We start from the raw sequence: 109,351 nt of genomic DNA, 5'->3' as shown, positions 1-109,351 counted from the left end.
ACCTGTCGCTCTGGGCCGCCGAGGGCGCCCTGCCCGATGTGACCGTGCTGCTGGACATCGACCCGGCTGCCGCGCGCCGGCGGATGGATGCCGAGGACCGGCCCTTCGACCGTCTGGAGGCCGAGAAGGCCGACTTCCACACTCGCGTGCGCGAGGCGTACCTCGGACTGGCGGATGCTGAGCCCGAGCGCTTCCTCGTCGTGGACGCCGCGCTGGCCCCGGACGAGATCGCGGAGCGGATCCGCTCCCGCGTCGCACCGCTGCTCTGATCTGCCGCGCGGCGACGTCTGATGCCGCGGTTAGGCTGGAACGCATGACCACAGCCGTGACCGCCCCGTTCCCGTGGAGCGAGGTGTGGGGGCAGGACGCCGCGGTGCAGACGCTGCGTCAGGCGGCCTCCGACCCGGCAGCGCTCTCGCACGCCTGGCTGATCACCGGCCCGCCCGGATCCGGCCGCTCCACGCTGGCCTACGCGTTCGCGGCGGCGCTCATCGCCGAGCATCCGGACGATGAGAACACCATGCGACAGGTCATCGCGCGCACGCATCCCGACCTCACGGCGCTCCGCACCGACAAGATCATCATCACCATCAAAGAGGCGCGCGCCCTCGTGGAGCGCTCCTACTTCGCGCCGTCCGCCGGACGCTACCGCGTGATCGTCGTAGAGGACGCCGACCGCATGGTCGAGCGCACCTCCAACGTGCTCCTGAAGGCGCTCGAGGAGCCGCCTGAGCAGACCATCTGGGTGCTGTGCGCGCCCAGCGAGGCCGACCTGCTCCCCACGATCCGTTCCCGAGTGCGGGCGCTGCGGCTGCGCGAACCCGAGGTCGCCGACGTGGCGCGCCTGATCGCGCTGCGCACCGGCGTGGACGAGGCCATCGCCGAGCAGGCCGCTCGCCACGCGCAGCGGCATATCGGCATGGCCCAGCGGTTGGCCACCGACGACGGCGCTCGCCGCCGCCGTGATCAGACGCTGCGGGCCGTGCTGGGCGTGCGCGGCGTCGGCACCGCCGTCGAGGTCGCCGGGCACATCATCCAGGCCGCCACCGAAGACGCGAAGGCGCTCACCGCCGAGCGGGACGCCGCCGAGCGCGCCTCGCTGCTGCGCACGGTGGGCGTGGCAGAGGGCCAGGCCGTGCCGCATGCGCTGCGCCCGCAGATCGCCGCCCTCGAGGACGAGCAGCGCAAGCGCGCCACCCGCAGCCTGCGCGACGGCATCGACCGGGTGCTCACCGACCTGCAGTCGCTGTATCGCGACGTGGTCATGCTGCAGTTCGGCCGCGACGGCGAACTCATCAACACCGAACTGCACACCGAGCTCGCCGCACTCGCTGCGGCCTGGCCCGTCGAGCGCACCCTGATCGCCTTGGACGCCATCGCCGACACCCGCGCCACCCTCGAGCGCAACGTCTCGCCGCTGCTGGCGACCGAGAGTCTCCTGGTGACCATCTCGAGCGGAAGGACACCGTGACCGATCGCCCATGGCGCGGACTGCGCCGACTCATCACCGTGCTGGCAGGGCTCGCGGCAGCGTCTGTCGTGCTGTCCGGATGCCTGTACGCGCAGATCCCCGTCGAGAAGCCCGCTGCCACCCGCACGGCCGACACGACCGACGTGCCGGCCGACCTGGTGCCGTTCTACTCGCAGCAGCTGGACTGGTCGTCGTGCGGTGCGGGCTTCGACTGCACCACGGTCAAGGCGCCGCTGGACTGGGAGAACCCGGGCGGTGGCGACATCTCCCTGGCCGTGGTCCGCCATCGCGCCACGGGGGCTTCGCAGGGCTCGCTGCTGGTCAACCCCGGTGGTCCAGGGGGCAGCGGCTACGATTTCGTGCATGACAGCCTCGACTACGCGGTGGGGGCCGCGCTCATCAAGGACTTCGACGTCATCGGGTTCGACCCGCGCGGTGTCGGGCGCTCGACGGCCGTGAAGTGTCTCGACGCCAAGGCCATGGACGAGTTCAACTACGGTGCGATCTCCGAACCCCGCAACACCCCCGCCTGGGAGGACGCCGTCAAGGCAGAGGACAAGGTGTTCGCCGACGCCTGCGAGGCGAACAGCAACGGCATCCTGCCGTTCATCACCACGGTGAACTCCGCACGCGACATGGACCTCATCCGTGGGGTGCTGGGAGACAAGACCCTGAACTACCTCGGGTACTCCTACGGCACCTTCCTCGGCGCCACCTACGCCAAGCTGTACCCGCAGCGCGCGCAGCGCCTGGTGCTGGACGGGGCGCTGGATCCCACCGTGCCGAGCCTGCAGGTGGGCACCATCCAGGCCATCGGCTTCGAGTCGTCCTTGCGCGCCTACATGAAGAACTGCCTGGCCGACTCCGGCTGCCCGTTCAACGGCACCGTCGACGAGGCGCTCAGCGATGTCCGCGCACTGCTCGCGACCGTGTCGCGCACACCGATGAAGAACGCCGACGGACGCGTGCTCACGGTCGACAGCATGATCACCGGCATGATCGCCGCGCTGTACAGCCAGGACAGCTGGACGTATCTGACGAGAGGCTTCAAGACCGCGCTGCAGGGGGATGCCTCGGTCATGATGGCGCTGGCGGACTCGTACAACGGCCGCACAGCCGACGGCACGTACTCCGACAACACCACCGAGGCGTTCCAGGCGTACAACTGCATGGACTACCCGCTCGATGACAGCAAGGCCGCAGAGGACGCCGCAGTGAAGGTGCTCGAGGCGCAGGCGCCGACCTTCGCGCCGTACTGGCAGGGGCCCGACCTCTGCGAGGAGTGGCCCTACCCGCCCACGGGTACGCGCGAGGCCATCACCGCATCCGGGTCCGGCCCGATCGTCGTAGTGGGCACCACGAACGACCCGGCGACGCCGTACGTCTGGGCGGAGTCGCTGGCGAAGCAGCTGGAGAACGGCACGCTGATCACCCGGGTCGGCGAGGGGCACACCGGCTACAACAAGGGGAACAACTGCGTAGACGACGCCGTGGAGGCGTTCCTCACCAAGGGGACGGTCCCGAAGGACGGCCTGCGCTGCGGGTGAGGGCGCCTCGGTTTCGTGGTGACGGCATCGCCATAGTAGGATCGTTTCTTGTGCCGCAGTGCGCTGCGCACGCCACCTTAGCTCAGTGGTAGAGCATCCCACTCGTAATGGGAAGGTCGTCAGTTCGATCCTGACAGGTGGCTCCGGAAGGCCCCGGGATGCTCGCATCCCGGGGCCTTGATGTCAGGCGCGGCGCCCGATCAGATGATGCTGCGGTTCTCGGACTTGGCCTCGCGGGCCTCCTTGGTGAACGCGCGCACGATCACGGCGAGCGTGCCGGCCACGATGAGCGGCCACACCAGCACGTAGGCGGTGAGGATGAGGGTCGAGAGTTCCATCTGGGTCTCCTTCTTCGAATCAGCGAGTGGGGGTCTCGGCGTCATCCGCCACGGCCACCAGGGAGGTGCCGGACTCCGGAATCGCCTCGTGCTCGGACGCGCGATCGAAGTCGCCGGTGCGCACCTTGATGAGATCGAAATCGAAGTCGGGTTTCCTGCTGGGCAGGGTGAGCGCCACGCACACGATCGTCGACACGGCGTACGCGACCAGCGATCCCGACAGCACGGGGTACGTGTGCAGGAATCCGATCGAGAAGGGCGCAGCCGCGACGGTGGCGACGACACCGACGATCAGGGCCGTGCGTCGGCCGAAGAAGCCGAACGCCATCAGCCCCAGCACCACGCCGATGCCCACCGTGGAGAGCACATCCGAGACGATCCCGATCGGGCCGTCGAGCTCCACCCACTCGAATCGCACCGGCAGGAACGCGGCCAGTGCCACGACGACGGAGACGGAGAACGCCAGGTTGGTCACGCGGTTCCAGTAGAAGCTCGCGATCACGGGGAACACCAGCGCGCCCCACAGCGCCCCCACGAACACCAGCAGATCGAGGATGTTCAGCTGCGAGCCGGCGAAGAAGAGCCCCGCGACCATGGCGACGACCATCGTGATGCGGCCGACGAGCACCATGGTGCGCGGGTCGGCCTTCTTCTTGCCGGCGATGTTCTGCCCGTAGATGTCGGCCATCATGATCGATGAGAGCGCGGTCAGGTCGGCATCCGCTGTCGAGGACAGTGAGCCGATGATCATCACGAAGAACACGCACAGCAGCAGCGGGGACAGATAGGTCGCAGCCATCTGCGGGATGAGGTTGTTGACGTCGCCGCCCGCGGGGGTGATCCCGGCGTACAGGGCGATCACGCCCAGCATCCCGATCCCGATGATCGTGGCGCCGTATCCGAAGGTCGCGGTGATGAACGTCTTCTTGATGAGATCCTCGCGCACGGCGAACAGTCGCTGCGCGATGGTCTGGTTCCCGATCGCGTAGGCGAGCACGGCGGCGATGTACGGTGCGCCCTGGTTGAAGAACGCGTCGGAGGAGAAGAAGTCGGCCTGCTGCGGGGTGACGTGCTGCGCGCCGGTCTCGAACAGGCCGGGTCCGCCCGCGGCGAAGAACACCACGGGGATGATCACGATCACCGCTCCCAGCATGGCCACCACCTGGGCGAAGTCGGTGAGCACCGATGCGCGGAATCCCGACCACAGCGTGTACAGCAGCACGCCGGCGCCGATCGCGAGGATGCCCTGACTGAACGTGAACGGCGAGAGCATCGAGATCAGCGCGCCGCCGGCGATGAGGTTGGACGTCAGGCTGATCAGGCTGCCGAGCACGTTGGACCCGGCCAGCATGAGCTGGCTGGAGCGGCCGTGTCGGGCGAACATCACCTCGGCGATGGTGTGCGCCCGCGGCGCCACCTGGCGGATGCGCCTGCCGAAGGGATAGATGAGCAGGATCATCAGCGCTCCCCACAGTCCGTAGTGGATGGGGCCGGAGATGCCGTAGGTGTAGCCGGAGGTGGCTGAGGCGTACATCGATGCCGCCCAGATCCAGGTGGCGGTCATGGATGCGGCGGAGATGCCGAATCCGATCCTGCCGCCGCCGGTCATGTAGCCGTCGGCATTCTCGGTGCGCTTGCGGATGCGCAGCGACATGTACAGGCTGCCGCCGAAGAACAGCAGCATGAGCAGGACCACGACGGGTCCAGCGAGGGTGTACAGATTTTCCATGTGTCTCTCTCTTCTCGTCGGCGCGGCGGGCGCCGGTCATCGGGGGAGCGAGAGAGTGCTAGCGGGTGGGGAGCGTGGCCTTGAGCGGGCCGGAGCGGAAGAGGGTGTCGGAGGTGGGAGTCACGGTGCGTCTGTTCACGCAGGCCGGCATTCGGTGCCTTTCGTCAGCGGGCACGCGTGCAGTCACCGATCCTCGCCGCGGGATGGCGCGCGCGTGCGCGGACGACGCGGAGTCGTCCGTGCGAGCCGGAGGGGACCTGCACTGCTCACGGCCAGGCGCAGTCGTGGCGCGCCGACGGGCGGAGTCCGAGACTCCTGCGGGCGCTCGCTCTCAGCAGCAGCGCGGCGAGCGCATCCGGCCCGCCTTTCAAAAGTAACATCTGATCGGGACTTGTCAAACGCACGAGAACAGCGGATGCCGTGGCGGCGGCATCCGCGTACGCTCGGGGGATGAGCAGAGCACTCCTCATCGTCGACGTGCAGAACGACTTCACCGAGGGCGGCGCACTTGCCGTCACGGGAGGGGACGCCGTGGCTTCCGGCGTCAGCGCATTCCTCGCGGAGCATGCGGGGGACTACGCCGCCATCATCGCCTCCCGCGACTGGCACGACGCCGACGGCGACAACGGCGGGCACTTCTCCTCGGATCCCGACTACGTCGACACCTGGCCGGTGCACTGCGTGGCAGGCACCGACGGCGCGGCCTACGATCCGCTGCTGGTGACGGATGCCGTCACCCACCACGTGCGCAAGGGGCAGGGCGTTCCCGCCTACTCGATGTTCGAGGGCAACACGGAGCAGGGCGAGACCGTCGGCGACGTCCTCGCCGCGCACGGCGTGACGGATGCCGACGTCGTGGGGATCGCCACCGATCACTGCGTGCGGGCCTCGGCGCTGGATGCCGTCGCACACGGCGTGCACGTGCGGATCCTGACCGACCTGGTCGCTGGCGTCGGCGAGGAGTCCAGTCAGGCGGCATTGGCAGAGCTCGCGCACGCCGGTGCGGAGCTGGCGCTTTCGAGCGAGGCATGAGCGTCCGCTGCGCACTGCTGCTGCGAGCCGTGAACGTCAGCGGGCGCAACCGCGTGCCCATGGCCGAGCTGCGCGATCTGCTGGCCGCACGCACGGATCTGGAGGACATCAGCACCTACATCGCCAGCGGCAACGTGATCTGCAGCGTGGGCGGTGAACTCGACGAGGCCCGCGCACAGGTGCGCGGCCTGATCCACGAGGACTTCGCGGTGGACACCCCGGTGATCGCCCGCACGCACGAGGAGCTCGTCGCCGCTCTCGCGGAGAATCCGTTACAGGATGCCGTGGCCGACAAGATGCTGCACGTGATGTTCCTGGAGTCCGAGCCGTCCGTCGGCGCCGAGCGCGTGTTGCGCGAGCGGCTGCAGCCGGGGGAGCACATCGCGGTGCGCGGGCGCGACCTGTGGATCGACTACGGCACGGGCGGGGTGGCCGGCACCACGCTCACCAGGCCCGTACTGGATCGCGCCCTCGGCGTGGCGGGCACCGCCCGCAACCTGCTGACCCTGCGCAAGCTCGCAGAGCTCACCGCCTGACAGCCCTCCCGTACGCTGGGTGCGTGCCCGACCGCTCGTACCCCGCCACGATCGCGGCGGCCGTGGATCACGAACTGGTGATCCGCAAGTCGCGCTTCCTCGCACACGTCGCCCCGGTGGCCTCGCCCGAGCAGGCCGACGAGGTCATCGCTGCGGTGAAGAAGCAGCACTGGGATGCCCGGCACAACTGCAGCGCGCAGGTCACCGGCGTCCTCGGAGACCGTGCGCGCTCGTCCGATGACGGTGAGCCGTCCGGCACTGCCGGCACCCCCATGCTCGAGGTGCTGCGCCGCCGGGAGCTCACCGACGTCGTCGCGGTCGTCACCAGGTACTTCGGGGGCATCAAGCTGGGCGCCGGGGGACTCGTGCGCGCGTACTCGTCGGCCGTCGCCGAGGCGCTGGATGCGGCATCCCTCGTCGACCGGCGGATGCTGGCGCAGATCACCCTGGCCGTGCCGCACTCCGACGCCGGACGCTTCGACAACCTGCTGCGGGACTGGGCTGCACGCCACCACGCGGTGCTGGGCGAGACGCGATACGCGCAGCAGGCGGTGTTCGAGGTGTGGAGCCCGCAGGACGCCGTCGAGGCACTGGGCGCGGAGGTGGCATCCGCGTCGGGTGGTGCTGTCGCAGCATCCGCCACCGGCACCACCCGCGTGGTGGATGTGCCACGCTGATCTCGGAGAGGAATCACATGGATCTCGGACTTCAGGGAAGGCGTGCCATCGTCACGGCATCCAGCGCCGGACTCGGCTATGCCTGCGCTGCGCAGCTGGCGGCGGCGGGGGCGTCCGTGGTCATCAACGGCCGCGACGAGCGGGCACTGGCGGAGGCCGCGGAGCGCCTGCGCCGTGAGACCGACGCCGACGTGCAGGCGGTCGCGGGAGACGTCGCCGAACCGGCCGTGCAGCAGGCGCTGGTCGCCGCGGCGGGTGAGGTCGACATCCTCGTGAACAACAACGGGGGTCCGCCGTTCCGCGACTTCCGCGAGGTGGATCGGGAGGCGCTGCTGAAGGGCGTCACGGCCAACATGGCCACGCCCATCGAGCTGATCCAGCGCGTGATCGACGGGATGATCGAGCGCAGGTTCGGCCGCATCGTGAACATCACGTCGTTCTCGGTGAAGATGCCCATCGCGGGGCTGGATCTCTCCAGCGGCGCCCGCGCGGGACTGACGGGATTCCTCGCCGGCGTCGCCCGGGACGTGGCGCACGCCAACGTCACGATCAACTTCATGATGCCCGGTTACTTCGCCACGGATCGTCTGCGCTCACTGCACGCGCGCGAGGCGGAGGGCCGGGGCGTGCCGGAGGAGACCGTCGCGATCGAGGGGGCATCGCGCATCCCCGCCGGCAGGTTCGGAGATCCCGACGAGTTCGGTGCCGCCTGCGCGTTCCTGTGTTCGCAGCACGCCGGCTACATCACCGGGCAGAGTCTGCTCATCGATGGCGGCGCGTACCCCGGCATCCTGTGATCTCCTGACTCTGCGGCATCGGCGGCATGCCGCCGATCGGGCGGAAGTCCACACGTCGGGTGCCGCAGTCCGCGCAGCGCACGTAGACGATCACGCCATCGGAGGTGCGATGCGCGGACTCGGTGATCCAGGCGTGCTCATGCACGAGCGGGAGCGGGCGGATGCTGATCGGCAGGGTGTCCGGTGCGGTCATGCCTCTCTGCATCTCACCGAGCGCGGCATGCACCGCCTGGCCCGCTGCGCGGCCGAGCCCTGCCGCAGCGTGTTCGCCGACGTCACCCGCAACGGGCGTCAGCGGTACTGCTCGGTGCGCTGCGCCAATCGCGACGCCGTGCGCCGGTATCGCGCCCGTACAGCCTGACCTCCGACGGGGCCGTGGTGCGGGTACGGCGTCGTCAGGCGCGCAGCGCGGCCAGCACGGCATCCGACAGCGGCGGCCACGCCTCGATCGCCCAGGGGCCGAAATCGCGGTCGGTCAGGGCGATGCAGGCGACGCCTGCCTGCGGGTCCACCCACAGGAACGTGCCGCTCTGCCCGAAGTGCCCGAACGTCGCGGGCGAGTTGGCAGTCGAGGTCCAGTGCGGCGACTTGTGGTCGCGCAGCTCGAAGCCCAGCCCCCAGTCGTTCGGGCGCTGGATGCCGTAGCCCGGCAGCACGCCGTAGATTCCGGGGAACGCGACGACGGTCGCTTCGGCGAGGGTCTGCGGAGCGATCAGGGTCGGATGCTGCAGCTCGGCCGCGAAGCGCGACAGATCCGCCACGGTGGACACGCCCGCCGCTGCCGCGGAGCCCTGCAGCGCCGAGGAGGCCATGCCCAGCGGCTGGAAGACGGCCTCATCGAGGTACTCCGCGAACGGGATCCCGGAGTGCTCGGCCACGGCGTCGGCCAGCACCTCGAACCCGCGGTTGGAGTAGATGCGCCGGGTGCCAGGAGCCGCGCGCACGGTGTCGTCGCTCGCGTCCAACCCGGAGGCGTGCGAGAGCAGATGGCGCACAGTGGAGCCCTCCGGACCTGCCGGGGTGTCCAGGTCGAAGACGCCCTCCTCTACGGCGACCAGGGTCGCGTAGGCGGTGAGAGGCTTGGTGACCGACGCCAGCCAGTACGGGCGGGTGATGTCGCCGCGGGATGCCAGCGCCCTGCCGTCGGCCGAGACGACCGCCGCGGCCGCGTTGTCCACGGGCCAGCCGTCGATGGCGGTGAGCGCGTCGTCCAGGGTCGTCATGATTCCTCCGCAGTGTCGAGCCGCTGGCATCCTCCCACACCGGAGGTGGGCAGTGTCCGACAGCGCGGACTCTGACATGATCGGCGCATGACCACGAGCATCCCGCGCGCATCCGCGATCCTCGCGGGCCTCGCCCTGATCCTCCTCCCGCTTGTCGCGGTGGCGGTCAAGACCATCGCGTATCCCGGCTGGATGCTGGTGGTGATGATCTACTACAGTCCGATCCTCCTGATCGGCTACGCGACCCAGATCGTCGTCGCCGCGAACGGACTGCTGCGGGAGCGCGGGGTGCTGCGGACGGGGTCGGCGGGTCGGCGCCCGGTCATCGCCGCCTGGCTGACGTCTGTCGCCGTCGTGGCCACGGCGTTCTTCCTCGTCGACGGCGGAGACGACGGGCGGTACGGGTCGGTGTTCACCGAGCTGATGGGCACGAGCTCCACCGCGGCCGGTGAGTCGGCGTCGATGGCGGTGCTCACGCCGCTCGCCCTGCTGTGGGTCGGCGGCTGGCTGTGGCTGGTGACCGAGTGGATCGTGCAGCTGGTGCTCGCGCGCAGGGTGCGGGAGCGCTTCCGGTTGAATTCGGAGCGTGGTTTAGACTTCTGACAGGTGCCGCACCGCTTCAGCTGCGGTGCCGGCCCCCGTAGCTCAGAGGCAGAGCAACCGGCTTTTAACCGGTGGGTCGGGATGTCGGAATTCCCCGGGGGCACATCATCGGGCTCCATGTCGTTGCCTCCTGTCGACGGCGCTGAAAGCACGATACGCCCGGTCACCGACATCCGCTCTGCGCATACGCACGCCGATGCCAGCAGGGCTCGCGTACCCTGGATCGAGTGCCAGAGCAGTTCAGACGCCCCGTCCGGCGGCCCACCGCAGCCTTCGACAACCTCGTCGGAGCAGCTGATCCCGCCGAGCGCTCACGGGTGGCGCATGCCACGGCATCCGCTCTGCTGGAGCGCGCCCGCCGTGACGAATCCGGCGAGGTGACCGAGCGGCTGGTCGCGTTCACCGCCGAGCACGGCATCGACGAGATCGCCGAGCTGTGGTCGCAGGCGCCCGCGCGCTCGCTGCCGGGTGCGCTGTGGCGGCTGTACCTGCTGCAGATCGCCATCCGCAGCGACGCCGCGATGACGGCGCTGCTGTACGAGCGCGGCCGCGTCGAACTGCGGTCGGCGGATGCCGTGATCGCCGGCGCTCCGACCCCCGCCAGCCCCGAGGAGCTGGCGGCACTGGTCGACACCATCCTGCGCGGGGTGTTCCACGGCGACTTCTCCGTCGCGCTCGACCGCGCGGCCGCCTACTGCCGCGTGCAGGCCTCGGGCGCCACGCACACCGCCGACGACTACGAGCCCACCGAACCCGACCGGGCCAGCGAACTCACCCGCCGTGCGCTGCGACTGGACGGCTACGCCGACGATCTGTCGGCATCCGCATCGTCCTGGCGGCGCGGCACGCTGAACTGAGTCCGATCTCGGCAGCAGAATCCGGACAGAGAAAGACCGGGCCGCAAGAACGCCTCTCGGCGGAAGGCCGCTCGAAGCGGCAGAAGTTGGAGCCCGGGGTTATGCGGCCCGGCCGATCAAGTGTAACAAGGCTCGCGCGACAGTATTCCCTCCCGTCCTAAGCTGTGGACATGGCCCAGCGCTTCGCCCTGATGATCGTGCCCGCCGATGTCTCCGATCCTCGCGAGGACTACTCCGGAACCTTCACCGAGGTGGACGTGCAGGCCCCCGCACTGAGCGTGGGCGAATTCAGCTCGCAGCGCGGTGACGGGGTCTTCGAGTCGATCGGCGTGGCCGACGGGCACCCCAACGAGGTCGAGGCGCACGTGCAGCGTCTGGCGCACTCCGCGCAGTTGTGTGACCTCCCCGAGCCGAACCTCGTGCAGTGGCGGCAGGCCGTCGCTGCGGCCGCCGCGCGCATCCCCGAGGGGGAGGGCGTGGTCAAGCTCATCCTCAGCCGCGGCGTGGAGCACGGACCGGCGCCCACGGCCTGGGCGATGGCATCGCCCGCCCCCGACCACAGCGCCGTGCGGCGCAGCGGCGTACGCGTGGTCACCCTCGACCGCGGCTACGACCTGGGAGCCTCCGAGCGGGCGCCCTGGCTGCTGCTGGGTGCGAAGACCCTGTCCTACGCCGTCAACATGGCGGCTCTGCGCGAGGCGCACCGCCGCGGGGCCGACGACGCCGTGTTCGTCACGCGCGACGGCTTCGTGCTGGAGGCACCGACGGCATCGCTCATCATCCGGCGGGGTGACGAGTTCCTCACACCCGCGCCCTCCGGCGGAATCCTGCACGGCACCACCCAGCTGAGCGTCTTCGAGCACCTGGAATCGCGCGGTCTGCGCACCGGATACGCCACGCTCACGTCATCCGATCTGGCGACGGCGGATGCCGCCTGGTTGGTCTCCAGCGTGCGCCTGGCCGTGGCGATCACCGCCGTGGACGGCGCACCGCTGGCATCCGATCCTGCTCTGACCGACGAACTGAACGCCTTCCTGCTCTCGCCGCGCTGACGTCGAGGATGGGCAGTCCTGCCCATGTCCGCGGCACGGGTCGCTCCTGCGCGCCGCTTAGGATTCTCCTATGAGCACTCTCTGGAAACGCGCACTCGCGACCACGACCATCGCTCTTGTCGCAGGCTTCGGCATGACCGCCTGCAGCACGGGGGACAACGGCAGCACCACGACGAAGAGCACTCAGAGTCAGACTGAGCAGGCGCCCAAGGCGTCGGGTGTCATGACCGCGGATGACTTCACCCAGCGCATGAACGACGCCCAGTACAAGGCGGGTTCGGCGCACTTCACGCAGTCCACCGAGGTCTCCGGGCAGAAGCTCGAGACCAGCGGCGACATGGTCCTGAACAAGGACGCCGCCAAGATGCGGATGTCGATGAGCATGCCCAGAGGCATGGAGATCCGCATCGTCGACGGCGAGGTCTACATGAACCTCGGCCAGCTGACCGAGAACAAGTTCTTCAAGGCGCCCAAGGACGGCAGCAACCCGATCTTCGCACAGCTGGACCAGTCGCTCTCCCAGGCCGACCTCGGCAAGCAGCTCGAGGTGTTCAAGGCCGCGCTGAAGGACTTCAAGGCCGACGAGGGCGCCGACACCATCGACGGCGTCAAGACCACGAAGTACACGCTGACCCTCGACACGAAGAAGATGCTGGCATCCTCCGCCACCGAGGTCCCCGCCGAGGCGCTCAAGCAGCTCGGCGACACCGTGACCTACGAGCTGTACGCGGGGCCGGACGACCTCCCGCGCCGCATGGTCATGAACATGGCCGGCACGGCGATGACCATGGACTTCAGCCAGTGGGGCTCGGCGGCCGAGGTGACCGCCCCCTCCGCCGACCAGATCACGGACAAGGCCCCCGCCGGCCTCTGACCCGTTCTGGCACCTGGGCCCCCGGACGACTCGGTCGTCACGGGGGCCTCGTGCTGCCCGGGCGTGACGGATCACAGACGAGCACTGGCTCGGTGCGGCGTGTCGTGCCGGGACACGCCGGTCGTGCCGGTGGGCATCAGTGATACGTGACGCGTGCGGATGCCCGGGGCCGGGGGTGTCGGGGCGCAAGAGGGGGCGCGCTCACGCCCGGTGCGCGCCGGCGGCGACCCTCGCGAGGATCGCCGCCTCGACGACCTCCCAGTGATGGATGATCATCGCGTAGTCGAAGCGCAGCGTCTCGTACCCGAGGGCTGCGGCGCGGGCATCCCGCTGCAGATCCTTGTGGCGCGGCGACGGCCCGTCCGGACCCGCCACGCGGTCGTCATGGTTCTGCATGCCGTCCGCCTCGACGATCAGCCAGTCGCCGATGACGAAGTCCACCTCGCCGACGCCGTCGATGAGCACCTGCGTGCGCACCTCTATGCCGAGTCGGTGCAGGCGCAGCCTGATCAAGGACTCCAGTCCGCTGTCCGCGTCGGAACGGGCGAAGCCCAGCAGCCAGCGCAGCTCGCCCGGCAGCCGCTGTTCCAGCCAGCGCAGATCAGCGAGCGTCACCATCGACTGCCGCAGCCCCGACTCCAGCGCGGCGAAGAACGTCTCCTCTCCGGCGCACACAGCGATCTGCAGCAGGATATTGCGCAGTGGTGGCAGCGCGCCGATCTCGGCAGTCCCCTCATCCCAGTGCGGCACCGCAGGGCAGTCCGGATCTCCGCAGGTGCGCGGGTTGCCGGCGTGCCCGTGCCAGATGTGCGGGCCGTCCACGTCGTCCAGCATCCACAGTCCCCGCATCCGTCCCGCCTCGGTGCATGCGACGGCACCGCCGTGGCGGGCCGCATGAAGGGTGACGGCGTCGGCATCCGACGTCGCGTACACGCCGCGGCGCACCTGCACGACCTCCCCGGCTGCGAGTGCGCGGGCGATCTCCCGTGCCGTCACGCCTCGCGCGCGCAGTGCTGACGTGCGGGCGATGCGCCCCGCAGCGATGAGCGCGGATGCGGCCGTGCGGAATGTCATGCCTCGAGCATGCGGGCCCTGGGTGACGTCGACAGGCCAGAATCCTGGCATCCGTGGACAACTTCGTCAGACCTGCCAATGTGGACAGAAGTGCGGCGTGACGGATCACTGACGAGCACCGGCACCGTGCGGCGTGTCGCGGGTCGACACGCCGTGGTGCGCAGGCGGCATCAGTGATTCGTCACGGGCACCGGATGCCGGGTCGGATCACTGGCACCGGATGCCGGGAACGGATCCCGGGACGGATGCCGGGAACGGGGTGCCGGGGACGCGCACCGGATGCTGTACTCACCCGAAGCGGCCGGAGACGTAGTCCTCGGTGGCCTGCACGGACGGGCTGGTGAAGATGGTCGCGGTGTCGTCGAACTCGATGAGCTTGCCGGGCTTGCCGGTTCCGGCGATGTTGAAGAACGCCGTCTTGTCCGAGACGCGCGATGCCTGCTGCATGTTGTGCGTGACGATGACGACCGTGTAGTCGTTCTTCAGTTCCTGGATCAGCTCCTCGATCGCGAACGTCGAGATCGGATCCAGTGCCGAGCACGGCTCGTCCATCAGGATCACATCGGGGGAGACGGCGATCGCGCGGGCGATGCACAGGCGCTGCTGCTGGCCGCCGGACAGGCCGGAGCCGGGCTTGTCGAGGCGGTCCTTGACCTCGTTCCACAGGTTCGCGCCGATCAGCGAGCGCTCCACCAGGGCGTCCTCGTCCGACCGCGACATGCGCTTGTTGTTGAGCTTCACGCCCGCCAGCACGTTCTCCTTGATGGACATGGTCGGGAACGGGTTGGGGCGCTGGAACACCATGCCCACCTGCCGGCGCACCAGCACCGGGTCCACCCCGGTGGCGTACAGGTCGTTGCCGTCCAGCAGCACCTCGCCCTCCACGCGCGCGCCGGGGATGACCTCGTGCATGCGGTTCAGCGTGCGCAGGAAGGTGGATTTGCCGCATCCCGACGGGCCGATGAAGGCCGTCACGCTGCGGGGCTGGATGTCGAGGGAGACGCCCTCGACGGCGAGGAAGTCGCCGTAGTAGACGTTGAGGTCGTTGACTTCGATGCTCTTGGACACGATGTTCCTTCGGGTGATGCTCAGCGGCTCTTGGCCGGGGAGAAGCGGGCTGCGACGAATCGCGCGAGGAGATTGAGGACCATGACGATCAGGATGAGGACGAGCGCGGCGGCCCAGGCGCGGTTGACGTACGCCTCGGCGGGGATGCCCTGGTTCATGTACTGCGTGTACACGAAGACCGGCAGGGACATCATCCGCCCGTCGGTCAGGCTGTAGTTCATGGATGCCGTGAATCCGGCGGTGACCAGCAGCGGTGCGGTCTCGCCGATCACGCGTGCGATGGCCAGCGTCACGCCGGTCACGATACCCGCCATGGAGGTCGGGAGCACCACCTTCAGGATGGTCAGCCACTTCGGCACGCCCAGCGCGTACGAGGCCTCGCGCAGCTCGTTGGGCACCAGCCGCAGCATCTCCTCGCTGGAGCGCACGACCACGGGGATCATCAGCACGGCCAGCGACAGGGCGCCCATCAGTCCCATTCGCACGCCCGGGCCGACCAGCAGCGCGAACAGGGCGTAGATGAACAGTCCGGCGACGATGGACGGGATGCCGGTCATCACGTCCACCAGGAAAGTGATGCCCTGGGCCAGCTTCCCCCGGCCGTACTCGACGAGGTAGATCGAGGTCAGCAGGCCGATCGGGATGCTGATCACGGCGGCGGCCAGCGTGATCAGCACGGTGCCCATGATGGCGTGCAGTGCACCGCCGCCCTCGCCGACCACGTTGCGCATGGAGCTGGAGAAGAACTCGGCGTTCAGGCCGGCGATGCCGTTCTGCAGGGCCGTCCAGGCCACTGAGATCAGCGGGACCATGGCGATGCCGAAGGCGATCGTCACCAGGGCCGTCACGACGCGGTCGGTGGCCTTGCGGCGTCCCTCGACGACGGTCGAGATCACGCCGATCAGCACGAGGAAGAGCAGGACGCCGGTGATGACGGCACCCGTGACGTCGAACCCGCCTCCGCCGGCTGCGATCACGCCGAACACGGCGGACGACGCGGCGACAGAGGCGCCCAGCAGCGCCCACGGGAACCAGCGGGGCAGGTGGCCGCTGGTGATGTTGACGGCGGCAGGTGCCTGTCGCGTCGGAGCGGGAGCGTTCTCGATGATGGTCATGTCAGTTGGCTCCCGAGAATTCCTTGCGCCGGCTGACGATCCAGCGGGCGAGCGCGTTCACGGCGAATGTGACGACGAAGAGGATGAGGCCGGTGGCGATGAGCACGTTGATGTTCAGCCCGTACGCCTCGGGGAAGGTCTGCGCGATGTTCGCGGGGATCGTGTTCGGGTTCTGCGCGGTCAGCAGGCGCCAGGTCACGCCGCCGGAGGCGGAGAGCACCATGGCCACTGCCATGGTCTCGCCGAGCGCGCGTCCCAAGCCCAGCATTGCGGCGGAGACGATGCCGCCGCGGGCGAAGGGCAGGACGGCCATGCGGATCATCTCCCAGCGCGTGGCGCCGAGGGCGAGGGCGGCCTCCTCGTGCAGCGGCGGGGTCTGCAGGAAGATCTCGCGGCAGATGGCGGTGATGATCGGCAGCACCATCACGGCCAGCACGATCGCGGCGGTGAGGATGTTGCGGCCGGACGGGTTCCCGTCGAACAGCGGGATCCAGTTCAGGTGCTGGGTCATCCAGGTGTAGACCGGCAGGGCGGCCGGCGCCAGCACGGCGATGCCCCAGATGCCGAACACCACCGAGGGGACGGCGGCCAGCAGGTCGACGATGTAGCCGAGGCCCTGGGCGAGCCTGCGCGGTGAGTAGTGCGAGATGAACAGCGCCACGGCGATGGACAGCGGGATCGCGATCAGCAGCGCGATCGCGGCGGCCCACACGGTGCCGAAGGCCAGCGGCCCGACGTACGCCCAGAAGCCGGTCTCGAGGATCGACGCGTCCTGACCGGTCGCCGTGATGCCGGGGATGGACTGGACGATGAGGAAGACGGCGACGGCAGCGAGCGTCACCAGGATCATCGTGCCCGCGGAGAGCGCGGCCCCGGAGAACCAGCGATCGCCCGGACGCTGCTTCGCAGCTGCCGGCGCGGCGGCGGTGGTGGTCATCTGGCGGTGTCCTCGCTCTTCTGGATGGTGATGCCGTGCGGGTGGTGTGCGACGAGCGGACGGCGGGTCGACGGCGCAATCGCACCGTCGACCCGCCGGGAGGTCACTTCGTGACGATCAGGTCGATCGCGGCCTGAGCCTTGGTGCGGATGCTGTCCGAGATCGGCGCGCTGCCCGCGGCCTCGGCGGCGGCCTTCTGGCCCTCGGGGCTGATGGCCTCGTTGAAGAAGCCCTTCACGAGCGCCGCCTGCGCCGGGTCGGCGTAGGTCTCGCAGCCGATCAGGTAGCTGACCAGGACGACCGGGTACACGCCGTCCTTCGTGCTGGTGCGGTCGAGCGCGACGGCCAGGTCGCCCTTGCCGTCTCGCGTCTCCAGCGGCGAGTGCTCCACGATGGCCGCGGCGGCCTCGGGGGAGTACGGCACGAACTTGTCGCCGACCTTCACCGAGACGGTGCCGAGCTTCCCCGCGCGCGATGCGTCGGCGTAGCCGATGGTGCCCTTGCCGCCCTCGACGGCCTGGACGACGCCGGAGGTGCCCTGTGCGGCCTCACCGGACTGGACAGGCCACTCCTCCACGGAGCCGTGCGTCCACACCGAGCCTGCCGCAGCGGACAGGTAGTCGGTGAAGTTGCCGGTGGTGCCGGACTTGTCGGCGCGGTGCACCGGGTTGATCGCCAGGTCGGGGAGCTTCACGCCCTCATTGGTCGCGGCGATCTTCGCGTCGTTCCAGTTCGTGATGGTGCCGGCGAAGATGCCCGCCAGGGTGTCGGCGTCCAGGTTCAGCTTGTCGACGCCGTCGAGGTTGAAGATGATCGCGATCGGCGAGATGTAGGCGGGGATCTCGATGATGGGGGAGTCGGCGGCGCAGGTCTTGAAGGTCATCGAGCTGAGCTCGTCGGTCTTGAACGCGCGGTCGGAGCCGGCGAAGGCGAAGCCGCCGGCGGCGAAGGACTCGCGGCCGGCGCCGGAGCCCTGCGGGTCGTAGTCGACGGTCACGCCGGAGTTGGCGCCCTGGAAGGCCTTGGTCCAGGCGGCGATCGCGACCTCCTGAGAGGTGGCGCCTCCGCCGATGAGGTTGCCGCTCAGCTCGGGGCCGGCGGACGGCTGGTCGGAGCCCGCGGGGGAGCTGGTCTCGTTCGCGGCGCAGCCCGCGAGAGCGATGGCGGAGATGACGCCGATGGCGCCGATACGAGCGATGCGGGAGATCTTCACTGTGGATCCGTTCGATCGAGGGTCTGTGTCTTGCCCGGTGCAGGGCACACAGTGACGCTAAGAGTCGCGGTTAACGGGACTCTCGCTCTCAGGTGAACGGAAGGTGAACAGGTCGCGACCGTCGACGCCTCAGACCTTGGGCGTGTGCGTCTCGATCGAGATGATCCCGGATCCGGGATTGGTGGCCGACAGGTGCACCACCGAGAAGCCGGCGACCTCCAGGCTGCTGGCGCTGTCGACATAGGAGCCGTGCATGGTGCCGGTGGCCAGCGCCAGCTCGGAGAGGATGCCGGGCAGCACGGGGCCGTGGCTGCACAGCACGGCGGGCTTGCGTGCGCGCACGCGGTGGCCCACGACCGCGCGGATGTCGCCGGTGCCGTCCTCCCAGGCGTCCTGGCTGATCTTCGCGGTGACCTTGGCCGGATGCCTGAGCTTGCGCTCCAGCGGAGCCACGGTCTGCAGACAGCGCACGGCGTCGCTGGAGACGATGCGCTTCACCCCGAACGCGCGCAGCGGCGCGACGATGGCGGATGCCTGGCGGTGGCCGCGATCGGTGAGCGGGCGGGTGGCATCCGAGCCCTCCCAGTCCGAGCGGCCGACGGCCTTGCCGTGCCGCAGCGCGATCAGCGGGAAGGTGCGCAGCACGCCGTCCTCGACCAGGCGGGCGAAGTTGTCGAGGATCTCCACGTCGACGGGGTAACTCAGGTGAGAGCGGGCCTTCTTCAGGCTCACCCATTCGACGCCGGAGATCTCGCCGTTGGGCACGAAGCTGGATGCCCGGATGGCGGCATCCGTCGCCTCCGCCGCCCAGTAGTGCACGACCTTCTGCCGCTTGGGACGCATCCAGTACCTGCTCACGCCCACCGGCACGCCCAGGTGCACCTTGATGCCGGTCTCCTCGTGCACCTCGCGCACGGCGGTCTGCGCGAGCATCTCGCCGGGGTCGACCTTGCCCTTGGGCAGGGTGACGTCGCGGTACTTGGTGCGGTGGATCAGCAGGATGCGCAGCTTGTCCTCGACGATGCGCCACACCACGGCGCCGGCTGCGAAGACCGCAGTGTCGCTCATCGGACCGTGCGCTTGCGTCGGCGGCTCTGCACGGCTGTCATCGTGCGGTCCTGCAGGTCGATGAGCGGCTCGCCGTCGGCATCCGCATTCCGCTCCCAGACGCCGTTCCCGGTGAGGTGCCACGAGTTCGTGCCCGGATCCATGGCCAGGTCGAACAGCGCATGCAGCTCCTCGATGTGGTCCGGCGACGAGAGCCGCACCAGCGCCTCGACGCGACGGTCCAGGTTGCGATGCATCATGTCGGCGCTGCCGATGTACACGATCGGGTCGCCGTCGTTGTCGAAGGCGAAGATGCGGGAGTGCTCCAGGTAGCGGCCCAGGATGCTGCGCACCGTGATGTTGTCGCTGACGCCGGGCAGGTCGCCGCGCAGGCTGCAGATGCCGCGCACCCACACCTCCACCTTCACGCCCGCCATGCTCGCGCGGTACAGCGCATCGATGATCTGCTCGTCGACCATCGAGTTGACCTTGATGCGCACCCGGGCGGGCCTGCCCTCCACGGCGTTGCGGCGCTCCTGCTCGATGAGCCGCAGCAGCCCCTTGCGCAGGTACCTGGGCGCCACCAGCAGGCGCTTGAACTTCTTCTCGATGGCGTAGCCGCTGAGCTCGTTGAACAGGCGGGTGAGATCCCTGCCCACCTGCGGGTCGGCGGTGAACAGACCGAAGTCCTCGTAGATGCGGCTGGTCTTCGGGTTGTAGTTGCCGGTGCCCACGTGCGAGTAGCTGCGCAGCACGCCGTCCTCCTCGCGGATGACCAGCGCCAGCTTGCAGTGCGTCTTCAGCCCGACCAGGCCGTACACCACGTGCACGCCGGCCTTCTCGAGCTTGCGCGCCCACACGATGTTGTTCGCCTCGTCGAACCGCGCCTTCACCTCCACGAGCGCCAGCACCTGCTTGCCCGCCTCGGCGGCGTCGATGAGGGCCTGCACGATGGGGCTGTCGCCCGAGGTGCGGTAGAGCGTGAGCTTGATGGCCAGCACGTGCGGGTCGCGGGCGGCCTGATCCAGGAACGCCTGCACGCTGGTCGCGAACGACTCATAGGGGTGGTGCACCAGCACGTCCGCGCGGCCGATCGACTTGAACACGTCGGCGCGCTCGTTGCTGTCGCCGGGCTGGAACGCCACCGCGGTGGTGGGCAGGTGCGGCGGGTAGCGCAGGTCGGGCCGGTCGACGCGGGCCAGGTCGAACAGCCCGCGCAGGTCCAGGGGGCCGGGGAGCCGGTAGACCTCCTGGTCGGTGATGTCGAGCTCCTTGATCAGCAGCTCGAGCGTCACGTCGTCCATGTCGTCGGTGATCTCCAGCCGGATCGGCGGGCCGAACCGGCGGCGCAGCAGTTCGGCCTCCAGCGCCTGGATGAGATTCTCGGACTCGTCCTCCTCGATCTCCACGTCCTCGTTGCGGGTGAGGCGGAAGGCGTGATGATCGAGCACCTCCATGCCGGGGAACAGGTCGTCGAGGTGGTTGGCGATGAGCTCCTCGAGCCGGATGAAGCGCAGGATCTCGCCCCGACCCGGCACCTCCACGAAGCGCGGCAGCATGGGCGGCACCTTCAGGCGCGCGAAGTCCTGCCGTCCGGTGCGGGCGTTGCGGATGCGGATGGCGAGGTTCAGCGACAGGCCCGAGATGTACGGGAACGGATGGGCAGGATCGACGGCCAGCGGCATGAGCACGGGGAACACCTGCGCCTGGAAGTACTCGCCGAGGGCATCGCGTTCGGGGTCGGTCAGATCCTCCCACTCGGTGATCTCGATCCCGGCATCCGACAGTGCGGGCTTGACCTGGTTCGTCCAGGCATCCGCATGGCGCAGCTGCAGCGCGTGCGCCTCGGCGGAGATGTCGGAGAGCACGTCGGTCGGCGCCCGCCCGACGTTGGTGGGCACGGCGAGGCCGGTGAGGATGCGGCGCTTGAGGCCCGCTACGCGCACCATGAAGAACTCGTCGAGGTTGCTGGCGAAGATGGCCAGGAAGTTGGCCCGCTCCAGCTCCGGCAGCGATGGATCCTCAGCCAGCTCCAGCACGCGCTGGTTGAACGCCAGCCAGCTCAGCTCGCGGTCGTGGTAGCGGTGGTCGGGCAGATCGGCATCCGGCACCTCGTGCGCGTCGAAGTCATCGTCCTCGGCATCGCCGAGCCCGGCGTCGGCAAGATCGGTGTCCATCATGGGGTACATCTTTGCACCCGCAGGTTGCCGACGGGTGCACTCAGTCGTCCTGCCGGTGGTCCTCGTCGTGAAGATTGAACCGGTAGCCCACGTTGCGCACGGTGCCGATGATCTGCTCCGCGTCTCCGAGCTTGGCGCGCAGTCGTCGCACGTGCACGTCGACCGTGCGGGTGCCCCCGAAGTAGTCGTACCCCCAGACATCGCTCAGCAGCTGCTCGCGGGTGAACACCCGGGACGGGTGCGTCGCCAGGAAGTGCAGCAGCTGGAACTCCTTGTACGTCAGATCCAGCGGGCGTCCGTGCAGCTTGGCCGAGTAGGACTGCTCGTCGATGGTGATCCCGGATGCCTGCACGCGGGCGGGCTCGGCATCCGCTGCCCGTGCCAGCGCCAGCCGCAGGCGCGCGTCGATCTCGGCGGGTCCGGCGCCGGCGAGGATCACGTCGTCGAAGCCCCAGTCGGCGGACACCGCGCTGAGGCCGCCCTCGGTGACCACCAGCAGCACCGGCGCCTCGACGGCCGCGGTGCGCAGCAGCCGGCAGGCAGCGCGGGCGGCGATCAGGTCGGCTCTCGCGTCGACGAGGATGACGTCGGCATCGGGCAGCGCCATCAGGTGGCCGGGGTCGGACGGATGCCGGCGGATGCCGTGGGCGAGCAGTCCGAGCGCGGGCAGCATCGCCTCCGCGTCTGGTGCGGAGCTGAGCGCGAGCAGCTGGGCCACGGGTCGAGCTTACTTCGCGGCTCCCAGGCGTCTCACTTCGAGTCACCGGACGGGATCAGTACGATGGGGGCATGTCGGAACCGGCCCTCGCACCGCGCAACGCGTTCCACGGCGTGATCGCCGTGTGGATCGTGTCGCTGGTCGTGGCCGTCGCGCTGGGGATCGTGCTGCCCGAGGGCGAGCGGATGACCTGGCTCCTGATCGCGTTCGGGTTCGTGCTGCTGCTGGCGTTCGCCGTGCAGCTGGCCTACGGCCGGGCGCAGGGCTTCATCGTCCGAGTGGCGGGGAGCGTCGTCGGCGCGCTGATCGTGATGGGACTCGTCTCGGGCGTGTTCGGCCTGTCGGCCCTGGCCGCGGCGGTCTGAGCCCCCGTCGCCGACGAAGGCCGCCGGTCTGTGCGGCGCGAGCATCCTGTGCCGTGACCGACTAGAGTGGGGTGCATGGATCCCGTCGCGCTCGAATTCTTCTTCCTCGGTCTGCTGGGACTGGCGAGCCTTGCGATCGCCTTCGTCGCCGGCGTCGTGCTCGTCAACCTGTTCCGCGGCCAGCGCTGATCAGACCGCTGTCGTGATCGACCTCCCGACCGATCTTCCCGCCGACCTCGCGCCCCTGTCGTGGCTGATCGGGGTCTGGGAGGGCACCGGTGTCATCGAGTACGCCGCGGGCGAGCAGCGCTTCCAGGGCGAGTTCTCGCACCGCGTGAGCTTCAGCCATGACGGCGGCCCGTTTCTGAACTACGCCGCCACGGCATCCTTCCTCGGCGAGGAGGGCGCGGACGAGCCGGTGCAGCTGCTGGCGGAGACCGGCTTCTGGCGGCTCGCGCGCCCGCACACGGATGCCGACCCCGGCCCCGCGCTGCTGCCTCCGGTGGCCGCGGGCCCGGCGCGCACGGTGGATGATGTCGAGGCGCTGCGCACCGACGACGGCTTCCCGATCGAGGTGTCGGTCGCCCACTCCGACGGCACGCTCGAGCTGTACCTGGGTCGCATCGCCGGCCCGCGCATCGACATCGCGACGGATGCCGTGGTGCGCCCTGCCGGTGCTGCGCACCGGCAGTACAGCGCCGCCAGCCGCATGTACGGCCTGGTGGACGGGCATCTGCTGTGGGCCTGGGACATCACCGCGCTCGGCGAGAAGCTGAAGTCGCATGCCTCCGCGCGTCTGGCGAGGGTCTGAGATGACCTCCTTCGGCTCTCTTCCCGGCGGCATCCGCGACGGCGACCTCTTCATGCACTTCGGCAACCCGCTCGTCGAGCAGCGCGCCCTGGTCTCGGGCACGGCGCTCGCGCCGCTCGGCGACCGCGTGCTCATCGAGGTCGCGGGCGAGGACCGGCTGACCTGGCTGAACTCATTCACCTCGCAGGCGCTCACGCGGCTGCGGGCGGGGGAGAGCACCGAACTGCTGATCCTCGATCCCCAGGGTCACGTCGAGCACGCCGCAGGGGTGCTCGAGGACGGTGCGTCCGTGTGGCTCATCGCGGATGCCGGGGATGCCGAGCAGCTGGTGAGCTGGCTGAAGCGCATGGTCTTCCGCTCACGCGTCGTCGTCACCGTGCACGAGGACGCGCGTCTGGTCGGGTTCTTCGCCGGCGGCGATGCGGAGGGCCGCGTCACGGCATCCGCTCCGCACGGCGTGCCGCTCATCTGGCGCGACCCGTGGCGCGAGATCCAGCCCGGCGGGCATCAGTACTCGCTCTCCGACGGGCATCCCGCCGCGGACTACGCCTGGAGCATCGCGGTGCTCGACGACGCCTCGCGAGTGACCGGGCCGTTCGCCGGTGCGCTCGCCGCCGAGGCGCTGCGCGTCGCCGCCTGGCGGCCGCGCTGGTCGCACGAGGTGGATGAGCGCAGCATCCCGCACGAATCCGACTGGATCCGCACCGCCGTGCACCTGAACAAGGGGTGCTACCGCGGGCAGGAGACCATCGCGAAGGTGCACAATCTCGGGCATCCGCCGCGCCGCCTGGCCGCGCTGTCGCTGGACGGCAGCGATGTCATCCTGCCCGTCGCAGGCGACCTGGTGTTCGCGGGCGATGCCGAGGTCGGTCATGTGACCTCGGTGGCCATGCACTACGAGGACGGCCCGATCGCGCTGGCGATCCTGTCGCGCCGTGCGCCCGTCGGCGACCTGATCGTGCGCACCGAGGGCGGGGACATCTCGGCCGCTCAGCAGGTGATCGTCCCGGCGGATGCCGGCGCCACCGCCGACGTCCCCCGCCTCACGCGCCTGTCCCGCCGCCCCGTGGCGGAGGACCCCCGCCACTCGCACTGAGCCCCTGGGCTCGGGCCTCCGCATCTGGGTCCCTGAGCCTGTCGAAGGGCCGGCCCGGTGACGGATCACTGACGCTCGCGCGGTCGTACGGCGTGTCGCCGGCTCGACACACCGAGCATCGCCCGGTTCATCAGTGACTCGACACACGGGACGTCAGGATGCCGGCGACACGGTCTCCCAGGGGACGGTGAGTTCGCCGAGGCGCCAACGGGACTTGGAGCCCTGCACGGGCACGCCCTGCGCCTTGAGCGCTGAGACCATGCCCAGCCAGCGCTGCACGGGTCCGAAGGTGGAGAGCGGTGCCGCGTGCTCCCACTCCCGATCCAGCGCGACGAGCAGGTCGTGGATGCGCTCGCCGGGGACGTTGCGGTGGATGAGGGCCTTGGGCAGGCGCTCCGCGACGATGCTCGGATGCTCGAGATCTGCCAGCCGCAGGGCGATGGTGAATCGCACGGGCACGCCACCGGGCCGCACGTCGACCCAGCTGGCCACGCGTCCGATCTCGTTGCAGGTGCCCTCGATCAGCAGGCCTCCCGGTGCGAGGCGCGAGGCCACGCGCTTCCACGCGTCGGCGACGTCGGACTCGTCGTACTGCCGCAGCACGTTCATGGCGCGGATGATCGCCGGCCGGCGGCCGCCTGGCAGCGGCACCTCGAAGCCTCCGCGGGCGAAAGACACCGGCAGGTCGGCCGCGAACGGCGTGCGTCCCGCCCGCACATCCTCCAGTTGCGTCCGCGCCGTAGCCACGCGCGCCGGATCCAGCTCGAGGCCGATCACCTCGGCATCCGCTCTCTTCTGCCGCAGCCGTTGCGCGAGCTCGAACGCGGTGACTCCGCTGGCGCCGAATCCCAGGTCGATCACGAGCGGATCGGATGCCGCCCGGAACGCCTCGGATGCCGCGATCCACCGGTCGTTCCGCCGCAGTCGGTTCGTCCCCGTCGTCCCCCGCGTGGGCTGCCCGACCGGTCCGTTCATCCTTCCATTCTTCCCCACCTCCCACTCCCGCCCCCCACTACCCACTCCCATCAGGACGCGCAGCCCGCCACCTGCGTCACCGCACCGGAAGGTCGCGCAGCCCGCCCCTCAAGTCACGAAACCTGCCTCCCGAAAACAGAAAAGCTAGGCTGAGACTCATGACTCGAACCCTGATTCTGCTCCGCCACGGCCAGAGCGAATGGAACCAGCTCAACCTCTTCACGGGCTGGGTCGACGTCCGTCTGACCGAGCAGGGCAAGGCCGAGGCGCGCCGCGGCGGCGAGCTGCTGGCCGAGTCCGGCATCCTGCCCGACGTGCTGCACACCTCGGTGCTCAGCCGTGCGATTCAGACCGCGAACATCGCACTGGACGCGGCCGATCGGCTGTGGATCCCGGTGACTCGCTCCTGGCGCCTGAACGAACGGCACTACGGCGCGCTCCAGGGCAAGGACAAGGCGCAGACGCTGGAGGAGTTCGGCCAGGAGCAGTTCATGCTGTGGCGCCGCTCGTTCGACGTGCCGCCGCCCCTGCTGGACGACGCCAGCGAATTCAGCCAGGTGAACGATCCGCGTTATGTCGGCATCGACGGCGAGATCCCGCGCACCGAGTCGCTCAAGCTCGTCATCGACCGTCTGCTGCCGTACTGGGAGTCCGCGATCGTCCCCGACCTCGAGGCGGGCAAGACGGTGCTGGTCACCGCGCACGGCAACTCGCTGCGCGGCCTGGTCAAGCACCTCGAGGGCATCAGCGACGAGGACATCGCGAGCCTGAACATCCCCACCGGCATCCCGCTGGTGTACGAGCTCGACGAGAACAACGTCCCCACCGGCCCCGGCCGCTACCTCGACCCCGAGGCCGCTGCAGCCGGCGCCGCCGCCGTCGCCGCGCAGGGCAAGAAGTAAGCCCGCCGACACCCCTCAGCAGCGTCGAGACCCCTCCTGATCCGCGCGGATCATGAGGGGTCTCGACAATCAGGAGGGGTCTCGGCGCTCAGGACTGCGGGGATGCGGAGGAGTCGGCTGCCTGCGGCTCGGCGGCCAGGGCGGCCTGCGCGATGTCGTCCTCGTCCACGGCCCAGTCGCCGGTGGCGAGGTAGACGACCTTCTTCGCGACGGCGACGGCGTGGTCGGCGAAGCGCTCGTGGTAGCGGCTGGCCAGTGTGGCGTCGACGGTCGCGGTGGCCTCGCCCTTCCAGTTGTCGCTGAGCACCTTCTCGAACACGCTGGCGTGCAGCTCGTCCACGTCGTCGTCGGCGTTGCGGATCGCGTCGGCGAAGCGCAGGTCCTGCGTGCGCAGCAGCTGCGCGAGGGTCCGCGAGATCTCGACGTCCAGCTCGCCCATGCGGCGGAACGTGCCCTTCAGGCCCTTGGGGATGGCGCGCTCGGGGAAGCGCAGGCGGGCCAGCTGGGCGATGTGCTCGGCCATGTCGCCCATGCGCTCCAGCGACGCGCTCACGCGCAGTGCCGTGATGACGATGCGCAGGTCGCGGGCGACGGGCTGCTGGCGGGCGAGGATCTCGATGGCCTGCTCGTCCAGCGCCACCGCGAGCTCGTCGATCAGGGCGTCGTTCGCGATGACCTCCTCGGCCAGCGCGACGTCGCTGGACGCGAACGCCATGGTGGCCTTCTCGATGGCATCCGAGACGAGGTCGGCGATCTGCGCCAGGCGGGACTGCAGCTCCTCGAGGGACTGGTGGAAGACTTCGCGCATGTCGGCGCAACCTTTCGTCAGGGGCGGGCATGGATGCCGCACGGGCACGCGCGGACGCGAGCCGGGCTCGATCATCGCCGTCGAAGGTTAACGAATGGTGTCTCGATCGCGAATACTCCCCTCACCGGGGTATGAAGCCGCACTGAACGGCGGATGAGCGCCCGCTGTGCCCCTACGCTGGAGGCATGCCCGCACCCCAGCTCGCGCTGTTCGCGCTCGCCATCGGCGTCGTCATCGGCGCGGGCGTGGTGATGCTGGTGACCTGGGCGTACCGCGTGCGCGCGCAATCCGTGCAGGAGACCTCCGCCGCGATCCCCGCGGGCATGACCCAGGTGCTGGAGGGGATGGACGACGCCGCGGCCGTGCTGTCGGCATCCGGTCTGGTGGTCGCGGCGACCAGGGCCGCCGCCCGCTTCGACATCAGCGTCGGCACGGTGCTCGAGAACCCCGAGCTGCGCAGACTGGTGCGCGGCGTGCGGGACCGGGGCGTCAGCTCGACGGAGGCGCTGCGCCTCACCTCCCGCGCCACGCTGGACCCCCGCATGGTCTCCGCGCGAGCCAGCGTCGTCGGCCCGCGGCTGACGCTGCTCATCATCCGCGACGTCACCGAGCGCGAGCGCCTGGACCAGATGCGCACGGACTTCGTCTCCAACACCAGTCACGAGCTGAAGACGCCTGTCGCGTCGGTGAGTCTGCTGGCCGAGGCCATCGAGTCCGCTGCCGACGACCCTGACCAGGTGCGCAGGTTCGCCGGCCGGATCACCGCCGAGGCCGAGCGGCTGGCCGAGCTCACGAGCCGCATCATGAGCCTGTCCCGGCTGCAGGCCGCCGAGGGCATGGCCCAGGCCGAGCCGGTCTCCATCGACGAGGTCGTCCGCGCGTCCGTCGAGGCGCATGCCGTGCAGGCCGACTCCGCCGGTGTCGAGCTCACCCGGGGCGGTGACCGCGGCGCATGGGTGCGTGGCGAGTCCCAGGTGCTCGTCGAAGCGGTGGGCAACCTGCTGGCGAACGCCATCGTGTACTCGCCGCGCGGATCGCGCGTGGGCGTGGGCGTGAAGGTCGACGGCGACGTCGTCGAGATCGCCGTCGCCGATCAGGGCATCGGCATCTCCAAGGCAGACCGCGACCGCATCTTCGAGCGGTTCTACCGCGCCGACGAGGCGCGCTCGCGTCGCACCGGCGGCACGGGACTGGGTCTCTCGATCGTCAAGCACGCCACCCAGCGTCACGGCGGCGAGGTGCTGCTGTGGTCGCGTCCGGGAAAGGGATCGACCTTCACCATGCGCCTGCCCCGGATCGACGCACCGGATGCCGGTGACAAGGCCTCCAAGAGGCGCAAGAAGAAGCACAGGAAGAAGACGGCCACAGCGCGCACCCGCAGGGATGACGCGCGCCGTGATGCCACCAGGAACGGAGACCCCGCATGACCCGCATCCTGCTCGTCGAGGATGAGCCCGACCTGGCCGACCCGCTGGCGTACCTGCTGCGCCGGGAGGGGTACGAGGTGGAGATCGGCGAGGACGGACCAGGGGCGCTCGAGGCGTTCCGGGAGCGCGGAGCCGACATCATCCTGCTCGATCTCATGCTCCCCGGCATGCCGGGCACCGAGGTGTGCCGCCAGGTGCGCCAGACCTCGTCCGTGCCGATCATCATGCTCACCGCGAAGGACTCCGAGGTGGACATCGTCGTCGGGCTGGAGCTGGGCGCCGACGACTACATCACCAAGCCGTACTCATCGCGCGAGCTGCTGGCGCGCATGCGCGCCGTGCTGCGCCGCGCGGCGCAGGCGGAGGCCGAGCTGGATGAGCGTGTCCTGGACGGCGGACGGGTGCGGTTGGACATCGACCGGCACGCCGTGTCGGTCGACGGCGGCGAGATCAGCATGCCGCTGAAGGAGTTCGAACTCCTCGAGGTGCTCATGCGCAACGCCGGACGTGTGCTCACGCGCGGCCAGCTCATCGACCGGGTGTGGGGGAGTGACTACTTCGGCGACACCAAGACGCTGGACGTGCACATCAAGCGCATCCGCTCCCGCATCGAGAAGGATCCAGGCCACCCCGTGATGCTGGTGACCGTGCGCGGACTGGGCTACCGTTTCGAGGCCTGAGGGCCTTCGCTCCGGAATACGGAAGAGGCCGGTCCGTGCGGACCGGCCTCTTGCCGTGGAGTCTGGATCGCCGTCAGGACGCGGGCGTCTCGGTGGGCGTCGGCGTGCCGGCGGGCTCGAGAGTCGGCTTCGGTGAGGGCACCAGGTCCTTGTAGAACGGCTCGGTGCCGTCGAGCACGGGGATCTTGACGGGCTCGGCGTCGTCGCCGCCGGACTGGAACAGCACCTCGACGGTGGCGCCGGGCTTGACGTCCAGGCCCTCGATCAGCAGCGGATCCTCGTCGGCGCCGAGGCTGACGCGCTCACCGGCGGGCACGCGCACGGTGTACTGGTGGCCCTTGACGTCGATGGCGACGGACGCGCTCTTGTCGCTCTCGTTGACGAGGGCTGCGACGAGGTTGCCGTCCGAGCCGTCATCGGTGGCGACGATCAGCGCGTTGCGCACGACCACGGGACCGCCCGTCGACGGGACGTTCACGCCGTCGCTGACCGCGGAGATGTTCGCGGTGTCCTGCGGAGTGATGAACGTGCAGCCCGCGGTGCCGAGCATGACGGCTGCGCCGAGTGCGACGGCGGCGATGAGACGCGGAGCGATGGACGCAGCAGAGCGCGAGTTCACGGATCCTCCTGATATGCGACGGGTGTCCTGCTCAAGTGTAGTGGGTTCGGGGCGCTCCCACGGGACGGAGACCGGCGCGGGGCGCGTCGGCGCGAACTTTAGTGCATAACTCCTGTGGTATTCTGGAGATTGCCGAAAGGACACGTTTTTATGCTTTTTGAGGTTGGCGAAACCGTCGTCTATCCGCACCACGGGGCTGCGACGATCATCGAGGTCAAGGACCGCGTGATCAAGGGAGAGACGAAGAAGTATCTGAAGCTGAACGTCACGCAGGGCGATCTCATCATCGAGGTCCCCGCCGAGAACGTCGACCTGGTCGGCGTTCGCGACGTCATCGGCCAGGAGGGGCTCGACCACGTCTTCGAGGTGCTGCGCGCACCCTTCACCGAGGAGCCGACCAACTGGTCGCGTCGCTACAAGGCGAACCTCGAGAAGCTGGCGTCGGGGGATGTCATCAAGGTGAGCGAGGTCGTCCGCGACCTGTGGCGCCGCGATCAGGATCGCGGGCTGTCGGCCGGTGAGAAGCGGATGCTGGCGAAGGCTCGCCAGATCCTCGTCTCCGAGCTCGCGCTCGCCGAGAAGATCGACGAGGAGAAGGCCGGCGAGCTGCTCGACGAGGTGCTCGCCTCCTGAGCGCACGTCGCTCAAGACCGGAGTTCGAATGAGGGCGGATGCTGCGGCATCCGCCCTCATCGCGTCTGCAGGCGCTCGGAGCCGCACGGTACCGTGAGAGCGTGACAGCAGCACCCACCACAGCGATCATCGTCGTCGCCGCCGGATCCGGCACCAGGCTCGGCGCCGGCGCACCGAAGGCGCTCGTCGACCTGGACGGCCGCTCCGTGCTGCGGCACGCCCTGGACGGCGTGTTCGCCGCAGCACCCATGCAGGTGATCGTGGTCGCCCCGGCCGGGTACGAGCAGGACGTGGCGGACGAGCTGGCGGATGCCGCCGGGGAGCGCGCCGGCTCCACGCGCGTGGTCACCGGCGGCGCGACCAGGCAGCAGTCCGTCGCAGCGGGACTTGCGGCGCTGGATGCCGGCATCTGCACCGTGCTCGTGCACGACGCCGCTCGCGCCCTCACACCGCCGGCCCAGATCGACGCAGTGGCGGAGTCCGTGACGGATGCCGGGATCCTCCCCGTTCTGCCGGTCGTGGACACGCTCAAGCGGGTGGACGGCGATGTCGTCCTCGCGGCGGTCGACCGCTCCGTGCTGGCCGCGGCCCAGACGCCGCAGGGGTTCCCGCGTCAGGCGCTGGATGCCGCGTACGCGCGGGCGCGCGCGTCAGCGGACGAGCACACCGACGACGCCGCGCTGTTCGCCGCGGCCGGGGGAGAGGTGCGCAGCATCCGCGGTTCCGAGCGCGCGTTCAAGATCACCACCCCGGCCGACCTGCAGCGCGCGCGCACGCTGCTGATGCCGGCGCCTGCGGCGCCGAGGATCGGGATCGGCACCGATGTGCACGCGTTCGGCGGCGAGGGGAACCTGTGGCTGGCGGGGCTGGAATGGCCGGGTGAGCAGCCGCTGTCCGGACACTCCGACGGCGACGCCGTCACGCACGCCATCGTCGACGCGCTACTGGGCGCGGCGGGCCTGGGCGACATCGGAACGCACTTCGGCACCGCGCATCCCGAGTACGCCGGCGCGCACGCCGATGTCTTCCTGGGCCGCACCGCGCGGATGCTGGCGGATGCCGGCTTCACGATCGGCAACGTCTCCGTGCAGTTCCAGGGCAACCGCCCGCGCTTCTCGGCCCGTCGCGTCGAGGCCGAGCGCGCCCTCTCCCAGGCCCTGGGCGGGGCATCCGTCTCGGTCTCGGCGACCACCACCGACGGGCTGGGCTTCCCCGGTCGTGGCGAGGGCATCGCCGTCACCGCCGTCGCGCTGGTGCTGCCGCAGCGCTGAGCGCGGAACTGCCAGGTACGCAGGACGCCGCCCCGGTAGTCTTGTGCGGTGACGATCCGCCTGTATGACACCCGCGCACAGCTGCTGCGCGACTTCGTTCCGCTCGACTCCTCGAACGTGACGATGTACGTCTGCGGGCCCACAGTGCAGTCCGGCCCCCACATCGGGCACGTCCGCGCGGCGCTGAGCTTCGACATCCTGCGCCGCTGGCTTGCGCACCGCTTCGGGCGGGTCACCTTCGTGCGCAACGTCACCGACATCGACGACAAGATCCTCGTGAACGCCACCGAGACCGAGCCCTGGTGGGCGCTGGCATACCGGATGGAGAAGGAGTTCACCGCAGCATATGCCGCCGTCGGCATCCTTCCCCCCACCTACGAGCCGCGCGCGACCGGGTTCATCCCGCAGATGCACGCACTGATCGCCGAGCTCATCGACCGCGGGCACGCGTACGCGGCTCCCGACGGCTCGGGCGACGTGTACTTCGACGTGCGCTCCTGGCCCGACTACGGGTCGCTCACGCATCAGGGCGTGGATGCCATGGAGCCGGCCGCCGACGCGGATCCGCGCGGCAAGCGCAACCCGCAGGACTTCGCCCTGTGGAAGGGTGCCAAGGCCGACGAGCCGGCGGATGCGGTGTGGCCGTCGCCCTGGGGCGCCGGGCGTCCCGGATGGCACATCGAGTGCTCGGCGATGTCCAAGCGGTACCTCGGCGCGGAGTTCGACATCCACGGCGGCGGCCTCGACCTGCGCTTCCCGCATCACGAGAACGAGCTCGCACAGTCCACCGCAGCCGGAGACGGCTTCGCACGGTACTGGGTGCACAACGGCCTGGTGACCGTCGGCGGGCAGAAGATGTCGAAGTCGCTGGGCAACTTCACCCTGGCATCCGACTTCCTGGACGGCGTGGATCCGCTGGTGGCGCGCTACGCGCTGGCCGCAGCGCACTACCGGTCGAGTCTGGACCTCGGTGAGTCGACGCTGGCGGAGGCGGAGGCGGCGCTCGGCCGCATCCGCGGGTTCGTGGAGCGCGCGCAGCGCTCGGGCGACGACGTCGAGGCTGCCGCCGTGCCGGATGCCTTCGCCGAGGCGATGGACGACGACCTGGGCGTGCCGCAGGCACTGGCCGTGCTGCATGAGACCGTGCGCGCGGGCAACGCCGCGCTGGACCGCGGTGATGCGGATGCCGCGCGCCGGGCGCTCGCCGAGGTGACCGCCATGACGGCGGTGCTCGGCATCGACGAGATCCCCGGCGCGAGCGAGGAAGCGGATGCCTCGGCATCCGCACTGGACGCGCTCGTGCAGACGATGATCGACCAGCGCGCGCAGGCGCGCGCCGACAAGGACTGGGCCGCGGCGGATCGCATCCGCGATGCGATCGCCGCGGCGGGAATCACTCTGGAGGACACTCCGGACGGAACGCATTGGAGTATCGATGGTTAAGCCCGGCCGCCCCGGAGCGGGCAACAGCAAGAAGAAGGGCGCCTCGAAGGGCACCGGCGGCCTCGGCCGCAAGGCGCTCGAGGGTCGTGGCCCCACGCCGAAGGCGGAGGACCGCAGCTGGCACGTCGCCGGCAAGCGCAAGGCCGCCCAGGAGCGGTACGCCGCAGCCGGCGGCAAGGGCCGGCCCGGCGGGTCGCGGTCGCAGTCGAACATGAACCGGTCGGCACGCGGCTCGAAGTCCTCCGACGACACCGAGACCGTCACCGGGCGCAACTCCGTGCTCGAGGCGCTGCGCACGAAGATCCCCGCGACGGCGTTCTACATCGCCCAGCGCGTGGAGATGGACGACCGCGTCAAGGAGATGCTGGCCATCGTCCGGCACCGCGAGATCCCCATGATGGAGGTCACCCGTCAGGAGCTGGACCGCATGGCCGGTTTCGACGGCGTGCACCAGGGCGTCGCGCTGAAGGTGCCGCCGTACGAGTACGCGCACCCGCAGGATCTGCTGGAGAAGGTCATCGATCGCGGTGAGAACCCGCTGTTCGTGGCGCTGGACGGCATCACCGATCCACGCAATCTCGGCGCCATCATCCGCTCCACGGCCGCGTTCGGCGGGCACGGCATCATCCTGCCGCAGCGCCGCTCCGCCAGTGTGAACTCGGCGGCGTGGAAGACCAGCGCCGGCGCCGCCGCGCGCCTGCCCGTCGCGCTGGCCTCGAACCTCACCTCGCTGCTGAAGGAGTTCAAGAAGCAGGGCGTGTTCGTGCTGGGCATGGACGGACACGGCGACGTCATGCTGCCGAAGCTGCAGCTCGCCGATCGGCCCGTGGTGATCGTCATCGGCTCCGAGGGCAAGGGTCTCTCGCGCCTGGTTGCGGAGACCTGCGACCAGATCGTGTCGATCCCGATCTCGGCGGCCACCGAGTCATTGAACGCGGGCATCGCGGCATCCGTCGCGCTGTACCAGGTGTCCACGGTTCGCAGCGAACGGGAATAACTCCCGGCGGCGTGGCCTTGTTCCTGACGGACTCACCCGCAGACCCGGAAGGAACGCACATGGCTCGCATCGTCGTCATCGGAGGAACCGGCTACGCCGGCGCGCACATCGCCCGCGAGGCGGCTGCACGCGGCAACGAGGTCGTGGTGATCTCGCGGAAGGCCGCCGACGCTCCCGTCGACGGCGTGCAGTACGTGCAGGGCTCCGTCCTCGACCTGGGCTCGCTGGGCGACGTGTTCGACGGAGCGGATGCCGTGGTCTCGTCCCTCTCGCCGCGCGGCGACATGACCGACAAGGTGCTCGACGCTCTCCGCGGGCTGATCGCCAAGCTGTCCGGCACGCCGACCCGCCTCGGCGTCGTGGGCGGCGCGGGCGGCAGCCTGGTGGCGCCCGGCGGCCCGCGGCTGTTCGATCAGGGCTTCCCCGAGGAGTACAAGCACGAGGCGCAGGTCGGCATCGACTCGCTCGAGCTGCTGCAGGGCACGGATGATCTGGACTGGTTCTTCATCCACCCCGCCGAGGTCTTCGGCCCGTGGGCGGAGGGCGAGCGCACCGGGTCGTACCGTGACGGCGGCGACGTGCTGGTGCGCGCGGCCGACGGCAGTTCCACGATCTCGGGCGCTGACTTCGCGATCGCCGTCGTCGACGAGATCGAGTCGCCCCAGCACCGCCGCGACCGCTTCGCCGTCGGGTACTGAGCCCGACCGGGATCCGGGTTCCGCCGGGTCCTGAGCCTGCCGAAGGGCTAGACCAGGTCGCGCCAATCGATCGCGGCGGTGTCATCGGACACGCCCACCGCTCCCGTGATCACCGGCAGGCTCATGGTCTCGGTGGGCGGGCCCATGATCGTCGCCTCGTCGCGGCGGTGCCGCAGCACGTCGTTGATGTAGCTGGTCAGCACCTCCGCCAGCGGCACGGAGCGGCCCTGCGCCTGCGAGAGGTACCACCGGTGCTCCAGCACCTGGTGGTACACCTCGGCGGGCTCCAGTTTGGCGCGCAGGTCGTAGGGGATGGCGCGCACGACGGGCTCGAACACGCGCGTGAGCCACTCGTGAGCGTAGATCTCCTCGTCGCCCAGATCCTTCTTGGAACGGGCGTGGAACTCGTCCAGGTCGTTCAGCAGGCGACGGGCCTGGTTCTCCTCGACGTCCAGCCCGGTCAGCCGGATCAGCCGACGCTGATGGTGCCCGGCATCCACCACCTTCGGCTGGATGCGCACGGAGGTGCCGTCCTCGGTCGTCACCATCGACATCTCGTCGATGTCGAAGCCCAGCTCGTTGAGCTTCTGCACCCGCTCGGTGATGCGCCAGGCCTCATCGACGTCGAACGACTCCTCGTCCGTGAGCGCGGTCCACAGCGAGCGGTACGACGAGACGATGCCGTCGGCGATCTCCAGCGCATCCACGCCGTGCTCCAGGCGTCCGCCGGCGGCGAGATCCATGATCTCGCCGGCGATGTTGGTGCGGGCCAGTTCCAGGTCGTACTCGCGCTGGCCGGTGGTCAGGCCCTCCTCGTGGAGTTCACCGGTCTCGGCATCCACCAGGTACGCTGCGAACGCGCCTGCATCGCGGCGGAACAGCGTGTTCGACAACGACACGTCGCCCCAGTAGAAGCCGACGTTGTGCAGGCGCACCATCAGCAGCGCGAGGGCGTCCACCAGGCGTCCGGCGGTGTCGGGGCGCAGCACCTGGGTGAACAGCGCGCGATACGGCATCGAGAAGCGCAGGTGCGAGGTCACCAGCGCCGCCGGCAGCGGCTTGCCGTCGCCGTCCACGCGCCCGGCGATCACGGCGACGCGGTTCACGCACGGCACATCGAGCTTCGCGAGGCTGCCCAGCATCTCGTACTCGCGCTGGGCCATCTCCTCGGTGGTCTCCTTCACGGCCACGACGCGGCCGGACAGGTCGGCGAAGCGCACCAGGTGGCGTGAGAGGCCCTTCGGGAGCGAGACGATGTGCTCCGAGGGCCACTTCCCCAGCGGCATCCGCCACGGCAGCGACAGCAGGCCGGGGTCGATCTCGCTGGCGCTGATCCGCAGCGACTGCTTCTTCATGCTTCCTCCGTGCCGTGGAGAGGGGTCGTGCCGTCGGGAGCGGATGCCGCATCAGGGCGCCGCGCCGGAAACGCCGCGGCGCGGGCGACCCGTGAGGATCGACCCGCGCCGCAGTGCCTGATGATCAGGATGCCGAGACGATCGGCTTCTCGTTGAGGCGCTCGCCCGACTCGATGTCGAACAGGTGCACGTGACCGGCGACCGGCGCGAGGGTGATCTTCTCACCGGCGTTGGGGTGGCGACGGCCGTCGACGCGTGCGACGAGGTCGGTGCGCTTGCCGTTGATCTCGCTGTGGCCGTAGAGGTAGCCGTCGGCGCCGAGCTCCTCGACGAGGTCGACGGTGACCTGCAGGCCCTGGCCGTCCTCGGGGTTGACGATGACGTCCTCGGGGCGGATGCCGACGGTGACGGTGCTGCCCTTGGCCTTGGCGACGGCCGATGCCTCGGTCGCGACGACCTTGGTGCCGAACTGCACGCCGCCCTCGGCCAGAGAGAGCTCGAAGAGGTTCATGGCGGGGGAGCCGATGAAGCCGGCGACGAACACGTTGCTGGGGGTCTCGTACAGGTCGCGCGGCGTGCCGACCTGCTGGAGGATGCCGTCCTTGAGCACCGCGATGCGGTCGCCCATGGTCAGAGCCTCGGTCTGGTCGTGCGTGACGTACACGGTGGTGACGCCCAGGCGACGCTGCAGCGACGCGATCTGGGTACGGGTCTGCACGCGCAGCTTGGCGTCGAGGTTCGACAGCGGCTCGTCCATGAGGAACACCTGCGGCTGGCGGACGATGGCGCGGCCCATGGCGACGCGCTGACGCTGACCACCCGAGAGGGCCTTCGGCTTGCGGTTGAGGTACTCCTCCAGGTCGAGGAGCTTGGCGGCCTCGAGGACGCGGGCCGCGCGCTCCTCCTTGCCGACGCCGGCGATCTTCAGGGCGAAGCCCATGTTCTCGGCGACGGTCATGTGGGGGTACAGCGCGTAGTTCTGGAACACCATCGCGATGTCGCGGTCCTTCGGCGGCACGTCGGTGACGTCGCGGTCGCCGATCAGGATGCGGCCGGCGTTGACCTCTTCGAGACCGGCCAGCATGCGCAGCGAGGTGGACTTTCCGCAGCCGGAGGGGCCGACGAGAACGAGGAACTCGCCGTCGGCGATGTCGATGTTCAGCTTGTCGACCGCGGGGCGGGTTCCGCCCGGGTAGATGCGGGTGGCCTCGTCGAACGTAACGGTTGCCATTGTTTCTCCTTCACCGGCAGGTACGTGCCGGACGATCCGTTGTGATGGAAGCGGTGGGCGAACGTCCACCGTGACCCGTCGTCGGGTCGAGATCAGTATGGCATGGCTGGGCGCTTCTGGGTATTTCCCAGACAGCCTCCGTAACATCGAAACCGATGCCGCGCCCGTAGCGGCCACGGGATCACCCGTCCCACACGATCTTTCAAGAGGAACGATGTCGAGCGACGAAACGCCGAACGTCCCTACCGCTCGCAACTCGCGTGAAGCGGTGCGGGAGAAGGCCCAGCAAGTCCACGCGCGGCAGTCCCGCGCGCGTCTGATGCGACGCGTCATCATCGGTCTCATCGTCGCGGTGGCCGTCGGCGCCGTGGGCACGGCGGTGGCCTTCGCCGTCGGCTCCTCGATGTCCAAGCCCGAGCTGAGCCCGAGCGGCATGACCGGCGACGGCGTGACCGTCAACGACGTGACGCTGGCCTCGGGCACAACCGGGTCGGTTCCTGCGGCCTCGCCGTCGCCGACCTCGGCCGCGGCGACGCCCACGCCGAAGACCACCGAGAAGGCGGCCGAGCCGACGGAGATCCACATCTACGTGGATTACCTGTCGGCCGGAGCGTCCGAGTTCGAGAAGGCCAATGCCAGGCAGTTGGCCAGCTGGATCAAGCAGGGTGCGGTCACGGTCACGTACCACCCGATCGCGCTGCTCACCGCCAGTTCCAACGGCACGAAGTACTCCCAGCGAGCGGCATCCGCTGCGGCGTGCGTGGTGACGTACTCGCCCGACCAGTTCTTCGACTACAACCACGAGCTGCTCACCGACCAGCCCAAGGTCGACAGCGACGGACGCACCGATGTGCAGCTGGCCGACCTCGCGGTCGCCGTCGGTGTGCAGAACGTCAAGAAGGTGCGCTCCTGCATCGAGGGCGAGGACTTCGTCGGATGGGCGAAGGATGCCACCGAGCGCGCGCTCAAGGGTCCGCTGCCCGGCTCGAAGAACCTCAAGCTCAACAACGAGGCACTCATCGTCGTGGGCGGCGAGGCCTACGTCGGCGCGCTGAACGACCCGGCGGAGTTCTCGCAGTTCGTGCTCACGACGGCAAGCGACCAGTACTACGGCGCGGTCGACCCGACGCCGACGCCCACGCCGCCTGCCACGCCCGTCCCCAGCGAGACGCCCGCGTCCTGACCCGTGCGTCGCGTGCCGCGTCCGTCGCTATGCTTGTGACGGTTCGCCGACTTAGCTCAGCTGGTAGAGCACCTGTCTTGTAAACAGGCGGTCGCGGGTTCGAGTCCCGCAGTCGGCTCAGTGTGAGCGCTGCATCGCAGCGCCGATCGGAGCAGCATCCCGTCATCGCGGTCGTCCTCTCGACGGCCAGCGCGGAGCGCCCTAGTCTGTGGACGGGGGAACCCCTGAGCCGAGGAGGACGGATCATGAGGATTCGGCGTACGTGGGGAGCGGCTGCAGCACTTGCCGTACTCGTGCTGAGCGGCTGCGCTCAGGGCGGTGCGGGCGATTCGTCGGCAACCGGCGGAACCATCGAGGTGGCCGTGGCGCAGACCTGCGCCACCGGCTCTTCACCGGACTGTGTGGAGATCAACGGCGAACACGTCCGTGTGGCCGACGGCGACTTCGAGACGGTCGGCCTGAAGTCCGTCTCTACGGCCGATGGGCAGTCGGGGAACGCCGTCGAGCTCGAGCTGACCCCGGATGGCGCGGCCGTGCTCACGGCATCGTCCACGGCAGCGAGCAAGGCCGGCGACGACGCCCGACTGGCGATCAAGGTCGGCGACAGGCTGGTGTCCGCCGTGAGGGTCATGGAGCCGTCGACCGACGATCACGTCACGATCGCCCTCCCGAGTGGCGTCACCGTCCAGGAGTTCACCGAGCAGGTCCGCCACTCGTGAGTTCGCGGCGAGCGGGCTGCGGCGAGCACCCGCGCGTCAGAACAGCATCCCGTCGCCGCGGTCGTTCGGGCGGGGCTCGGCGCGCAGGCGCTGGTCGAGGGATGCCGCTGCGAGCAGCGCCTCGTCGATGAGCTCGCGCGACGGCTCTGCACTCAGCCAGTCCTGCGCGAACGCGGTGGGGATGAGCACCGGCACGCGATCGTGCAGCGCGGCAAGGTGCTCGGGTGCGGGTCGCATCACGATCGAGTAGCACGTGGTCCATTCTCCGTCGGGCGTGCGGCCGCGCTGCGTGACGGCGGCCATGCCGAAGGCCACCCCGGCACCGAGCCCGAACTCGTGCCAGATGCGGTCGGGCTTCTGCAGCTCGTACCAACCGGTGGCGGGCGCGATCGCCCGTGACCGCAGCCCGCCGGGCCGGTCCTGCAGGCGTTCGGAGCGCGTGTTGATCGACGGGAACCGCGCAGGGGCGCCGTCGACCAGATAGCCCCACCAGGCGCTCTCCAGCACCGGCGAGTCGTCATCGTCGACGATCACCGGATTCAGGTTGCGCAGGTTCCGACCGGTCGGACGCAGCGTCTCGCCGGCGTTCCTCTCCGCCCAGGAGCGCAGCCCCTCCAGCACGGCCTCATCGGCCTCTGCCAGCAGTTCGGCATCCGTGAAGCGGGGGTCGAGTCCGTAGCTCGCGCACATGCCTGAAGGCTAGCCGCGACCACCGACATCCGTCAGCCCCGACGCATCAGCCCCGGGCAGCGGCTCCCGGCATCCGGCTCAGCACGGCATCGGCATCCACGGTCTTCCGCCGCCCCGGATCGCGGCCCTCCGGTTTGCCGCCGACGTACAGCCAGCCCAGCAGCCGCTCGTCCGCACCCAGGCCGTGCACGCGCGCGACGGGCTCACTGCGGGTGTACCCGCCGGTGCGCCAGATCACACCCCAGCCGGCCTCGTCCAGCAGCAGGCTCAGCATGTGCGCCACACCGGCGGCCGACGCCTCCTGCTCCCAGTGCGGCACCTTCTCGCTGGCGCGGTACGAGACCACCACGGCGATCAGCAGCTCGGCACGCAGCGGTTTGGCCGATGGCTCGGAGTCGCCGTTCGTCTCGGCGATGGCCGCACCCAGGGCGAGCCTGTCGTCGCCGCGCAGTTCGATCAGCCGCCACGGGTGCAGTGAGGAGTGGTCGGCGACGCGCCCCGCCGCCTCGATGAGCGGCAGGAGCTGTTCGCGTGTCGGGGCGTCCGCGGTGACCTTCGACCAGGAGGTGCGCCGCAGGATCGCCTCGAGCGCGCTCACGACTCGTCGGGAGTGAAGGTCAGCGCCAGCGAGTTCATGCAGTAGCGGTCGCCGATGGGGGTGCCGAAGCCGTCGGGGAAGACGTGGCCCAGGTGCGAGCCGCACGCCGCGCACCTGACCTCCGTGCGCTCCATTCCGAGGGTGTGGTCCTCGATGAGCTTCACGGCCTCGGGACGCACCGACTCGTAGAAGCTCGGCCAGCCACAGCCGGATTCGAACTTCGTGCCGCTGCGGAACAGCTCCGCGCCGCATCCGCCGCAGTGGTAGAAGCCGTCGCGCTTCTCGTCGAGCAGGTCACCCGTCCAGGGGCGCTCGGTCGCCGCCGTGCGCAGCACGGCGTACTGGTCGTCGCCGAGTTGCTCGCGCCACTCGGCCTCGGTCTTGTTCACGCTGTAAGCCATGCATCCATTCTCCCCTGTTCGGACGTGTTCCGGGTCGGTGAGAATGGAGGCATGACGGATGCCGTGCGCGAGCGCTTCTCCAGGTTCGCCCTGCACGAGGCGCCGGGTCGCAGCGACGTGTACGCCCGGTGGGCGGCGGGAGTCGTGGCGGATGCCGGGATGCAGGCGCTGCTGGCCCGCATCCCGCCGCAGCATCGGCAGCCGCCCCTGGTGTTCGCCGTGACCAGGCTGCTCGGCGCCGCCGACGGCGACTACGCCCAGTGGCGGGCGTTCGTGCTGGCGCACTCCGAAGAGGTCGTGGCGGAGTGCTCGCAGCGCACGGTGCAGGCCAACGAGCCGTTGCGCATGGCGGCGCTGCTGCCGGTGCTGGGCCTGATCGACGGACCCATCGCACTGCTGGAGCTGGGTGCCGCTGCGGGACTGTGCCTGTACCCGGACCGGTTCTCGTACCGCTTCACGGATGCCTCCGGCGCGGAGCGCGCCCGCCTGGACCCCGCGTCCGGGGCATCCCGAGTCGTGCTCACCAGCGTCGTGCGCGGATCGCTGCCGACGCTTCGGATGCCCGAGATCGTCTGGCGCGCCGGCATCGACCTCGCACCCGTCGACGTGCGCTCGGCCGCTGATCGGGCGTGGATCCGGGCGCAGATCTGGCCGGGGGAGACCGATCGCGCCACGCGCATCGCCGCCGCCGTCGACATCGCCCGGGCCTCCCCGCCGCGGATCCTGGCGGGCGACGCGAAGGCGCGGCTGGCGAAGCTGGCGGCATCCGCGCCCCGCGACGCGACGCTCGTGATCACCACGCCGGGGATGCTGGTCTACCTGCCGCGCGCGGCGCGCGAGGAGCTCATCGCCGGCATCCGCGCTGTGGATGATGCGCGGTGGGTGACCATCGACCCCGTCCGCCTGCACGAGGGATGGTCGGCGGCGGATGACGACGGCTTCGGCGTGGGGCTGGACGGCACGCAGTTGGCCGAGGCCGATCCGCTGGGACGCTGGTGGGAGTGGCGCGCGGACCACGCCTCGGATGCCGCGTAGCCTGATCCCATGCTGGGTGAACTCTCCGATCGCGACCGTGCGATCCTGACGCTGGAGGCGGCGTGGCCGCGGCACAGCGGGATGAAGGAGGAGACCATCCGCACCCAGCTGGGCATGAGCCCCGCGCGCTACTACCAGCTGCTCGCCCGCCTCATCGAGACCGAGGAGGCGCTGGCGTTCGACCCGCTCCTGGTGCGACGGCTCCGCCGGCTGCGCGACGCCAGGGGGCGCCAGCGCTCCGCGCGGCTGCGCGGATTCGTCGGCTGAGCGCGTCAGCCCAGCGCATTCCCCGGATCGGGCGGCTAGCATCGAGGGGTGCCACACCCCCCACGCGACCGATTCGACGAGATTCCGCGCACCACCGGACGTGTGGGAGCGCACCGCGCCGAGCAGCCGGGAATCAACGGGCTCGTCGCGCTGCTGTGGTCCGCCGCCGCCGCGCTGGTGCTCATCGCCGTGGGGATCTTCATCTCGCTGGTGCTGATGGGGCGCATCGATCTGGGCGGCGGCGCGGGTGCGCCGGTCGCGACGCAGACGCCGGGCGTCCTGGCGAAGATCGACACCTCGTACCAGGTGCTCATCCTGAACGCCACGCCGCAGACCGGCGTGGTCGACCAGGTGCGCCAGAAGCTCATCGACCAGGGCTGGGCAGGCGCCGACGTGTTCGGCAGCGACAACTCCTCCACGTCGTTCGACAAGACGACCGTCTTCTACGTGAAGAAGGAGGACGAGGCCGCCGCCCTGGGCGTGGCCGAGGTGCTCGGCGGTGCGGAGATCGAGCAGAACGACCACTACGCCTCCTCCAACGGCAATGACAGGCCGCAGCTGACCGTGGTCGTGGGCAAGAACCTCGTGGGCACGAACAGCCCCGCACCGAGCGCCGGCGACGAGACGCCGGCGGGCTGATCCGCGCTGGGCGAACGCCCCTCCCGCACGGCTTGCACTCTCATGGGTCGAGTGCCAGACTGAGTGTTAGCACTCGAACACTCTGAGTGCTAACCACATCGCCTACGTCCGGGAGGGACGAAAGACTCATGGCAAAGATCATCGCTTTCGATGAGGAGGCCCGTCGCGGCCTCGAGCGCGGCCTGAACATCCTGGCCGACGCGGTCAAGGTGACCCTCGGCCCGCGCGGTCGCAACGTCGTGCTGGAGAAGAAGTGGGGCGCCCCCACGATCACCAACGACGGCGTCTCCATCGCCAAGGAGATCGAGCTCGACGACCCGTACGAGAAGATCGGTGCGGAGCTCGTCAAGGAGGTCGCCAAGAAGACCGATGACGTCGCCGGTGACGGAACCACCACCGCGACCGTCCTGGCCCAGGCACTGGTCCGCGAGGGCCTGCGCAACGTCGCAGCCGGCGCCGACCCCATCAGCCTGAAGAAGGGCATCGAGAAGGCCGTCGCGGCCATCACCGCCGACCTGCTCGCCAGCGCCAAGGAGATCGAGTCCAAGGAGGAGATCGCCGCCACCGCATCCATCTCCGCCGCTGACCCTGCCATCGGCGAGCTCATCGCCGAGGCCATCGACAAGGTCGGCAAGGAGGGCGTCGTCACCGTCGAGGAGTCGCAGACCTTCGGCACCGAGCTCGAGCTCACCGAGGGCATGCGCTTCGACAAGGGCTACCTGAACCCGTACTTCGTCACGGACCCGGAGCGCCAGGAGGCCGTCTTCGAGGACCCGTACATCCTCATCGCCAACCAGAAGATCGGCAACATCAAGGACCTGCTGCCGGTCGTCGACAAGGTGATCCAGGACGGCAAGGAGCTCGTCATCATCGCCGAGGACGTCGAGGGCGAGGCTCTCGCGACGCTCGTGCTGAACAAGATCCGCGGCATCTTCAAGTCCGTCGCCGTCAAGGCTCCGGGCTTCGGCGACCGTCGCAAGGCCCAGCTGCAGGACATCGCGATCCTGACCGGCGGCCAGGTCATCACCGAGGAGGTCGGCCTCAAGCTCGAGAACACCACCCTCGACCTGCTCGGCCGTGCGCGCAAGGTCATCGTCACCAAGGACGAGACCACCATCGTCGAGGGCGCCGGTGAGGCTGCGACGATCGAGGGTCGCGTCACCCAGATCCGTCGCGAGATCGAGAAGACCGACAGCGACTACGACCGCGAGAAGCTGCAGGAGCGCCTCGCCAAGCTCGCCGGCGGCGTGGCCGTCATCAAGGCGGGCGCGGCCACCGAGGTCGAGCTCAAGGAGCGCAAGCACCGCATCGAGGACGCCGTCCGCAACGCGAAGGCGGCTGTCGAGGAGGGCATCGTCCCCGGTGGTGGCGTCGCGCTCATCCAGTCGGCGAAGGCGCTGGACACCCTTGAGGTGGACGGCGACGAGGCGACCGGTGTCTCCATCGTCAAGGTGGCCATCGAGGCCCCGCTGAAGCAGATCGCCCTCAACGCCGGCCTCGAGCCGGGCGTGGTCGCGCACAAGGTCTCCGAGCTCCCCTCGGGCCAGGGCCTGAACGCCGCCACCGGTGAGTACGGCGACATGTTCGCACAGGGCATCATCGACCCGGCCAAGGTCACCCGTTCGGCGCTGCAGAACGCCGCGTCGATCGCCGGCCTGTTCCTGACCACGGAGGCCGTCGTGGCCGACAAGCCGGAGAAGGCTGCCGCCGCTCCGGCCGACCCGACCGGTGGCATGGACTTCTGACGCGCGAGGACTCAATGCTGCGAAGCAGCGTTGAGTCCGAGTCGGGTCAAGGTTGAGCGAGCGGAGCGAGTCGAAACCCCGACCGCGGCCGGCTCTCACTGCCAGACGGAACGCCCCCTGCTTCGTGCAGGGGGCGTTCTGCGTTCTGCGACGCTTCACTTCGACTCGCTGACGCTCGCTCAGTACAAGCGACAGGCTCAGCGACCCAGGACCTGAGAGCTCAGTGGAACAGGCTCGCGGAGTACTGATCGGCATCCGCGTACTGGCTGGCGGCGGAGCCGAGCGCCGTGCTGATGGACGCCAGCACCTGCTCGACGTGCAGCTGCGCACCGCGCCACTGCTCGCTGCACTGCTGGAACGCCAGCGATGCGGAACCGGTCCACGACGACTGCAGCTGCGTCAGCTGCGCCATCAGCGCGCTGGATTCGCTCTGCAGGCGCTCCATGGTGGCACGGGCCGCACCGTTCGCGGACTGGACGGCATCGGTGTCAACGGTGAAGACGGACATGGGATATCTCCTCTCGACGGGCTTCCGACTCTAGGAGCGTCCGAGAAGGCCGCGAGGCCGGAAACCCGGCGTCTGTGCACAAGTCCCCCGGGTTCCCGGAATGTGCACAGGAGTGCGCTCAGAGGTCCAGCCGGTCCAGCGGCTGCGTCTCCTCCAGCAGGTGCGCGGGTGTCGCCTGGGCGGGCGCCAGCGGGAGCGAGACGATGAAGGTCGCGCCGCCGCCCGGGGTCTCCTCGACGCGCACCGAGCCGTGCAGCGACTCGAGGATCGAGGCGACGATGGCCAGGCCCAGGCCCGCCCCGCCGGTCTCACGCGCGCGGGAGGTGTCCGCGCGCCAGAAGCGCTCGAAGATGTGCTCGCGGATCTGCGGCGGGATGCCCTCGCCGTGGTCGACGACGGCGATGGTGCCCACGCCGAGGCGCCGGTCGGCGCCGACGACGAGCTCGATGGGGCCGTTCTCGGGGGAGTAGCGGCGGGCGTTGCCCAGGAGGTTCGTCACGACCTGACGCACCTTGTTCTCCTCGCCCAGCACGATCGGGGGTGTGCGCACCGGGGCATCCGTCGCCTCGCTGAAGTCGATGGACGGCACTGCGGGCGCGGGCTTCCCCCGGCGTCGCAGACGCCCCAGCGCCGCCGCCGTGCGGCGCGGGGCCGGGAGGGATGCCGTGGGCGGGGCCGGCGCGGGCGCCGGCGGCGCCGCAGGACGGGGGTGCGGAGGCTCCGCATCCTCGGCGGTGGTGTCGATCACCGTGATCGTGCGGCCGGCGGAGGTGACCCGCAGATCCAATGCCGCGTCGCGGGCGACCGGGCGCAGGTCGATCGGGATGATCTCGAGCTGCTTCTCGCGGTCCTCGTCCAGACGTGCCAGCGCCAGGAGGTCCTCGACCAGGACCCCCATCCGGATGGCCTCCTTCTCGATGCGCTCCATGGCCCTGGCGGTGTCCTCGTCGCCGCTGATGGCGCCCATCCGGTACAGCTCGGCGTAGCCGCGCACGCTCACCAGCGGTGTGCGCAGCTCGTGGCTGGCGTCGCCGATGAAGCGGCGCATGTTCTGCACGGTGCGGTCGCGCTGCGCGAGCGAGCGGTCCACCCGCTCGAGCATGGTGTTGATGGCGGCGTTGAGCCGCCCGACCTCGGTGGTGGGCTCCAGATCGGTCAGGCGCTGGCTGAAATCGCCGGCGGCGATGGCCATGGCCGTGGACTCCACGTGCCCCAGCCTGCGGAACGTCAGCGTCACCAGGCCGCGGATCAGCAGCGCCGCCAGCAGGATCGTCACGAGCGCCACCACCGTGTAGACCGCGAAGTACGTGCCAACGATGTTGTCGGCCTCCTCCAGCGGCAGGGCCACCATCTGCACGTACGTCACGCCGGGGACGGTCTCCAGCGGACGCGGCGAGACGGCCGCGTGATACGTGTCGCCGTCGGATGCCTGCAGCGGGATCACCTGGTCGGCCTTCGCCAGCGCGGTCTGCAGGTCGATCTTCGCGGGGAAGGCCGGGCGGTGATCATCGCTGCGGCCTCCGGCCTGGGCGATGGGATCACCGGTGGTCGTGTAGAAGGCCACCACGAAGTCGGTCGCGCGCGGAGCATCCGCCTTCGGCTGGAAGACCAGCCTTCCGCCCTCGACGGTGACGTCGAAGAACCGCTCCGCCTGCCCCGTCGTCGCCAGCGACGGCAGCTGCGAGTCGATGTTGTTGATCATCGCGTTGCGCAGGATCGGGACGGTTCCGATCCCCGCGACCACCAGCCCCAGGGCGAGCACCGCGACGGTGACGCCGGTGACCTTGGCGCGCAGGCTTATCCGCCGCCACCAGGTGGTGACGGCGTCTGAGCCGCGTGCCATGCCCGTCCCCGTGCTCAGGCGGACTTGCCGACCTTGAGCATGTAGCCGAAGCCGCGCTTGGTCTGGATGAGCGACTCCTCGGTGTGCGGGTCGATCTTGCGGCGCAGGTACGAGATGTAGCTCTCCACGATGCCGGCGTCGCCGTTGAAGTCGTACTCCCAGACGTGGTCGAGGATCTGCGCCTTGGATAGCACGCGGTTGGGGTTGAGCATGAGGTACTTCAGGAGCTTGAACTCCGTCGGGCTGAGCTCGATCGGCACCTTGCCGACGAACACGTCGTGAGTGTCCTGATCCATGGACAGCTCGCCGGCGCGGATCAGCGCCTCCTCGTCGTCGTTCTGCATGGTGCGGCGCAGGATGGCCTGTGCGCGCGCCACGATCTCGTCGAGCGCGAACGGCTTGGTGACGTAGTCATCACCGCCGGCGTTCAGACCCTCGATCTTGTCCTGCGTGTCGTCCTTGGCGGTGAGGAACAGGATGGGGGCGGTGAACCCCGCCCCTCGCAGTCGCTTGGTCACGCTGAAGCCGTTCATGTCGGGCAGCATGACGTCGAGGATGATCAGGTCCGGCTCCTCCTCGAGGACGGCCGAGATGGTCGCCGCGCCGTTGGCGACGGTCTTCACCTTGAACCCGGCGAAGCTGAGACCCCGGGAGAGCAGGTCGCGGATGTTCGGTTCGTCGTCGACGACCAGGATGCGCGCATCAGTCATGCCCCCATTATGGTGACTTCGTCCTTGTACGCGCTGATTGGGCGCGCGAGAGCTCAAGGTCAGTGCCCCAGCGACGCATCGACCGCGCGGGTGATCACGTCGACGATCGGAGCCGCCGGGTCGACCGTGATGCGGTGCAGCAGCAGCCCGTCGGCGGCGGCCATCAGGAAGGCGGTGCGGCTCGCCGCGGCGTCGCCGCCGAGCCGGGAGAGGATGCTGCGCAGCCAGGCCTCCATGCCGGCGCGCTGCTCGCGCAGCGGACGCACGGCATCGTCGTCGGTCTCCAGGAACAGCGCGTACCTGGCCCGGGTTCGCGCGGACAGCGGCCCGGACTGCACCTCGACCATGCGGGTGAGCGCGTCGACGAGCTCGTCGCGCGTGGTGATCTCGGGCACGCCGGCATCGCCCAGCTCGCGTCGCGCGATCCACTCGGCGACACCGGCCACGAGCGCGGCGCGGGTGCGGAAATGGTTGGAGGTGGATCCGGGCGGCAGGGAGGCGGCGGCATCCACGCGGCCGTGCGTGAGTGCGCGAATGCCCTCGGCGCCGATCAGCATCACGGCGGCATCCAGCGCCTGATCGCGGGTCCTGCTCACAGCTCGAGACTACGCAACTACTTCTCTAGTGACAAAACACTATGAACGTAGTAGCGTGTGCGCATGGAAGAGCACAGGGAGTGGGATCCGCCGCTGCCGGAGGCCGCGGGCTTCGAGCATCACATCGTGCAGACGCCCGGGTTGCGCACGCACGTCGCCGTGATCGGGGAGGGAGAGCCGGTGCTCATGCTGCACGGGTTCCCAGAGCACTGGTGGCAGTGGCGTGCCATCGCTCCCCGGATCGCCTCCGCCGGGTATCGCGTGATCTGCCCGGACCTGCGAGGTGCGGGCTGGACGGCGGCCGAGGACCCGCGCTTCCGGCGCCATTCGGTCGTCGACGACATCGTGGCGCTGCTCGACGTCCTCGGGATCGGCCGCACGAGCCTTCTCAGCCATGACTTCGGTGCTGTCATCGCCCACCAGCTCTCGTACCGGCATCCGGAGCGGGTCCGCGCCGCCGTCCAGTGCTCCGTGCCGCCGGCATTCATGATCTTCACGCCGCGGCTGCTGCCGGCCTTCTCCCACATGCCACGGATGCTGATGCACAGGGAGGGCGGCTCCCTGCGGCATCTCTTCTCCGAGAAGTACCTGGCACGGCCGTTGGGCGAGGAGGACCTCGACGGCTATCTGCGGGTGCAGAGGCGTCCTGAGGTGAGTCGCGCCGTCGCGGCGATGTATCGCGGCCTGATCGTCCCGGAGGTGATGGCGCTCGCCGCCGGCGAGTACCGGCGGATGCGACTGCGTCCGCCCACCCTGGCCCTGTTCGGCCGGCAGGACGGACCGTTCCCCGAGGAGCTGGTCCGCCACATCTGCCGTGACCAGGAGCGCCGGGCGGACCGATTCTCGCTGGCGTTCGTGGACGGCGCCTCGCACTTCCTCACCGACGACGCGCCCGATGAGGTCGCCCGGCACACCCTGGAGTGGTTCGCGACGGTCGGCAGCACCGCTGAGGCCGCCTCCGACGAGGTGTGAACGCGGCGCGGGCCGGACGAGGGATGCGGCGCGCGCATGTCACCGGGATGCGGTGAACCCTCTGATCGGGGAGGATCGGAGGGTGCCCTCCGAGACCCACCCTGCTGCCCCACGCAGCATCCCTGCTGCGTATCCGCCGCCCGCGCCTCCGGCGCCGTCAGGCGCACCGCTCGTGCCGGAGGTGACGCTGCTGGCTCCCGTGCCGGAGGAGCTGGCCTTCCACCGTCTGGACCGTGCACGCTCTCGCCCGACCCGGTGGTGGCGCCCACTGGCCATCGCCGCCGTCGCGGCCGCGCTGTACCTCGCGATGATCGTCATGATCATGGTTCCGCTGGTGGTCGTCGTGGTGATGAATCCGGGCCTCAGCCCGGCTTTCGAGATGCTCGAGCGGGGGCAGGTGCCGCCGTTCGAGGTGGCGGATCCCACCGGATTCCTGGTGCTGATCGTGCCGCTGATCCTGATGATCCCGGCACTCCTGGCGGCGTCCAGGATGCTGGGCGGCCGGGGCGTCGGCCTGCTGCTCTCGGTGGCAGGGCGGATCCGCTGGGGCTGGCTCGGGCGCAGCCTGCTGGTGGCGCTGGCCGTGTACGCGGTGCAGACCGCGATCACGCTGGCGCTGGCCGCCGCCACCGGGGAGAGCATTGAGGCCGACGCCTCCCAGCCAGGGCTGGGGCTGATGGTGCTGCTGATCGTGCTGCTGGTGCCGCTGCAGTCGGCCGCCGAGGAGTACGTCTTCCGCGGGTTCCTCATGCAGGCCATCGGCACGTGGCTGAAGCATCCGCTGTTCCCGATCCTGCTTCCCATCCCGCTGTTCGTGTTCGGGCATCTGTACGACGTATGGGGACTGCTGAGCGTGGCCGTGTTCGCCGTGGCCGCGGCCTGGCTGGTATGGCGCACCGGCGGGCTGGAGTCCGCCATCGTGCTGCACGCGGTCAACAACGTCTCGGCCTTCCTGCTCGGCGCGTTCGGGCTGGCCGATGCGAACGCCACGACGGGCCTGCCCATCGATGTGGTCACGACGGCGATCACCATGGTCGTGTACGCCGGGATCATCGAGTGGATGCAGCGGCGCACCGGACTGGTGCGCACTCGCACCGTGCTGCGGCCGGCCCCCGTGCCGCTGCCGCAGGGGTAGCATCCGGAGCATGGACGAGTACGAGGGCGGCGACAGCGCGTGCTGGCTGTCGCAGGTGTGCCCCGAGTGCGGCGCCCTGCTCGACGACCTCTCCGCGCCCTGCTGGCGGTGCGGGCTGAAGCCCGGCGAGGAGCCGGCGGGGGCCGCGAGCTGACTCAGGCGGCCAGGCTCACAGCATCCATGATGGTGTAGCTGTAGCCCTGCTCGGCGAGGAACCGCTGCCGGTTCTGCGCGTAGTCCTGATCGACCGTGTCCCGGGCGATCAGCGTGTAGAAGCTGGCGGTGTGCCCGGACTGCTTGGGCCGCAGCAGGCGGCCCAGCCGCTGGGCCTCCTCCTGCCGGGAGCCGAACGATCCCGACACCTGGATGGCGACGGATGCCTCCGGCAGATCCACCGAGAAGTTCGCGACCTTCGAGACCACCAGCAGCGAGATCTCGCCCTCGCGGAACTGCCGATACAGCTGCTCGCGCTCGTCCACGGGCGTGGCGCCGGTGATCTGCGGGGCGTTCAGCGCCTCGGACAGCTCGTCGAGCTGGTCGAGATACTGGCCGATCACGAGGATGCGCTCGCCGGGATGCTTGGCGATCAACTCGCGCACCGCGGTGATCTTCTCCGGAGCGGATGCTGCGAGCCGGTACCGCTCGTCGTCGGTGGCTGCGGCGTACTCCAGCCGGGTGCTGGGCGGCAGGTCCACGCGCACCTCGTAGCAGGCGGCCGGGGAGATGAAGCCCTGCGCCTCGATCTGCTTCCACGGTGCGTCGAACCGCTTCGGCCCGATCAGGCTGAACACGTCACCCTCGCGACCGTCCTCGCGCACGAGCGTGGCGGTCAGGCCGATCCTGCGGCGGGCCTGCAGGTCGGCGGTGAGCTTGAACACGGGCGCCGGCAGCAGGTGCACCTCGTCGTAGACGATCAGGCCCCAGTCCAGGGCATCCAGCAGCGCCAGGTGCGCGTACTGGCCCTTCCGCTTGGCGGTGAGGATCTGGTACGTGGCGATGGTGACCGGCTTGATCTCCTTGGCCTGCCCGGAGTACTCGCCGATCTCCTCGGGCGTGAGCGAGGTGCGCTTGAGCAGCTCGTCGCGCCACTGCCGGGCCGAGACCGTGTTGGTCACGAGGATCAGCGTGGTGGTGCCGGTCGCGGCCATCGCGCCCGCGCCGACGATGGTCTTCCCTGCGCCGCAGGGCAGCACCACCACGCCGGAGCCCTCCTTCGCGAAGGCGTCCACGGCCTCGTGCTGGTACGGCCGCATCGCCCAGCCGTCCTCATCCAGCTCGATCTCGTGCGGCGTGCCCGGCGTGTAGCCGGCGAGGTCCTCGGCCGGCCAGCCGATCTTCAGCAGCTCCTGCTTGATCTGACCGCGCGCCCACGCGTCCACGACGTACGTCTCGGGGGTGGGGTGGTCGATCAGCAGCGGCTGGATGCGCCTGTTCGCGGCGACCTGGGTGAGCACGGCGGGATCCGTGGAGTGCAGGATCAGCGCGCCCTCGTCGTCGCGCTCGATGATCAGGCGTCCGTAGCGGTCCACGGTCTCGCGCAGGTCCAGCGCCACGGACGGCGGGACGGGGAAGCGCGACCACCGCTCGAGCGTCGCCAGCATGTCGTCGGCGGTGTGGCCGGCCGCACGGGCGTTCCACAGGCCCAGCCGCGTGATGCGGTAGGTGTGCATGTGCTCGGGGGCGCGCTCCAGCTCGGCGAAGATCGCCAGCTCGTGGCGGGCGGCGTCCGCGTCGGAGTGCGCGACCTCCAGCAGCACGGTGCGGTCGCTCTGGACGATCAGTGGGCCATCAGACATAGCAGACCAGTCTACCGAGGCCGCGGTGCATCAGGCCTCGAGCACCTGCACCGAGCGGATGCTGCGCACCGGCAGCGTGCGCTCCACATCGGCCGCGCGGTCCCGGCCGCGAAGCCGACCGCCGCCGATGCCCGACGCCTCCAGAGTCAGCTGGCGGCTGGTGCCGTCGGGCATGGCCACCTGCACCTGCACGAGCGCGCGGGCCCGGACGGCGGCCTCCAGCTCGCGGCCCAGCCAGGCGGCATCCGCGTCCGGTCCGCGGTGCGAGCGCAGCCGCGCGATCAGGCTCGCGTACTCGACTCCGGGCGCGGCCGCGGGTGGTGCGAGGCGGCGCCGCTGCACGGCGATGGCCACGTCGTCGCGGTCGACGAGGGTTGCCGGGTAGCGGGCATCCGACAGCGCCCAGGCGACGGTCTCCGCGCTCACGCGGGAGTGCAGACGGTCGCCGTCGGGCACCAGCCCCAGCGGACGCAGGTTGCGGTCGACGGCGATGGCCTCCAGCAGATGCTCGTCGGCGCTGCGCACCTGCGTGCCGCCGGTCGAATCCGGACCCACACGCACGAGGCCGTGGCGTGCGGCTGTCTGCGCGATGAGGTACTCCAGCGGCTGCGGCACCCCGGACAGCGAGAGCTCGTGCAGGAAGGTCAGGATGCCCTGCTCGGTCTCTCCGTCCACGAGAGCGCGGGCGACGGAGTCCGCGGTGAAGCGGTACGACGACACCTGCGCGGCCGAGGAATGCTCGGTCATGCCGCGCAGGCGGTTGTCCAGCGCGGGCTGCAGTGGACCCGGGGCGATCGCGGAGAGGTCGTTCTGCAGGAACAGCCGATCCACCTCGGTCGGCAGCAGCGCCTGCAGGGCGGAGGTGTCGGCCTCGCCTCCGGTGCGCAGCGCCTGCGCCCAGGCGGGCTCGGTGCGGTCGATCGTGCGCAGTCCCAGCAGCACCGCGAGGTGCGTCAGGCGATCCGCATGCGCCGCCCAGGCGGAATCCCAGGGGTGCGCCTCGGGCCAGCTCCCGATCGGGTCCCAGCCGGAGCCGGAGCGGATGCCGGCCGGCATCGATTCGCGGAAAGCCGTGGCCAACTGCGCCCACCGCTCGGCGAACGAAGCGGCCAGCCAGTCCTCCGCCGTGGGCGTCAGGCGCCATTCCCGATCGACGGGGCGGGCGAGACCGGACAGCTCCGCGATCTCGCGCAGACTGTCGGCATCGTCGTCGAGCATCAGCCTGCGCTTCTCTGTCACGCTCAGTGCGCCGGTGGCGACCAGCGCCAAGGGCGCGGTCCGGGCCGCCAGCAGCAGATCGGCCAGTGCGCCGACCGTCGCCCAGGCGCGCTCTGCCGCGCCCGCCGCGGCGGAATCGGACGCCGGAGTCTCGGCGGCTCGCTCCGCGTCGGCGACAGGGGAGTGGGCGGCGACGGCGGCGATCACCGGTGCGGGCACGCGCCCCTGGGCATCCAGGAATCCGAGGGAGGCGAGCAGGTCGGCCGTGGATGCATCGATCTCGGCATCCGGTCGTACGGCATCGGCCAGCCGCTGCGCGTCGGCACGGGTGAGTGCGGCCAGGCCGCGCTCGATGGAGGCCGGTTCCAGCAGCGCCTCGGCAGCGTCGAAGAAGTCGTCCCAGTCGGCATCCGCATGCACGTCGCGGATGCGCAGCAGTTCGCCGAACTGCTCATCGCTCGCCGCTGCCAGCCGATCGGCCAGAGGGCGCGCGTGGGTGCTCATGTTCAGGGCCGCTCAGGATCGCTTGCTCGCGCGTCCCCTGCGGACGAAGGTGATGATCAGCAGCGCGATGATCATCACGAAGGCGAGCGGGAGCCCGTACAGCGGCAGTGCCGCCACGAAGGGCCACACCCCGGTGCCGAACGAGGACTGCTTCATGCCCGTCGCGGTGCCGATGATGATGGCGAAGAAGCAGATGATCGACGCGGCTGCCAGCACGAGCGCCGTGTAGGCCAGGATGCGGTCGATCAGACTCGTGGGCGCCTCCGCGGCGTCGTCTTGCTTGCTCATCCCCTTCAGCGTATCTCCTGGGCGCGCACGCGGCGTCGTCGGGCGCCCGGCGGGTAGGCTGGAGGTGTCGCGTCGCCGCGCGACGTTCCATCACACAGACTCAGCGAGGTTCTCCCATGCCCACCGGCAAGGTCAGGTTCTACGACGACGAGAAGGGGTTCGGCTTCATCGCTTCCGATGACGGCCAGGACGTCTTCCTGCACGCCTCTGCCCTTCCCACAGGTGTCTCCGTGAAGAAGAACACCCGCGTGGAGTTCGGCCTCGCCGACGGTCGCCGCGGCCCGCAGGCGCTGTCGGTGCGCGTGCTGGACGCGCCCCCGGCACGCGCCAAGGCGCCGCGCGCCAACGCGGACGAGATGGCGGTGATCATCGAGGACCTCATGAAGATGCTCGATGACGCCAGCTCCGCGCTGCGCAAGGGCCGCCCCACCAGCCGCACTCTCCCCGCGGTGCTGCGCAAGGTCGCTGATGATCTCGACGCCTGACGAGCTGGCTGCCGCCACGCGCGAGATCGCGCTGGCCGCCCTGCACGAGATCACCCCCGCCTCCACGATCGGACCCGCCGCCGGCTACACGGTGGAGCCGTCCGGCGCGCTGTCGCTGCGGTTCGAGAACCGGCTTCCCGGATACCCGGGCTGGTACTGGACGGTCTCCGTCGCGCAGCTGGACGACGCCGAGCCGACGGTGCTCGAGACCGAGCTCATGCCCGGTGACAGCGCCCTGCTCGCACCCGACTGGGTGCCGTGGACCGAGCGTCTCGCCGAGTACCGCGCGCACCAGGCCGAGCTCGCCGCCGCGGCCGCCGCCGAGGGCACGGAGTCGGGTGATGCGGACGCGAACGTCGATTCCGACGACGCGGATGTCGATCTCGACGGCTCTGACGAGGATGACGACTCCGACGATGAGGACGTCGACGAGCACGACGTGACCGCACGGCTGCACGCCGGTGACCTGGACGGCGTCGACATCGACGAGCTGGACGAGTCCGCGGCATCCGACGACGACGACAACGCTGAAGACGACGACAACGCAGACAACGCCGACGACGAAGCCGCTCCGGAGGACGCAGCCGAAGAGGAGTGACCTCTTCCGCCGAAACCCCTCCTGACCGCCGAAACCCCTCCTGACCCACGCGGGCCAGGAGGGGTTTCGACGCTGCTGAGGGGTCTCGAACTCCGCTGGGACTCGAGTCAGGCCAGGTGGCCCAGCACGTAGTCGATCGAGCGGATCAGCTGGCGCACGTCGTCGGGCTCGATGGAGACGAATGTCGCGATGCGCAGCTGGTTGCGGCCGAGCTTGCGGTACGGCTCGGTGTCGACGATGCCGTTGGCACGCAGGGCCTTGGCGATCTCCGCGGCGTCCACTCCGTCGAAGTCGATGGTCGCGACCACGGGGGAGCGGTACGCGGCTTCGACGAACGGGGTCGTGACGGAGGTGCTCTCCGCCCAGTCGTAGAGCAGACCGGACGACTCGGCCGTGCGGGCGGCAGCCCACTTCAGCCCGCCGTTCGCCAGGATCCAGTCCAACTGGCTGTCCATCAGGTGCAGGGTTGTCAGTGCCGGGGTGTTCAGGGTCTGGCTCAGGCGTGAGTTGGTCAGGGCGTTGTGAAGACTGAGGAACTCGGGGATGTACCGACCGGATGCCGCGATGCGCTCGATGCGCTCGATGGCAGCGGGGGAGACCGCCGCGAGCCACAGGCCGCCGTCCGAGCCGAGGTTCTTCTGCGGGGCGAAGTAGTAGACGTCCACCTGGCTGATGTCGACGTCGATGCCGCCAGCGGCGCTGGTCGCGTCGACGACGGTCAGTGCGCCGTCGGCCGCGACGCGCGTGACGGGAGCCGCAGCGCCCGTGGAGGTCTCGTTGTGCGGCCAGGCGTACACGTCCACGCCCTCGACGGCTTCGGCGAAGGCGACCGTGCCGGGCTCGGCGGTGCGCACGTCCGGCGCCTCCAGCCACGGAGCTGCGGCGGCCTTGGCGAACTTGCCGCCGAACTCGCCGAAGACGAGGTTCTGCGCACGGTGCTCGATGAGGCCGAAGGCGGCGGCATCCCAGAACGCCGTCGAGCCGCCGTTGCCGAGGATGATCTCGTATCCCTCCGGCAGGCTGAACAGGGTGGACAGGCGATCGCGAACGCTGGCCACCAGGTTCTTCACCGGGGTCTTGCGGTGCGACGTGCCCAGCAGACTCGCGCCGACCGCGGCCAGCGCCTCGATCTGCGCGGGGCGCACTCTGGACGGGCCGCAGCCGAAGCGTCCGTCGACGGGTAGGAGTTCACGGGGGATCTCGATCGCCATGGGTTGATTCTAGGTCGCCGTGGGCGGCGCTCCCGCCCGCGTGACGGGCGATGACCGGGCGGCGGAAAGGTAGGCTTGCCTAAGACCATCGGAGGGCCCGCATGACCGACCTGATCGACACCACCGAGATGTACCTTCGCACCATCCTCGAGCTGGAGGAGGAGCACATCGTTCCGCTGCGCGCGCGCATCTCGGAGCGACTCGGGCACTCCGGTCCGACCGTCTCGCAGACGGTCGGACGAATGGAGCGCGACGGACTGGTCGTCGTCTCCGAGGACCGTCGTCTGGAGCTGACGGATGCCGGGCGTCGCAAGGCCGTCGACGTGATGCGCAAGCACCGGCTGGCCGAGCGACTGCTCTCCGACGTGATCGGGCTGGACTGGGCGTTCGTGCACGAGGAGGCCTGCCGCTGGGAGCACGTGATGAGCGAGCAGGTGGAGCGCCGCCTCGTCGAGCTGCTGGGTCATCCCACCGAGTCGCCGTACGGCAACCCGATCCCGGGCCTGGACCAGCTCGGCGACGTTCCGACCCGCTCCTTCGAGGAGGGCGTGATCGGCCTGGTCAGGCAGTTGGATGCCGCGGGCGGACCCATCGAGGGCACCGTGCGCCGTCTCGCCGAGCCCGCGCAGGTGGATCCGGAACTGCTCGAGCAGCTGCGCGATGCGGGCGTCGTCCCTGGTGCGCGCGGGGAGTACCGCTACAACGAGGGGTACGTCCTGATCAGCATGGAGGGTCGCGACGACGACCTGGAACTGCCGGTGGAACTGGCATCCCACATCTTCCTCGTCCAGGACAATGCCTGATCAGTCAGGATTCTCGGGGCGTTCTGGCGGATTGTCAGGTTCGGAGGGTGACAGAATCGTTATCTTCCGGTAACGTCGGTGGGGTCGCCGACGAAGAAGCCCGTCGGTGATGAACGCGGAGATCGCCTCCTAGGCTCGTCCTCTCCGCGAGAAGTTCGCACAACGTGCCGTGTGGCATACGTGCCCGAGAAACGACTATTGCCGACGAGCCTGCGCTTGCCCGAATCGAGCGCGGAGGCGCAGGAGGATTCCCTTTTGGCCGCAGACATCACCACGACCGACAACGCTGAAGACCCGAAGAAGCCGGCGCGAGGACGCGCCACCCGCAGCAGCCGCACGAGCGTGAAGCCCATGCGCACGATCGCGATCTTCGCAGCAGTCGGCGCCCTGGTCGCCGCCGTCGCCCTTCCGGCCTACGCCGCGACGAACGGCACCCACAAGAACGAGGCCACGACCCTGCAGCAGCTTGCGGCAGGCGATGCGCAGTCGCTGGTGGTGGCATCCGAAGCCACCGCCTCGCCGCTGGATCGCGGCACCTACTCGGCCACCACGCCCGAGGAGATCGCGACGAAGAAGGCTGAAGCGGCAGCCAAGGCGCGCGCCGCGGCGACCGCGAAGCTCGCCTCGACCAGGGTCTCGCGCCTGAGCGCCGCAGACCTGCAGCTCACCTCGCCGGGTTCGGGCGAGGTCCGCTATCCGCTTCCGCGGGGTTCGTACTACGTCAGTCGCACCGTGGGCAGCGGCCACGGCGGCGCCGATATGGTCGCGAACTCCGGCACCCCGATCTTCGCGGCGGCCGGCGGAGTGGTGCGCGTGTCGTCTGAGAACTACTACGGCTACGGAGTCGCCATCGTCATCGACTCGGTCGTCGGCGGTCAGCGCGTGTCGACCCTCTACGCCCACATGAGCTACGGCACCCGCGCGGTCAGCACCGGCCAGACGGTGCAGCCCGGCCAGTTCATCGGCAAGGTCGGCAACACCGGGCGCTCGTTCGGTTCCCACCTGCACTTCGAGGTGCACATCAACGGCGCGCTCATCGAGCCGATCTCCTGGCTGAAGGTCAACGCGGGCTGATCGCCCGACACGTTCCCCGTTCGACGGCCGGTGTTCCCGCGTCGTTCAGACGGATGGGCTAGCCTGTACCCGTCGTCGTACGGGCGGGAGAAGCTGATGGGACAGTCACCGGGCATCCGAACCATGGATGCGCTCGGCCGTCTTGTCCTTCAGCATCGTCCGCAGGGACGGCTCGGCTTTGTCGAGCACGGAAGGCGCTGTCTTTAGGACGGCGCTTTTTTGTCATCCCTGCGACCGCTGCTGTCCGCACGAGGAGTCGAGAGAGCCGGGAAGCCATCCCGGCCGAATCGAGAGGATGCCGACGATGCGCACACTGGTGCTGAATGCAGGATACGAACCCATCACGGTGGTGTCGTTCAAGAGGGCCATGGTGCTCGTGATGAACGACAAGGCCAGTGTGATCGAGCACGTGGAGGGCGACCCGGTCTGGTCGGGTCGCAACGCCTATGAACGCCCGGTCGTGATCCTCCTCACCAGGTACGTGCGTCTGCCGTCGTCCCGCCGGGTGCCGGTCACCCGTCGCGGGGTGCTGCGCCGCGACGACCACCGCTGCGGGTACTGCGGCCGCAGCGCATCGACCATCGACCACATCCTCCCCCGCTCGCGCGGGGGAGCGGACAGCTGGGAGAACCTGGTCGCGTGCTGCCTGAAGTGCAACAACGTCAAGAGCGACCGCACGCCGCGGGAGATGGGCTGGGAGCTGCGGATGACGCCCCGTCCTCCGCATGGCACGGCGTGGACCGTCCGCGGTGCCGAGCGCGGCGACCCGCGCTGGGAGCCCTACCTCGCGCTGGCCGCGTAGCGACGATCCGGCTCCGTTAGACTTGAAGAGCGCCTTCGTAGCTCAGTCGGATAGAGCGGCCCTCTCCTAAAGGGCAGGTCGCAGGTTCGAATCCTGTCGAGGGCACGATGACGAAGGACGCCGCCCGGAGGGCGGCGTCCTTCGTCGTCTCACCCCCTCGACAGAGGGGCCCCGCCGGCCAGGAGGCTCGCTGCGGCGCTCTTCCTCGACACCGCAGCCGATCTCGGGACCTGGCGACGCAGCGAGCGGCCGGTGGGGAAGCGAGGGCACACAGAGCGGCCGGCGTCCCGAAGGGCGCCGGCCGCAGAAGGAAGAATGTCAGTGCGCCGCTCGGTACGCCTCCATGACGTCCGCGGCGATGCGTCCGCGCTCGGAGACCTTCAGGCCCTGAGCCTTGGCCCATTCCCGAATCTCACCGACCTCGGAATTGCGAGCAGCGCGACGCCGAGGTGCAGCGGCACGGGAACTGCCCGCGGACGCGCGACGACCGGCATTGATGTATGGCGCCAGGGCGGCGCGAAGCTCTTCCGCATGGGAATTCGTGAGATCGATCTCGTATGCCACGCCATTGAGGGAGAAATGAACTGTCTCGCCCTCACCGACCTCCAGCAGTGCGCCATCGATATCGTCAACAAGCTGATGCACAATTCGTCGAGCCATGGTGATAACAGTAATTGCAATATTCTGGAAATGCAAGAAGCATGTCGATGGTGCGGAATGAATTCGCGCACCGTTGGAAAGGGTGTCAGGGAAGCAGGCCCGCACGGCGCGCACGGGCCACTGCCGAGTGCCGGGTGGAGGCATCCAGCTTCGACATCGCGGCACCCAGGTAGGCCTTCACCGTTCCCTCACGCAGACCCAGCTGCGAGGCGATCTCGCCGTTCGTGGAGCCCACCGCCGCGCAGGCCAGCACGTCCAGCTCACGGGGGGACAGGTGCACGGTGGGGACCGAGCTGGTGGTGACCGGCACCGGCTCGACGAACCCCAGGAGACGCTTCTCGACGGCCATGATCCGTGAGCGCAGGGTCTCGTCGTCGAGACCGGCGGCGATGGAGCGCAGCTCGGCGAAGCTCTCGCGCAGATCCTCGCGCTGCGGGGCGGCCAGTGAGGGTACGGGGGAGGCCTCGCGCAGCCGTCGTTCGACCTCGTCGCGGATCTGCAGCTCCGTCGCCATGCGCTGCGCGACGCTCATGGCCGGCGCCGTGGTCACGCCTCCGACTTGGGATTCCTCCCAGGCTCCGGCATACAGCATGCCTCGAGGGCGGCCCGCCACGACGATGGGCAGGGCCAGCAGCGTCCGCAGCCCCTCGCCCAGCACGAACAGATCGTAGTCGTGCGTGATCTGCTGCGAATTGCGGTAGTTGTTGGTCATGCGCGGGCGCAGCTCGATCATCGCCCGCCCGCCCAGTCCCCGCTCCGGGCGCACCTGCAGACCGTCCAGATGACGGGTGCGATTGCCGACGATGGTGGTCACGGCCACCTCGCCGTCCTCGATGAGACCGCCGAACGCCACCGGGAATCGCGTGCGCCTGGCGAGCTCGCGCACACCATCGGCGACGAGTTCCTGCGCGGTGCCAGCCTGGACGCTCATTGTCAGCAGATACCAACTTTCGGGGGTGACGGCGCTGCCCGCCCGTTTCGTAGCGTCGAGGATACCACCCGCGTGACGCCGTCACGCGGCTTCGTACATGCGGCAAGGAGGCCTCATGACAGAACGGATCGATGAAGAATCCGGCGGAGGAATCGACTACATCGAAGTCGAGGAATCGGAGAGATTCCAGGGACTCAAGCGAATGCAGCGCTCGTTCGTCTTCCCGCTGGCGATCTTCTTCCTGCTCTGGTATTTCGCATATGTGCTGCTCGCAGCATTCGCAACGGATTTCATGAGCCAGAGGGTGTGGGGCGACATCACGGTCGGCCTGCTCTTCGGACTCGGGCAGTTCGTCACCACATTCGCCATCACCATGGCATATGTCTCATTCGCCAACCGAAAGCTCGACCCGGTGGCCACCGAGATCCGTGAAGAGCTCGAGAAGGCGGAGGTGCGTTCATGAATGTCACGCATATGGCGGCGGTGGCCGTCAAGAACGACCCTGTCCTGAACATCGCCATCTTCGCGGCTTTCGTCGCCGTGACGCTGTTCATCGTCATCCGCGCCAGCCGCAACAACAAGACGGCCGCGGACTACTACGCCGCCGGCCGCTCGTTCAGCGGTACGCAGAACGGCTTCGCCATCTCGGGCGACTACCTCTCCGCGGCATCCTTCCTGGGCATCTGCGGCGCGATCGCCGTGAACGGCTACGACGGATTCCTCTACTCCATCGGATTCCTGGTGGCCTGGCTGGTGGCGCTGCTGCTGGTGGCCGAGCTGATGCGCAACACCGGCAAGTTCACGATGGCCGACGTGCTGGCGTTCCGCCTCAAGCAGCGCCCCGTGCGCATGGCCGCCGCCATCACCACCCTCGCGGTGTGCTTCTTCTACCTGCTGGCTCAGATGTCCGGCGCCGGCGCGCTGGTCTCGCTCCTGCTGGGCATCGACAGCAAGGTCGGACAGTCGCTGGTCATCGCGATCGTCGGTGTGCTGATGATCATCTACGTGCTCATCGGCGGCATGAAGGGCACCACCTGGGTCCAGATCGTCAAGGCGGTGCTGCTGATCCTCGGTGCGATCGGCATGACCGTCTGGGTGCTGGCGCTGCACGGCTTCAGCTTCAACGGCCTGCTCGAGGATGCCGTGGCCAACGCACCAGAGGGCGCGAAGATCCTCGGCCCGGGGCTGAAGTACGGCGCCAACCCGCTGGACTTCCTCTCGCTGGGCATGGCTCTCGTCCTGGGCACCGCGGGTCTGCCGCACGTGCTGATGCGCTTCTACACGGTCCCGACCGCCAAGGAGGCACGCAAGTCCGTCGTCTGGGCGATCTGGCTGATCGGCCTGTTCTACCTGCTGACCCTGGTGCTGGGCTACGGCGCCAGCGCGCTGGTCGGCGCCGAGACCATCAAGGCGGCTCCGGGAGGCGTGAACTCCGCGGCTCCGCTGCTGGCGCAGGCGCTCGGCGGTCCGCTGCTGATGGGCTTCATCTCGGCCGTCGCGTTCGCCACGATCCTCGCGGTGGTCGCAGGCCTGACCATCACCGCCGCCGCCTCGTTCGCGCATGACATCTACTCCAACGTCATCAAGCGCGGCAAGGACGGCACCGGCGTCTCCGATTCCGCCGGCGAGGTCAAGGTCGCGCGTCGCACCGTCATCGTGATCGGCATCCTGGCGATCATCGGCGGCATCGGCGCGCAGGGGCAGAACATCGCGTTCCTCGTGGCCCTGGCGTTCGCCATCGCGGCATCCGCCAACCTGCCGACGATCCTGTACTCGCTGTTCTGGAAGAAGTTCAACACCCGCGGCGCGGTGTGGAGCATGTACGGCGGTCTGATCGCGGCCGTGGGTCTCATCGTCATCTCGCCGGTCTTCTCCGGCAGCGAGACCTCGATGATCCCCGGGATCGACATCGCGATCTTCCCGCTGAGCAACCCCGGCATCATCTCGATCCCGGTGGGCTTCATCCTCGGATGGCTCGGCACGGTCACCGCGAAGACCGCGGAGTCGCGTGCCCTGGCCGCCGAGATGGAGGTGCGCTCGCTGACCGGGTTCGGCGCCGAGAAGGCCGTCGAGCACTGATCCCCTCCGACCGCTCGGGCTCGTGCGCAGCACGGCCCGAGCGGTCGGCCCGAATGCCCGCCCGCGTCGACTCCCCAGTGCGATGCGGGCGTCCCCAGGACTCGGATCGTCATCCCCAGTGCGATCCGAGCATCCCCAGAAGCGGAGCCCGGCGGCCTACACGCCGGGCTCCGCTTGGTCTCAGTGCTCAGGAACTCAGTGCTCAGCGGTCAGCAGCGGCGTCGCGCTCGAGGTCGAGCAGGTAGCGCTTGCGCTCCGGATGCGCGCCGTAGTGGCCCATCGAGCCGTCGGCGCGGATCACCCGGTGCACGGGCACGATCACCGAGAACGGCGTGAGCCGGCATGCCGTGCCCACGGCGCGCGCGGCACCGGGATGCCCGGCCAGCACGGCCACCTCGCCGTAGCTCATCGTCTCGGCCCAGGGCACCGTGCACACCGTCTGCAGCGCAGCGCGGGTGAAGCCATCCACCAGCCGCCAGTCGAACCGCACGTGCTCGTCGAACCGGATGGGCTCGCCCTCGAAGTACGCGTCCATCAGGTGCGCGAGCTCGTCGCCGGAGCCCGGTGCGTCCTCGGGGACCGCGCGGAGTCTGCGGCTGACGTTCTCCAGCAGCCACGGGACGCTGGGATCATCGGCCTCGGACAGGTCGAAGCTGACGATCCCGGCATCCGAGAACACCGCCAACGCGTCACCGAACGGCGTGGGCACGAAGTCGTATCGGAAGCTCATGACCCCATCATCCTGCGCGGGGCCGACCCCACAGGCACCAGAACTCGGTGGCTGTGGACAAGTCGGGAGGAAGACCGATGTGTGCAGGAGGGGCGATTGCGCGCGTGATCGGCGGCAATCCGCGCGAATCGGCCCGGGATACCGGACCTCAGCCCCCGCTCCGCTTAGGCTTTGGGTGTGTGGCGACGTGAGGCGAAGGGCGCCGAGGACGCGGGAGAGGACACCGCGATGAACCTCGGCGAGCTCGGCGACTCATCCACGGGAGTGGACATCGCCCACGCGGCGGAGGCGCAGCGCACCACGCTGCGCGCAGAGGCCGCCGACCTCGGCGGCGCTTCGCCGCTGCTCGCCTTCGTGGATGCGCCGGAGTCCGGCATCGACATCTCCAAGGCGCATCCCGGCAGCCTGCCGCAGTTCATCACGGGCCGCTCCACGCTGCTCTCCAATCTGTTCCGGGACGAAGTCGGGCTGCGCACCGCGCGGATGGCAGCCGAGCGCATCACCGCGCGCAGCACCGAACTGCGCACCGTGCGCGGCATCGACGCCGTGCGCCTGGCCGTGGGCCTCGCGCGCTGGAAGGTCGGCGGCGTCGAATTCTCCGCCCCGGTGCTGCTGCGGCCGCTGGGGATCCGCCGTCACCATGCCGACTTCGAGCTCAAGCTGCAGGGCGCCTTCGAGGTCAACCCCGCTCTGGTGCGCGCCGCACGCGACCACTTCGGCCTCACCTTGGACCCCGCGGGTCTGGCATCCCTCGCCTACGACGGAGGGATCTTCAAGCCGCAGCCGGTGATCGATCAGCTCCGCGCGCTGACGCACTCCATCGACACCTTCGCCGTGCATCCGCGACTGGTGGTCTCCACCTTCGCCGACGTCGCCGGTGCAATGGTCCGCGACATGGTGAACCTCGACCACCCGGTGCTGAATGCTCTGGGTGGGCACGCCGACGACCGCGAGCGGGTGTCCGCCCGACGCGAGCTGCCGGAGGTGCACGGGCCGGACGATCGAGCGCCTGCGGCCGAGACGCTGCTGCTGGACGCGGATGCCGAACAGGAGGACGTGCTGGCGCGCATCGCCGCCGGACACTCCGTGGTCGTCTCCACCCTTCCCGGCACCGGCGGCACCCAGACCGTCATCAACGCCCTGGGCGCGTTCGTGCGCGCGGGACGGCGGGTGCTGGTCGTCTCCACCCGTCGCTCCACGCTCGACGGCGTCCGGCATCGCCTGGCCGGCATCGGCCTGGACGGCCTGGCCGTCTCGCCTTCGGCTGTGCGTCGTGACCTGATCCGCGCCATCTCCCGCAGCGAGAAGGCGACTCAACCCCGCGCCACCGAGGTCGACGAGGCGCTCGTGCGGCTGCGCACCGTGCTGCGCGACTATCGCGGGGCGCTGACCGGGAAGATCGGCGGCACCGGCGCCTCGGTGCTGGATGCCACGCGCAGGCTCACCCGCCTGGCGCTGCTGCCCGTGCCTCCGTCCACCGGCGCTCGATTGGATATGAAGACGCTGGAGCGGCTGGCCGGCGATCGGTCGCATGCGGCCAGGGCGCTCACCAGGGCTGCGCAGCTCGGCGAGTTCCGCTTCGGGCCTGACGATTCGCCGTGGTACGGCGTCAGCTTCGAGAGCACCGAGGCGGCGCAGCAGGCGCACAAGCTGGCGGGGGAGCTGCACGCCACCGGCGTCCCCTCGCTGCTGGAGCGCGGCTACGAGCTGATCGCGCAGACCAGCATGCGCCCGTTCACCACGATCACCGAGCTGGGGGAGTACCTGCAGCTGCTGAAGGGCATCCGCGATTCGCTGGATCGCTTCAGCCCGACCGTCTTCGAGCGCCCGCTCGGCGAGCTCATCCAGGCGCACGGCTCGCGTCGCGACGCGCCGGGGATGTCGTCCGCCAACCGCCGGCGCCTCAAGCGGCTGGCGCGCGAATACGTCCGCCCCGGCGCGCAGGTCGCGGAGATGCACGAGTGGCTGCTGCGCATCCAGCAGCAGCGTTCGCAGTGGCAGCGCTACGTCGACGCCGGCGTCGCCCCGCAGGTGCCGCTGGGCCTGTCCGACGTGCATGTCGCATGGCAGCGGGTGTCGGCCGAGCTGAGCGAGCTGGATGCCGCGCTGGGCCGCAAGGAGCCGCTGGCGGCGCTCCCCGTCGCGCGTCTCGTGCGCACGCTCTCGGGACTGGCCACGCGCAGCGCCGTGTTCGACAACCTCGTCGAGCGCACCGAGATCCGCGACGAGCTGTCCGGCCTGGGGCTGCGGCCGCTGCTGGCCGACCTCTCCGTGCGGCACGTGCCCGAGGAGCGGGTGGCCGATGAGCTGGAGTTCGCCTGGTGGCAGTCGCTGCTGGAGCGGGCGCTGCAGGACGACCGCTCGCTGCTGGGCGCCAACACCTCCGTGGTCGACAGGCTGGAGCGCGACTTCCGCCTGGTCGACGAGGCGCACACCGCCATGGCGGGCCCGCTGCTGGCCTGGAATCTCGCCAGCCAGTGGCGCATCGCCATCGTCGACGAGCCCGATCAGGCGACGAACCTGCGCCGCGCGCTGAAGAACGGCGAGGCCACGACGGCCGAGATCGTCACCGCGGCCCCCGACCTGGTGCGCGTGCTCGCCCCGGTCTGGATCGCCTCGCCCTACGAGGTGCCCGAGATCCCTGACTCCGTCGAGTTCGACGCGGTGCTGCTGGTGGATGCCGGCGCTGTGAACCTCACCGAGGCGACGCCGGCCATCCGCCGTGCCCGCCAGATCGTCGCCTTCGGCGACCCGGTCACGCAGCGTCCCACGCCGTTCACCGCGGCGACGCTGGCAGACCCGACCTGGGAGCCCGAGGTGCCGTTCGACGACGTCTCGGTGTTCGAGCGCCTGGCCGAGCTGTTTCCCGTGATGACGCTCACGCGCAGCTATCGCGCGGGCGGCGAGGATCTCGCCGAGCTCATCAACGACGCGTTCTACGGCGGCGAGATCGTCTCGCTGCCGTGGGCGGGCTCGTACCTGGGACGCGGCAGCCTCACCGTCGACTACGTCGAGGGCGGCGTGGGCAACCCCGATCCCGAGACCGGAGCTGTGGAGAGCCCGGATGCCGAGGTCGCGCGCGTCGTGACCCTGGTGGTCGAGCACGCCATCAACCGTCCCACCGAGTCGCTCATGGTGGTCACCGCTTCGAGGCGGCACGCCGAACGCGTGCGAGCCGCCGTGGCCAGGTCGTTCGCTGGACGATCGGATGTCGCCGACTTCGTCGGCCGGGACACCGCTGAGCCGTTCGCCGTGCTGACGCTCGAGGAATCGGTCGCGGAGAGCCGCGACCGCGTGATCTTCTCGCTCGGCTTCGGGCTGACCAGGCACGGCCGCGTGCTCAGCGACTTCGGGGATCTGTCGCAGGAGGACGGCGAGCGGCTGCTGACCGTCGGGATGACGCGGGCGCGCCGGTCGATGGTCATCGTCTCCTGCATCCGTCCCTCCGCGTTCGACGAGGGCCGGCTCGAGCACGGCGCCTCGACGCTGATGTCCATCCTCGGCAATCTGGCCGCGCGAGGGCGCGACGCCCGCCTGGAGGATCTGGCCGACCCGCTCACCCTGGCGCTGGCACGCGAGCTGCGGCGCCTGGGGGCCTCGGTGGATGTCGACTACCGGGGTCTGCTGCCGCTGGTGGCCCAGCACGGCGGGCGCGCGGTCGTGATCGAGTCGGATCCCGAGAGCCACGACGAGTCGCTGCGCGAGAGCCTGCGGCTGCGACCGCAGGTGCTGCGGCGCCTGGGCTGGCACTACGTGCGCGTGCACGCCTTCGATCTCTACAGCGACCCGGCGACGGTCGCACGACGCATCGCCACCGTCCTCGGCATCGAGGAGGACGCGGTGCGGGCGAACGACGACACCCAGCCGCTCGACGTCGATGAGTGAGGAGCGGCAGCACATCGTGCGCGTGCCGGGTTCACGGCGTGCGCAGCTGACCCGCGTCGAGGGCACCCACGCCGAGCCGCATGTGCGCGAGGAGCGGCACGCCGGCATCGACGGCGAGCACGGGCCCAACGACGCGCAGATGCTGCGGGAAGTGCCGCCGCACTACTGAGTCTCGGCGCTTCGACGGTCGTCAGGGCACACGAACAAGCGCCCCGCCCCCCGAAGGGACGAGGCGCTCGATCATGCGCCGACCGCGGTCAGCTCGCGGCATCCTTGCGCAGAGCGTCGCGGATCTCGATGAGCAGCTCCTGCTCGCTGGGCAGGGTGGGCTCCTCGACGGCCGGGTTCTTCGCGGCCTGGTGCTCCTTGTACTTGTTCATCGGCAGGACGAACACGAAGTACACGATCAGTGCGACGGCGAGGAAGTTGATGATCGCGCCGATGATCGCGCCGACGCCGAACACGCCGAGCTTGACGTGATCCAGCGATTCGGCGTTGAACAGCAGGCCGATCAGCGGGTTGATCAGGTTGTCGACGATGGCTGCGACGATGGCCGAGAACGCAGCGCCGATGACGACTGCGACGGCCAGATCGATGACATTGCCCTGGGCGATGAATTCCTTGAATCCCTTGAGCACTGGACTCCCCCTGTGGGTGTTCGTTCAGCCTCAGTTCGAGGCCGAGGTCTTCGCGGGCGCCGGGCTGGTGCTCGTCGAGGATCCTGAACCCGATGATGTCTGACTTTCCGCCTTCGTGCCAGCTTTTCCGCGCGAGTCGGTGCGATAGAAGCCCGAGCCGTGGAAGGTCACGCCCACGCTGCCGTACTGCTTGCGCAGCGCCCCGCCGCACTCCGGGCAGATGGTGAGCGAGTCCTCCGAGAAGCTCTGCACGGCGTCGAAGCGGTGGTCGCAGGCCGTGCAGGCGTAAGAGTAGGTGGGCATCCGGGATTCCTGTTCAGTTGCGTGCGGACGACAGCACGATGGTCTGCGTCGGGGTGACGATGCCGTTCACCGGCTGGTCGTGGACCTCGCGCGGCAGCGCATCGAGTACCTCGGAATCATAGATCACCGCATACACCGGAGGGCATTTCAGCATGGAGCCGATGGTCTTGTCGAAGTAGCCGCGACCCCAGCCCAGACGGGTGCCCGTGCGGTCGATGGCCGCCGCGGGGATGATCATCAGGTCCACGTCGTTCACCGCGATCGGGCCGAGCACCTCGCCGGTGGGTTCGGGAAGTCCGTACAGGCCCTCGGCGACCTCGTCGGTGTCGTCAGCGACCGCCCAGTCCAGCAGGCCGTCGGCACGGGTGATGGGCAGCAGAACGCGGATGCCGCGTCTGACGGCCTCGTGCACGAACCGGCGCGTGTCGGGCTCCGTGCGGGTGGACAGGAAGCAGGACACCGATCGAGCATCGTGGGCGCGGACGAGAGCGTCCAGCTGCTCGGCGATGCCGATCCCCGCGGCCTCGCGCTGGGCCTCGGTGAGCAGCTGTCGTCTCTCGCGCAGCTCCGCGCGCAGTGCGCGCTTCTGCTGCATCTCGTCGCCCGGCATCCCTCGATCATACGGCGAGGTCCTCGGCATCCGGCCGGACGTGACCCGCGGTGATGGGGGATGCCGCCGGTATGCTGACCGGATGAGCACCATCAAGGCGGTCATCCCCGCTGCGGGTCTGGGCACCCGGTTCCTTCCGGCGACGAAGGCGATGCCGAAGGAGATGCTCCCCGTGGTCGACAAACCGGCCATCCAGTACGTCGTCGAGGAGGCCGTCGAGGCCGGCATCGACGACATCCTCGTCATCATCGGGCGCAACAAGAACGCCATCTCGAACCACTTCGACTCCGTTCCCGAGCTCGAGGTGCGCCTCGCCGAGAAGGGCGACCAGGACCGCCTGCAGCAGGTGATGGAGTCCAGCGATCTCGCCGACATCCACTTCGTCCGACAGGGAGAGCCCAAGGGGCTCGGCCATGCGGTGCTCCGCGCCCGGTCGCATGTGGGGGACAGCTCGTTCGCCGTGCTGCTGGGCGACGACCTGATCGACGAGCGCGATCCGCTGCTGCCCGCCATGATCGCGGCGCACGAGCGCACCGGCGCCGCCGTGATCGCCCTCATGGAGGTCGATCCCGCACACATCCAGGCGTACGGCGTCGCCGCTGTCGACGGGGCGGATGCCGACGGCGTCGTGCGGGTCACCGGACTCGTCGAGAAGCCCGCACCCGAGGACGCCCCCTCGAACCTGGCCGTGATCGGCCGCTACGTCCTGCCTGCCAGCGTCTTCGAGGTGCTCGAGCGCACTCGGCCGGGCAAGGGCGGTGAGATCCAGCTGACCGACGCCCTGGCGGAGCTGGCCGCCGAGGAGGACGGGCCCGGGGTGGTCGGCGTGGTGTTCCGCGGACGTCGGTACGACACCGGCGACCGGCTGGAGTACATCAAGGCCATCGTCCAGCTGGCCGTCGAGCGCGACGATCTCGGCCCGGATCTGCGCCCGTGGCTGAAGTCCTTCGCCGGGCGCCTGTAGCCTGCACATCGACATGCCTCTCGAATCCATCGACCAGCTGCAGCACGGACCCGTCGGTCTGAGACTCATCCGCGGTCGCGACGCCCGCATCCTGCAGCGCGAGCTGCTGTCGAACCGGGCCTGGCTGCGGCCGTGGGAGGCGACGATCCCCGGGGGCGTGACGTCGTTCGACATGCGGGTCAGCATCCGCCGCCTCCTGCAGCAGCACCGCGAGGGTGCCGGCTACCCGTTCGTGATGGAGTACGACGGCGAGATCGCCGGCCAGCTCAACATCTGGGGCGTCGCCCGCGGCTCGCTGTGCTCGGCCACCATCGGCTACTGGGTCAGCGAGCGCTTCGCGGGCCGCGGCATCACACCCACGTCGGTCGCCCTGGCGACGGATGCCGCCTTCGACCTCTTCGGGCTGCATCGGATGGAGATCTGCATCCGGCCCGAGAACCACGCCAGCCTGCGCGTGGTCGAGAAGCTCGGCTTCCGCTACGAGGGCCTGCGGCGCCGGTTCATCCACATCGACGGCGAGTGGCGCGATCACCATGCTTTCGCGCTGGTCAAGGAGGACGTGCCCGAGGGGGTGCTCGCGCGCTGGCTGGCCGGCCGCGTGCCACCCGGCGCAGGCGCGGTCCCCGCTGCGGGCTGACCCGATTCGGCGCGACACGCGAGACGACTTTCGGCGCGTCGACGGCGGGTTCCCTTAGCGTGGTCTGCATGGGTGGGCCGGTGCTGAGCGGGGGCGTGATCGTCCTGGTGTCGGTGCTGCTGTGGGCGCTGTACTTCATGCCCACCTGGCGCGGACGCCATCAGTACTACGCCGCCGAGCGCAACGCCGTGCGGCTGAACCAGGCGCTGCGCGTGCTGGCCGAGACCAGCGAGACGCCGGACGAGGTGCGGCTGGAGCTCACCGCCCGCACGGTCATGCAGCAGCAGCGGCTCGCCAAGCGCGTGCAGGCCGAGAAGGAGAACGCCCAGCTGGAGAAGCTGCGGCAGGAGCTGGCGGCCACCCGGAAGGATCCGGTGCTGCGGCAGGCGAGGGCTCGCAGGCGCGTGCGGCTGGCCGCCAGCATCGTCCTCGTCGCGGGCCTGGCGATGCTGGGCCTGGGGATCTGGGAGTTCGTGCTGAGCGAGGAGTGGCTGCTCGGGGCGTCCGGCCTGGCGCTGGCCGTGGTCGGCGTGGCCGTGCTGGTGCGGATGGCGCAGGTCGCGCAGCATGCGGTCGTGCGCGTGCAGAAGGCGGATGCCGAACCCGTCGCCGCTCGCGTGTCCCCGCCGCTGCACGACCAGGGCGCCGTGTCGTGGACGCCGCGCCCCGTGCCGCAGTCGATGGTCACCGTCGCCGGCTCGCGCGCCCAGCAGGCGCGTGCGCAGATCGACGCGCAGGAGGAGCGCCGCCGCGCCGCGCGACGCGCCGAGCTGCGCCGCCGAGCCGAGGAGCTCGCGCCCGCCGCGCCGACTCCTCTGCCCGCCCCGGCGGCGCGAGCGGATGCCGCGGTCTCGCCGTATGCGAGCATGGGCGTCGTCGACGACGCGGAGATCGAAGCGCATGTGCGTCAGCTGCTCGCGCGTCGAGCGGTGGGCTGAGAGCGTGCTAATCTAGCTGAGGTTCACGGGCCTATGGCGCAGTTGGTAGCGCGCCTCGTTCGCATCGAGGAGGTCAGGGGTTCGAATCCCCTTAGGTCCACATTCCGAGAGCCCCGGGCATCAGCCCGGGGCTCTTCTCATCCCCCGACTTGCTTTCCTGCAGGTCTCGGCTATGGTCAAGGATCAACCACCCGCCAGCCGAACGAAGGGGAAGCGAGTCTCATGTCCGGAAAGACACCGCAGGCACGAGGAGGGAAGAAGGCTCCCAAGCTCTCCCTCAAGGAGAAGAGAGCTGAGAAGCGCGCGAAGCGCGAACCCGAGACCTTCATCAAGTCGCGCAAGGACGCGCGGATCTGATCGAGTCCGGGTTGGAGAAGAAGGGCGCCGTGCGTGCACGGCGCCCTTCGGCATTCCCGGACGGTCTCAGCCCAGGCGGCGCTGCAGGGTGCGGGCGGCGGCGAGCACGGCATCCGTCGGGTCGGTTCTCGGCTCGGCCTCCCAGGTGACCGCGACGGCGGCCGTCGGCCAGTCCGCGTGATCGCGCACGACGGCGGCGATGGAACGGAATCCGGGCGTCACCTCGCCGTTCTCGGTGGCCAGCCCCGTCTCGCGGACGACGCGCAGCACCTCGCGCAGCTCGCCGGGGCGGGACGGACCCGCACCGGTGCGGTCGGTGAAGGCCGCAGCATCCGGATACAGTGCTCGCACCTGACTGCGAGGGAGGGCCGCCAGCATGGCCCGGCCCGTCGCTGTCAGGTGCGCGGGCAGCCGCACCCCGACATCCGTCACCAGCGCGGGGCGGCGGGCGGCCCGCTCCTCGACGATGTACAGCACGTCGCGCCCGCTCATCACGGCGAGGTGCGCGCTCTCGCCCACCTGGTCGGCGAGGGCCGCGATCAGCGGCCGGCCCAGGCGCGCCAGCGGCTCCTGCCTGGCGTAGCCGCCGGCCAGCTCGAACGCGCTCGTGCCGAGCCCCCAGCGGCGCTCCTGCTCCAGGTGCACGACGAAGCCGTGCTGCTCGAGCGTGGCCAGCAGGTGGTAGACCGTCGAGCGCGGGATGTCGAGATCCCGGGCCAGAGCGGATGCCGCGATCGGTGCAGGCCTGCGCGCCAGATGACGCAGGATGCGCAGCGTCTGATCCGCTGCGGGCACCTGGGGGCGCGCATCACCGGCATCCGCAGGGGCAATGTCTGGGATCACAGACACAGTGTGCCATGGGAGCCTGCCGGGCGGACCTCGGACGGTGTGGAATCAGAACATGCAGCATTCTTCTCCCGTGATCGTCGGTGAGGCGCCGCTCGCGCCGGCCGACGTCGTCGCCGTCGCGCGTGAGTTCGCCACCGTCGAGATCTCAGACTCCGCCCGTCAGCGCGTGGCCGCCGCCCGCGCCGTCGTGGACGGACTGGCCGCCGACCCCAACCCGCACTACGGCGTGTCCACCGGCTTCGGAGCGCTCGCCACCACCTTCATCGCCGCCGAGCGCCGCCGCCAGCTGCAGGTCAGCCTGATCCGCTCGCACGCCGCAGGCACCGGCCCCGAGGTCGAGACCGAGGTGGTCCGCGCGCTGCACCTGCTGCGCCTGCAGACCCTGGCGTCCGGCCACACCGGCGTGCGCCCGCTGGTCGTGGACACCTACGCCGCAATGCTCAACGCCGGCATCACCCCGATCGTGCGCGAGTACGGCTCGCTGGGCTGCTCGGGCGACCTGGCACCGCTCGCCCACGTCGCGCTGGCCGCGATGGGCGAGGGCGACGTGCGCGTGGTGCGCCCGGGCCAGGAACCGTCCGAGAAGACGCCCGCAGCCGACGCGCTGGCCGCCGCCGGCATCGAGCCCCTCGTGCTGCGGGAGAAGGAGGGCCTGGCCCTCATCAACGGCACCGACGGCATGCTCGGCCAGCTGCTGCTGGCGCTGCACGACCTGGAGAACCTCGTCTCGACCGCCGACCTGGCCGCCGCCATGTCCATCGAGTCGCAGCTGGGCACGGATGCCGTGTTCGCCGCCGACCTGATGGCGCTGCGCCCGCAGGTGGGCCAGGCGGTCTCCGCCGCCAACCTGCGCGCCTTCCTGAACCCCTCGCCCATGGTCGCCAGTCACAAGGGTCCCGAGGACGGTCGAGTGCAGGACGCGTACTCGCTGCGCTGCTCGCCGCAGGTGCACGGCGCTGCCCGCGACACCATGGGTCATGCCGCCATGATCGCCGAGCGCGAGCTGGCATCCGTCGTCGACAACCCGGTGATCACCTCCGATGGCCGCATCGAGTCCAACGGCAACTTCCACGGCGCGCCGGTCGCCGTGGTGCTGGACTTCCTGGCCATCTCCGTCGCGGATGTGGCATCGGTCTCCGAGCGCCGCACCGACCGCGCCCTGGATCCGGCCCGCAACCACGGCCTGCCGCCGTTCCTCGCGCACGAGGTGGGCGTGGACTCCGGCCTGATGATCGCGCAGTACGCTGCCGCAGGCATCGTCTCCGAGCTCAAGCGCCTCGCCGCCCCAGCCACCGTCGACTCCATCCCCTCGTCCGCCATGCAGGAGGATCACGTGTCGATGGGCTGGTCGGCGGCCCGCAAGCTGCGCCGTGCCATCGACGGCCTCACCCGAGTGCTGGCCATCGAGATCCTCACCGGCGCCCGCGCGCTGGACCTGCGCGCACCCTTGGTGGCGGGCCCCGCCACCGGCGCGGTCCGCGATCTGGTCCGCACCGTGGCCGCCGGCCCCGGACCCGACCACTTCCTCTCACCCGACATCGAGGCCGTCACGGAGCTCGTCCGCTCCGGCGCCGTCCTCCGCACTGCAAAGGAGCACGCCCATGTCTGAGCCCACCCTGCACGACCCGTCCCGCCGCATCCGCGCCGCGCGCGGCAACCAGCGCACCGCCAAGAGCTGGGGCGCCGAGGCCGCCAAGCGGATGCTGATGAACAACCTCGACCCCGAGGTCGCCGAGCACCCCGAGGACCTCGTCGTCTACGGCGGCACCGGCCGCGCCGCGCGCAGCTGGGAGGCGTACGACGCCATCGTGCGCACCCTCGACGAGCTCGAGCCCGACGAGACCCTGCTGGTGCAGTCCGGCAAGCCCGTCGGCGTGTTCCGCACCCACGAGTGGGCGCCGCGCGTGCTGATCGCCAACTCCAACCTGGTCGGCGACTGGGCCAACTGGCCCGAGTTCCGCCGCCTGGAGTCGCTGGGCCTGATCATGTACGGCCAGATGACGGCAGGCTCCTGGATCTACATCGGCACGCAGGGCATCCTGCAGGGCACGTACGAGACCTTCGCGGCGGTGGCCCGGTCGCTGGGCAGGGACTCCCTGAAGGGCACCCTGTCGCTGACCGGCGGCGCGGGCGGCATGGGCGGCGCGCAGCCGCTGGCCGTCACCCTCAACGAGGGCGCGGTGCTGATCGTCGAGGCCGACGAGTCCCGCCTGGCGCGCCGCGTGGAGCACGGCTACCTGGACGAGTACCACACCGATCTCGACGTCGCCGTGGCCCGCGCGATGGCCGCCAAGGAGGCGGGCGAGGCCCTCTCGGTCGGCGTCGTCGGAAACACCGCCGAGATCTTCCCCGAGCTGTTCCGCCGCCAGCAGGCGGGTCTCATCGCGATCGACGTCGTCACGGACCAGACCAGCGCGCACGACCCGCTGGCCTACCTGCCGATCGGCATCTCCGTCGCCGACTGGAAGGCCGAGGCCGCCCGCGACCCGGAGGAGTTCACCCGCCGCTCGCGCGAGTCGATGGCCGCCCACGTGAACGCCATGGTCGCATTCCAGGATGCCGGTGCCGCAGTCTTCGACTACGGCAACTCGCTGCGCGCCGAGGCCAAGCTCGGCGGCGCCGACCGCGCGTTCGAATTCCCCGGCTTCGTGCCGGCGTACATCCGCCCGCAGTTCGAGTCCGGCCGCGGACCGTTCCGCTGGGCCGCGCTCTCCGGCGACCCGGAGGACATCTACAAGACCGACCGTGCCATCGCCGAGCTGTTCCCCGAGGACAAGGCCCTGCACCGGTGGCTGGAGAAGGCCGCCGACAAGGTGCACTTCGAGGGCCTGCCGGCGCGCATCTGCTGGCTGGGCTACAAGGAGCGCCACCTGGCGGGGCTGAAGTTCAACGAGATGGTGGCGTCCGGTGAGCTGTCCGCCCCGATCGTGATCGGCCGCGACCACCTGGACTCCGGTTCGGTCGCATCGCCCTACCGGGAGACCGAGGCCATGAAGGACGGATCGGATGCCATCGCCGACTGGCCGCTGCTGAACGCCCTGCTCAACACGGCGTCCGGTGCGTCGTGGGTGTCGCTGCACCACGGCGGCGGCGTCGGCATCGGCCGCTCGATCCACGCCGGTCAGGTCACCGTCGCCGACGGCTCCGAGCTCGCCGCGCAGAAGCTGGAGCGGGTGCTCACCAACGACCCCGGCACGGGCGTGATGCGCCACGTCGACGCGGGCTACGAGCACGCCAAGGACGTCGCCCGCGAGCGCGGCCTGAAGGTGCCGATGCTGTGACCGCCACGCTGATCACGAACATCGGGGAGCTGACGACGAACGTCGGCTCCCCAGAGGATCGCTTCGGAACCCTGCGCGACGCGGCCGTCCTCATCGAGGGCGACCGCATCGCCTGGGTCGGTGCGGCATCCGAGGCCCCCGCGCTGCCCGGCGGGTACGTCGAGGCGGATGCCGAGGGATGCGCGGTCATCCCCGGGTTCGTCGACAGCCACAGCCACATCGTGTTCGGCGGCGACCGCGCCGCCGAGTTCGAGGCGCGGATGGCCGGCGAGAGGTATGCCGCCGGCGGCATCCGCTCCACCGTCGCCGCCACCCGCGGCGCGAGCGACGACGAGCTGCGCGCGCGACTGCGCGGGTTCGTCGACGAGATGCTCGCGCAGGGCACCACCACCGTGGAGATCAAGAGCGGCTACGGGCTGGACGTCGCCACCGAGGAGCGCCTGGTGCGCCTGGCCGCCGAGGTCACGCCCGAGGTGACCTTCCTCGGCGCGCACGTGGTGCCGGCGGAGTACGCCGACCGCGGCGACGAGTACGTCGACCTGGTGATCGGCGACATGCTGGACGCCTGCGCGCCGTACGCCAAGTGGATCGATGCGTTCTGCGAGACCGGCGCGTTCACCGTGCCGCAGACGCGTCGGGTGCTGGAGGCCGGCATCGCCCGGGGCCTGCAGCCGCGCGTGCACGCCAGCCAGCTCGGCCCCGGCGACGGGGTGCGCCTGGCGATCGAGCTGGGAGCGGCATCCGTCGACCATGGCACATACCTGACGGATGAGGACATCGCAGCGCTCGCAGCATCCGACACCGTGCTCACGGCGCTGCCCGGCGTGGAGTTCTCCACCCGGCATCCGTTCCCCGACGCGCGGCGCCTGATCGATGCCGGCGTGACGGTCGCGATCGCCTGCGACACCAACCCCGGCTCCAGCTTCACCTCGTCGATGCCGTTCTGCATCGCGCTGGCGGTGCGGGAGATGGGCATGACCACGGCCGAGGCGGTCTGGGCCGCCACTGCCGGGGGAGCGGCGGCACTGCGCCGTGACGACATCGGCGTGATCGCGCCGGGCAAGCGCGCCGACCTGGTGCTGCTGGACGCGCCCACGCGCGTTCATCTGGCCTACCGGCCCGGCGTGCCGCTGGTGAAGCACGTCTGGAAGGACGGCGTCGCCGTGACGTGAGCGCTCGTGGTGCCCCGTCTCGTGCTGCTCCGCCTCGCGCTGCTCCGTCTCGTGCGTTCGCGCTGCAGTTCTCGGCATCCGCTGTGCAGATCCGCGCAGCGCTGAGCGAGAAGAGCCGCGCAGACCGGTCGGGCGTTCGAGAAGAGCCGCGCGAGGCGAGAAGAGCAGCGCGAGAAGAGCCGCGCGAGAAGAGCCGCGCGAGAAGAGCAGCGCGAGAATTGCAGCGCGAGAATTGCACCGCGGGCAGAGAAGAACAGCGCGGGCGAATGTCCGCAGAAGGAGATCGAGATGGCACTTCCGCACGATGAGCTCTGGCCGCGGGCCGGAGCCTGGCCGGCTCCCGTCGAGGGGGAGAAGGCGGATGCCGTGCTGCTCGGGGTTCCCACCTGGCGCACCTCCATCTCGAAGACCGGCGCGCATGCCACGCCGGCCGCCATCCGCGAGGCGCTGCAGCGCTACAGCGCCACGCTCATGGGTGAGCCCGCCGTCGACCTCAACGAGGTGCTGCGGGTCGTCGACGCCGGTGACGTGCACGAACCCGACGGCGACGAGGGCATGCAGCGCACGGTGGAGCGGGTGCGGGCGCTCGCCGCAGACAACCGCCTGGTCATCGCGCTCGGCGGCGACAACTCGCTGACCTACCCGGTGGCCCGCGGCGCGGGAGCCGGGGGACTGATCACCATCGACGCGCACTACGACCTGCGCGACGGTGTCTCCAACGGCTCGCCCGTGCGCCGCCTCGTGCAGGATGCCCCGGACTCCGAGCGCATCGATCCGAAGAAGATCGTGCAGATCGGCATCGCCGACTTCGCGAACTCCGCCGCCTACGCGCAGCGCGCCTCGGAGTGGGGCATCCGCGTGATCACGATCGATGAGGTGCGCCGGCGCAGCAACTCCGACGTGGTGGCTGAGGCCCTGGAGGTCGCAGGCGCGGGATCCCGCATCCACCTGGACATCGACGTGGACTCCGCCGACCGCGCGGCCGTGCCCGGCTGCCCCGCCAGCGTGCCCGGCGGCTTCGCCGCCTGGGAGCTGCGCAGCCTCGTGCGCGGCATCGCGACCGATCCCCGGGTGGTCAGCGCCGACCTCGCCGAGGTGGACGCGACGGCGGATGCCGAGGACGGCCGCACCGTGCGCCTGGCGGCGCTGTGCGTGCTGGAGCTGCTGGCCGCGCTGAACGCGCGCTGAGCGGCCTCACACACTCCCGCCCATATGGCGCGAACGGCTCCGAATCGAGGGGATGAGGGGCGCAATGAGCCATATGGGCGGGCGTTCGGACCGCCCTTCGGCCTGTGGGCGCGGGTACCGTGGAGGCATGGCACGGATCCTGATCGTCGGCGGCCACGGCAAGGTCGCGCTTCTGCTCGCACGTGTGCTCGCCGACCGCGGCGACGAGGTCACCGCGATCATCCGTGATCCCGACCAATCGGACGACGTGCGCGCCGCCGGCGCTGAGCCGGTGGTCTTCGACATCGAGCACCAGGACCGCGCGGCGTTCGCCCGGGTCATCGCGGGGCACGATGCGGTGGTGTGGTCAGCCGGTGCCGGCGGCGGCTCGGCCCAGCGCACGCACGCCGTCGACTTCGAGGCCGCCGTGCGCTCCATGGATGCGGCCGGGGATGCCGGCGTCAGCCGCTACGTGATGGTGTCGTACTTCAATTCCTCGCCGCAGCACGGCATCCCCGCCGACGACCCGTTCCACGCCTACGCCGAGGCGAAGGCCGCCGCCGATGAGTACCTGCGCGCGACCACCCTGGACTGGACTGTGCTCGGGCCCAGCCGTCTCACCCTCGGTGAGGGCACCGGGCGCATCGATGCCGAGGCCGCAGCCTCGGCGGAGGTCTCCCGCGCCAACGTCGCCCTGGTCGTCGCGCAGGCGCTGCGCGAGCCCGCGACCATCCACCGCACCATCCGCTTCAACGACGGCGACACTCCAGTCGCCGAGGCGCTCGCGGGCTGAGAGCGGCGCTCGGCCCCTGACGGCGCTCAGCCGCTGACGGCGCTCAGCCCAGCGGGATCAGCGCGTGTGCGACGGCGAAGATCGCCACTCCCGCGAGCGCACCCACGACGGTGCCGTTGAGGCGGATGTACTGCAGGTCGCGACCCACCATGAGTTCGATCTTCTCGGTGGTCTCCGCGGCATCCCACTTCTCGACGGTGTCGGTGATGATCGAGGCGATGTCGTGCCGGTAGCGGTCCACGAGGAACACCGCGGCGTCGGTCACCCAGCCGTCCACGCGTGCCTGCAGCGCGGGTTCCGTTGCCAGCCGTGTGCCGATCTCGGCGACGGCGGATGCCGCGCGCCTGCGCAGCGCGCTCTGCGGATCGGCCAGCGCCTTCAGAAGCCCGTTCTTGGCGGTGTCCCACGCCTGGGCGGCCAGCGCGATCACCCGCGGGCTGTCGAACACCGCGGCTTTCGCGCCCTCGAACCGGTCGCCCATGGCGGGGTCGTGCTGCAGCCGGTCGGCCAGGCGAGTCAGGTAGCCGTCGAGCGCGAGCCGGGCCGGATGCCGCGGATCGGCCTGCACAGCCTGCACGAACTTCACGGCCTCGTGGTATACGGTCTCGTCGACGAACCGGTGTGCAAGCCTGGGCACCCAGCCCGGCAGGCGGCGGGAGACCAGGCCATTGAAGGTGTGGGCGTTGTTCACGAGCCACGTGCCGATGCTGTCCACGGCCAGGTCCACGGCGCCGTGATGGGCATCCGCCTCGACGATGCGTTCCAGCCAGCCGCCGGCCGACGGCGCCCAGTCCGGCTCGATGAGATGCTCGCGGGCGAGGTCGGCGATCAGACCCTGCACGTCCTCGTCGCTGAGCGCGCGCAGCACGGCGGATGCCGCCGTCGACGCCTCGGCGGTCACGCGCTCCGCATGCGCGGGGCCGCTCAGCCACTCGCCCAGCCGCTGCGCGAGGGCCGTGCGGGAGAGCTTGTCGCGCACGACCTCGCCGGAGAGGAAGTTGGTCTCCACGAACTCGCCCAGGGTGCGGCCGATCTCGTCCTTGCGGTGCGGGATGATCGCGGTGTGCGGGATGGGCAGGCCCAGCGGATGCCGGAACAGCGCCGTGACGGCGAACCAGTCCGCCAGCGCTCCGACCATGCCGCCCTCGGCGGCCGCGCGCACGTAGCTCAGCCACGGGTAGCGGTGCTCAAGGGCGAACGCGACCACGAACACCACGGCCATGAAGATCAGGGCGCCCAGCGCCACGGCCTTCATCCGCCGCAGGCCCCGCAGTCGCTCCTGGTCGGCGGGGGACAGCAGCGCCATGGGTGTTCGCGACATGGGGCCATCCTTTCACGCCGTCGTGGGCGTATCCTGTGTAGTACTGTCACTACTTCTTGTCGGGAGGTACAGGATGTTCACCATGACCGCGCGGGAGTTCAACCAGTCCGTGGCCAAGGCCCAGCGCGTCGCCGACGACGAGCCGGTGCTGGTCACGCGCCGCGGTGAGCCGGCGTACGTGCTGCTGAGCGTGGCGGAGTACGAGCGACTGAAGCCGGCGCAGCAGAAGGGCACCGGGCGTGCGCCTTACAGCCTGCTGGAGCTGCTGTCGCCGCCTGACGGAGTCGAGTTCGACGATGACGACGATTTCGATGACATCCTGACCGACATCCGCAAGAACACGCCTGACCGCCCGCCGTTCGAGTTCGACTGATGTACCTCCTGGATACGAACGTCATCTCAGAGCTGAGGCGTCGGCGGCGCGGCAATCCCCAGGCGCTGTCCTGGCTGGACGGGCTGGGTCCGGACGAGTGGTGGATCAGTGTCGTCACCGACTACGAGCTTGAGCTCGGGCTGGCGGGGAAGCGTCACACGGACCCCCGCCAGGCATCCTTCCTCGATGCGTGGCTGACGAAGATGCGCAGGACGTACGAGCCTCGGCTGCTTCCTGTGACGCATGAGATCGGCCGCATCTGCGCGGCGATCCAGGTGCCGGACCGCAGGCCGTTGCCCGACGCGTTGATCGCAGCCACCGCGCTGCACCACGACCTCACCCTCGTCACGCGCAACGTGAAGGATTTCGACGTGCCGGGGTTGCGGGTGCTCAATCCGTTCGCGGACGGGTGAGGACTGTCGGCCTTCCGTGATTCCTCCTGCACAAACAACCGTCCAGTGCGAGTTATCCACAGATTGAAAACAAGCTCTGATCTGGGGATGCAATGTCGGAGGCCCCCTGTTGAATGGAAGCATGACATCGCTTCCGGAGGTCCTGCAGAGCATCGCTCGGCAGCTCGCCGACGAGCGGGCGGGGGAGCATCCTGCTGCGGAGGCGACGCTGCTGGCGCCTGACGAGCAGATCGATGTGCTCCGCAGCATCGGGAAGCTTCAGCGACTGCTGGACGGCATCGTCGTCGACGTGGTCGACGACATCGAGTCCGAGGACGCGAGGCGAGCGCGGGCGAATCGGGTCACCGCACGCGCCGGATGCCGGAACACGTCCGAGCTGCTGCAGCGGGTCATGCTGATCGATGCGCCCGCTGCTCGGCGCTATGCGGACGCTGCGGATGCTGTGCACGAGGACATCGCGCTCGTGTCGGGCGAGCGGCTGCCCGGAGACTTCCCGGCTCTGTCCGCCGCGCTTCGTTCAGGCGAGATTTCGCTGGCCGGGTTCCTGGCGTGCGTGAGTCCGCTTCGCCGGGCTCGGTCACGGATCGCGCCCGAGGATCGCGCCGTGGCGGAAGCCGTTCTGGCTCGTGCGGCGGCGGGGCGCGATCTCGAGGACCGAAGCTCGGTCTCCGGCCCGGCCTCCGACGCGGGTGACGAGCGCGCACCCCGGCCCACGGTCGTCGAGCTGTCGGGGCTGACAGCGCACGTGCTGCTGCGGATCGATCCCGACGGGGCGCGTCCCGCGGATGACGCGGGTGAGCGCAACCGCGCCCTCACGATCGGCAGGATGCGCGATGGCGCGGTCCCGGTGCGCGGCGTTCTGCTCCCCGAGGTCGCGGCGACGCTGCAGCGGCTGATGGATGCCTACAACAACCCTCGCGTGCAGTTCGTCCCATCGCCTGAAGGCGGGATGCTGGACATCGAGGGGGATGCCGATGTGCCGCCGGTGTCCGCGGCAGACCTGCGCACGCCAGCGCAGAAGCGGCATGATGCGTTCGCGTCCGTCGTCGGCTCCGTGGCGGCTTCAGAGGGCGCGCCTCAGCTCGGCGGGGCGGCTCCGACGCTGGTCGTCTCGGTGGATGCTGCGGATCTCGCATCCGGTGCCGGTCGCGCGCACCTGCAGAGCACGGAATGGGACGTGTCGTTGAGCGTGGCCATGCACGCCGCCTGCGCGGGCGGTGTGCAGCGGGTGCTGTTCGACGACTCCGGGGCCATCATCGGCATCAGCACCAGCGGGCGCGTCTTCACGCCGCACCAGCGCAAGGCGATCGTGCTGCGCGATGGCGGATGCCTGATCCCGGGCTGCGACGTGCGCGGCGACTGGTGCGAGTTCCATCACGTGCAGGAGTGGGCTCGAGGCGGGCCGACGCACACCGACAACGGTGTCGCGCTGTGCTGGCACCACCACCGCACTCTCGAGACCTCGGGCTGGCGGATCAGGATGCGCGACGGCATCCCGGAGGTCCGCGGCCCGTCCTGGTGGGACCCGTACTGTCGCTGGCGATCGCCCCAGGACGGGTACCGGGCGGTGGATCGGGCACTCGCGGGAGCGCGGGGCTCCGCGCCGAGCGGGTGAAGGTGCGGCGGTGATGGCGCACGTGCAGTCGCGCCTGTGGGTTCGCTGGTCGGGCTCACCGGGGCATTGGCTACGCTCTCAGTGTGATCGAAGACATCAAGAAGCGTGCACTGCACCGCACCAGCATCCTCGAGGGTCAGCTGCGCGGCATCGCGCGGATGATCGAGAACGAGGAGTACTGCATGGACATCATCACGCAGTCCCGCGCCGTGCAGCGCTCACTGGAGTCCCTGAACCGCCTGCTGCTGGAGAACCACCTGCGCACTCACGTCACCACCATGTTCGAGCAGGGCGGCGACGAACGCGAGCAGGCCGTCGGCGAACTGCTGAAGGCGTTCGAGTTCGACCGCCGGTAGGACGACCCTTCGACAAGCTCAGGGACCCAGGTCATGGGTGTGAATCGGGCGCTGGGCCCGTCGGATCCTCGGCGGTCAGCCCTCCAGGGGGCCCAGCCACGCGCTCGCCGCGGTGGCGTGCGCGGACTCCGGGTCGGAGGGATGGAACTGCCCGGCCAGTACGTCGCGGTACAGCCGCGAGAGCTCGTTGGACGAGAAGTACGAGCCGCCGCCGGCCACCAGCATCGCCTCGTCCAGCACGTGCTTGGCCATCACCACCGCACGATGCTTCACTCCCGACAGCAGCGTGAACCAGTGCGATCCGTGGTCGCCCAGATCGTCGACATCCCGCGCCAGCGACGCGATCTGCGGAGGCAGGGCGTCGTAGGCCAGACCCATCCCTGCCACCCGCCAGCGGATGTCGGGGTCCTGGCTGTATGTCGTGCCGCTCTTCTTCGACCGGCGCTTCTTCGCCGTCTCGATCGCCAGGTCCAGTCCGCGACGGGCGATGCCGGTGTAGACCGACGCCAGCAGCAGCTCGAACACGCTGAAGATGCCGAACACGATCGGGTCGGGGTTGGGGCCGGGGTCGATCCGGCGCACGATGTGCTCCGGAGCCGCCACCGCGCCGTTCAGGCGGGTGGTGCGGCTCTGCGTGCCGCGCATGCCGAGCGTGTCCCAGTCGTCGCTGGTGACCACGGCATCCGTCCTGTCGACGAACGCGAACACGAGCTTCGGGGCGTCCGCGCTGGTGGTGTCCAGGCCGTGCAGGCCCAGCTTCGTCCACACCGGCGCCAGCGAGGTGAAGATCTTCGTGCCGGTGAAGGCGTATCCGCCGCCGGGCTGAGGCGCGGCATCCGTATCGCTGCCGAACAGCACCAGGTCATTGCCGCCCTCGCTGATGCCGAACGCGAAGACGTCGCCCGCGACGGCGCCGCGCTGCACGAACTCCAGCCCGGGCACGCCGCGGTCGCTGAACACCTTCGCGACACCGGTCCACACCAGGTGCATGTTGATCGCAAGAGCCGTGGCGGGGGAGGCCGTGGCCAGCCGCTGCTGCAGCAGCGCGGCCTGCTCGAGCCCGAGGCCCGCGCCACCGAGTTCGGCGGGCACGAGGATCGACAGATATCCGGCATCCTTCAGCTCGTCCAGGTCCTGCTGCGGGAACGTGTTCTCCCGATCGTGCGTGGCGGCGCGCTCGCGGATGCGCTCCAGCAGGTCGTCGGGGAGGAAGGCTGCTGCGTCGAAGGTGCTCACGCGCTCAGCCTATTCCGCTCGACCCTGCCGAAGGCGGGCGATCAGGGGCGGATGATCGGGATGGACAGCGTCTCCGTGTCGGGGTACGGGCTGGGGTCGCGGTGCCGCAGGTCGGGGAAGGCCCGGACGAAGACGATCGCGACCAGCAGCCCTGCGAACGCGAACAACGCCGCCGCCAGGTAGGCGCCGGTCGGCCCCTCCGCATCGATGAGCAGGCCGGCGACCGCAGAACCCGCCGCCGCCCCGATCAGCTGTCCGGTTCCGGCCCAGCCGAACGCCTCGGCGGTCTCGCTGAACTTCACGCTGGCCGTCGTGATGGCGAACAGCACGGCCAGCGCGGGGGCGACGCCGATGCCCGCGGCCAGCAGCGTGCCGCCGATCCAGAACGCGTTCAGGAAGAACATCGTCAGGCTCAGCCCGATCGTGACGATCAGCAGGCGCCGGGCCATCGCCCACGGTCCGATCGGGATGTGCCCGAACGCCAGGCCGCCGGCCAGGCTTCCGACGGAGAACACCGCCAGCACCAGGCCCGCCTCCAGGCCGCCGTGCCCGAAGGTGGCCACCACACCGACCTCGACAGCCGAGCACGCGCCGATCAGCAGGAACCCTATGACCGTCGCCAGCATCACCGGCGGCTTGAGAACCACCAGTCCGAACGCACGGCGACTGCGCGGGATGCGCACCCGGCCGACCTCGGGGGAGAGGATGAACCACGCGCCGCCGCCTGCGAGTATGGCCGCCACCATCAGCAGACCCGTCACCGTGCCGATCTGCGTGGAGACGAGCGTGATCAGCACCGGCGCGACGATCCAGATGATCTCCTGCAGTGACGCGTCCAGCGAGAACAGCGGGGTGAGCTGACCGGCGTTGACGAGCTTGGGATAGATGGTCCGGACGGCCGACTGCACGGGTGGTGTCGACAGGCCCGCCAGCAGCGCCAGCGCCATGTATCCGGCCATGCCCAGCGGCAGCAGCGCCAGGCCCAGGATGGCGAGGAAGCAGACGGCGGTGGTGAGGGTGAGCACCCGGCGCATTCCCCAGGCGCCCATCCAGCGGCTGGTGATGGGGCCGGCGACGGCCTGTCCGACCGAGGCTGCGGCCAGCACGATGCCCGCCGCACCGTACGACCCGGTCTGCTGCTCGACGTGCATGAGGATGGCCAGGCTCATCATGCCGTTGGGGAAGCGCGCCACCAGCTGCGCGGCGATCATGCGCCCGACGCCCGGTGTGCGAAGAAGGTCCCGATATCCCGCCACCAGAGAACCCTATCCGTCGGATGAGCCGGTGGGCGAGGGGTGCGAGGGACGCGCCTGAGGTGGCGGATGCTGCGACACGCCGCGACACGCCGCGACACGCCGAAGCGCGTTCTCCACAGGAAATCGGGTGTCGGTGGCACGGCGTAACGTCCGGCCTGTGGATGGATTCCCGAGGCGGCCCCGGAAGCCGCGAGAACACGCGCTTCTCGGGCCTTCGATCAGGCATCCGGGCTGTGGAAGGATCCGTGGACAAGCTGTGTTCAACCTAGGGAGAGCGGTGGAAAACTACATTGATGTAACTACTATCCCTAGTGGTCGGTCGCAATGTCCGTCCCCATATGTAGTATTGAAGTCCCGGCGGGGGGTCTGCCGGAGAACAGCTGAGATCTGAGGGGAAGAAGCCAGAAATCATGTCGATCACGGTTTACACGAAGCCTTCGTGCGTGCAGTGCAACGCCACCTACCGCGCACTCGATGCGAAGGGCATCGAGTACGAGGTCCACGACCTGTCGCAGGACGAGTCGGCCCTCGAGCAGGTCAAGGCGCTGGGCTACATGCAGGCACCCGTCGTCGTCACCGACGAGGGCCACTGGTCGGGCTTCCGTCCCGACAAGATCGACGAACTCGCAGCTCGTCTGGCGTGAGGTGACAGGCCATGAGCGCCGTAGCGACCGTCGCGCCGCTCCTGGTCTACTTCTCGAGCATCTCCGGTAACACCGCGCGATTCATCGAGAAGCTCGGACTTCCCGCCCGCCGCATCCCGCTGCACCGCAACGACGAACCGATCGTCGTGGACGAGCCCTACGTGCTCGTCACCCCCACCTACGGGGGCGGACAGGGGCGCGGCGAGGAGAGGGGAGCCGTTCCCAAGCAGGTGATCAAGTTCCTCAATGATGAGCACAACCGCAGCCTGATCCGCGGGGTCATCTCCGCTGGGAACACCAACTTCGGAGACTCCTTCTGTCTTGCCGGAGAGATCGTGAGCCGCAAGTGCAACGTGCCGCACTTGTACCGGCTGGAAGTATTCGGCACACCCGATGATGTCGATCGCGTCAGCGACGGATTGGAACGATGGTGGACAGCACAGTTGCAGAGCAGACCGTGACCGAGCAGGTGGAGTTCAAGGTCAACCCCGCGTACGAGGGGCTGGACTATCACGCCCTGAACGCGATGCTGAACCTGTACGACGCGAACGGCAAGATCCAGTTCGACGCCGACAAGCGCGCCGCGCGGGAGTACTTCCTGCAGCACGTGAACCAGAACACCGTGTTCTTCCACTCGCTGCGCGAGCGTCTGGACTACCTGGTGGAGAAGGAGTACTACGAGGGCGCGGTCATCGACCAGTACTCGTTCGACTTCGTGCAGAAGCTCAACGACTTCGCCTACTCGAAGAAGTTCCGCTTCGAGACGTTCCTCGGCGCGTTCAAGTACTACACCAGCTACACGCTGAAGACGTTCGACGGCAAGCGCTACCTGGAGCGCTTCGAGGACCGTGTCGTGATGACGGCCCTCGCCCTGGCCGAGGGCGACGAGCAGGTCGCGATGGACCTGGTCGACGAGATCATCTCCGGCCGCTTCCAGCCGGCCACCCCCACCTTCCTCAACGCTGGCAAGGCGCAGCGCGGCGAGCTCGTCAGCTGCTTCCTGTTGCGCATCGAGGACAACATGGAGTCGATCGCCCGCGGCATCAACTCCTCGCTGCAGCTTTCCAAGCGGGGTGGCGGCGTGGCGCTGCTGCTGAGCAACATCCGCGAGTCCGGCGCCCCGATCAAGCAGATCGAGAACCAGTCCTCCGGCATCATCCCCGTGATGAAGCTGCTGGAAGACAGCTTCAGCTACGCCAACCAGCTGGGCGCGCGTCAGGGCGCCGGTGCCGTGTACCTCTCGGCGCACCACCCCGACATCATGCGGTTCCTCGACACCAAGCGCGAGAACGCCGACGAGAAGATCCGCATCAAGACGCTGTCGCTGGGTGTCGTCGTGCCCGACATCACGTTCGACCTCGCCAAGAAGGGCGAGGACATGTACCTGTTCTCGCCGTACGACGTCGAGAAGGTCTACGGCGTGCCCTTCGGTGACATCTCCGTCACCGAGAAGTACTACGAGATGGTCGACGATGCGCGCATCAAGAAGACCAAGATCAACGCGCGCGAGTTCTTCACGACCCTCGCCGAGATCCAGTTCGAGTCGGGCTACCCGTACATCATGTTCGAGGACACGGTGAACAAGGCCAACCCGATCAAGGGTCGCATCAACATGTCCAACCTGTGCAGCGAGATCCTGCAGGTGAACACGCCGACCACGTACAGCACCGACCTGTCGTACGACCAGATCGGCAAGGACATCTCCTGCAACCTCGGTTCGATGAACATCGCGCTGGCGATGGATGCCGATGACCTGGGCAAGACGGTCGAGACCGCCATCCGCGCGCTGACCGCGGTGAGCACGCAGAGCCACATCAGCTCGGTGCGCTCCATCGAGGACGGTAACGACCGCTCGCACGCGATCGGCCTGGGACAGATGAACCTGCACGGCTACCTCGCTCGCGAGCACGTGCACTACGGCTCGGAAGAGGGCCTGGACTTCACGAACATCTACTTCTACACGGTGCTGTTCCACGCGCTGCGCGCCTCGAACCGGCTGGCCATCGAGCGCGGCGAGAGCTTCGATGGCTTCGCCGACTCCACCTACGCGTCGGGCGAGTTCTTCGACAAGTACATCGAGCGCGCCTGGGCCCCGGAGACGGAGAAGGTCAAGGAGCTGTTCGCCGGCAAGTTCATCCCGACTCAGCAGGACTGGGCCGAGCTGCGCGACAGCATCCGCGAGCACGGCATCTACAACCAGAACCTGCAGGCCGTCCCGCCGACGGGCTCCATCTCCTACATCAACAACTCGACCTCGTCGATCCACCCGATCGCCTCGAAGATCGAGATCCGCAAGGAGGGCAAGCTCGGTCGCGTGTACTACCCGGCGCCGTTCATGACGAACGACAACCTGGAGTACTACCAGGACGCGTACGAGATCGGCTACGAGAAGGTCATCGACACCTACGCCGCTGCGACGCAGCACGTCGACCAGGGCCTGTCGCTGACGCTGTTCTTCAAGGACACCGCCACCACGCGCGACATCAACAAGGCGCAGATCTACGCGTGGCGCAAGGGCATCAAGACCATCTACTACATCCGCCTGCGCCAGATGGCCCTCGAGGGGACCGACATGGCGGAGTGCGTCAGCTGCATGCTGTGACGCTCGGTCGCCCCGCGAGCGCAGCGAGACGAAACGCAGAATTCTTCAAGAACAGGACTATTCGAAATGACACCGTCGCCCAAACTTCAGCTGGTCAGCCATGTGGACGCGATCAACTGGAACCGCATCGAGGATGAGAAGGACCACGAGGTCTGGAACCGTCTGACGGGCAACTTCTGGCTGCCCGAGAAGGTGCCGCTGTCGAATGACGTGCAGTCGTGGAACACGCTCACCGAGGATGAGCAGCTGCTCACGATGCGCGTGTTCACCGGCCTCACCCTGCTCGACACGATCCAGGGCACCGTGGGCGCGGTCTCGCTGATCCCCGATGCGATCACCCCGCATGAGGAGGCGGTGTACACCAACATCGCGTTCATGGAGTCGGTGCACGCGAAGAGCTACTCGTCGATCTTCTCGACCCTCGCGTCGACGAAGGAGATCGACGAGGCGTTCCGCTGGTCGACCGAGAACCAGAACCTGCAGAAGAAGGCGCAGATCGTCCTCGAGTACTACCGCGGTGACGAGCCCCTCAAGCGCAAGGTGGCCTCCACGCTGCTGGAGTCGTTCCTGTTCTACTCCGGCTTCTACCTGCCGATGTACTTCTCCTCGCACGCCAAGCTGACGAACACGGCCGACCTGATCCGCCTGATCATCCGCGATGAGGCCGTGCACGGCTACTACATCGGCTACAAGTACCAGAAGGGCCTGGAGCAGATCTCGCAGGCCGAGCGCGACGAGCTGAAGGATTACACCTTCTCGCTGCTGTACGAGCTCTACGACAACGAGGTGCAGTACACGCAGTCGCTCTACGACAGCGTGGGACTGACCGAGGACGTCAAGAAGTTCCTGCACTACAACGCCAACAAGGCCCTGATGAACCTGGGCTACGAGGCGATGTTCCCTGCCACGGTCACCAACGTGAACCCGGCCATCCTGTCGGCCCTGTCGCCGAACGCCGACGAGAACCACGACTTCTTCTCGGGATCGGGCTCCTCGTACGTGATCGGCAAGGCCGAGGCCACCGAGGACGACGACTGGGACTTCTGAGTCACTGCCGAAACAGAACGGAGGGCGGATGCTGCGGCATCCGCCCTCCCGTCGTCTCCGCGACGTCAGCGCTCGCAAGCCTCGTAGTGGTACTGCTCGTCGTCGGGCGTGACGAGGTCATGGTCGCGCAGGATCATCACGGCGGGCCGGTCTGCGTCATCGCACGCCTTGCGGAACCCTGCAACACCCAGCTCGTCGGTGTACTCGATGTCGAGCACGACCGGGTAGACGTCGGTGTATGCGTCGCACTCCGAGAACTGCTCGCAGGACTCCGTGACGGCGAAGTCGTACCCGCGCGCGTGCAGCCGCGCCGACAGCTCGGCGGTGTTCTTCTGCGCGATCGCAAGACCCGCGTCGTGCGCCGCGCGCGCGTACTGCTCCGCGAGGGCGAGATTGTCCTTCGCCGTGAGCGCGCCACCCGAGCGGGAGAACGAGTCGAGGTTGTCGATCTCGACCGCGTCGAAGCCGGAGTCCCGGCATCCGCTGATCCAGCCGCCGACGATCTGCGCGAGCGCCGAGCGCTTCTGCGCGGTCGAGGTGTCGAACAGGTACTCGTCGGGCCATTCCGGATCGGCGACCGGCTCGCCGCCCTGCCGGAGCACGAGGTCGGGATGCTTCTTCGCGAACGCGGCGGAGTCGCCGGGCTGCGTCTGGAAGCCGTTCACATAGCAGATGTCGTAGCCGAGACCGGCGGGTTCCGTTGTGTGATCGCGCTCGACCACGGTGACGCCGCTGGGCGGCTCATACGCGCCGCCCAGCTGGTAGTCGAAGCCGGCATCCGTCGGCGGCGGGGTCGGGACGGGAGCGGATGCCGTGGCGCAGCCGGCCAGCAGTGCGGCGGTGAGAGCGACGCCCCCGAGTGCGAGGAGGGCTCGGCCTCCGACCTCGATCTCGTCGTTCACGCCTTCGAGGCTACTCGAGGCCGTTCAGCGCCCCGGCTCCTCCGCGGCCGCGGCCGCCGTGGTCACCGTCGCGATGCGCCCCGTCGTGTCGGCGACGGAGTTCGCGCCGTCGATCTCTAGGCTCTCGGCCGCGACCGTGCCGCGGTCGATGGTCTTCTTCAGCGGAACCTCCCGCAGGAAGCACACCAGAATCGTCGCCAGCAGGATCAGCGGCAGGATGTACAGGAAGATCGGCGTGAGCGCGTCGTTGTAGGCGCCGATGATGACATTCCGGATCTGCGTCGGCAGCTCCTTGACCGTTTCCGGCGTCAGGCTGTTCGTGGCTCCGGCCGCACCGCCGCCGGCGCCCGCCGGCATCCGCTGCGTGAGCAGATCGATCAGCCGCGCCGTGAAGACGCTGCCGACGACCGCCGAGCCCAGCGAGGCGCCGATCTGGCGGAAGTAGTTGTTGGTGGCCGTGGCGACGCCGACCTCGGAGTTCGGGAACGTGTTCTGCACGACCAGCACGAAGATCTGCATGCACAGCCCCAGTCCCAGTCCCATCACGCCCAGGAACACGCACATGATCCACACCGGCAGCGTGCTGGTCATGGTGGACAGCAATACCATGCCGCCGGCCGTCACGAGCGTTCCCGAGATGGGCGCCCACTTGTACCGGCCGGTGCGTGTCACCAGCGCACCGGAGATGATCGAGGACACCAGCACGGTGCCCATCATCGGGATCATCAGCAGCCCGGACTGGGTGGCGTTCGCTCCGGTGACCATCTGCAGGTACGTGGGGATGTAGGCCAGCGTGCCGAACATGGCCACGCCGATGGCGAGCCCCGCCGCGGTCATGAGGTTGAAGTTCAGCTCGCGGAAAAGGTGCAGCGGCATCACCGGCTCCGGAGCGTGCAGCTCGACGAGCACGAACGCGACGGCGGCGCTGACTGTGCCCGCGATGAGTCCGATGATCTGCGGGGAGTCCCACGCGTAGCCGTAGGGGGAGTCGTGCCCGCCCCAGGTGCTGATGAGCACGATGCCGGTGGAGGCCAGAGCCAGCAGGGCGATGCCCAGCACATCCAGCCGTACGCGGTGCTTCGGTGCGGCGGGCAGATGCAGGAAGACGGCGGCGGCGATGATGGCCAGGATGCCGAGCGGGATGTTCATCCACAGGCCCCAGCGCCACGTGAGGTCGTCCGTGAACCAGCCGCCCAGTAGCGGACCCGCCACCGACGAGATGGCGAACACGCCGCCCATGATGCCCATGTACTTGCCGCGCTCGCGAGCAGGTACGACGTCGGCGATGATGGCCTGCGACAGGATCATCAGGCCACCGCCGCCGAGTCCCTGCACGCCTCGGCCGATGATCAGCCAGGTCATGTCCTGCGACCAGCCGCCGATGATCGACCCGATGATGAACACCGAGATCGCGCCGATGAAGATGCCCTTGCGGCCGATCAGGTCACCGAGCTTCCCGTACACCGGCAGCATGATCGTGGAGGCCAGGATGTAGACCGTGATGACCCAGCTCATCTCGTCGACGCCGTGCAGGTCGCCGACGATCGTGGGCAGTGCGGTGCTGAAGATGGTCTGGTCGAGGGATGCCAGCAGCATCGTGACCATGAGCCCCGCGAACACCAGCAGGACGTTGCGGGTGTGGTGCGGCTCGAGGACCGGGTCTGGTTCTTCGATGGCGCTCATGAGAGCCTTTCGATGGATTCGCGGACGAGGGCTGCCGCTCGGGTGTGCAGCAGTGCGAGGGATGTGTCGGCGGGCAGATCGGCGTGGCCGGGGGAGAGCTCGAGCGTGGCCGCGCGCAGCGCCGCGCCGCACATCATCAGCAGGATCTGCGCGTGGGGATCGGGTGCGGTGGGCTCGTCGGCCTCGGCTCCGTTGTCGAATGCTGGGCTGTCGGATGCTGGGCTGTCGGATGCTGCGCCGCCGCGCGTCATGAGTGACTGCACGCCCTTGGCAAGCGGGTCCAGCATCCGACCGATGTGGCTGAAATGACGGCCGAGCAGCTCGGGATGGTCGCGCAGGATGGCACGACGCCGCTCGCGCAGGCCGTGATCGAGCATGGCGCTGTCGCTGGCACGCATCAGCAGCTCGAGGATGCTGTCGACGACGGGCCCCGGAGGGATCTCGTCCACGGCATCCGACACCGCGCGACGCGTCGCCTCCTCGGTTCCCAAGCCGAGGATCGCGTCCTCTTTGCTGTCGAAGTAGTTGAAGAAGGTGCGAGGAGAGACCTCCGCGCGCTCGCTGATGGCGTCGATCGTCAGCGCATCCAGGCCGTCCTCGGCGACGATCGCGACAGCCGCCTGCTCCAGACGACGGCGCGTCTGCTGCTTCTTGCGCTCGCGAAGGCCCGGCTCCCTGTTCCTGCTCACTCGAGAAGTCTGCGCGCGCGAGAATTCATGCGCAACGGCAAACTTGCATTAGTGCATGATTGTCAGCGAACTCATATGCCGGGCGCTCTTGCAGATCCCGCTTCTCGCGTCAACCGGGGAGCCGAATCGCGCGGTCGCTCATAGAGTCGGGATCGACGCGGTGCCCGAGCAGCCATGCCGCACCCGATACGCGGCACGCGAGATGCGGCGCCCGGGCCGCGCAGTCAGGAGTGATCCATGCCCGCCTTCGACGATCAGCCGACCGAGCCGCTGCTGGACGGAAGGTACCGCCTGGGACCCTGCGTCGGGCGAGGCGCGACGTCGGCGGTCTACTGCGCCGAGGATCTGAAGCTGGGACGGATGGTCGCGATCAAGCTGCTGAAGAGCCTGGACGAACTGCCGATGTCGCTCGAGCGGGTCAGGATGGAGACAGCCGTGCTGGCGAGCCTGCACCACCCCTCACTGGTCACGTTGTACGACGCCCGACTGGATCCCGACCACCCCCGGTATCTGGTGATGGAGTACGTCGAGGGGCCCACGCTGGCGTCGCTGCTGCACGCGGGGCCACTGACCCCCATGGCGGCCGCGTCGCTGGCACGCGACATCGCCGAGGGTTTGGAAGCCGTCCACCGCGCCGGGATCATCCACCGCGACGTCAAACCCTCGAACGTGCTGATGGCCTCGCCTGAGCACGCTGGTGCGCGCAGAGTCGCGAAGCTGACGGACTTCGGAGTCGCCTTCGACATCGATGATGCCAGGTTGACATCACCCGGAGTAGCCATCGGCACTGCCGCCTACATGGCTCCGGAGCAGGTTCGCGCCGCGGAGCTGACCACAGCCGTCGACATCTACTCCCTCGGCCTCGTGCTGATCGAGTCGCTCACCGGCCGGCCGGCGTATCCGATCGCAGGCGGAGTCCAGACGGCTCTGCGGCGGCTGAGCGAGCCTCCGGCCGTTCCGTCATCAGCCGGGCCGGGGTGGCACATCCTCCTCACGAGGATGACCCGCACCGATCCCGCGCAGCGCCCGTCAGCGGGAGATGTCGCACGGGCGGCCCTCGTGCTCGAGGACCGCGAGCCGCCGGATGCTCGGGACGTGGCCCGCACGTTGCCCATCGGGCTGACGCCCGATGCTGCAGAGCCTCACGACGTCGACTCCGATCCGCTCGGGACGACCGGGGAACATCCAGGCGGCCCCCGCCGGAGGGGCCAATCGCGCGGTCTGCGCTTCACCGTCGCGGGCGCGCTCGGCGTCGCCGCGCTTTCGCTGTTCGCGATCGCGGGAGCGTGGAACTCGGCAGGTCCCGCAGTGCCGCCTGCGCGCGTCGCCATCAGCCCCGCGGCGTCCGATCAGCCCGACCCGCTCGATACGCCCTCGGATTCCGGTGCCGGCGTGCAGACCGGACCTGTGACGTCCCAGACCGGTCACGGCCAGAACGGCCACGGCCAGACCGGGCACGGGCAGCGTGCCCGCGCAGGATCGCACGGTGCGGAGAAGGCCGCGAACCCCAACCAGGGAACGGGAAGCAACTCGGGAAAGTCCGGGTCGCCCGGGCACGGCGGGTGAGCTGCCTCACGACGAATGCGCGAAGCATGCCCCGGGCCGCATACCACCCCGCGTACGCTGAAGACAGCGATCGGCATCCGCCCTTGGCTCGACCGGCTCAAGGGCTCCCGACCGGCAGGAGAACGACATGTCTCTCACGCACACAGACACGACCGAGGCCTCCAGGCTCACCCCCGGCCGGATCCGCCAGACGTACGCGGGGAACTCCGAGTTCCCGCCGATGGCGCGCGCTTATCGCGACGTCCTGAATGTCGTCCGCGACACCGGGCTGCTGGGCCGAACGCCCAGGTTCTACTCGGTGGTCGCCGCCGGCCTCGCGGTGGCCTTCGCCGGCTGCATCGCCGGCTTCCTCCTGCTCGGCGACAGCTGGTTCCAGCTGCTCATCGCCGGAGCGCTCGGCATCCTGTTCACCCAGGTCGCCTTCCTCGCCCATGAGGCCGCTCACCGGCAGATCCTCGCCTCGGGCCCGGCGAACTTCCGGCTCGCACGCATCCTGGCCGGTGTCGTCGGGATGAGCTATTCCTGGTGGGACTCCAAGCACACCAGACATCACGGCAATCCCAACACAGTCGGCAAGGACCCCGACATCGCGGTCGACACGATCTCCTTCCTGGAGGAGGATGCCGCGCGCTCGCGCGGGATCATCCGATGGATCACCCAGCGACAGGGCTGGCTGTTCTTCCCCTTGCTGACGCTGGAAGGCCTGAACCTGCACCGGCTCAGCTTCCAGCACCTGTTCTCACGCGGCAAAGTGACGGGCCGCTGGACCGAGCTGGGCCTCATCGTCGCTCGCTTCGCCATCGTGCTGGTGCCGCTGTTCCTGCTGCTGCCGCTGGGCATGGCCTTCGCCTTCTTCGGTGTGATGGTCGCCGTGTTCGGCGTGTACATGGGTGCCACCTTCGCCCCGAACCACAAGGGGATGCCGATCATCGCCCCCGAGGCCAGGCTCGACTTCTTCACGAAGCAGGTGCGCACGTCCCGCAATGTCAGCGGCGGCTGGTGGGCGACCTGGCTGATGGGCGGTCTGAACTATCAGGTCGAGCACCATCTGTTCCCGAGCATGTCCCGACTGCACCTGTCACGCGCGAGGGAGATCGTGCGGGAGTACTGCCGCACGAACGATGTGCCCTACACCGAGGTGTCGATGCTGCGCTCTTACAGCATCGTCATCCGGTACCTCAACCGCGTCGGGCTTGCCGCTAGCGACCCGTTCGCCTGTCCTGCGGCCGCGCAGTTCGGTCGCAGCTGAGCGCTGCAGGTCCCCGAGATCGAGAGAGCCCCTTCGCCATTCACGGCGAGGGGCTCTCTCAGATCGTCAGGGGCCTGCTTCAGTGCCTCCGGTGCTCCTGGTAGTACGCCAGCAGCGCTCGGGTGGACGCGTCCTGCCCGGCCAGGGCATCGGCGTCGCCCTCAATGGCCGGGGCGATCTGCAGCGCCAGCTGCTTGCCCAGCTCCACGCCCCACTGGTCGAAGGAGTTGATGCCCCAGATCGTGCCCTGCGTGAACGTGATGTGCTCGTACAGGGCGATGAGCTGACCGAGCACGGCCGGAGTCAGCGACGGCGCGAAGATCGACGTGGTGGGCCGGTTGCCCGGGAAGGTCCGTGCGGCGACCAGAGCGCCGGTAGTGCCCTCGCTCTCGACCTCGGCCGCGGTCTTGCCGAACGCCAGCGCCTTGGTCTGCGCGAGGAAGTTCGCCAGGAACAGCCCGTGCACGTCGCGACCGCCGTCGGAGAGCGGGTACGCGGGGTTCACGAACGCGATGAAGTCCGCGGGGATCAGCCGGGTGCCCTGGTGGATCAGCTGGTAGAACGCGTGCTGGCCGTTGGTGCCGGGCTCGCCCCAGAACACCTCGCCGGTGGTGGTGGTGACCGGCGAGCCGTCCCAGCGCACCGACTTGCCGTTGGACTCCATGGTCAGCTGCTGCAGGTACGCGGCGAAGCGGCTGAGCTGCTGCGCGTACGGCAGCACCGCGTGCGACTGCGCACCCAGGAAGTTCGAGTACCAGACGTTGAGCAGCCCCATCAGGACCGGCACGTTCTGCGCCAGGGGGGTGGTGCGCACGTGCTCATCCACGGCGTGGAAGCCCGACAGCAGTTCGCGGAATCGTTCGGGTCCGAACACCACGGCCAGCGAGAGGCCGATGGCGGAGTCGACGGAGTAGCGGCCGCCCACCCAGTCCCAGAACCCGAACGCGTTGGCCGGGTCGATGCCGAACTCGGCCACCTTGTCGAGGGCCGTGGAGACGGCCACGAAGTGGTGGGCCACGGCATCCGTCCTGCTCTGGTCGTCGTCGGCGATGGCTCCGGATGCAGCAAGCCCCGCCCACAGCCAGTCGCGCGCGAGGCGCGCGTTGGTGAGCGTCTCCAGGGTGGTGAACGTCTTCGAGGCGACGATGAACAGCGTGGTCTCAGGGTCGAGGTCGGCCGTCTTCTGCGCCATGTCGGTGGGGTCGATGTTCGACACGAACCGGGCCTGGATACCGGCATCCGCGTACGGCTTGAGCGCCTCGTAGACCATCACGGGACCGAGATCGGAGCCGCCGATGCCGATGTTCACGACGTGCGTGACCTTCTTGCCGGTCACGCCCTTCCACTCGCCCGAGCGCACCCGATCGGCGAAGGCGGAGAGGGACGCGAGCACGGACTGCACATCGGCATCCACGTCCTGACCGTCCACGACCAGCGTCGGCGTCGCGCCCTGCGGGCGACGCAGGGCGGTGTGCAGCACGGCACGGTCCTCGGTGGTGTTGATGTGCTGGCCTCGAAGCATCGCTGCGTAGCGCTCGGCGACGCCGGTCTGCTCGGCCAGGCGCACGAGGGCTGCCAGGACCTCGTCGGTCACCAGGTTCTTCGAGAGGTCCACGTGCAGGTCGCCCAGCGGCAGCGAGAAGCGCTGCACGCGCTCGGGATCCTCGGCGAACCACGCGCGCAGATCGGGGGAGAAGCTCTCCTGCAGAGCGGTGAGCTCGGCCCAGGCGGAGGTGGTCGTCGCATCGATAGGAGACGTCATGGAATCAACGTTAGCGCCGGATGCCGGAGGGCGGTCGTTCCGGGTCGCTCGGGCCTCATACATGCCACGGCAAGGTGCGAGGACTATCGTCGCGACATGCTCGAGGCGATGCCGAACCGGTCCGGGGCGATCGACCTCGTCCGCATCATCGCGGTCGCGGCGATCGTGGCCGGTCACGTCTTCACCCGTGACGCCACCGGCGATCTGCTGTACACCTGGCACGTCGCGGTGTTCTTCATCCTCTCGGGCTATCTGTGGAAGCCGCACCGCTCTCTGCGCATCGAGCTGAGCCGCCGGCTCCGCTCACTGGGCCGTCCGTATCTCGCCGGATTCGTGATCCTCACCGTCGCACTGCTCCTGCAGGGCTTCGAGGACACCGGGCAGCGGATCCTCGGCGGTCTGTACGGCGGCGGCGTGGCGGGGATGCCGTACATCACGTTCTGGTTCATCACCACGCTGTTCTTCACGGCCCTGCTGCTGCGGCTGATCGAGCCCCTGCCGCTGGCCGTGCAGTGGGCCGTCGGCGTCGTGGGCGCGATCGCCGGCTGGATCTGGGGCTCCGTGCTCTCCGACACGCCACTGGGCATCGGACTGGCTGTCACCTGCCTCGTCTACCTGCTCATCGGCGACGCCCTGCGCCGGGTGCGCGCGCGGATCAGGATGCCGCTGCTGACCGGCATCCTGCTCATCCTGATCAGCGCGGTGCTCATCATGACGGGGCTGTCGGACTTCATCGACATCAAGCAGGGCGACTACGGCACGCCCGTGGTCTCGCTGCTGGTCTCCGTCGCCATCTCGTTCGGCATGATCCTCGTCGCTGAGAGCCTGGTGCGCCCGGGCATGTTCTCCCAGGTGTGCACGCTGCTGGCGCTGCCGCTGCTGACCGTCGTGCTGCTGCACCCCGTCGTGCTGTGGACCACCTGGCCCGACCCGGTGGCCTTCGCCGTGGGCATGCTGGTGCCGCTGGCGATCGGGCTGGTGGCGCTGCGCACCCCGCTCTCACCCTGGCTCACCGGCCAGGAGCGACTCCGCCGCCCACCCGCTGAGCGCGTCGCGGGGTAGCGTTGCCTGTGACCCTGGAGGAAGCATGAAGACTGTTCCGTTCGGCACCCGCACCGCACCCGCGGTCATCTCCGGCATGATGCGCATCCCCGACAAGACGGATGCCGAGGTGCGGGAGCTGTACGACACCGCCCGCGCCGCGGGGATCGACTTCTTCGACCACGCCGACATCTACGGCGGCGGCATGCACGTCTGCGAGGACCGATTCGCCTCGGCGCTGAAGCTCTCCGCCGCCGAGCGCGCCGAGATCATCCTGCAGACCAAGTGCGGCATCGTCCCCTCGGAGCAGATGTTCGACTTCTCATACGAGCACATCATGACCCAGGTCGAGGGATCGCTGAAAGCACTGCGCACCGACTACCTCGACGTGCTGCTGCTGCACCGCCCCGACGCGCTCGTGGAGCCCGAGGAGGTCGCCCGCGCGTTCGACGAGCTCGCGAGCTCCGGCAAGGTGCGCTCCTTCGGCGTCTCCAACCACACGCCGCGCCAGATCGACCTGCTGCGCACGGCCGTCACGCAGCCGCTCATCGCCAACCAGCTGCAGCTGTCGATCACGCACTCGCCGATCATCGCGCAGGGCGTGGCGGCCAACATGTCCGGCGAGGAGCAGAGCATCGTCCGAGACGGCGGCGGGATCGTGGAGTACTGTCGCGCAGGCGGCATCACGATCCAGGCGTGGTCGCCGTTCCAGGCCGGATTCTTCGACGGCGTGTTCCTCGGCAACCCGAAGCATGCCGAGCTGAACGCCGTGATCGACCGGCTGGCGGCGAAGCAAGGCGTCGAGCCCATCGCCATCGCGACGGCCTGGATCACCCGGCATCCCGCGCACATGCAGGTCGTGCTGGGCACGACCACCCCGCAGCGGGTGACGGATGCTGCTGCCGGCGCCGACGTGGAGCTCAGCCGCGCCGAGTGGTACGAGCTGTTCCGCACGGCAGGGCACATCGTTCCGTGAACGCCGTGAACCCGCTCATCAGCGCCACTGAACTGCGCGAGCGCCTCGGCGAGGTGCAGGTTCTGGATGCCCGCTGGCAGCTCGGCCGCGACGACGGGCGCGAGAAGTACCTGGCAGGCCATATCCCCGGCGCGGTGTTCATCGACGTGGAGCGAGAGCTGGCCGGCCACGGCGAACCGAGCGATGGCCGGCATCCGCTGCCCGACGATGCGGCGCTCGCCGCCGCCGCCCGGCGCTGGGGCCTGCGAGCGGGAGCACCCGTGGTGGTCTACGACGACTTCCGGATGCTGGCGGCGTCGCGCGCCTGGTGGGCGCTGCGCCGAGCGGGGGTGGCCGACGTGCGCGTGCTGGACGGCGGGCTGCCGGCGTGGCTGGCGGCCGGAGGCGAGACGGCCACGGGAGACGTCGAGGTGCCCGAGGGGGACATCGAATTGGGCTCGCCCGGGTCCGAGGGCGTCATCGACATCGATGGGGCGGCCGCATGGCCGACGTCCGGCGTGCTGCTGGATGCGCGAGCAGCCGAGCGCTACCGGGGCGAGACCGAGCCCATCGATCCGGTCGCGGGGCACATCCCCGGCGCACGCAACCTGCCCATCGGTCGCGTGCTCACCGAGGATGCGCGGTTCCTGCCGGCGTCCGAGATCGCCGCGGCCTTCGATGCGGTCGGCGCGGACGGCTCCATGCCTATCGCGGCATACTGCGGATCCGGGATCACCGCCGCGCAGCTGGCGCTGGCGGGGGAGATCGCCGGACGCGCGGTGACGGTGTTCCCCGGGTCGTGGAGCGCGTGGTCGAACACGCCGAGGCGTCCGGTGGCCACCGGCGAGGAGTGACCGTCGCCCGTCGGTGAGGCGGCATCCTCTACTCTGTGAGCATGGGGTACCTGTTCTCGCTGCTCGTACTGGCGCTGATGGTGTTCGCGCTCGTGGACATCATCCGTCGTGACGACTCCCAGGTGCGGCACATGCCGAAGTTCGTCTGGCTGCTGCTGGTGATCCTGCTGCCGTTCATCGGCAGCGTGCTGTGGTTCGGCATCGGCAGGGAGTACCCCGAGGGCGGCATCCGCCTGGGCCGTCCGGCGCCCCGGCGGCGTTCCGAGCCCGCGCCGTCCGCGCCGCCCACCGTTCCCGCCGACACCCGCACCACCGAGCAGCAACTCGCCGATCTGGATCGCGAGATCGAAGAGGAGCGGCTGCGCGCGGAGATCGCCAAGCGCAAGCAGGAGCGCGGCGAGGCTTAGCGCAGCGACACCCGGACGGCCTCGTCCAGATCCGGATGCCGGAAGGCATAGCCGGCTTCGGCGAGCCGACCGGGCAGCACCCACCTGCTCTTCAGGATCAGCTCCGTCTCGGTGCGGATGGCGATCGCACCCAACTCCAGCATCCACCGCGGCGTGGGCGGGCCGAACCGCACGCCCAGCGCCCTGCGCACGGCCGCCATGAAGGCCACGTTGTCGACGGGATTCGGCGCGGCCGCATTGACGGGCCCACTCAGTTCCGGATGCTGTTCGAGGAAGTCGATGATGCCTGCGACGTCGTCGAGGTGGATCCAGCTGAACCGCTGATGGCCGTGGCCAGAGCCGTGCTGGTGCGCGGTGCCGGCGGCGCGGCGTGCCTTCGTCACGGGCCACCAGCCGTCGAACTGCGGGCCACCGAGCCCCAGGGGTGCCAGCCGTCGCAGGGTGCCGAGCACTCCGCCGTCACCCAGTACGATCGCCGTGCGCAGCGCGATGCGACGCGTTGCGGGGAGATCGTCGGCGAACAGCGCCCGCTCCCAGGCCTTGGCGACCTCGACGGAGAATCCCGTGCCGATGTCTCCGTCGGCCTCGGTCTGCGGGCGGTCCTCGGCGTGCCGGTAGATGGTGGCCGTCGACGAGTTCACCCACAGCGGCGGAGGAGCGGATGCCCGGCCGATGGCCGTGCTGAGGGCGGTGGTGGTGTCCAGCCGGGACGAGAGGATCAGCGCGCGATTGGTCGGCGTGTACCGACAGCTCACACTCTTGCCGGCGAGACCAACCACGAGCTCGGCGCCGTCGACAGCCGCATCGATGCCGGACTGGTCGGTCCAGGTCAGGTCCGCACCGGCGCGCGAGATCGTGATGACCTCGCGACCCTGTGCGCGGTATGTCTGCTGCAGGCGGGTTCCGATGAACCCCGTCGATCCGCCGATCACCACACGTCCGTCAGCCATGATCCCGCCCTTCAGATGCCTCGAGATCCAGGATACGCATATATTGAACATGTTCAAAAATGAAGCAGCACGTATTCGCTCGAACCTCGGACGCCACGGATCAGGCGGTCTCCGGCTCGATGCGGTACTCGAACATGCCCTCGTACTCATACAACCGCCCGAGCAGCGGCATGTCGACGGTGAGTGCCACGCGCTGACGGCCGGTCTGCCTCTCGGCGCTCTCACGCAGCTGGATCACGGGAGAGATGAAGCGCGGCAGCGTGATGCGCGTGCGTCCGATCCGGACACCCACGGCCCGGCTGCGCAGTGTGAGGGCACCATCGTCGACGGCGACTTCGAAGGCGACGGCGAGCGTCGTCGGCTCGCCGAGCTGATCCAGCACTCGACCACGCGGACGCGCACTGACGGCATCCTTCATCATCCAGTCGCCGTCCGGAAGGCGCAGAGTGCGGATGCTGACGGCCTTGCCCGCGATGGTGCGGTTGCGCACGGTGAACGGCACCTCGTGGTGCCAGCCGGCGTGCACGACGGCGTGATTCTGCAGCACCCGCAGCAGCGGCCACAGCCACCTTCGCGGCGTGCCCACGCGCTCGAACACACCCTCGCCGATGCCGATCTGCCCCCGTGGGATCGCTGAGAAGTACGTGCGCAGTGCGGGGTGCAGCAGTGCCCGGTGCTCGCCCAGCGCCCGCAGATACGGGGACTGAGGCACGTGTTCCATGCTTCGAGAGTAGCCCTCGGGTGGGGCGACTCAGGCCTCCTTCAGGCGCACCAGCCGCTCGTGCCCGTTCTCGGAGAGCTCGGCGATGTCGTCGCGTGAGCGCAGGAAGTCGTTGAACGACCGGAAGCCCAGCGCCTTCTCGCTGAAGGACGGATCCATGCGGCGCATCTGCGTCTTCACCGCCGAGGCGTGCAGCCACTCGTCGGCGTCGCCCTTATCGTGCCCCAGCTGCAGCGCGCGCTCCAGCAGCATCGTCGCCTCGCCCTGCTCGTCGGGCTTCGCGGCGGCCTTGGCCCGGCGGGTGGTGGCCGGCTTCTTCTCGTCCTTGGCCTTCGCGCCCTTGGTGTCCTTCGCCGGGGCATCCTTGGCCTTCTGCTCGGGGCGCACGACGCCGGGGAGCGACTCGTAGCCGGCGAACTCGTCGCACGCCGCGGCCAGCGACTTGGCGGTCGAACCCGCCACACCCACGCCGATCACGTAGCGGCCCAGGCGCTTGCAGCGCTGCGCGAGCGGCACGTAGTCGCTGTCGCCGGCGACCACGACCACGTGGGTCAGGTCGGGCAGGCGGAACATGTCCTCGACGGCATCCACGGCCAGGCGGATATCGGCGCCGTTCTTGGCGTAGGCGGCGGCGGGGAACAGCTGCACGAGGTCGACCGCACGCGCCACGAGCTGCGAGCGGTATTCGGCGTTCACCGGCGAGGACCAGTCGGCATACGCGCGGGTGAGCACCAACGTGCCGAACGAGGAGGCGTAGTCGATGATCGCGCCGACCTCGATCATGGCCTGCTTCAGGCGCTCGGCGACCTCTTTGTCGTGCGGGTCGTCGGTGATGCGCTGGCGGTCCTTGCCGTAGGCGTTGCGACCGTGCACCCGGTCGTACCAGCTGATGACGATGTTGTCGAAGTCCAAGTAGACCGCGACGCGTCCTGTTGCCTCCGCCATGCTCAGACCTCCTCGGGGTAGCGCACGCCGATCTGGCGGCGGATCTCGTCGAGCGTGCCCATGATGGCGACGGACTCGGCGATGGGGAGTGCGAGGCCTCCGCTTCCGCCGTCGGCGACGGCTCTCTCCGCGGCGAATGCCTGATACTGCATACCGCGGCCGTCGACCTGGGACTCGTATTCCTCGAGCACGGTCCCGTCGGTCGCGGTCACACGGAAGGAAGTGGGCGTGTACCAGACGTGGTCGAGCTGCAGCCAGGCATCCGTCCCCACGATCGTGGCGGTGTTCGGTCCCGCTGCTCGCGACGACGACAGGCTCGTGGAGACGGCGCCGCCGGCATGAGTCATGACGGTCGCGATCTCGGCATCCGCTCCGGTCTCGCCGAGACGTGCGGATGCCTGGATGCTGACCGGCTCGCCCAGCACGTCCCAGATGAACGAAACGGGATAGATGCCCAGGTCCAGCAGCGCGCCGCCGCCGAGCTCCAGGGCATTCAACCGATGCGCGGGGTCGGTGGGCAGGTGCTGGGTGTGATCGGCCATCACCGCACGGATCTCGCCGAGAGTGCCCGCGGCGAGGATCTCGCGGATGCGCACCATGGGCGGCAGGTAGCGCGTCCACATCGCCTCCATGGCCAGCAGACCCTTCTCGGCCGCCAGCCGCTGAAGGTCCTCCGCCTGTGCGCGATTGAGCGTGAACGCCTTCTCGACCAGCACGTGCTTGCCGTGCTCGAGCGCGAGCCGGGCGTTCTCGTGGTGCATCGGGTGCGGTGTGGCGACGTAGATGATGTCGATGTCGGGGTCTTCGACCAGTGCCTCGTACGAGGCATGCGCGCGGGGGATGCCGAACCGCGCGGCGAACGTGCCGGCGGATTCCTGTGAGCGCGAGCCCACAGCCTGCAGGTCGAGACCCGCGGTGCGCAGGTCGGAGGCGAAGGAGGCGGCTATGCCGCCCGTGGCGAGGATGCCCCAGCGAAGTCCGGTCATGGCGTCCAGCGTAGTGCGCGGCACCGACGCTGACGGCGATGCGGCGGTCAGACGGCGGCCATCGAGCTCTGCTCCACCAGAGGGAACACCTGGTCGGCGATGCGCTCCAGCTCCTCGACCAGCGGGGACGCCTGGATCAGCAGCAGGCTTATGCCGGCATCCGCATACTCGTTGATGCGCTCCGCGACCTGCTCTGCGGTGCCGACCAGGTTCGGGCGCAGCCCGCGGGTGCCGACCGAGTACTCGCGGCGGGACAGCTCCAGCGACAGGTTCGAGTTCTGCCGGAACTGCTCGAACGAGGCGTAGCCGGGGGAGGCCGGGTCGACGGTGGTGATGCGGTCCAGTTCGCGCTGCGCCTCGGCCTCGGTGTCGCGCACGATCACGTACGCGGGCATGCCGAACTCCGCCACCGGGCGACCGTGCAGGCGCTCGGAGCGTGCGTTCATGTCACTCACGTTCGCGCGCACCTCGTCCAGCGTGCCGCCGTGCATGACGTACGCGTCGGCGAAGCCGGCGATGGCCTCGCGACCCGACTCGCTCTCGCCGCCGGCGAAGACCACCGGATGGGCCGACGGCTTGGGCTCCACGATCGTGCCCTCGAACTCGTAGTGGTCGCCGCTGAAGCTGAACGGCGTGTGCTCCCACAGCCCGTTCAGCACCTGCACGAACTCGGTGGCCTGCGCGTACCGCGCGTCGTGCGCGGGGAAGACGCCGCCGAACTGGCGCGCCTCCTCGGCCCACCAGGCGGCCACCACGTTCAGCGCCACCCGGCCTGGTGCGATGCTGTCCAGCGTCGACACCGTCTTGGCCAGCACGGCCGGCAGGTGGAACCCGGGCCTAACCGCGGTCATCACACGCAGGCGCTCGGTGGCGGCGAGGATGGCCGCCGACAGCGACCACGCCTCCAGGCTCGGCGCGTCGGTGCCCTTGCGGTCGTTGAGGTACAGCTCCGGCACCAGCGTGGTGTGTAAACCGAGCCGGTCGGCGGTCACCGATACCTCGCGGATGTACTCCCAGGTGGCGGCCATCCGCCCCTCGTCGCGCACGTTGCGCAGGAATCCGCCGTATACGGGGGTCCAGTATCCGAGGTCGATGGGCATGACGTGCTCCTTCGGTGCGGGTCAGATGAGCGCGAGTGCGCGGTCGAGGTCGGCGATGAGGTCGGCAGGATCCTCGATCCCGATCGACAGTCGAACGGTGTTCAGCGAGATCCCCGCTGCCGCGCGCTGCTCGGCGGTGAGGTGGGAATGGGTCATGGATGCCGGGTGCGAGATCAAGCTGCGGGCATCGCCCAGATTCGCCACGAGGCGGAAGTACTTCAGCTCCTCGACGAGCCGTGAGATGCGCGCGAAGGCGTCCTGCTCGTCTCCTGCGATCTCGAAGGAGTACACCGAGGGCACGCCGTTCGGCAGGTACCGCTCGGCCAGTGCGTGCCAGGGGTTGCCTGCGAGACCGGGGTGGTTGACCTTCGCGACCGACGGATGCTGCGCCAGGTGCTGCGCGATGGTCAGGCCGCTCGCCGACTGGCGCGCCACGCGCAGGTCGAGTGTCTCGATGCCCTGCAGGATCTGCCAGGCGTTGAAGGGGGACAGCGAGGGGCCCAGGTCGTGCACGTACTTGGACTTCACCAGCACGGCGAACGCGCGGCCCTGCCCGAAGCGCTCCCACAGCACCAGATCGCCGAAGCGCGTGTGCGGCTGGGTGAACTGCGGCCAGCGCTCGGGTTCGGCGCCGAAGTCGAAGGTGCCCTGGTCGACCACCATGCCGCCCAGGGAGCTTCCGTGACCGGCCAGGAACTTGGTGGCCGAGTGCACCACGAAGTCCGCCCCGTGGTCACCCGGACGCACCAGCGCCGGGGTGCCGACGGTGCTGTCGACCACCAGGGGCACGCCGGCGGCATGGGCGATGTCGGCGACGAGCCGGGTGTCCAGCACCTGGGCCACGGGGTTCGCCACGATCTCCGCGAACACGGCACGGGTGTCGGGACGGATGGCCGCCCGCCAGGCATCCGGGTCATCCTGATCCACGAAGGTGACGGCGATACCGAAGTCGTCGAGGGTGTCCTGCAGCAGGTCGACGGTGCCGCCGTACAGCTGGTCGGCGGCGACGATGTGCCCGCCGCGGCCTGCCAGCGCCAGCAGTGTCACGGCCACCGCCGCCTGCCCTGAGGCGACGGCCACGGCGCTCGTGCCGCCCTCCAGGGCTGCCACGCGCTCCTCGAGGATGAGCTGGGTGGGGCTGGCGTTGCGGCTGTAGATGATGCCGGGCTTGCGCAGCGCGAACAGGTCGGCCGCCTCCTGCAGCGAGGAGAACTCGTAGGCCGCGGTCTGGTGGATGGCGGGGACGGCGCTGGTGAAGGACTGGCCGGCGGTGAATCCTGCCTGCACCTGCAGGGTGGCGAATCCGCCGGTCACGCTGCGGCCGCCGCTCGGGTGGTGTCGATCGCTCGGACGACGGCGGTGTGCACGTCGCCGGCGCGCAGGCGCTCCAGCCACAGCACGATGCCGGCGGCCACGCTGCGGTGGCTGGCATCGTTGAGCGCGTCGTGCAGGCCGTCGACGGTCTCGAGGATCTCGAGGTCCGGCACGGCCGACAGCGCGGCGCGGGCCTGCGCGAACGGGGAGACCGGATCGGCGCCGCCGTGCACGGCCAGCACCGGCACGGAGATGGCGGCGAGGTCGGCGGGGGCGGGCAGCTCAGGGGCCCCCGTTCTCTGGGTCGCTGAGCCTGTCGCCTGTGCTGAGCGAGCGGCCGCGAGTCGAAGTGAAGTGTCGGCGTGCTGCTCGGCGAGCACGCCCAGGTGCACGGGGCACGCGGTGCGCTCGGCATCCGTCGGAATGCGCTCCGGATCGACCACCACACCCGCGACGATCGCGGCATCTGCGACGTCGCCCTGAGCGAGCGCCGTGAGCACGGCCGTGGCACCGGCGTCGGAGCCGACCAGCACGCGCGGGCTCTCCTGCTCGCGGAGCCACGCGATCGCCGCACCCGCCTCGGCGAACACGCCGACGCCGTACCCGTCGGCGCTGATGCGCGTGCCGAAGCGGCGGTAGACCGCGGCTGTCTCGTCGCGACCCGGGATCAGCGCGAGCGTGCCGCGGGCACGGGATGCCGGTGTGAAGACGGCTGTGGGGGAGGGCGTACTGCTCATGCGTCCCATCCTTGACGGTCGTCGGCGGTTCGCGCAGGGGTGTGTCGAACTGTTGCGCACGATGTCACTGGATGACCTCCACGGCCTCACGCAGCTGACGGCGGCGGTCGCGGTCGGCGCCGGTGGAGGTCAGCGACGGCGCGGATTCGATCAGCAGTCGAGTGTATGGATGCCGGGGATCGGCGAGCACCTCGGCGGTCGGCCCGTCCTCCACGATGCGACCGCGGTACAGCACGATGAGCCGGTCTGTGGTGCCGGCCACGGAGCCGAGGTCGTGCGAGATGAACAGCTGTGCGAGGTCCTGCTCGTCCGCCAGCAGCCGCAGCAGATCGAGCACCTGGACGCGGCTTGCGGCGTCCAGGGCACTCACCGGCTCATCGAGGATCAGCAGGCGGGGGTGCAGCACGAGCGAACGGGCGAGCACGATCCGCTGTCGCTGTCCGCCGGACAGCTCGGAGGGCAGCCTGTCGGACAGCAGCGGATCCAGCCCGACGACGGTGAGCACGTCCTCGACGTGTCGTGCGACCTCGTCGCGGCTCAGACCACCCCGGATGACGAGTCCCTCCGCGATCGAATCCGACACCCGCATGCCGGGGTTCAGGCTGCGCAGCGGATCCTGGTGCACGTACTGGATCGCTCCACCGCGGCGGAACGCCCGCAGGCTCCGGCCGCGGAGCGCGGCGATGTCTGTCCCCGCGATTTCGACCGTGCCGTCGAGGATCGTCGTCAGGCCGAGCAGGGTGCGGGCGAGCGTGGACTTCCCCGAACCGGTCTCGCCGATCATACCAATGCGCTCGTCGGCCGCGATGCTCAGGGTGATGTCCTTCAGCACCGGCAGGGCGCGGCGCCTCGGTCCGTAGCCGATGCTCGCATGCTCCAGACGGATGAGCTCAGGCATGCGCGGCCTCCCGCGTGAGGACCCGATCCAGCCCGTACTCGGCGTGTGCACGCACCAGAGCGCGCGTGTACTCGTGCGCGGGGGCACTCAGGACGGTGCTGGAGTCGCCGGACTCGATGATGCGCCCGTGCCGCATGACGTGGATGCTGTCGCACACCTGGACGACGACCGGCAGATCGTGGGACACGAACAGAATCGCCAGTCCGGTCGTCGCGCGCAGGTCGGCCAGGACGTCGAGCACTTCGGCCTGGACCGTCACGTCCAGGGCGGTGGTGGGCTCATCGGCGATCAGCAGTTCGGGGGACTCCGCAATGGCGATGGCGAGCAGAACGCGCTGCAGCATTCCCCCGCTGAGCTCGTGCGGCAGCGCGCGCGCGACGCGTTCCGGCGCGACCAGGCCCAGATCACCGAGGCCCCGGACTGCGGCATCCCGCGCGTCGCGGCGGGAGAGGCCGCGCTTGACGCGATGCACCTCCGCGAGCTGCCGACCCACGGGAATGGACGGATTCAGGTGCG

The 109,351-nt window shown here is 69.4% G+C and carries 114 protein-coding genes, 5 tRNA genes and 1 pseudogene (2 of these 120 cut by a window edge); 69 read left to right on the top strand and 51 right to left on the bottom strand.

Translation table 11 applies throughout. The features are described from left to right. The 4 genes from tmk to Q0568_RS09220 all read left to right on the top strand — a co-directional run. On the top strand, window positions 1–269 hold the end of the coding sequence (tmk, locus tag Q0568_RS09235) for a dTMP kinase (RefSeq protein ID WP_298865655.1). Its footprint begins 361 nt before the window's first position; the window shows 269 of its 630 coding nt (coding positions 362–630); its start codon lies off the left edge, out of view; its stop codon occupies window positions 267–269. Window positions 270–313: 44 nt separating this feature from the next. Beyond that, window positions 314–1,471, top strand: a complete 1,158-nt coding sequence (locus Q0568_RS09230; RefSeq protein ID WP_298865653.1) for a DNA polymerase III subunit delta' — start codon at window positions 314–316, stop codon at window positions 1,469–1,471. Further along, window positions 1,468–3,018, top strand: a complete 1,551-nt coding sequence (locus Q0568_RS09225) for an alpha/beta hydrolase (protein ID WP_298865651.1) — start codon at window positions 1,468–1,470, stop codon at window positions 3,016–3,018. Before Q0568_RS09230 ends, Q0568_RS09225 begins: the two co-directional genes overlap by 4 nt. A 71-nt stretch (window positions 3,019–3,089) precedes the next feature. Beyond that, window positions 3,090–3,161, top strand: a tRNA-Thr gene (locus Q0568_RS09220). Between the two features lie 57 nt (window positions 3,162–3,218). On the opposite strand, the gene Q0568_RS09215 is transcribed toward Q0568_RS09220, so the two are convergent. Continuing rightward, window positions 3,219–3,356, bottom strand: a complete 138-nt coding sequence (locus tag Q0568_RS09215; RefSeq protein ID WP_298865648.1) for a putative transporter small subunit — start codon at window positions 3,354–3,356, stop codon at window positions 3,219–3,221. A gap of 19 nt (window positions 3,357–3,375) precedes the next feature. Then, on the bottom strand, window positions 3,376–5,085 hold the full coding sequence (locus Q0568_RS09210) for a sodium:solute symporter family protein (protein WP_298865645.1): 1,710 nt from the start codon (window positions 5,083–5,085) through the stop codon (window positions 3,376–3,378). A gap of 450 nt (window positions 5,086–5,535) precedes the next feature. On the opposite strand from Q0568_RS09210, the gene Q0568_RS09205 reads away from it, so the two are divergent. Genes Q0568_RS09205 through Q0568_RS09190 form a run of 4 tightly spaced genes read left to right on the top strand, consistent with a single transcriptional unit; the run spans window position 5,536 to window position 8,127 of the window. Next, a complete protein-coding gene (locus Q0568_RS09205) occupies window positions 5,536–6,117 on the top strand; it encodes an isochorismatase family protein (RefSeq protein ID WP_298865643.1) in 582 nt (193 codons plus the stop codon). Beyond that, complete coding sequence (locus Q0568_RS09200) at window positions 6,114–6,653, top strand: DUF1697 domain-containing protein (protein ID WP_298865642.1); 540 nt, start codon at window positions 6,114–6,116, stop codon at window positions 6,651–6,653. The genes Q0568_RS09205 and Q0568_RS09200 overlap by 4 nt, the downstream gene beginning before the upstream one ends. 23 nt (window positions 6,654–6,676) lie before the next feature. Continuing rightward, on the top strand, window positions 6,677–7,330 hold the full coding sequence (locus Q0568_RS09195) for a YigZ family protein (RefSeq protein ID WP_298865636.1): 654 nt from the start codon (window positions 6,677–6,679) through the stop codon (window positions 7,328–7,330). A gap of 17 nt (window positions 7,331–7,347) precedes the next feature. Beyond that, window positions 7,348–8,127, top strand: a complete 780-nt coding sequence (locus Q0568_RS09190) for an SDR family oxidoreductase (RefSeq protein ID WP_298865634.1) — start codon at window positions 7,348–7,350, stop codon at window positions 8,125–8,127. Here the strand turns inward: Q0568_RS09190 and Q0568_RS09185 are convergent. Further along, a complete protein-coding gene (locus Q0568_RS09185; protein ID WP_298865632.1) occupies window positions 8,093–8,320 on the bottom strand; it encodes a hypothetical protein in 228 nt (75 codons plus the stop codon). The two genes, Q0568_RS09190 and Q0568_RS09185, sit on opposite strands and share 35 nt — an antisense overlap. A 3-nt stretch (window positions 8,321–8,323) precedes the next feature. Between Q0568_RS09185 and Q0568_RS09180 the strand changes: the two are divergent. Beyond that, window positions 8,324–8,488, top strand: a pseudogene (locus Q0568_RS09180) (CGNR zinc finger domain-containing protein); the annotation flags it as partial. Between the two features lie 34 nt (window positions 8,489–8,522). On the opposite strand, the gene Q0568_RS09175 reads toward Q0568_RS09180, so the two are convergent. Beyond that, a complete protein-coding gene (locus Q0568_RS09175) occupies window positions 8,523–9,350 on the bottom strand; it encodes a serine hydrolase (RefSeq protein WP_298865629.1) in 828 nt (275 codons plus the stop codon). Window positions 9,351–9,437: 87 nt separating this feature from the next. On the opposite strand from Q0568_RS09175, the gene Q0568_RS09170 reads away from it, so the two are divergent. From Q0568_RS09170 to Q0568_RS09150, 5 genes are all read left to right on the top strand, one after another. Further along, entirely contained in the window at window positions 9,438–9,953 is a 516-nt protein-coding gene (locus tag Q0568_RS09170) for a hypothetical protein (protein WP_298865627.1), read from the top strand. Window positions 9,954–9,984: 31 nt separating this feature from the next. Beyond that, window positions 9,985–10,056 (top strand) — tRNA-Lys (locus Q0568_RS09165). 124 nt (window positions 10,057–10,180) lie between these two features. After that, window positions 10,181–10,810: a DNA-directed RNA polymerase subunit beta gene (locus Q0568_RS09160; protein WP_298865625.1), complete on the top strand. Its 630-nt coding sequence runs from the start codon at window positions 10,181–10,183 to the stop codon at window positions 10,808–10,810. Between the two features lie 170 nt (window positions 10,811–10,980). Next, complete coding sequence (locus tag Q0568_RS09155; RefSeq protein WP_298865623.1) at window positions 10,981–11,862, top strand: aminodeoxychorismate lyase; 882 nt, start codon at window positions 10,981–10,983, stop codon at window positions 11,860–11,862. A gap of 70 nt (window positions 11,863–11,932) precedes the next feature. Then, window positions 11,933–12,736 (top strand): hypothetical protein, encoded by an 804-nt coding sequence (locus Q0568_RS09150; RefSeq protein ID WP_298865621.1) that lies wholly within the window; start codon window positions 11,933–11,935, stop codon window positions 12,734–12,736. A 201-nt stretch (window positions 12,737–12,937) separates the two neighbouring features. On the opposite strand, the gene Q0568_RS09145 is transcribed toward Q0568_RS09150, so the two are convergent. From Q0568_RS09145 to Q0568_RS09110, 8 genes are all read right to left on the bottom strand, one after another. Further along, window positions 12,938–13,810: a type IV toxin-antitoxin system AbiEi family antitoxin domain-containing protein gene (locus Q0568_RS09145; protein WP_298865619.1), complete on the bottom strand. Its 873-nt coding sequence runs from the start codon at window positions 13,808–13,810 to the stop codon at window positions 12,938–12,940. Window positions 13,811–14,098: 288 nt separating this feature from the next. Further along, entirely contained in the window at window positions 14,099–14,878 is a 780-nt protein-coding gene (gene pstB, locus Q0568_RS09140; RefSeq protein ID WP_298865617.1) for a phosphate ABC transporter ATP-binding protein PstB, read from the bottom strand. A 20-nt stretch (window positions 14,879–14,898) separates the two neighbouring features. Continuing rightward, a complete protein-coding gene (gene pstA, locus Q0568_RS09135; protein ID WP_298865615.1) occupies window positions 14,899–15,993 on the bottom strand; it encodes a phosphate ABC transporter permease PstA in 1,095 nt (364 codons plus the stop codon). A gap of 1 nt (window position 15,994) precedes the next feature. Then, window positions 15,995–16,930: a phosphate ABC transporter permease subunit PstC gene (gene pstC, locus Q0568_RS09130; RefSeq protein WP_298865613.1), complete on the bottom strand. Its 936-nt coding sequence runs from the start codon at window positions 16,928–16,930 to the stop codon at window positions 15,995–15,997. Between the two features lie 103 nt (window positions 16,931–17,033). Continuing rightward, entirely contained in the window at window positions 17,034–18,143 is a 1,110-nt protein-coding gene (locus tag Q0568_RS09125; protein ID WP_298865611.1) for a phosphate ABC transporter substrate-binding protein PstS, read from the bottom strand. Window positions 18,144–18,272: 129 nt separating this feature from the next. Beyond that, window positions 18,273–19,211, bottom strand: coding sequence for an NUDIX hydrolase (locus Q0568_RS09120; RefSeq protein ID WP_298865609.1), 939 nt, complete (start codon window positions 19,209–19,211; stop codon window positions 18,273–18,275). Beyond that, window positions 19,208–21,370, bottom strand: a complete 2,163-nt coding sequence (locus Q0568_RS09115; RefSeq protein WP_298865607.1) for an RNA degradosome polyphosphate kinase — start codon at window positions 21,368–21,370, stop codon at window positions 19,208–19,210. Before Q0568_RS09115 ends, Q0568_RS09120 begins: the two co-directional genes overlap by 4 nt. 40 nt (window positions 21,371–21,410) lie before the next feature. Beyond that, on the bottom strand, window positions 21,411–22,088 hold the full coding sequence (locus Q0568_RS09110) for a response regulator transcription factor (RefSeq protein WP_298865605.1): 678 nt from the start codon (window positions 22,086–22,088) through the stop codon (window positions 21,411–21,413). A gap of 71 nt (window positions 22,089–22,159) precedes the next feature. On the opposite strand from Q0568_RS09110, the gene Q0568_RS09105 reads away from it, so the two are divergent. The 3 genes from Q0568_RS09105 to Q0568_RS09095 all read left to right on the top strand — a co-directional run bounded on the left by Q0568_RS09105 (window position 22,160) and on the right by Q0568_RS09095 (window position 24,360). Further along, window positions 22,160–22,453 (top strand): hypothetical protein, encoded by a 294-nt coding sequence (locus Q0568_RS09105; protein WP_298865603.1) that lies wholly within the window; start codon window positions 22,160–22,162, stop codon window positions 22,451–22,453. Between the two features lie 202 nt (window positions 22,454–22,655). Further along, window positions 22,656–23,264 carry an FABP family protein gene (locus Q0568_RS09100; protein ID WP_298865601.1) on the top strand — a complete coding sequence of 203 codons (609 nt, stop codon included), beginning with the start codon at window positions 22,656–22,658 and terminating at the stop codon, window positions 23,262–23,264. Between the two features lies 1 nt (window position 23,265). Continuing rightward, on the top strand, window positions 23,266–24,360 hold the full coding sequence (locus Q0568_RS09095) for a folate-binding protein (RefSeq protein WP_298865599.1): 1,095 nt from the start codon (window positions 23,266–23,268) through the stop codon (window positions 24,358–24,360). Window positions 24,361–24,513: 153 nt separating this feature from the next. On the opposite strand, the gene Q0568_RS09090 is transcribed toward Q0568_RS09095, so the two are convergent. Further along, a complete protein-coding gene (locus Q0568_RS09090) occupies window positions 24,514–25,335 on the bottom strand; it encodes a bifunctional 2-polyprenyl-6-hydroxyphenol methylase/3-demethylubiquinol 3-O-methyltransferase UbiG (RefSeq protein ID WP_298865597.1) in 822 nt (273 codons plus the stop codon). Window positions 25,336–25,493: 158 nt separating this feature from the next. Here Q0568_RS09090 and Q0568_RS09085 point away from each other — a divergent pair, with 158 nt between their 5' ends. Further along, window positions 25,494–26,237 carry a phosphoglyceromutase gene (locus tag Q0568_RS09085; protein ID WP_298865595.1) on the top strand — a complete coding sequence of 248 codons (744 nt, stop codon included), beginning with the start codon at window positions 25,494–25,496 and terminating at the stop codon, window positions 26,235–26,237. 88 nt (window positions 26,238–26,325) lie between these two features. Here the strand turns inward: Q0568_RS09085 and phoU are convergent, their stop codons facing one another. Then, window positions 26,326–27,045 (bottom strand): phosphate signaling complex protein PhoU, encoded by a 720-nt coding sequence (phoU, locus tag Q0568_RS09080; RefSeq protein ID WP_298865593.1) that lies wholly within the window; start codon window positions 27,043–27,045, stop codon window positions 26,326–26,328. Window positions 27,046–27,230: 185 nt separating this feature from the next. Between phoU and Q0568_RS09075 the strand changes: the two genes are divergently transcribed. Both Q0568_RS09075 and Q0568_RS09070 read left to right on the top strand, forming a co-directional pair. After that, window positions 27,231–28,472: an ATP-binding protein gene (locus tag Q0568_RS09075; RefSeq protein ID WP_298865591.1), complete on the top strand. Its 1,242-nt coding sequence runs from the start codon at window positions 27,231–27,233 to the stop codon at window positions 28,470–28,472. Further along, a complete protein-coding gene (locus tag Q0568_RS09070; RefSeq protein WP_298865589.1) occupies window positions 28,469–29,152 on the top strand; it encodes a response regulator transcription factor in 684 nt (227 codons plus the stop codon). Before Q0568_RS09075 ends, Q0568_RS09070 begins: the two co-directional genes overlap by 4 nt. Window positions 29,153–29,225: 73 nt before the next feature. Here Q0568_RS09070 and Q0568_RS09065 read toward each other — a convergent pair whose 3' ends face one another. After that, window positions 29,226–29,771: a DNA modification methylase gene (locus tag Q0568_RS09065; RefSeq protein ID WP_298865587.1), complete on the bottom strand. Its 546-nt coding sequence runs from the start codon at window positions 29,769–29,771 to the stop codon at window positions 29,226–29,228. A 150-nt stretch (window positions 29,772–29,921) separates the two neighbouring features. Here Q0568_RS09065 and Q0568_RS09060 point away from each other — a divergent pair, with 150 nt between their 5' ends. The 5 genes from Q0568_RS09060 (at window position 29,922) to Q0568_RS09040 (ending at window position 34,813) form a co-directional block, all read left to right on the top strand. Further along, complete coding sequence (locus Q0568_RS09060) at window positions 29,922–30,404, top strand: CarD family transcriptional regulator (protein WP_298865585.1); 483 nt, start codon at window positions 29,922–29,924, stop codon at window positions 30,402–30,404. Window positions 30,405–30,505: 101 nt separating this feature from the next. Continuing rightward, a complete protein-coding gene (ispD, locus tag Q0568_RS09055; RefSeq protein WP_298865583.1) occupies window positions 30,506–31,675 on the top strand; it encodes a 2-C-methyl-D-erythritol 4-phosphate cytidylyltransferase in 1,170 nt (389 codons plus the stop codon). A 48-nt stretch (window positions 31,676–31,723) separates the two neighbouring features. Continuing rightward, complete coding sequence (gene cysS / locus Q0568_RS09050) at window positions 31,724–33,118, top strand: cysteine--tRNA ligase (RefSeq protein ID WP_298865580.1); 1,395 nt, start codon at window positions 31,724–31,726, stop codon at window positions 33,116–33,118. After that, window positions 33,111–34,115, top strand: coding sequence for a 23S rRNA (guanosine(2251)-2'-O)-methyltransferase RlmB (rlmB, locus tag Q0568_RS09045; protein WP_298865578.1), 1,005 nt, complete (start codon window positions 33,111–33,113; stop codon window positions 34,113–34,115). The genes cysS and rlmB overlap by 8 nt, the downstream gene beginning before the upstream one ends. A gap of 59 nt (window positions 34,116–34,174) precedes the next feature. Beyond that, on the top strand, window positions 34,175–34,813 hold the full coding sequence (locus Q0568_RS09040; protein ID WP_298865576.1) for an NAD(P)-dependent oxidoreductase: 639 nt from the start codon (window positions 34,175–34,177) through the stop codon (window positions 34,811–34,813). Between the two features lie 47 nt (window positions 34,814–34,860). On the opposite strand, the gene Q0568_RS09035 is transcribed toward Q0568_RS09040, so the two are convergent. After that, window positions 34,861–36,168 (bottom strand): DUF4032 domain-containing protein, encoded by a 1,308-nt coding sequence (locus tag Q0568_RS09035; protein ID WP_298865574.1) that lies wholly within the window; start codon window positions 36,166–36,168, stop codon window positions 34,861–34,863. A 124-nt stretch (window positions 36,169–36,292) separates the two neighbouring features. Further along, the gene (gene ugpC, locus Q0568_RS09030; RefSeq protein ID WP_298865572.1) at window positions 36,293–37,399 is read right to left on the bottom strand and encodes a sn-glycerol-3-phosphate ABC transporter ATP-binding protein UgpC; all 1,107 of its coding nucleotides are present in this window, start codon (window positions 37,397–37,399) and stop codon (window positions 36,293–36,295) included. A 319-nt stretch (window positions 37,400–37,718) separates the two neighbouring features. On the opposite strand from ugpC, the gene Q0568_RS09025 reads away from it, so the two are divergent. The 3 genes from Q0568_RS09025 to Q0568_RS09015 all read left to right on the top strand — a co-directional run bounded on the left by Q0568_RS09025 (window position 37,719) and on the right by Q0568_RS09015 (window position 39,301). After that, window positions 37,719–38,582, top strand: a complete 864-nt coding sequence (locus Q0568_RS09025; protein WP_366941384.1) for a thioredoxin domain-containing protein — start codon at window positions 37,719–37,721, stop codon at window positions 38,580–38,582. A 45-nt stretch (window positions 38,583–38,627) separates the two neighbouring features. Next, window positions 38,628–38,700: transfer RNA gene (locus Q0568_RS09020), tRNA-Thr, on the top strand. 127 nt (window positions 38,701–38,827) lie between these two features. Further along, window positions 38,828–39,301 carry a hypothetical protein gene (locus tag Q0568_RS09015; protein ID WP_298865568.1) on the top strand — a complete coding sequence of 158 codons (474 nt, stop codon included), beginning with the start codon at window positions 38,828–38,830 and terminating at the stop codon, window positions 39,299–39,301. 36 nt (window positions 39,302–39,337) lie between these two features. Here Q0568_RS09015 and Q0568_RS09010 read toward each other — a convergent pair whose 3' ends face one another. The 3 genes from Q0568_RS09010 to msrB are packed head-to-tail and all read right to left on the bottom strand — an operon-like array spanning window position 39,338 to window position 40,990. Beyond that, window positions 39,338–39,991 (bottom strand): SOS response-associated peptidase family protein, encoded by a 654-nt coding sequence (locus Q0568_RS09010; protein WP_298865566.1) that lies wholly within the window; start codon window positions 39,989–39,991, stop codon window positions 39,338–39,340. A 46-nt stretch (window positions 39,992–40,037) separates the two neighbouring features. Continuing rightward, window positions 40,038–40,589: a nitroreductase family protein gene (locus Q0568_RS09005; RefSeq protein WP_298865564.1), complete on the bottom strand. Its 552-nt coding sequence runs from the start codon at window positions 40,587–40,589 to the stop codon at window positions 40,038–40,040. Further along, entirely contained in the window at window positions 40,586–40,990 is a 405-nt protein-coding gene (msrB, locus tag Q0568_RS09000; RefSeq protein WP_298865562.1) for a peptide-methionine (R)-S-oxide reductase MsrB, read from the bottom strand. The genes Q0568_RS09005 and msrB overlap by 4 nt, the downstream gene beginning before the upstream one ends. Window positions 40,991–41,041: 51 nt before the next feature. Between msrB and Q0568_RS08995 the strand changes: the two genes are divergently transcribed. From Q0568_RS08995 to groL, 4 genes are all read left to right on the top strand, one after another. Further along, complete coding sequence (locus tag Q0568_RS08995) at window positions 41,042–42,025, top strand: DUF2332 domain-containing protein (protein ID WP_298865560.1); 984 nt, start codon at window positions 41,042–41,044, stop codon at window positions 42,023–42,025. A gap of 9 nt (window positions 42,026–42,034) precedes the next feature. Beyond that, on the top strand, window positions 42,035–42,292 hold the full coding sequence (locus Q0568_RS08990) for a DUF3263 domain-containing protein (RefSeq protein WP_298865558.1): 258 nt from the start codon (window positions 42,035–42,037) through the stop codon (window positions 42,290–42,292). Window positions 42,293–42,340: 48 nt separating this feature from the next. Next, entirely contained in the window at window positions 42,341–42,931 is a 591-nt protein-coding gene (locus Q0568_RS08985; protein WP_298865556.1) for a LytR C-terminal domain-containing protein, read from the top strand. A gap of 128 nt (window positions 42,932–43,059) precedes the next feature. Then, on the top strand, window positions 43,060–44,676 hold the full coding sequence (gene groL, locus Q0568_RS08980) for a chaperonin GroEL (protein ID WP_298865554.1): 1,617 nt from the start codon (window positions 43,060–43,062) through the stop codon (window positions 44,674–44,676). Window positions 44,677–44,896: 220 nt separating this feature from the next. On the opposite strand, the gene Q0568_RS08975 is transcribed toward groL, so the two are convergent. From Q0568_RS08975 to Q0568_RS08960, 4 genes are all read right to left on the bottom strand, one after another. Beyond that, window positions 44,897–45,184 carry a WXG100 family type VII secretion target gene (locus tag Q0568_RS08975; protein ID WP_298865552.1) on the bottom strand — a complete coding sequence of 96 codons (288 nt, stop codon included), beginning with the start codon at window positions 45,182–45,184 and terminating at the stop codon, window positions 44,897–44,899. Between the two features lie 118 nt (window positions 45,185–45,302). Next, window positions 45,303–47,027: an ATP-binding protein gene (locus Q0568_RS08970; RefSeq protein ID WP_298865550.1), complete on the bottom strand. Its 1,725-nt coding sequence runs from the start codon at window positions 47,025–47,027 to the stop codon at window positions 45,303–45,305. Window positions 47,028–47,041: 14 nt separating this feature from the next. Then, on the bottom strand, window positions 47,042–47,737 hold the full coding sequence (locus Q0568_RS08965; protein WP_298865549.1) for a response regulator transcription factor: 696 nt from the start codon (window positions 47,735–47,737) through the stop codon (window positions 47,042–47,044). A gap of 59 nt (window positions 47,738–47,796) precedes the next feature. Next, a complete protein-coding gene (locus Q0568_RS08960; protein ID WP_298865547.1) occupies window positions 47,797–48,333 on the bottom strand; it encodes a TetR family transcriptional regulator in 537 nt (178 codons plus the stop codon). A 63-nt stretch (window positions 48,334–48,396) separates the two neighbouring features. On the opposite strand from Q0568_RS08960, the gene Q0568_RS08955 reads away from it, so the two are divergent. The 3 genes from Q0568_RS08955 (at window position 48,397) to Q0568_RS08945 (ending at window position 50,594) form a co-directional block, all read left to right on the top strand. Next, entirely contained in the window at window positions 48,397–49,305 is a 909-nt protein-coding gene (locus Q0568_RS08955) for an alpha/beta hydrolase (protein WP_298865545.1), read from the top strand. Window positions 49,306–49,387: 82 nt separating this feature from the next. Next, entirely contained in the window at window positions 49,388–50,440 is a 1,053-nt protein-coding gene (locus tag Q0568_RS08950) for a type II CAAX endopeptidase family protein (protein WP_298865543.1), read from the top strand. Between the two features lie 10 nt (window positions 50,441–50,450). Then, window positions 50,451–50,594, top strand: a complete 144-nt coding sequence (locus tag Q0568_RS08945) for a hypothetical protein (protein ID WP_298865541.1) — start codon at window positions 50,451–50,453, stop codon at window positions 50,592–50,594. 1 nt (window position 50,595) lies between these two features. Here Q0568_RS08945 and Q0568_RS08940 read toward each other — a convergent pair whose 3' ends face one another. From Q0568_RS08940 to Q0568_RS08930, 3 genes are read right to left on the bottom strand one after another with little or no spacing between them, the layout of a single operon-like run. Further along, the gene (locus tag Q0568_RS08940; protein ID WP_298865539.1) at window positions 50,596–52,236 is read right to left on the bottom strand and encodes a DNA repair helicase XPB; all 1,641 of its coding nucleotides are present in this window, start codon (window positions 52,234–52,236) and stop codon (window positions 50,596–50,598) included. 30 nt (window positions 52,237–52,266) lie between these two features. Beyond that, window positions 52,267–53,958, bottom strand: a complete 1,692-nt coding sequence (locus tag Q0568_RS08935) for a helicase-associated domain-containing protein (protein ID WP_298865537.1) — start codon at window positions 53,956–53,958, stop codon at window positions 52,267–52,269. A 12-nt stretch (window positions 53,959–53,970) separates the two neighbouring features. Then, window positions 53,971–54,246, bottom strand: a complete 276-nt coding sequence (locus Q0568_RS08930; protein WP_298865535.1) for a multidrug ABC transporter ATPase — start codon at window positions 54,244–54,246, stop codon at window positions 53,971–53,973. A 116-nt stretch (window positions 54,247–54,362) separates the two neighbouring features. On the opposite strand from Q0568_RS08930, the gene Q0568_RS08925 reads away from it, so the two are divergent. Both Q0568_RS08925 and Q0568_RS08920 read left to right on the top strand, forming a co-directional pair. Then, complete coding sequence (locus Q0568_RS08925) at window positions 54,363–54,731, top strand: cold-shock protein (RefSeq protein WP_298865533.1); 369 nt, start codon at window positions 54,363–54,365, stop codon at window positions 54,729–54,731. Then, the gene (locus tag Q0568_RS08920; protein ID WP_298865530.1) at window positions 54,715–55,329 is read left to right on the top strand and encodes a DUF3027 domain-containing protein; all 615 of its coding nucleotides are present in this window, start codon (window positions 54,715–54,717) and stop codon (window positions 55,327–55,329) included. The genes Q0568_RS08925 and Q0568_RS08920 overlap by 17 nt, the downstream gene beginning before the upstream one ends. A 107-nt stretch (window positions 55,330–55,436) precedes the next feature. On the opposite strand, the gene serC is transcribed toward Q0568_RS08920, so the two are convergent. Further along, window positions 55,437–56,540, bottom strand: a complete 1,104-nt coding sequence (serC, locus tag Q0568_RS08915; RefSeq protein ID WP_298865528.1) for a phosphoserine transaminase — start codon at window positions 56,538–56,540, stop codon at window positions 55,437–55,439. Window positions 56,541–56,641: 101 nt separating this feature from the next. Between serC and Q0568_RS08910 the strand changes: the two genes are divergently transcribed. From Q0568_RS08910 to Q0568_RS08895, 4 genes are all read left to right on the top strand, one after another. Beyond that, window positions 56,642–57,343 carry a metal-dependent transcriptional regulator gene (locus Q0568_RS08910; protein ID WP_298865526.1) on the top strand — a complete coding sequence of 234 codons (702 nt, stop codon included), beginning with the start codon at window positions 56,642–56,644 and terminating at the stop codon, window positions 57,341–57,343. Between the two features lie 255 nt (window positions 57,344–57,598). Beyond that, window positions 57,599–58,417, top strand: coding sequence for a M23 family metallopeptidase (locus Q0568_RS08905; protein WP_298865524.1), 819 nt, complete (start codon window positions 57,599–57,601; stop codon window positions 58,415–58,417). Window positions 58,418–58,721: 304 nt separating this feature from the next. Continuing rightward, window positions 58,722–59,219 (top strand): HNH endonuclease, encoded by a 498-nt coding sequence (locus Q0568_RS08900; protein WP_298865522.1) that lies wholly within the window; start codon window positions 58,722–58,724, stop codon window positions 59,217–59,219. A 31-nt stretch (window positions 59,220–59,250) separates the two neighbouring features. Continuing rightward, window positions 59,251–59,324: transfer RNA gene (locus tag Q0568_RS08895), tRNA-Arg, on the top strand. A gap of 213 nt (window positions 59,325–59,537) precedes the next feature. Here Q0568_RS08895 and Q0568_RS08890 read toward each other — a convergent pair. Further along, window positions 59,538–59,879 (bottom strand): Lsr2 family protein, encoded by a 342-nt coding sequence (locus Q0568_RS08890; protein WP_298866023.1) that lies wholly within the window; start codon window positions 59,877–59,879, stop codon window positions 59,538–59,540. An 85-nt stretch (window positions 59,880–59,964) separates the two neighbouring features. Next, a complete protein-coding gene (locus Q0568_RS08885) occupies window positions 59,965–60,810 on the bottom strand; it encodes a LuxR C-terminal-related transcriptional regulator (RefSeq protein ID WP_298865520.1) in 846 nt (281 codons plus the stop codon). A 115-nt stretch (window positions 60,811–60,925) separates the two neighbouring features. Between Q0568_RS08885 and Q0568_RS08880 the strand changes: the two genes are divergently transcribed. Both Q0568_RS08880 and Q0568_RS08875 read left to right on the top strand, forming a co-directional pair. Next, on the top strand, window positions 60,926–61,273 hold the full coding sequence (locus tag Q0568_RS08880) for a DUF485 domain-containing protein (RefSeq protein ID WP_298865518.1): 348 nt from the start codon (window positions 60,926–60,928) through the stop codon (window positions 61,271–61,273). Further along, a complete protein-coding gene (locus Q0568_RS08875) occupies window positions 61,270–62,889 on the top strand; it encodes a sodium/solute symporter (protein WP_298865516.1) in 1,620 nt (539 codons plus the stop codon). Before Q0568_RS08880 ends, Q0568_RS08875 begins: the two co-directional genes overlap by 4 nt. A 202-nt stretch (window positions 62,890–63,091) precedes the next feature. Here Q0568_RS08875 and Q0568_RS08870 read toward each other — a convergent pair whose 3' ends face one another. Then, window positions 63,092–63,619 carry a methylated-DNA--[protein]-cysteine S-methyltransferase gene (locus Q0568_RS08870; RefSeq protein WP_298865514.1) on the bottom strand — a complete coding sequence of 176 codons (528 nt, stop codon included), beginning with the start codon at window positions 63,617–63,619 and terminating at the stop codon, window positions 63,092–63,094. A gap of 228 nt (window positions 63,620–63,847) precedes the next feature. On the opposite strand from Q0568_RS08870, the gene Q0568_RS08865 reads away from it, so the two are divergent. Both Q0568_RS08865 and Q0568_RS08860 read left to right on the top strand, forming a co-directional pair. After that, window positions 63,848–67,504 carry an AAA family ATPase gene (locus Q0568_RS08865; RefSeq protein ID WP_298866021.1) on the top strand — a complete coding sequence of 1,219 codons (3,657 nt, stop codon included), beginning with the start codon at window positions 63,848–63,850 and terminating at the stop codon, window positions 67,502–67,504. Further along, a complete protein-coding gene (locus Q0568_RS08860) occupies window positions 67,497–67,673 on the top strand; it encodes a hypothetical protein (RefSeq protein ID WP_298865511.1) in 177 nt (58 codons plus the stop codon). The genes Q0568_RS08865 and Q0568_RS08860 overlap by 8 nt, the downstream gene beginning before the upstream one ends. 88 nt (window positions 67,674–67,761) lie before the next feature. Here Q0568_RS08860 and mscL read toward each other — a convergent pair whose 3' ends face one another. From mscL to Q0568_RS08845, 3 genes are read right to left on the bottom strand one after another with little or no spacing between them, the layout of a single operon-like run. After that, window positions 67,762–68,142, bottom strand: a complete 381-nt coding sequence (gene mscL / locus Q0568_RS08855) for a large conductance mechanosensitive channel protein MscL (RefSeq protein WP_298865509.1) — start codon at window positions 68,140–68,142, stop codon at window positions 67,762–67,764. 30 nt (window positions 68,143–68,172) lie between these two features. Beyond that, on the bottom strand, window positions 68,173–68,445 hold the full coding sequence (locus Q0568_RS08850) for an FmdB family zinc ribbon protein (RefSeq protein ID WP_298865507.1): 273 nt from the start codon (window positions 68,443–68,445) through the stop codon (window positions 68,173–68,175). Window positions 68,446–68,458: 13 nt separating this feature from the next. Further along, window positions 68,459–69,055: a 5-formyltetrahydrofolate cyclo-ligase gene (locus tag Q0568_RS08845; RefSeq protein ID WP_298865505.1), complete on the bottom strand. Its 597-nt coding sequence runs from the start codon at window positions 69,053–69,055 to the stop codon at window positions 68,459–68,461. A gap of 82 nt (window positions 69,056–69,137) precedes the next feature. On the opposite strand from Q0568_RS08845, the gene galU reads away from it, so the two are divergent. The 5 genes from galU to Q0568_RS08820 all read left to right on the top strand — a co-directional run bounded on the left by galU (window position 69,138) and on the right by Q0568_RS08820 (window position 71,951). Beyond that, window positions 69,138–70,019: a UTP--glucose-1-phosphate uridylyltransferase GalU gene (gene galU, locus Q0568_RS08840; protein WP_298865504.1), complete on the top strand. Its 882-nt coding sequence runs from the start codon at window positions 69,138–69,140 to the stop codon at window positions 70,017–70,019. 13 nt (window positions 70,020–70,032) lie between these two features. Beyond that, window positions 70,033–70,656 (top strand): GNAT family protein, encoded by a 624-nt coding sequence (locus Q0568_RS08835; protein ID WP_298865501.1) that lies wholly within the window; start codon window positions 70,033–70,035, stop codon window positions 70,654–70,656. Window positions 70,657–70,724: 68 nt separating this feature from the next. Further along, window positions 70,725–71,594, top strand: a complete 870-nt coding sequence (locus Q0568_RS08830; RefSeq protein WP_298865499.1) for a hypothetical protein — start codon at window positions 70,725–70,727, stop codon at window positions 71,592–71,594. 27 nt (window positions 71,595–71,621) lie between these two features. After that, window positions 71,622–71,694 (top strand) — tRNA-Ala (locus Q0568_RS08825). A 122-nt stretch (window positions 71,695–71,816) separates the two neighbouring features. Then, complete coding sequence (locus Q0568_RS08820; protein ID WP_298865497.1) at window positions 71,817–71,951, top strand: hypothetical protein; 135 nt, start codon at window positions 71,817–71,819, stop codon at window positions 71,949–71,951. A gap of 66 nt (window positions 71,952–72,017) precedes the next feature. Here the strand turns inward: Q0568_RS08820 and Q0568_RS08815 are convergent, their stop codons facing one another. Next, window positions 72,018–72,800 (bottom strand): IclR family transcriptional regulator, encoded by a 783-nt coding sequence (locus tag Q0568_RS08815; protein WP_298865496.1) that lies wholly within the window; start codon window positions 72,798–72,800, stop codon window positions 72,018–72,020. A gap of 52 nt (window positions 72,801–72,852) precedes the next feature. Between Q0568_RS08815 and hutH the strand changes: the two genes are divergently transcribed. The 5 genes from hutH (at window position 72,853) to Q0568_RS08790 (ending at window position 79,213) form a co-directional block, all read left to right on the top strand. Then, on the top strand, window positions 72,853–74,409 hold the full coding sequence (hutH, locus tag Q0568_RS08810) for a histidine ammonia-lyase (protein ID WP_298865495.1): 1,557 nt from the start codon (window positions 72,853–72,855) through the stop codon (window positions 74,407–74,409). Continuing rightward, window positions 74,402–76,081, top strand: coding sequence for a urocanate hydratase (gene hutU, locus Q0568_RS08805; protein ID WP_298865493.1), 1,680 nt, complete (start codon window positions 74,402–74,404; stop codon window positions 76,079–76,081). Before hutH ends, hutU begins: the two co-directional genes overlap by 8 nt. Next, entirely contained in the window at window positions 76,078–77,253 is a 1,176-nt protein-coding gene (gene hutI, locus Q0568_RS08800; RefSeq protein WP_298865491.1) for an imidazolonepropionase, read from the top strand. Before hutU ends, hutI begins: the two co-directional genes overlap by 4 nt. 288 nt (window positions 77,254–77,541) lie before the next feature. Beyond that, window positions 77,542–78,441 (top strand): agmatinase family protein, encoded by a 900-nt coding sequence (locus Q0568_RS08795; RefSeq protein ID WP_298865489.1) that lies wholly within the window; start codon window positions 77,542–77,544, stop codon window positions 78,439–78,441. 127 nt (window positions 78,442–78,568) lie between these two features. Further along, the gene (locus Q0568_RS08790; protein WP_298865487.1) at window positions 78,569–79,213 is read left to right on the top strand and encodes an NAD(P)H-binding protein; all 645 of its coding nucleotides are present in this window, start codon (window positions 78,569–78,571) and stop codon (window positions 79,211–79,213) included. Between the two features lie 43 nt (window positions 79,214–79,256). Here Q0568_RS08790 and Q0568_RS08785 read toward each other — a convergent pair whose 3' ends face one another. Beyond that, window positions 79,257–80,534, bottom strand: coding sequence for a DUF445 family protein (locus Q0568_RS08785; RefSeq protein WP_298865485.1), 1,278 nt, complete (start codon window positions 80,532–80,534; stop codon window positions 79,257–79,259). An 82-nt stretch (window positions 80,535–80,616) separates the two neighbouring features. Here Q0568_RS08785 and Q0568_RS08780 point away from each other — a divergent pair, with 82 nt between their 5' ends. The 4 genes from Q0568_RS08780 (at window position 80,617) to Q0568_RS08765 (ending at window position 83,291) form a co-directional block, all read left to right on the top strand. Further along, window positions 80,617–80,907, top strand: a complete 291-nt coding sequence (locus Q0568_RS08780; RefSeq protein WP_298865483.1) for a type II toxin-antitoxin system prevent-host-death family antitoxin — start codon at window positions 80,617–80,619, stop codon at window positions 80,905–80,907. Continuing rightward, window positions 80,907–81,320, top strand: a complete 414-nt coding sequence (locus tag Q0568_RS08775) for a type II toxin-antitoxin system VapC family toxin (protein WP_298865481.1) — start codon at window positions 80,907–80,909, stop codon at window positions 81,318–81,320. The genes Q0568_RS08780 and Q0568_RS08775 overlap by 1 nt, the downstream gene beginning before the upstream one ends. A 121-nt stretch (window positions 81,321–81,441) precedes the next feature. After that, window positions 81,442–82,935, top strand: coding sequence for an HNH endonuclease signature motif containing protein (locus tag Q0568_RS08770; RefSeq protein ID WP_298865479.1), 1,494 nt, complete (start codon window positions 81,442–81,444; stop codon window positions 82,933–82,935). Between the two features lie 83 nt (window positions 82,936–83,018). After that, window positions 83,019–83,291, top strand: a complete 273-nt coding sequence (locus Q0568_RS08765; RefSeq protein ID WP_298865477.1) for a metal-sensitive transcriptional regulator — start codon at window positions 83,019–83,021, stop codon at window positions 83,289–83,291. 75 nt (window positions 83,292–83,366) lie between these two features. Here Q0568_RS08765 and Q0568_RS08760 read toward each other — a convergent pair whose 3' ends face one another. Next, window positions 83,367–84,527 (bottom strand): acyl-CoA dehydrogenase family protein, encoded by a 1,161-nt coding sequence (locus Q0568_RS08760; protein WP_298865475.1) that lies wholly within the window; start codon window positions 84,525–84,527, stop codon window positions 83,367–83,369. Window positions 84,528–84,568: 41 nt separating this feature from the next. Beyond that, window positions 84,569–85,783 (bottom strand): MFS transporter, encoded by a 1,215-nt coding sequence (locus tag Q0568_RS08755; RefSeq protein WP_298865473.1) that lies wholly within the window; start codon window positions 85,781–85,783, stop codon window positions 84,569–84,571. A gap of 410 nt (window positions 85,784–86,193) precedes the next feature. Here Q0568_RS08755 and nrdH point away from each other — a divergent pair, with 410 nt between their 5' ends. The 4 genes from nrdH to nrdF all read left to right on the top strand — a co-directional run bounded on the left by nrdH (window position 86,194) and on the right by nrdF (window position 90,076). Beyond that, entirely contained in the window at window positions 86,194–86,427 is a 234-nt protein-coding gene (nrdH, locus tag Q0568_RS08750) for a glutaredoxin-like protein NrdH (protein ID WP_298865472.1), read from the top strand. Between the two features lie 11 nt (window positions 86,428–86,438). After that, on the top strand, window positions 86,439–86,888 hold the full coding sequence (gene nrdI / locus Q0568_RS08745) for a class Ib ribonucleoside-diphosphate reductase assembly flavoprotein NrdI (RefSeq protein WP_298865470.1): 450 nt from the start codon (window positions 86,439–86,441) through the stop codon (window positions 86,886–86,888). Beyond that, complete coding sequence (nrdE, locus tag Q0568_RS08740; protein ID WP_298865467.1) at window positions 86,855–89,029, top strand: class 1b ribonucleoside-diphosphate reductase subunit alpha; 2,175 nt, start codon at window positions 86,855–86,857, stop codon at window positions 89,027–89,029. Before nrdI ends, nrdE begins: the two co-directional genes overlap by 34 nt. A gap of 66 nt (window positions 89,030–89,095) precedes the next feature. Continuing rightward, window positions 89,096–90,076 carry a class 1b ribonucleoside-diphosphate reductase subunit beta gene (gene nrdF, locus Q0568_RS08735; protein ID WP_298865465.1) on the top strand — a complete coding sequence of 327 codons (981 nt, stop codon included), beginning with the start codon at window positions 89,096–89,098 and terminating at the stop codon, window positions 90,074–90,076. A gap of 65 nt (window positions 90,077–90,141) precedes the next feature. Here nrdF and Q0568_RS08730 read toward each other — a convergent pair whose 3' ends face one another. The 3 genes from Q0568_RS08730 to Q0568_RS08720 are packed head-to-tail and all read right to left on the bottom strand — an operon-like array spanning window position 90,142 to window position 93,350. Then, window positions 90,142–90,978 carry an endo alpha-1,4 polygalactosaminidase gene (locus Q0568_RS08730; protein ID WP_298865462.1) on the bottom strand — a complete coding sequence of 279 codons (837 nt, stop codon included), beginning with the start codon at window positions 90,976–90,978 and terminating at the stop codon, window positions 90,142–90,144. 24 nt (window positions 90,979–91,002) lie between these two features. Further along, the gene (locus Q0568_RS08725) at window positions 91,003–92,661 is read right to left on the bottom strand and encodes an MDR family MFS transporter (protein ID WP_298865460.1); all 1,659 of its coding nucleotides are present in this window, start codon (window positions 92,659–92,661) and stop codon (window positions 91,003–91,005) included. Then, a complete protein-coding gene (locus Q0568_RS08720) occupies window positions 92,658–93,350 on the bottom strand; it encodes a TetR/AcrR family transcriptional regulator (RefSeq protein WP_298865458.1) in 693 nt (230 codons plus the stop codon). Before Q0568_RS08720 ends, Q0568_RS08725 begins: the two co-directional genes overlap by 4 nt. A gap of 237 nt (window positions 93,351–93,587) precedes the next feature. Here Q0568_RS08720 and Q0568_RS08715 point away from each other — a divergent pair, with 237 nt between their 5' ends. Continuing rightward, the gene (locus Q0568_RS08715; protein WP_298865457.1) at window positions 93,588–94,916 is read left to right on the top strand and encodes a serine/threonine-protein kinase; all 1,329 of its coding nucleotides are present in this window, start codon (window positions 93,588–93,590) and stop codon (window positions 94,914–94,916) included. Between the two features lie 127 nt (window positions 94,917–95,043). Beyond that, on the top strand, window positions 95,044–96,165 hold the full coding sequence (locus tag Q0568_RS08710) for an acyl-CoA desaturase (RefSeq protein ID WP_298865454.1): 1,122 nt from the start codon (window positions 95,044–95,046) through the stop codon (window positions 96,163–96,165). 79 nt (window positions 96,166–96,244) lie between these two features. Here the strand turns inward: Q0568_RS08710 and pgi are convergent, their stop codons facing one another. Further along, the gene (gene pgi / locus Q0568_RS08705; RefSeq protein WP_298865453.1) at window positions 96,245–97,927 is read right to left on the bottom strand and encodes a glucose-6-phosphate isomerase; all 1,683 of its coding nucleotides are present in this window, start codon (window positions 97,925–97,927) and stop codon (window positions 96,245–96,247) included. A gap of 96 nt (window positions 97,928–98,023) precedes the next feature. Here pgi and Q0568_RS08700 point away from each other — a divergent pair, with 96 nt between their 5' ends. Genes Q0568_RS08700 through Q0568_RS08685 form a run of 4 tightly spaced genes read left to right on the top strand, consistent with a single transcriptional unit; the run spans window position 98,024 to window position 101,184 of the window. Next, window positions 98,024–98,989, top strand: coding sequence for an acyltransferase family protein (locus Q0568_RS08700; protein ID WP_298865451.1), 966 nt, complete (start codon window positions 98,024–98,026; stop codon window positions 98,987–98,989). A gap of 25 nt (window positions 98,990–99,014) precedes the next feature. After that, window positions 99,015–99,944 carry an aldo/keto reductase family oxidoreductase gene (locus Q0568_RS08695; protein ID WP_298865449.1) on the top strand — a complete coding sequence of 310 codons (930 nt, stop codon included), beginning with the start codon at window positions 99,015–99,017 and terminating at the stop codon, window positions 99,942–99,944. Continuing rightward, window positions 99,941–100,777, top strand: a complete 837-nt coding sequence (locus tag Q0568_RS08690; RefSeq protein ID WP_366941381.1) for a sulfurtransferase — start codon at window positions 99,941–99,943, stop codon at window positions 100,775–100,777. Before Q0568_RS08695 ends, Q0568_RS08690 begins: the two co-directional genes overlap by 4 nt. 41 nt (window positions 100,778–100,818) lie before the next feature. Then, window positions 100,819–101,184: a PLD nuclease N-terminal domain-containing protein gene (locus Q0568_RS08685; protein WP_298866017.1), complete on the top strand. Its 366-nt coding sequence runs from the start codon at window positions 100,819–100,821 to the stop codon at window positions 101,182–101,184. Here Q0568_RS08685 and Q0568_RS08680 read toward each other — a convergent pair. The 9 genes from Q0568_RS08680 to Q0568_RS08640 form a co-directional block, all read right to left on the bottom strand. Further along, entirely contained in the window at window positions 101,181–102,134 is a 954-nt protein-coding gene (locus Q0568_RS08680; RefSeq protein ID WP_298865447.1) for a DUF1731 domain-containing protein, read from the bottom strand. The two genes, Q0568_RS08685 and Q0568_RS08680, sit on opposite strands and share 4 nt — an antisense overlap. Before the next feature lie 100 nt (window positions 102,135–102,234). Then, window positions 102,235–102,855, bottom strand: coding sequence for a DUF4166 domain-containing protein (locus Q0568_RS08675; protein ID WP_298865445.1), 621 nt, complete (start codon window positions 102,853–102,855; stop codon window positions 102,235–102,237). Between the two features lie 30 nt (window positions 102,856–102,885). Further along, entirely contained in the window at window positions 102,886–103,800 is a 915-nt protein-coding gene (locus Q0568_RS08670) for an NYN domain-containing protein (RefSeq protein ID WP_298865443.1), read from the bottom strand. A gap of 2 nt (window positions 103,801–103,802) precedes the next feature. Then, window positions 103,803–104,786 (bottom strand): Gfo/Idh/MocA family oxidoreductase, encoded by a 984-nt coding sequence (locus tag Q0568_RS08665; protein ID WP_298865441.1) that lies wholly within the window; start codon window positions 104,784–104,786, stop codon window positions 103,803–103,805. A gap of 47 nt (window positions 104,787–104,833) precedes the next feature. Continuing rightward, complete coding sequence (locus tag Q0568_RS08660) at window positions 104,834–105,886, bottom strand: LLM class flavin-dependent oxidoreductase (protein ID WP_298865439.1); 1,053 nt, start codon at window positions 105,884–105,886, stop codon at window positions 104,834–104,836. A gap of 21 nt (window positions 105,887–105,907) precedes the next feature. Next, a complete protein-coding gene (locus Q0568_RS08655; RefSeq protein ID WP_298865437.1) occupies window positions 105,908–107,200 on the bottom strand; it encodes a PLP-dependent transferase in 1,293 nt (430 codons plus the stop codon). After that, window positions 107,197–107,937, bottom strand: coding sequence for a hypothetical protein (locus Q0568_RS08650; protein ID WP_298865435.1), 741 nt, complete (start codon window positions 107,935–107,937; stop codon window positions 107,197–107,199). The genes Q0568_RS08655 and Q0568_RS08650 overlap by 4 nt, the downstream gene beginning before the upstream one ends. Window positions 107,938–108,001: 64 nt before the next feature. Further along, a complete protein-coding gene (locus Q0568_RS08645) occupies window positions 108,002–108,835 on the bottom strand; it encodes an ABC transporter ATP-binding protein (RefSeq protein ID WP_298865433.1) in 834 nt (277 codons plus the stop codon). Then, a protein-coding gene (locus Q0568_RS08640; RefSeq protein WP_298865431.1) for an ABC transporter ATP-binding protein crosses the window boundary here: on the bottom strand, window positions 108,828–109,351 show its 3' portion. The gene runs 289 nt beyond the window's last position; 524 of the gene's 813 nt are visible here — the last part of the coding sequence; its start codon lies off the right edge, out of view; the stop codon is at window positions 108,828–108,830. Before Q0568_RS08640 ends, Q0568_RS08645 begins: the two co-directional genes overlap by 8 nt.

Source organism: uncultured Microbacterium sp. (genome assembly GCF_937927635.1).
Classification (GTDB): domain Bacteria; phylum Actinomycetota; class Actinomycetes; order Actinomycetales; family Microbacteriaceae; genus Microbacterium.
This window is presented reverse-complemented; position numbering and strand designations above follow the sequence as displayed.

Excerpts from the sequence above, each read along its gene's own strand:
- Q0568_RS09230 (WP_298865653.1), top strand. The coding sequence starts at position 314 with ATGACCACAGCCGTGACCGCCCCGTTCCCGTGGAGCGAGGTGTGGGGG.
- Q0568_RS09215 (WP_298865648.1), bottom strand. The coding sequence starts at position 3,356 with ATGGAACTCTCGACCCTCATCCTCACCGCCTACGTGCTGGTGTGGCCG.
- Q0568_RS09210 (WP_298865645.1), bottom strand. The coding sequence starts at position 5,085 with ATGGAAAATCTGTACACCCTCGCTGGACCCGTCGTGGTCCTGCTCATG.
- Q0568_RS09205 (WP_298865643.1), top strand. The coding sequence starts at position 5,536 with ATGAGCAGAGCACTCCTCATCGTCGACGTGCAGAACGACTTCACCGAG.
- Q0568_RS09200 (WP_298865642.1), top strand. The coding sequence starts at position 6,114 with ATGAGCGTCCGCTGCGCACTGCTGCTGCGAGCCGTGAACGTCAGCGGG.
- Q0568_RS09190 (WP_298865634.1), top strand. The coding sequence starts at position 7,348 with ATGGATCTCGGACTTCAGGGAAGGCGTGCCATCGTCACGGCATCCAGC.
- Q0568_RS09185 (WP_298865632.1), bottom strand. The coding sequence starts at position 8,320 with ATGACCGCACCGGACACCCTGCCGATCAGCATCCGCCCGCTCCCGCTC.
- Q0568_RS09175 (WP_298865629.1), bottom strand. The coding sequence starts at position 9,350 with ATGACGACCCTGGACGACGCGCTCACCGCCATCGACGGCTGGCCCGTG.
- Q0568_RS09170 (WP_298865627.1), top strand. The coding sequence starts at position 9,438 with ATGACCACGAGCATCCCGCGCGCATCCGCGATCCTCGCGGGCCTCGCC.
- Q0568_RS09155 (WP_298865623.1), top strand. The coding sequence starts at position 10,981 with ATGGCCCAGCGCTTCGCCCTGATGATCGTGCCCGCCGATGTCTCCGAT.
- Q0568_RS09150 (WP_298865621.1), top strand. The coding sequence starts at position 11,933 with ATGAGCACTCTCTGGAAACGCGCACTCGCGACCACGACCATCGCTCTT.
- Q0568_RS09145 (WP_298865619.1), bottom strand. The coding sequence starts at position 13,810 with ATGACATTCCGCACGGCCGCATCCGCGCTCATCGCTGCGGGGCGCATC.
- pstA (WP_298865615.1), bottom strand. The coding sequence starts at position 15,993 with ATGACCATCATCGAGAACGCTCCCGCTCCGACGCGACAGGCACCTGCC.
- pstC (WP_298865613.1), bottom strand. The coding sequence starts at position 16,930 with ATGACCACCACCGCCGCCGCGCCGGCAGCTGCGAAGCAGCGTCCGGGC.
- Q0568_RS09120 (WP_298865609.1), bottom strand. The coding sequence starts at position 19,211 with ATGAGCGACACTGCGGTCTTCGCAGCCGGCGCCGTGGTGTGGCGCATC.
- Q0568_RS09115 (WP_298865607.1), bottom strand. The coding sequence starts at position 21,370 with ATGATGGACACCGATCTTGCCGACGCCGGGCTCGGCGATGCCGAGGAC.
- Q0568_RS09105 (WP_298865603.1), top strand. The coding sequence starts at position 22,160 with ATGTCGGAACCGGCCCTCGCACCGCGCAACGCGTTCCACGGCGTGATC.
- Q0568_RS09095 (WP_298865599.1), top strand. The coding sequence starts at position 23,266 with ATGACCTCCTTCGGCTCTCTTCCCGGCGGCATCCGCGACGGCGACCTC.
- Q0568_RS09090 (WP_298865597.1), bottom strand. The coding sequence starts at position 25,335 with ATGAACGGACCGGTCGGGCAGCCCACGCGGGGGACGACGGGGACGAAC.
- Q0568_RS09085 (WP_298865595.1), top strand. The coding sequence starts at position 25,494 with ATGACTCGAACCCTGATTCTGCTCCGCCACGGCCAGAGCGAATGGAAC.
- phoU (WP_298865593.1), bottom strand. The coding sequence starts at position 27,045 with ATGCGCGAAGTCTTCCACCAGTCCCTCGAGGAGCTGCAGTCCCGCCTG.
- Q0568_RS09075 (WP_298865591.1), top strand. The coding sequence starts at position 27,231 with ATGCCCGCACCCCAGCTCGCGCTGTTCGCGCTCGCCATCGGCGTCGTC.
- Q0568_RS09070 (WP_298865589.1), top strand. The coding sequence starts at position 28,469 with ATGACCCGCATCCTGCTCGTCGAGGATGAGCCCGACCTGGCCGACCCG.
- Q0568_RS09060 (WP_298865585.1), top strand. The coding sequence starts at position 29,922 with ATGCTTTTTGAGGTTGGCGAAACCGTCGTCTATCCGCACCACGGGGCT.
- rlmB (WP_298865578.1), top strand. The coding sequence starts at position 33,111 with ATGGTTAAGCCCGGCCGCCCCGGAGCGGGCAACAGCAAGAAGAAGGGC.
- Q0568_RS09040 (WP_298865576.1), top strand. The coding sequence starts at position 34,175 with ATGGCTCGCATCGTCGTCATCGGAGGAACCGGCTACGCCGGCGCGCAC.
- Q0568_RS09035 (WP_298865574.1), bottom strand. The coding sequence starts at position 36,168 with ATGAAGAAGCAGTCGCTGCGGATCAGCGCCAGCGAGATCGACCCCGGC.
- ugpC (WP_298865572.1), bottom strand. The coding sequence starts at position 37,399 with ATGGCAACCGTTACGTTCGACGAGGCCACCCGCATCTACCCGGGCGGA.
- Q0568_RS09025 (WP_366941384.1), top strand. The coding sequence starts at position 37,719 with ATGCGACGCGTCATCATCGGTCTCATCGTCGCGGTGGCCGTCGGCGCC.
- Q0568_RS09015 (WP_298865568.1), top strand. The coding sequence starts at position 38,828 with ATGAGGATTCGGCGTACGTGGGGAGCGGCTGCAGCACTTGCCGTACTC.
- Q0568_RS09010 (WP_298865566.1), bottom strand. The coding sequence starts at position 39,991 with ATGTGCGCGAGCTACGGACTCGACCCCCGCTTCACGGATGCCGAACTG.
- msrB (WP_298865562.1), bottom strand. The coding sequence starts at position 40,990 with ATGGCTTACAGCGTGAACAAGACCGAGGCCGAGTGGCGCGAGCAACTC.
- Q0568_RS08995 (WP_298865560.1), top strand. The coding sequence starts at position 41,042 with ATGACGGATGCCGTGCGCGAGCGCTTCTCCAGGTTCGCCCTGCACGAG.
- Q0568_RS08990 (WP_298865558.1), top strand. The coding sequence starts at position 42,035 with ATGCTGGGTGAACTCTCCGATCGCGACCGTGCGATCCTGACGCTGGAG.
- groL (WP_298865554.1), top strand. The coding sequence starts at position 43,060 with ATGGCAAAGATCATCGCTTTCGATGAGGAGGCCCGTCGCGGCCTCGAG.
- Q0568_RS08975 (WP_298865552.1), bottom strand. The coding sequence starts at position 45,184 with ATGTCCGTCTTCACCGTTGACACCGATGCCGTCCAGTCCGCGAACGGT.
- Q0568_RS08970 (WP_298865550.1), bottom strand. The coding sequence starts at position 47,027 with ATGGCACGCGGCTCAGACGCCGTCACCACCTGGTGGCGGCGGATAAGC.
- Q0568_RS08965 (WP_298865549.1), bottom strand. The coding sequence starts at position 47,737 with ATGACTGATGCGCGCATCCTGGTCGTCGACGACGAACCGAACATCCGC.
- Q0568_RS08955 (WP_298865545.1), top strand. The coding sequence starts at position 48,397 with ATGGAAGAGCACAGGGAGTGGGATCCGCCGCTGCCGGAGGCCGCGGGC.
- Q0568_RS08945 (WP_298865541.1), top strand. The coding sequence starts at position 50,451 with ATGGACGAGTACGAGGGCGGCGACAGCGCGTGCTGGCTGTCGCAGGTG.
- Q0568_RS08940 (WP_298865539.1), bottom strand. The coding sequence starts at position 52,236 with ATGTCTGATGGCCCACTGATCGTCCAGAGCGACCGCACCGTGCTGCTG.
- Q0568_RS08935 (WP_298865537.1), bottom strand. The coding sequence starts at position 53,958 with ATGAGCACCCACGCGCGCCCTCTGGCCGATCGGCTGGCAGCGGCGAGC.
- Q0568_RS08930 (WP_298865535.1), bottom strand. The coding sequence starts at position 54,246 with ATGAGCAAGCAAGACGACGCCGCGGAGGCGCCCACGAGTCTGATCGAC.
- Q0568_RS08925 (WP_298865533.1), top strand. The coding sequence starts at position 54,363 with ATGCCCACCGGCAAGGTCAGGTTCTACGACGACGAGAAGGGGTTCGGC.
- Q0568_RS08920 (WP_298865530.1), top strand. The coding sequence starts at position 54,715 with ATGATCTCGACGCCTGACGAGCTGGCTGCCGCCACGCGCGAGATCGCG.
- serC (WP_298865528.1), bottom strand. The coding sequence starts at position 56,540 with ATGGCGATCGAGATCCCCCGTGAACTCCTACCCGTCGACGGACGCTTC.
- Q0568_RS08910 (WP_298865526.1), top strand. The coding sequence starts at position 56,642 with ATGACCGACCTGATCGACACCACCGAGATGTACCTTCGCACCATCCTC.
- Q0568_RS08900 (WP_298865522.1), top strand. The coding sequence starts at position 58,722 with ATGCGCACACTGGTGCTGAATGCAGGATACGAACCCATCACGGTGGTG.
- Q0568_RS08890 (WP_298866023.1), bottom strand. The coding sequence starts at position 59,879 with ATGGCTCGACGAATTGTGCATCAGCTTGTTGACGATATCGATGGCGCA.
- Q0568_RS08885 (WP_298865520.1), bottom strand. The coding sequence starts at position 60,810 with ATGAGCGTCCAGGCTGGCACCGCGCAGGAACTCGTCGCCGATGGTGTG.
- Q0568_RS08880 (WP_298865518.1), top strand. The coding sequence starts at position 60,926 with ATGACAGAACGGATCGATGAAGAATCCGGCGGAGGAATCGACTACATC.
- Q0568_RS08875 (WP_298865516.1), top strand. The coding sequence starts at position 61,270 with ATGAATGTCACGCATATGGCGGCGGTGGCCGTCAAGAACGACCCTGTC.
- Q0568_RS08870 (WP_298865514.1), bottom strand. The coding sequence starts at position 63,619 with ATGAGCTTCCGATACGACTTCGTGCCCACGCCGTTCGGTGACGCGTTG.
- Q0568_RS08865 (WP_298866021.1), top strand. The coding sequence starts at position 63,848 with ATGAACCTCGGCGAGCTCGGCGACTCATCCACGGGAGTGGACATCGCC.
- Q0568_RS08860 (WP_298865511.1), top strand. The coding sequence starts at position 67,497 with ATGAGTGAGGAGCGGCAGCACATCGTGCGCGTGCCGGGTTCACGGCGT.
- Q0568_RS08850 (WP_298865507.1), bottom strand. The coding sequence starts at position 68,445 with ATGCCCACCTACTCTTACGCCTGCACGGCCTGCGACCACCGCTTCGAC.
- Q0568_RS08845 (WP_298865505.1), bottom strand. The coding sequence starts at position 69,055 with ATGCCGGGCGACGAGATGCAGCAGAAGCGCGCACTGCGCGCGGAGCTG.
- galU (WP_298865504.1), top strand. The coding sequence starts at position 69,138 with ATGAGCACCATCAAGGCGGTCATCCCCGCTGCGGGTCTGGGCACCCGG.
- Q0568_RS08835 (WP_298865501.1), top strand. The coding sequence starts at position 70,033 with ATGCCTCTCGAATCCATCGACCAGCTGCAGCACGGACCCGTCGGTCTG.
- Q0568_RS08830 (WP_298865499.1), top strand. The coding sequence starts at position 70,725 with ATGGGTGGGCCGGTGCTGAGCGGGGGCGTGATCGTCCTGGTGTCGGTG.
- Q0568_RS08820 (WP_298865497.1), top strand. The coding sequence starts at position 71,817 with ATGTCCGGAAAGACACCGCAGGCACGAGGAGGGAAGAAGGCTCCCAAG.
- hutH (WP_298865495.1), top strand. The coding sequence starts at position 72,853 with ATGCAGCATTCTTCTCCCGTGATCGTCGGTGAGGCGCCGCTCGCGCCG.
- hutU (WP_298865493.1), top strand. The coding sequence starts at position 74,402 with ATGTCTGAGCCCACCCTGCACGACCCGTCCCGCCGCATCCGCGCCGCG.
- Q0568_RS08795 (WP_298865489.1), top strand. The coding sequence starts at position 77,542 with ATGGCACTTCCGCACGATGAGCTCTGGCCGCGGGCCGGAGCCTGGCCG.
- Q0568_RS08790 (WP_298865487.1), top strand. The coding sequence starts at position 78,569 with ATGGCACGGATCCTGATCGTCGGCGGCCACGGCAAGGTCGCGCTTCTG.
- Q0568_RS08785 (WP_298865485.1), bottom strand. The coding sequence starts at position 80,534 with ATGTCGCGAACACCCATGGCGCTGCTGTCCCCCGCCGACCAGGAGCGA.
- Q0568_RS08780 (WP_298865483.1), top strand. The coding sequence starts at position 80,617 with ATGACCGCGCGGGAGTTCAACCAGTCCGTGGCCAAGGCCCAGCGCGTC.
- Q0568_RS08775 (WP_298865481.1), top strand. The coding sequence starts at position 80,907 with ATGTACCTCCTGGATACGAACGTCATCTCAGAGCTGAGGCGTCGGCGG.
- Q0568_RS08770 (WP_298865479.1), top strand. The coding sequence starts at position 81,442 with ATGACATCGCTTCCGGAGGTCCTGCAGAGCATCGCTCGGCAGCTCGCC.
- nrdH (WP_298865472.1), top strand. The coding sequence starts at position 86,194 with ATGTCGATCACGGTTTACACGAAGCCTTCGTGCGTGCAGTGCAACGCC.
- nrdI (WP_298865470.1), top strand. The coding sequence starts at position 86,439 with ATGAGCGCCGTAGCGACCGTCGCGCCGCTCCTGGTCTACTTCTCGAGC.
- nrdE (WP_298865467.1), top strand. The coding sequence starts at position 86,855 with ATGGTGGACAGCACAGTTGCAGAGCAGACCGTGACCGAGCAGGTGGAG.
- nrdF (WP_298865465.1), top strand. The coding sequence starts at position 89,096 with ATGACACCGTCGCCCAAACTTCAGCTGGTCAGCCATGTGGACGCGATC.
- Q0568_RS08725 (WP_298865460.1), bottom strand. The coding sequence starts at position 92,661 with ATGAGCGCCATCGAAGAACCAGACCCGGTCCTCGAGCCGCACCACACC.
- Q0568_RS08715 (WP_298865457.1), top strand. The coding sequence starts at position 93,588 with ATGCCCGCCTTCGACGATCAGCCGACCGAGCCGCTGCTGGACGGAAGG.
- Q0568_RS08710 (WP_298865454.1), top strand. The coding sequence starts at position 95,044 with ATGTCTCTCACGCACACAGACACGACCGAGGCCTCCAGGCTCACCCCC.
- pgi (WP_298865453.1), bottom strand. The coding sequence starts at position 97,927 with ATGACGTCTCCTATCGATGCGACGACCACCTCCGCCTGGGCCGAGCTC.
- Q0568_RS08700 (WP_298865451.1), top strand. The coding sequence starts at position 98,024 with ATGCTCGAGGCGATGCCGAACCGGTCCGGGGCGATCGACCTCGTCCGC.
- Q0568_RS08695 (WP_298865449.1), top strand. The coding sequence starts at position 99,015 with ATGAAGACTGTTCCGTTCGGCACCCGCACCGCACCCGCGGTCATCTCC.
- Q0568_RS08685 (WP_298866017.1), top strand. The coding sequence starts at position 100,819 with ATGGGGTACCTGTTCTCGCTGCTCGTACTGGCGCTGATGGTGTTCGCG.
- Q0568_RS08680 (WP_298865447.1), bottom strand. The coding sequence starts at position 102,134 with ATGGCTGACGGACGTGTGGTGATCGGCGGATCGACGGGGTTCATCGGA.
- Q0568_RS08675 (WP_298865445.1), bottom strand. The coding sequence starts at position 102,855 with ATGGAACACGTGCCTCAGTCCCCGTATCTGCGGGCGCTGGGCGAGCAC.
- Q0568_RS08670 (WP_298865443.1), bottom strand. The coding sequence starts at position 103,800 with ATGGCGGAGGCAACAGGACGCGTCGCGGTCTACTTGGACTTCGACAAC.
- Q0568_RS08665 (WP_298865441.1), bottom strand. The coding sequence starts at position 104,786 with ATGACCGGACTTCGCTGGGGCATCCTCGCCACGGGCGGCATAGCCGCC.
- Q0568_RS08660 (WP_298865439.1), bottom strand. The coding sequence starts at position 105,886 with ATGCCCATCGACCTCGGATACTGGACCCCCGTATACGGCGGATTCCTG.
- Q0568_RS08650 (WP_298865435.1), bottom strand. The coding sequence starts at position 107,937 with ATGAGCAGTACGCCCTCCCCCACAGCCGTCTTCACACCGGCATCCCGT.
- Q0568_RS08645 (WP_298865433.1), bottom strand. The coding sequence starts at position 108,835 with ATGCCTGAGCTCATCCGTCTGGAGCATGCGAGCATCGGCTACGGACCG.